The sequence below is a fragment of the Caballeronia sp. SEWSISQ10-4 2 genome (genome assembly GCF_030464885.1).
Classification (GTDB): Bacteria; Pseudomonadota; Gammaproteobacteria; order Burkholderiales; family Burkholderiaceae; genus Caballeronia.
Genome location: NZ_JALPRJ010000010.1, coordinates 1 through 115,343, shown reverse-complemented (window position 1 = coordinate 115,343; position 115,343 = coordinate 1). Strand labels below are relative to the sequence as shown.

At 61.2% G+C, this 115,343-nt stretch carries 99 protein-coding genes, 1 tRNA gene and 1 riboswitch (1 of these 101 running past the window's edge); of the genes, 51 read left to right on the top strand and 49 right to left on the bottom strand.

The window, feature by feature from the left end:
* The 3 genes from purB to M0D69_RS09270 all read right to left on the bottom strand — a co-directional run.
* Positions 1-920 carry the 5' portion of an adenylosuccinate lyase gene (purB, locus tag M0D69_RS09280; protein WP_301781729.1) on the bottom strand. It extends 469 nt beyond the left edge of the window, so 920 of the gene's 1,389 nt are visible here — the first part of the coding sequence; it begins with the start codon at positions 918-920; its stop codon lies off the left edge, out of view.
* 152 nt (positions 921-1,072) lie between these two features.
* The gene (gene murU, locus M0D69_RS09275; protein WP_301781728.1) at positions 1,073-1,765 is read right to left on the bottom strand and encodes an N-acetylmuramate alpha-1-phosphate uridylyltransferase MurU; all 693 of its coding nucleotides are present in this window, start codon (positions 1,763-1,765) and stop codon (positions 1,073-1,075) included.
* A 17-nt stretch (positions 1,766-1,782) separates the two neighbouring features.
* Positions 1,783-2,808, bottom strand: a complete 1,026-nt coding sequence (locus tag M0D69_RS09270) for an aminoglycoside phosphotransferase family protein (RefSeq protein ID WP_301781727.1) — start codon at positions 2,806-2,808, stop codon at positions 1,783-1,785.
* A 258-nt stretch (positions 2,809-3,066) separates the two neighbouring features.
* Between M0D69_RS09270 and M0D69_RS09265 the strand changes: the two genes are divergently transcribed.
* The 5 genes from M0D69_RS09265 to M0D69_RS09245 all read left to right on the top strand — a co-directional run bounded on the left by M0D69_RS09265 (position 3,067) and on the right by M0D69_RS09245 (position 10,183).
* The gene (locus M0D69_RS09265; protein WP_301781726.1) at positions 3,067-5,445 is read left to right on the top strand and encodes an LPS-assembly protein LptD; all 2,379 of its coding nucleotides are present in this window, start codon (positions 3,067-3,069) and stop codon (positions 5,443-5,445) included.
* Positions 5,446-5,517: 72 nt separating this feature from the next.
* Complete coding sequence (locus M0D69_RS09260) at positions 5,518-6,897, top strand: peptidylprolyl isomerase (protein ID WP_301781725.1); 1,380 nt, start codon at positions 5,518-5,520, stop codon at positions 6,895-6,897.
* Between the two features lie 12 nt (positions 6,898-6,909).
* Entirely contained in the window at positions 6,910-7,902 is a 993-nt protein-coding gene (gene pdxA / locus M0D69_RS09255) for a 4-hydroxythreonine-4-phosphate dehydrogenase PdxA (RefSeq protein WP_301781724.1), read from the top strand.
* Between the two features lie 48 nt (positions 7,903-7,950).
* Entirely contained in the window at positions 7,951-8,763 is an 813-nt protein-coding gene (rsmA, locus tag M0D69_RS09250) for a 16S rRNA (adenine(1518)-N(6)/adenine(1519)-N(6))-dimethyltransferase RsmA (protein ID WP_301781723.1), read from the top strand.
* Positions 8,764-9,172: 409 nt separating this feature from the next.
* The gene (locus M0D69_RS09245) at positions 9,173-10,183 is read left to right on the top strand and encodes a LysR family transcriptional regulator (protein ID WP_301781722.1); all 1,011 of its coding nucleotides are present in this window, start codon (positions 9,173-9,175) and stop codon (positions 10,181-10,183) included.
* 9 nt (positions 10,184-10,192) lie between these two features.
* On the opposite strand, the gene M0D69_RS09240 is transcribed toward M0D69_RS09245, so the two are convergent.
* The 15 genes from M0D69_RS09240 to M0D69_RS09170 form a co-directional block, all read right to left on the bottom strand.
* A complete protein-coding gene (locus M0D69_RS09240) occupies positions 10,193-11,128 on the bottom strand; it encodes a DMT family transporter (RefSeq protein ID WP_301781721.1) in 936 nt (311 codons plus the stop codon).
* A 357-nt stretch (positions 11,129-11,485) separates the two neighbouring features.
* Positions 11,486-11,872: a lactoylglutathione lyase gene (gene gloA, locus M0D69_RS09235; protein ID WP_301781720.1), complete on the bottom strand. Its 387-nt coding sequence runs from the start codon at positions 11,870-11,872 to the stop codon at positions 11,486-11,488.
* A gap of 148 nt (positions 11,873-12,020) precedes the next feature.
* Positions 12,021-13,001: a M48 family metallopeptidase gene (locus tag M0D69_RS09230; protein WP_301781719.1), complete on the bottom strand. Its 981-nt coding sequence runs from the start codon at positions 12,999-13,001 to the stop codon at positions 12,021-12,023.
* 96 nt (positions 13,002-13,097) lie between these two features.
* On the bottom strand, positions 13,098-13,871 hold the full coding sequence (locus M0D69_RS09225) for a 1-acyl-sn-glycerol-3-phosphate acyltransferase (protein WP_301781718.1): 774 nt from the start codon (positions 13,869-13,871) through the stop codon (positions 13,098-13,100).
* A gap of 48 nt (positions 13,872-13,919) precedes the next feature.
* Complete coding sequence (gene gmhB / locus M0D69_RS09220) at positions 13,920-14,483, bottom strand: D-glycero-beta-D-manno-heptose 1,7-bisphosphate 7-phosphatase (protein ID WP_301781717.1); 564 nt, start codon at positions 14,481-14,483, stop codon at positions 13,920-13,922.
* A gap of 11 nt (positions 14,484-14,494) precedes the next feature.
* Complete coding sequence (gene glyS, locus M0D69_RS09215; protein WP_301781716.1) at positions 14,495-16,594, bottom strand: glycine--tRNA ligase subunit beta; 2,100 nt, start codon at positions 16,592-16,594, stop codon at positions 14,495-14,497.
* 18 nt (positions 16,595-16,612) lie between these two features.
* Entirely contained in the window at positions 16,613-17,620 is a 1,008-nt protein-coding gene (gene glyQ / locus M0D69_RS09210) for a glycine--tRNA ligase subunit alpha (protein ID WP_301781715.1), read from the bottom strand.
* Between the two features lie 180 nt (positions 17,621-17,800).
* On the bottom strand, positions 17,801-18,298 hold the full coding sequence (locus M0D69_RS09205) for a GNAT family N-acetyltransferase (RefSeq protein WP_301781714.1): 498 nt from the start codon (positions 18,296-18,298) through the stop codon (positions 17,801-17,803).
* On the bottom strand, positions 18,279-19,988 hold the full coding sequence (gene lnt, locus M0D69_RS09200; RefSeq protein WP_301781713.1) for an apolipoprotein N-acyltransferase: 1,710 nt from the start codon (positions 19,986-19,988) through the stop codon (positions 18,279-18,281). The genes M0D69_RS09205 and lnt overlap by 20 nt, the downstream gene beginning before the upstream one ends.
* 215 nt (positions 19,989-20,203) lie before the next feature.
* Entirely contained in the window at positions 20,204-21,106 is a 903-nt protein-coding gene (locus M0D69_RS09195) for an HlyC/CorC family transporter (protein ID WP_301781712.1), read from the bottom strand.
* Between the two features lie 235 nt (positions 21,107-21,341).
* A complete protein-coding gene (locus M0D69_RS09190) occupies positions 21,342-22,019 on the bottom strand; it encodes a gamma-glutamylcyclotransferase (protein WP_301781711.1) in 678 nt (225 codons plus the stop codon).
* A 3-nt stretch (positions 22,020-22,022) separates the two neighbouring features.
* The gene (gene ybeY / locus M0D69_RS09185; protein ID WP_301781710.1) at positions 22,023-22,490 is read right to left on the bottom strand and encodes an rRNA maturation RNase YbeY; all 468 of its coding nucleotides are present in this window, start codon (positions 22,488-22,490) and stop codon (positions 22,023-22,025) included.
* A gap of 28 nt (positions 22,491-22,518) precedes the next feature.
* Positions 22,519-23,604 (bottom strand): PhoH family protein, encoded by a 1,086-nt coding sequence (locus M0D69_RS09180; protein ID WP_301781709.1) that lies wholly within the window; start codon positions 23,602-23,604, stop codon positions 22,519-22,521.
* A gap of 32 nt (positions 23,605-23,636) precedes the next feature.
* Positions 23,637-24,998, bottom strand: coding sequence for a tRNA (N6-isopentenyl adenosine(37)-C2)-methylthiotransferase MiaB (gene miaB / locus M0D69_RS09175; protein WP_301781708.1), 1,362 nt, complete (start codon positions 24,996-24,998; stop codon positions 23,637-23,639).
* A gap of 126 nt (positions 24,999-25,124) precedes the next feature.
* Entirely contained in the window at positions 25,125-26,090 is a 966-nt protein-coding gene (locus M0D69_RS09170) for a LysR family transcriptional regulator (protein ID WP_301781707.1), read from the bottom strand.
* A 130-nt stretch (positions 26,091-26,220) separates the two neighbouring features.
* On the opposite strand from M0D69_RS09170, the gene M0D69_RS09165 reads away from it, so the two are divergent.
* The 3 genes from M0D69_RS09165 (at position 26,221) to M0D69_RS09155 (ending at position 28,826) form a co-directional block, all read left to right on the top strand.
* Positions 26,221-26,625 carry an extradiol dioxygenase gene (locus tag M0D69_RS09165; RefSeq protein WP_301781706.1) on the top strand — a complete coding sequence of 135 codons (405 nt, stop codon included), beginning with the start codon at positions 26,221-26,223 and terminating at the stop codon, positions 26,623-26,625.
* Positions 26,626-26,635: 10 nt separating this feature from the next.
* Positions 26,636-27,814, top strand: coding sequence for an MFS transporter (locus M0D69_RS09160; RefSeq protein WP_301781705.1), 1,179 nt, complete (start codon positions 26,636-26,638; stop codon positions 27,812-27,814).
* Positions 27,815-27,971: 157 nt separating this feature from the next.
* Positions 27,972-28,826 carry a hypothetical protein gene (locus M0D69_RS09155; RefSeq protein ID WP_301781704.1) on the top strand — a complete coding sequence of 285 codons (855 nt, stop codon included), beginning with the start codon at positions 27,972-27,974 and terminating at the stop codon, positions 28,824-28,826.
* A 153-nt stretch (positions 28,827-28,979) separates the two neighbouring features.
* Here the strand turns inward: M0D69_RS09155 and ribB are convergent, their stop codons facing one another.
* The 3 genes from ribB to glpD form a co-directional block, all read right to left on the bottom strand.
* Positions 28,980-29,705 carry a 3,4-dihydroxy-2-butanone-4-phosphate synthase gene (ribB, locus tag M0D69_RS09150; protein WP_301781703.1) on the bottom strand — a complete coding sequence of 242 codons (726 nt, stop codon included), beginning with the start codon at positions 29,703-29,705 and terminating at the stop codon, positions 28,980-28,982.
* A gap of 157 nt (positions 29,706-29,862) precedes the next feature.
* A riboswitch (FMN riboswitch) is annotated at positions 29,863-30,045 on the bottom strand.
* 102 nt (positions 30,046-30,147) lie between these two features.
* The gene (locus tag M0D69_RS09145) at positions 30,148-30,882 is read right to left on the bottom strand and encodes a helix-turn-helix domain-containing protein (RefSeq protein WP_301781702.1); all 735 of its coding nucleotides are present in this window, start codon (positions 30,880-30,882) and stop codon (positions 30,148-30,150) included.
* A gap of 168 nt (positions 30,883-31,050) precedes the next feature.
* Entirely contained in the window at positions 31,051-32,622 is a 1,572-nt protein-coding gene (gene glpD / locus M0D69_RS09140) for a glycerol-3-phosphate dehydrogenase (RefSeq protein ID WP_301781701.1), read from the bottom strand.
* A gap of 244 nt (positions 32,623-32,866) precedes the next feature.
* Here glpD and M0D69_RS09135 point away from each other — a divergent pair, with 244 nt between their 5' ends.
* Positions 32,867-33,247, top strand: a complete 381-nt coding sequence (locus tag M0D69_RS09135; RefSeq protein WP_301781700.1) for a hypothetical protein — start codon at positions 32,867-32,869, stop codon at positions 33,245-33,247.
* A 79-nt stretch (positions 33,248-33,326) separates the two neighbouring features.
* Here M0D69_RS09135 and M0D69_RS09130 read toward each other — a convergent pair whose 3' ends face one another.
* Together M0D69_RS09130 and M0D69_RS09125 are read right to left on the bottom strand one after the other, a co-directional pair.
* Complete coding sequence (locus M0D69_RS09130; RefSeq protein ID WP_047895806.1) at positions 33,327-33,524, bottom strand: hypothetical protein; 198 nt, start codon at positions 33,522-33,524, stop codon at positions 33,327-33,329.
* A 330-nt stretch (positions 33,525-33,854) separates the two neighbouring features.
* Positions 33,855-34,634 carry a DeoR/GlpR family DNA-binding transcription regulator gene (locus M0D69_RS09125; RefSeq protein WP_165086613.1) on the bottom strand — a complete coding sequence of 260 codons (780 nt, stop codon included), beginning with the start codon at positions 34,632-34,634 and terminating at the stop codon, positions 33,855-33,857.
* 743 nt (positions 34,635-35,377) lie between these two features.
* Between M0D69_RS09125 and M0D69_RS09120 the strand changes: the two genes are divergently transcribed.
* Together M0D69_RS09120 and M0D69_RS09115 are read left to right on the top strand one after the other, a co-directional pair.
* The gene (locus M0D69_RS09120) at positions 35,378-36,205 is read left to right on the top strand and encodes a ferritin-like domain-containing protein (protein WP_301781699.1); all 828 of its coding nucleotides are present in this window, start codon (positions 35,378-35,380) and stop codon (positions 36,203-36,205) included.
* An 86-nt stretch (positions 36,206-36,291) separates the two neighbouring features.
* Entirely contained in the window at positions 36,292-36,807 is a 516-nt protein-coding gene (locus M0D69_RS09115) for a hypothetical protein (protein WP_301781698.1), read from the top strand.
* A 38-nt stretch (positions 36,808-36,845) separates the two neighbouring features.
* Here the strand turns inward: M0D69_RS09115 and M0D69_RS09110 are convergent, their stop codons facing one another.
* From M0D69_RS09110 to M0D69_RS09095, 4 genes are all read right to left on the bottom strand, one after another.
* Complete coding sequence (locus M0D69_RS09110; protein WP_301781697.1) at positions 36,846-38,336, bottom strand: DEAD/DEAH box helicase; 1,491 nt, start codon at positions 38,334-38,336, stop codon at positions 36,846-36,848.
* Positions 38,337-38,615: 279 nt separating this feature from the next.
* Positions 38,616-39,236: a hemolysin III family protein gene (locus M0D69_RS09105; RefSeq protein ID WP_301781696.1), complete on the bottom strand. Its 621-nt coding sequence runs from the start codon at positions 39,234-39,236 to the stop codon at positions 38,616-38,618.
* Positions 39,237-39,489: 253 nt separating this feature from the next.
* Positions 39,490-40,785: a cytochrome c gene (locus M0D69_RS09100; RefSeq protein WP_301781695.1), complete on the bottom strand. Its 1,296-nt coding sequence runs from the start codon at positions 40,783-40,785 to the stop codon at positions 39,490-39,492.
* A 21-nt stretch (positions 40,786-40,806) separates the two neighbouring features.
* Positions 40,807-41,568 (bottom strand): c-type cytochrome, encoded by a 762-nt coding sequence (locus M0D69_RS09095; protein WP_301781694.1) that lies wholly within the window; start codon positions 41,566-41,568, stop codon positions 40,807-40,809.
* Positions 41,569-42,006: 438 nt separating this feature from the next.
* Between M0D69_RS09095 and M0D69_RS09090 the strand changes: the two genes are divergently transcribed.
* Positions 42,007-42,951, top strand: a complete 945-nt coding sequence (locus M0D69_RS09090; RefSeq protein ID WP_301781693.1) for a copper resistance D family protein — start codon at positions 42,007-42,009, stop codon at positions 42,949-42,951.
* 22 nt (positions 42,952-42,973) lie between these two features.
* Here M0D69_RS09090 and M0D69_RS09085 read toward each other — a convergent pair whose 3' ends face one another.
* Together M0D69_RS09085 and dgoD are read right to left on the bottom strand one after the other, a co-directional pair.
* Positions 42,974-43,279, bottom strand: a complete 306-nt coding sequence (locus M0D69_RS09085; RefSeq protein WP_301781692.1) for a hypothetical protein — start codon at positions 43,277-43,279, stop codon at positions 42,974-42,976.
* Positions 43,280-43,577: 298 nt separating this feature from the next.
* A complete protein-coding gene (gene dgoD / locus M0D69_RS09080) occupies positions 43,578-44,726 on the bottom strand; it encodes a galactonate dehydratase (protein ID WP_301781691.1) in 1,149 nt (382 codons plus the stop codon).
* Positions 44,727-44,872: 146 nt separating this feature from the next.
* On the opposite strand from dgoD, the gene M0D69_RS09075 reads away from it, so the two are divergent.
* The 4 genes from M0D69_RS09075 to M0D69_RS09060 all read left to right on the top strand — a co-directional run bounded on the left by M0D69_RS09075 (position 44,873) and on the right by M0D69_RS09060 (position 48,420).
* The gene (locus tag M0D69_RS09075) at positions 44,873-45,571 is read left to right on the top strand and encodes a FadR/GntR family transcriptional regulator (protein WP_301781777.1); all 699 of its coding nucleotides are present in this window, start codon (positions 44,873-44,875) and stop codon (positions 45,569-45,571) included.
* Between the two features lie 139 nt (positions 45,572-45,710).
* Positions 45,711-46,763, top strand: a complete 1,053-nt coding sequence (locus M0D69_RS09070; RefSeq protein ID WP_301781690.1) for a DedA family protein/thiosulfate sulfurtransferase GlpE — start codon at positions 45,711-45,713, stop codon at positions 46,761-46,763.
* A gap of 56 nt (positions 46,764-46,819) precedes the next feature.
* Positions 46,820-47,716, top strand: coding sequence for an alpha/beta fold hydrolase (locus M0D69_RS09065; RefSeq protein ID WP_301781689.1), 897 nt, complete (start codon positions 46,820-46,822; stop codon positions 47,714-47,716).
* 575 nt (positions 47,717-48,291) lie between these two features.
* Positions 48,292-48,420, top strand: a complete 129-nt coding sequence (locus M0D69_RS09060) for an AbrB/MazE/SpoVT family DNA-binding domain-containing protein (protein ID WP_301781776.1) — start codon at positions 48,292-48,294, stop codon at positions 48,418-48,420.
* 368 nt (positions 48,421-48,788) lie between these two features.
* On the opposite strand, the gene M0D69_RS09055 is transcribed toward M0D69_RS09060, so the two are convergent.
* The 4 genes from M0D69_RS09055 to M0D69_RS09040 form a co-directional block, all read right to left on the bottom strand.
* Positions 48,789-48,865: transfer RNA gene (locus M0D69_RS09055), tRNA-Met, on the bottom strand.
* A gap of 119 nt (positions 48,866-48,984) precedes the next feature.
* A complete protein-coding gene (locus M0D69_RS09050) occupies positions 48,985-50,643 on the bottom strand; it encodes an MFS transporter (protein ID WP_301781688.1) in 1,659 nt (552 codons plus the stop codon).
* Positions 50,644-50,870: 227 nt separating this feature from the next.
* Positions 50,871-52,448 (bottom strand): sensor histidine kinase, encoded by a 1,578-nt coding sequence (locus tag M0D69_RS09045; protein WP_301781687.1) that lies wholly within the window; start codon positions 52,446-52,448, stop codon positions 50,871-50,873.
* Between the two features lie 23 nt (positions 52,449-52,471).
* A complete protein-coding gene (locus M0D69_RS09040; RefSeq protein ID WP_301781686.1) occupies positions 52,472-53,215 on the bottom strand; it encodes a response regulator transcription factor in 744 nt (247 codons plus the stop codon).
* A gap of 226 nt (positions 53,216-53,441) precedes the next feature.
* Here M0D69_RS09040 and recA point away from each other — a divergent pair, with 226 nt between their 5' ends.
* The 7 genes from recA (at position 53,442) to M0D69_RS09005 (ending at position 62,600) form a co-directional block, all read left to right on the top strand.
* Positions 53,442-54,518, top strand: coding sequence for a recombinase RecA (recA, locus tag M0D69_RS09035; protein ID WP_047895822.1), 1,077 nt, complete (start codon positions 53,442-53,444; stop codon positions 54,516-54,518).
* Between the two features lie 16 nt (positions 54,519-54,534).
* A complete protein-coding gene (gene recX, locus M0D69_RS09030) occupies positions 54,535-56,154 on the top strand; it encodes a recombination regulator RecX (protein ID WP_301781685.1) in 1,620 nt (539 codons plus the stop codon).
* Between the two features lie 274 nt (positions 56,155-56,428).
* Positions 56,429-57,100 (top strand): DUF2889 domain-containing protein, encoded by a 672-nt coding sequence (locus M0D69_RS09025; protein ID WP_301781775.1) that lies wholly within the window; start codon positions 56,429-56,431, stop codon positions 57,098-57,100.
* Between the two features lie 171 nt (positions 57,101-57,271).
* On the top strand, positions 57,272-58,453 hold the full coding sequence (gene sucC, locus M0D69_RS09020) for an ADP-forming succinate--CoA ligase subunit beta (protein ID WP_367619696.1): 1,182 nt from the start codon (positions 57,272-57,274) through the stop codon (positions 58,451-58,453).
* A 131-nt stretch (positions 58,454-58,584) separates the two neighbouring features.
* The gene (gene sucD / locus M0D69_RS09015) at positions 58,585-59,466 is read left to right on the top strand and encodes a succinate--CoA ligase subunit alpha (RefSeq protein WP_031359567.1); all 882 of its coding nucleotides are present in this window, start codon (positions 58,585-58,587) and stop codon (positions 59,464-59,466) included.
* A 154-nt stretch (positions 59,467-59,620) separates the two neighbouring features.
* On the top strand, positions 59,621-60,331 hold the full coding sequence (locus M0D69_RS09010) for a TerC family protein (RefSeq protein WP_301781684.1): 711 nt from the start codon (positions 59,621-59,623) through the stop codon (positions 60,329-60,331).
* 448 nt (positions 60,332-60,779) lie between these two features.
* A complete protein-coding gene (locus tag M0D69_RS09005) occupies positions 60,780-62,600 on the top strand; it encodes a Wzy polymerase domain-containing protein (RefSeq protein WP_301781683.1) in 1,821 nt (606 codons plus the stop codon).
* A gap of 192 nt (positions 62,601-62,792) precedes the next feature.
* On the opposite strand, the gene moaC is transcribed toward M0D69_RS09005, so the two are convergent.
* Positions 62,793-63,272, bottom strand: a complete 480-nt coding sequence (moaC, locus tag M0D69_RS09000) for a cyclic pyranopterin monophosphate synthase MoaC (RefSeq protein ID WP_301781682.1) — start codon at positions 63,270-63,272, stop codon at positions 62,793-62,795.
* Between the two features lie 165 nt (positions 63,273-63,437).
* Between moaC and M0D69_RS08995 the strand changes: the two genes are divergently transcribed.
* The gene (locus M0D69_RS08995) at positions 63,438-65,480 is read left to right on the top strand and encodes a M48 family metalloprotease (RefSeq protein ID WP_301781681.1); all 2,043 of its coding nucleotides are present in this window, start codon (positions 63,438-63,440) and stop codon (positions 65,478-65,480) included.
* Positions 65,481-65,486: 6 nt separating this feature from the next.
* Here the strand turns inward: M0D69_RS08995 and M0D69_RS08990 are convergent, their stop codons facing one another.
* The 7 genes from M0D69_RS08990 to M0D69_RS08960 form a co-directional block, all read right to left on the bottom strand.
* Positions 65,487-66,059: a DUF2946 family protein gene (locus M0D69_RS08990; RefSeq protein ID WP_301781680.1), complete on the bottom strand. Its 573-nt coding sequence runs from the start codon at positions 66,057-66,059 to the stop codon at positions 65,487-65,489.
* Positions 66,052-67,200: a YheT family hydrolase gene (locus M0D69_RS08985; RefSeq protein WP_301781679.1), complete on the bottom strand. Its 1,149-nt coding sequence runs from the start codon at positions 67,198-67,200 to the stop codon at positions 66,052-66,054. The genes M0D69_RS08990 and M0D69_RS08985 overlap by 8 nt, the downstream gene beginning before the upstream one ends.
* Before the next feature lie 117 nt (positions 67,201-67,317).
* Complete coding sequence (locus tag M0D69_RS08980) at positions 67,318-67,764, bottom strand: nuclear transport factor 2 family protein (protein WP_301781678.1); 447 nt, start codon at positions 67,762-67,764, stop codon at positions 67,318-67,320.
* Between the two features lie 272 nt (positions 67,765-68,036).
* The gene (gene waaF, locus M0D69_RS08975; protein WP_301781677.1) at positions 68,037-69,086 is read right to left on the bottom strand and encodes a lipopolysaccharide heptosyltransferase II; all 1,050 of its coding nucleotides are present in this window, start codon (positions 69,084-69,086) and stop codon (positions 68,037-68,039) included.
* Between the two features lie 17 nt (positions 69,087-69,103).
* On the bottom strand, positions 69,104-69,361 hold the full coding sequence (locus tag M0D69_RS08970) for a hypothetical protein (RefSeq protein ID WP_301781676.1): 258 nt from the start codon (positions 69,359-69,361) through the stop codon (positions 69,104-69,106).
* Positions 69,358-69,552, bottom strand: coding sequence for a zinc-finger domain-containing protein (locus M0D69_RS08965; RefSeq protein WP_301781675.1), 195 nt, complete (start codon positions 69,550-69,552; stop codon positions 69,358-69,360). Before M0D69_RS08965 ends, M0D69_RS08970 begins: the two co-directional genes overlap by 4 nt.
* A 104-nt stretch (positions 69,553-69,656) precedes the next feature.
* Positions 69,657-70,580: a branched-chain amino acid transaminase gene (locus tag M0D69_RS08960; RefSeq protein WP_301781674.1), complete on the bottom strand. Its 924-nt coding sequence runs from the start codon at positions 70,578-70,580 to the stop codon at positions 69,657-69,659.
* A 461-nt stretch (positions 70,581-71,041) separates the two neighbouring features.
* Here M0D69_RS08960 and M0D69_RS08955 point away from each other — a divergent pair, with 461 nt between their 5' ends.
* The 9 genes from M0D69_RS08955 (at position 71,042) to M0D69_RS08915 (ending at position 81,877) form a co-directional block, all read left to right on the top strand.
* Positions 71,042-71,890, top strand: coding sequence for an AzlC family ABC transporter permease (locus M0D69_RS08955; protein WP_301781673.1), 849 nt, complete (start codon positions 71,042-71,044; stop codon positions 71,888-71,890).
* Complete coding sequence (locus M0D69_RS08950) at positions 71,887-72,210, top strand: AzlD domain-containing protein (protein ID WP_301781672.1); 324 nt, start codon at positions 71,887-71,889, stop codon at positions 72,208-72,210. Before M0D69_RS08955 ends, M0D69_RS08950 begins: the two co-directional genes overlap by 4 nt.
* A gap of 465 nt (positions 72,211-72,675) precedes the next feature.
* Positions 72,676-73,866 (top strand): phosphoglycerate kinase, encoded by a 1,191-nt coding sequence (locus M0D69_RS08945; RefSeq protein WP_301781671.1) that lies wholly within the window; start codon positions 72,676-72,678, stop codon positions 73,864-73,866.
* A 424-nt stretch (positions 73,867-74,290) separates the two neighbouring features.
* Complete coding sequence (gene pyk / locus M0D69_RS08940) at positions 74,291-75,727, top strand: pyruvate kinase (RefSeq protein ID WP_047895866.1); 1,437 nt, start codon at positions 74,291-74,293, stop codon at positions 75,725-75,727.
* A gap of 1,025 nt (positions 75,728-76,752) precedes the next feature.
* Positions 76,753-77,817 carry a class II fructose-bisphosphate aldolase gene (gene fba, locus M0D69_RS08935; protein WP_301781670.1) on the top strand — a complete coding sequence of 355 codons (1,065 nt, stop codon included), beginning with the start codon at positions 76,753-76,755 and terminating at the stop codon, positions 77,815-77,817.
* 248 nt (positions 77,818-78,065) lie between these two features.
* Positions 78,066-78,968, top strand: a complete 903-nt coding sequence (locus M0D69_RS08930; RefSeq protein WP_301781669.1) for a phosphoribosylaminoimidazolesuccinocarboxamide synthase — start codon at positions 78,066-78,068, stop codon at positions 78,966-78,968.
* A 109-nt stretch (positions 78,969-79,077) separates the two neighbouring features.
* A complete protein-coding gene (gene purE, locus M0D69_RS08925; protein ID WP_301781668.1) occupies positions 79,078-79,605 on the top strand; it encodes a 5-(carboxyamino)imidazole ribonucleotide mutase in 528 nt (175 codons plus the stop codon).
* Positions 79,606-79,661: 56 nt separating this feature from the next.
* Complete coding sequence (locus M0D69_RS08920; protein ID WP_301781667.1) at positions 79,662-80,849, top strand: 5-(carboxyamino)imidazole ribonucleotide synthase; 1,188 nt, start codon at positions 79,662-79,664, stop codon at positions 80,847-80,849.
* Between the two features lie 5 nt (positions 80,850-80,854).
* Entirely contained in the window at positions 80,855-81,877 is a 1,023-nt protein-coding gene (locus M0D69_RS08915) for an L-threonylcarbamoyladenylate synthase (RefSeq protein ID WP_301781666.1), read from the top strand.
* 90 nt (positions 81,878-81,967) lie between these two features.
* On the opposite strand, the gene M0D69_RS08910 is transcribed toward M0D69_RS08915, so the two are convergent.
* The 3 genes from M0D69_RS08910 to M0D69_RS08900 form a co-directional block, all read right to left on the bottom strand.
* Entirely contained in the window at positions 81,968-83,155 is a 1,188-nt protein-coding gene (locus M0D69_RS08910) for an SGNH/GDSL hydrolase family protein (RefSeq protein WP_301781665.1), read from the bottom strand.
* Positions 83,156-83,417: 262 nt separating this feature from the next.
* A complete protein-coding gene (gene dacB, locus M0D69_RS08905) occupies positions 83,418-84,911 on the bottom strand; it encodes a D-alanyl-D-alanine carboxypeptidase/D-alanyl-D-alanine-endopeptidase (protein WP_301781774.1) in 1,494 nt (497 codons plus the stop codon).
* 242 nt (positions 84,912-85,153) lie between these two features.
* Positions 85,154-86,122: a LysR family transcriptional regulator gene (locus M0D69_RS08900; protein WP_047895843.1), complete on the bottom strand. Its 969-nt coding sequence runs from the start codon at positions 86,120-86,122 to the stop codon at positions 85,154-85,156.
* Between the two features lie 125 nt (positions 86,123-86,247).
* On the opposite strand from M0D69_RS08900, the gene M0D69_RS08895 reads away from it, so the two are divergent.
* From M0D69_RS08895 to M0D69_RS08855, 9 genes are all read left to right on the top strand, one after another.
* Positions 86,248-87,558: an MFS transporter gene (locus M0D69_RS08895; RefSeq protein WP_301781664.1), complete on the top strand. Its 1,311-nt coding sequence runs from the start codon at positions 86,248-86,250 to the stop codon at positions 87,556-87,558.
* Positions 87,559-87,577: 19 nt separating this feature from the next.
* Positions 87,578-88,810: a Zn-dependent hydrolase gene (locus M0D69_RS08890; RefSeq protein WP_301781663.1), complete on the top strand. Its 1,233-nt coding sequence runs from the start codon at positions 87,578-87,580 to the stop codon at positions 88,808-88,810.
* A gap of 10 nt (positions 88,811-88,820) precedes the next feature.
* Positions 88,821-89,843 (top strand): histone deacetylase family protein, encoded by a 1,023-nt coding sequence (locus tag M0D69_RS08885; protein ID WP_301781662.1) that lies wholly within the window; start codon positions 88,821-88,823, stop codon positions 89,841-89,843.
* Positions 89,844-89,964: 121 nt separating this feature from the next.
* On the top strand, positions 89,965-90,627 hold the full coding sequence (locus tag M0D69_RS08880) for a response regulator (protein WP_047895847.1): 663 nt from the start codon (positions 89,965-89,967) through the stop codon (positions 90,625-90,627).
* Positions 90,627-91,937, top strand: coding sequence for a HAMP domain-containing sensor histidine kinase (locus tag M0D69_RS08875; protein ID WP_301781661.1), 1,311 nt, complete (start codon positions 90,627-90,629; stop codon positions 91,935-91,937). The genes M0D69_RS08880 and M0D69_RS08875 overlap by 1 nt, the downstream gene beginning before the upstream one ends.
* A gap of 79 nt (positions 91,938-92,016) precedes the next feature.
* The gene (locus M0D69_RS08870; protein ID WP_301781660.1) at positions 92,017-93,543 is read left to right on the top strand and encodes a DegQ family serine endoprotease; all 1,527 of its coding nucleotides are present in this window, start codon (positions 92,017-92,019) and stop codon (positions 93,541-93,543) included.
* Between the two features lie 321 nt (positions 93,544-93,864).
* Positions 93,865-94,311, top strand: coding sequence for a carboxypeptidase-like regulatory domain-containing protein (locus M0D69_RS08865; RefSeq protein ID WP_301781773.1), 447 nt, complete (start codon positions 93,865-93,867; stop codon positions 94,309-94,311).
* Between the two features lie 240 nt (positions 94,312-94,551).
* Positions 94,552-94,914, top strand: a complete 363-nt coding sequence (locus M0D69_RS08860; protein ID WP_301781659.1) for a DUF427 domain-containing protein — start codon at positions 94,552-94,554, stop codon at positions 94,912-94,914.
* A gap of 88 nt (positions 94,915-95,002) precedes the next feature.
* Positions 95,003-95,764, top strand: coding sequence for a CoxG family protein (locus tag M0D69_RS08855; RefSeq protein WP_301781658.1), 762 nt, complete (start codon positions 95,003-95,005; stop codon positions 95,762-95,764).
* Positions 95,765-95,781: 17 nt separating this feature from the next.
* Here M0D69_RS08855 and M0D69_RS08850 read toward each other — a convergent pair whose 3' ends face one another.
* Positions 95,782-96,429 (bottom strand): TetR family transcriptional regulator, encoded by a 648-nt coding sequence (locus M0D69_RS08850; protein WP_301781657.1) that lies wholly within the window; start codon positions 96,427-96,429, stop codon positions 95,782-95,784.
* 469 nt (positions 96,430-96,898) lie between these two features.
* On the opposite strand from M0D69_RS08850, the gene M0D69_RS08845 reads away from it, so the two are divergent.
* Genes M0D69_RS08845 through M0D69_RS08835 form a run of 3 tightly spaced genes read left to right on the top strand, consistent with a single transcriptional unit; the run spans position 96,899 to position 103,023 of the window.
* Complete coding sequence (locus M0D69_RS08845) at positions 96,899-98,161, top strand: efflux RND transporter periplasmic adaptor subunit (RefSeq protein ID WP_301781656.1); 1,263 nt, start codon at positions 96,899-96,901, stop codon at positions 98,159-98,161.
* 28 nt (positions 98,162-98,189) lie between these two features.
* A complete protein-coding gene (locus M0D69_RS08840) occupies positions 98,190-101,381 on the top strand; it encodes an efflux RND transporter permease subunit (protein WP_301781655.1) in 3,192 nt (1,063 codons plus the stop codon).
* 1 nt (position 101,382) lies between these two features.
* Entirely contained in the window at positions 101,383-103,023 is a 1,641-nt protein-coding gene (locus M0D69_RS08835; RefSeq protein WP_301781654.1) for an efflux transporter outer membrane subunit, read from the top strand.
* 117 nt (positions 103,024-103,140) lie between these two features.
* Here the strand turns inward: M0D69_RS08835 and M0D69_RS08830 are convergent, their stop codons facing one another.
* Complete coding sequence (locus M0D69_RS08830; protein ID WP_301781653.1) at positions 103,141-104,514, bottom strand: nucleobase:cation symporter-2 family protein; 1,374 nt, start codon at positions 104,512-104,514, stop codon at positions 103,141-103,143.
* A 349-nt stretch (positions 104,515-104,863) separates the two neighbouring features.
* On the opposite strand from M0D69_RS08830, the gene M0D69_RS08825 reads away from it, so the two are divergent.
* From M0D69_RS08825 to fghA, 4 genes are all read left to right on the top strand, one after another.
* Entirely contained in the window at positions 104,864-106,285 is a 1,422-nt protein-coding gene (locus tag M0D69_RS08825; RefSeq protein WP_301781652.1) for a xylulokinase, read from the top strand.
* 76 nt (positions 106,286-106,361) lie between these two features.
* Positions 106,362-107,582 (top strand): AGE family epimerase/isomerase, encoded by a 1,221-nt coding sequence (locus M0D69_RS08820; protein ID WP_301781651.1) that lies wholly within the window; start codon positions 106,362-106,364, stop codon positions 107,580-107,582.
* A gap of 70 nt (positions 107,583-107,652) precedes the next feature.
* Entirely contained in the window at positions 107,653-108,759 is a 1,107-nt protein-coding gene (locus M0D69_RS08815) for an S-(hydroxymethyl)glutathione dehydrogenase/class III alcohol dehydrogenase (protein ID WP_301781650.1), read from the top strand.
* A 126-nt stretch (positions 108,760-108,885) separates the two neighbouring features.
* Entirely contained in the window at positions 108,886-109,731 is an 846-nt protein-coding gene (gene fghA, locus M0D69_RS08810) for an S-formylglutathione hydrolase (protein WP_301781649.1), read from the top strand.
* A gap of 54 nt (positions 109,732-109,785) precedes the next feature.
* Here the strand turns inward: fghA and M0D69_RS08805 are convergent, their stop codons facing one another.
* The 3 genes from M0D69_RS08805 to M0D69_RS08795 form a co-directional block, all read right to left on the bottom strand.
* Positions 109,786-110,568 (bottom strand): metal ABC transporter permease, encoded by a 783-nt coding sequence (locus M0D69_RS08805; RefSeq protein WP_301781772.1) that lies wholly within the window; start codon positions 110,566-110,568, stop codon positions 109,786-109,788.
* Positions 110,561-111,460 carry a metal ABC transporter ATP-binding protein gene (locus M0D69_RS08800; RefSeq protein ID WP_301781648.1) on the bottom strand — a complete coding sequence of 300 codons (900 nt, stop codon included), beginning with the start codon at positions 111,458-111,460 and terminating at the stop codon, positions 110,561-110,563. The genes M0D69_RS08805 and M0D69_RS08800 overlap by 8 nt, the downstream gene beginning before the upstream one ends.
* Positions 111,461-111,527: 67 nt before the next feature.
* Positions 111,528-112,424 carry a metal ABC transporter solute-binding protein gene (locus M0D69_RS08795; protein ID WP_301781647.1) on the bottom strand — a complete coding sequence of 299 codons (897 nt, stop codon included), beginning with the start codon at positions 112,422-112,424 and terminating at the stop codon, positions 111,528-111,530.
* 435 nt (positions 112,425-112,859) lie between these two features.
* Here M0D69_RS08795 and M0D69_RS08790 point away from each other — a divergent pair, with 435 nt between their 5' ends.
* Together M0D69_RS08790 and M0D69_RS08785 are read left to right on the top strand one after the other, a co-directional pair.
* Positions 112,860-113,633 carry an L-iditol 2-dehydrogenase gene (locus M0D69_RS08790; protein ID WP_301781646.1) on the top strand — a complete coding sequence of 258 codons (774 nt, stop codon included), beginning with the start codon at positions 112,860-112,862 and terminating at the stop codon, positions 113,631-113,633.
* 259 nt (positions 113,634-113,892) lie between these two features.
* A complete protein-coding gene (locus tag M0D69_RS08785) occupies positions 113,893-115,200 on the top strand; it encodes a sugar ABC transporter substrate-binding protein (RefSeq protein ID WP_301781771.1) in 1,308 nt (435 codons plus the stop codon).
* Positions 115,201-115,343 lie beyond the last annotated feature (143 nt).

Below are 115,343 nucleotides of genomic sequence, written 5' to 3'. Positions count from 1 at the left end.
TTATGCGGCATGGTCGATGACCCGATTTCGCCCGCCTTCGTCCGCTGCTTGAAATAACCGACGGAGATATAACCCCAGATATCGCGATCGAGATCGAGAAGAATCGTGTTGGCGCGTGAAATGGCGTCGAACATCTCGGCCATGTAGTCGTGCGGTTCAATCTGGATGGTGTACGGATTGAACGTCAGTTTCAGGCGATCTTCCACCACGCCTTCAGCGAATTCTTCCCAATCGAAATCCGGATACGCTGACAAATGCGCATTGAAGTTGCCGACGGCGCCATTCATCTTGCCGAGAACCGGCACTTCGGCAACTCGCTCGATCGCGTTCTGCAAGCGCGCAGCCACGTTCGCCATTTCTTTGCCGAGCGTCGTCGGGCTGGCGGGTTGGCCGTGCGTGCGCGAGAGCATGGGCTGTTCGGCGTGTGCATGGGCCAGTTTGACGAGGCGTTCGTGAACGGAGCGCAGCGCGGGCAGGATCACGTGTTCGCGAGCGCCGGCGATCATCATGCCGTGCGACGTGTTGTTGATATCTTCCGACGTGCACGCGAAGTGGATGAACTCACTGGCGCGCTCGAGTTCCGGCTGCCCTTTCACCGATTCCTTGAGCCAGTATTCGACGGCTTTCACGTCGTGATTCGTGACCTTTTCGATGTCCTTGATCCGCGCCGCGTCGTGAGCGGTGAAGCGCTCGGCGAGCTGGAGCAGGAAGTTTTCGGAAGACTCGGAGAAGCGCGGGATTTCATCGAATCCCGCTTGCGACAGCGCGATCAGCCAGTGAATTTCCACCTTCACGCGATGCTTCATGAACGCGTATTCGGACAGCCATTCGCGCAATGCCTCGGTCTTGCCGGCGTAGCGGCCGTCGAGCGGGGAAAGCGCGGTGAGCGCGAAGAGGGTATCGGGACGGGTATCGGACATGGTGGGGGCAACCGCGCAGTGAGACGAAAGGAGAAGCGGATTTTACCATTTGGCGAGCGGGCGGCTGGCGGGAGGGCGGATCGGGTAAGTCGAGCGTGATCTTGCGAGAGTGATTATTCCGGATACGGATTTCGCATCGGATTAATGCGTGCTCATTTGCCCCGCAGCACTCGATTCAATTCTTCCAACTGGGCAGCCGTACCAACGTTCTCCCATCGCCCTTCAAACAACTCACCTGTCGCACGCCCGGCCGCGATGGTCTCGCGGTAATACGGAGTCAGCGCGCGCCGCGTGGCGGTGGCGAGATCGCGGAACATGCGCGTGTCGTACAGGCCGATATTGCCGAAGGTAAACCGCGGCGAACCGTCGAGGGAAAGCATGCCTTGCTGATCGAGCGCGAAATCGCCGATGGAATGAAACGGTGGATTCGGCACCATGACCAGATGCATCGCGGGTTCGTCTTGCAGCGCCATCTTCGCGGCGCGCTCGTGCAATCGTGCGTAGTCGAATTCGCAGAACACGTCGCCGCTGACTGCCGCGAAAACGGTGGCTTCGCCGTGCTCTTCCAGCAACGGCAATGCTTGGGCAATACCACCAGCCGTTTCCAACGCATGAGTCTCGGCCGAATAGCGCAATTGAACGCCCCAGCGGGAGCCATCGCCGAGCTTCAATTGAAACATCCGTCCAAGCCACGCGTGATTAATGACGATTGTCTTGAACCCCGCGGCAGCCAGCCGTTCAATTTGCCAGACGATTAGGGCTTTCCCGCCAACCTTAAGCAAAGGCTTCGGGCATGAATCCGTCAGCGGACGCATGCGCTCGCCGCGCCCGGCGGCGAAGATCATCGCTATGTTCAAGGCGCTCAAAACGTATAACCCACGTCCACCGCGCGTCCTTCCAGCGTATCGAGCAGGCGCGCAAAAGGCCGCAACGGCCGATATCGCTCCGATACCTTGCGCGCATAGCCAATAAATCGCGGCAGGTCCGCCAAATACTGCGGCTTCCCATCGCGGTGATAAATCCGCGCAAACAGCCCGAGCACCTTGATGTGACGTTGCAACCCCATCCATTCGATCTGGCGGTAAAACTCGCCGAAGTCGGCATCCACGGGCAATCCGGCCTGCCGGGCGCCTTCCCAGTAGTAGACGAAGCAGTCCAGTTCGAACGCTTCTTCCCAGCTAATGAACGCATCCCGCAGCAGCGAAGCGATGTCATAGCTCAGCGGCCCATACACTGCGTCCTGAAAGTCGAGCACGCCGGGATTCGGCTCGCTGACCATCAGGTTGCGCGGCATGAAATCGCGCAACATGAAGACTTGGGGCTGAGCCAACGCGCTTTGAACCAGCACCGAAAACGTGTCATCCAGCACCTTGCGCTCGGCAACGTCCAGCGTATGACCCACATGCCGCGCCACGAACCACTCGGGCATCAGTTCCATTTCACGGCGCAGGAACGCTTCATCGAACAAAGGCAGCACGCCTTCGCGCGACGTGACCTGGAACTTGATCAACGTATCAATAGCCGAGCGCATCAGCGGCCGGGCGTTCTTTTCATCGAGGACGGAAAGATACGTGGTCGTGCCGAGATCCGTCACCAGCATGAAGCCGGCATCGAAATCCGTTTCCAGGATCTGCGGCACATGCACACCGGCATCGCGCAGCAACCCGGCCACCTGCACAAATTCGCGGCACTTCTCGGGCGGCGGGGCGTCGACGGCAATCAGCGTCTTGCCAAGATCGCTGTCGGCGGCCAGCCGGAAATAACGCCGGAAACTGGCATCGGCGGAAGCGGCGCTGAGCGTGGAAAGGTCCAGCCGATACCGCTCGGCCTTGGATTGCAGCCAGTCATGAAGCTGGGTAAGGCGAAAATCCGGGGGATTGGGCGTCATAAACTCGAGGGGTGAAACGTCTTGCCATATAATACCCCACGACTTTTTTAAGCATTCCGTTTGCGCCCGGCGCGAAGCCTTTGGCAGGCCACAACGGCATCGTTGGCTTCCAAAGGGCACGACAGCCGCCCGTATCATCCATCGATTGATTCATTTCGTTCGCAGCGAACCGACAACTCGGGTGGCGCGAGTTCCGGTGGCTGTGCCCGGGCGCTCTCGTCGAGCGCCGAGCGTGACGCGATTGAACAGCACTCAAACATGCCGCCACGACAGTTTTCCAAACCAGTTACATTGCGCGAAGCGCGGCCACGCAGGCGGCGGCTGTTCGCGGCGTTGATAGCAGTGCCGGGCCTCATGCCGGCGCTCGCGCACGCGCAGCTAGCGGGCGCGGCAGCCGACTCGCAACCTCTCGGCGACGCTTGGAGCCTGCGGCTCGCGCCGCAGCTCGAAGAACGGCCGCTGCGGCAGGGCGACCAGCCGGCCACGTTCGTGCTCGGCGACCACACCACGGGCACGGCGGACCAGGACATGGCCGCGAAGGGTTCGGCGGAATTGCGCCGCAACGTATCGGTGGTCAAGTCGGATGCGCTGCATTACGACCAGGACACCGACATGGCCGATGCTTACGGTCATGTCAGGATCTTCAGCAACGGTAATTCGTTTATCGGCCCGGAAGCGCACTTGAAGGTGGAGGCGAACGAGGGTTACATGACGAACCCGAAGTACCGCTTTAACCTCTCGAACGGCTCGGGCAGTGCCGAGCGCGCGGACCTGATCGACAACGAACAGACCCGCGTGGACCACGGCACGTACACGGCCTGCTCGTGCGAGACGGACCCGGCCTGGTACATCAAGGGCACGTCGTTCGACTTCGATACCGCCGCGAACGAAGGCGTCGCGCACAACGGTGTGCTGTTTTTCCAGGGTTTCCCGGTGTTCGCGAGCCCCTGGCTGTCGTTCCCGCTGACCGGCGAACGGCGCAGCGGCATGTTGCCGCCCACGGTGTCGCTGAATTCAACCACCGGTTTTGAAGCGTCGCTGCCGTATTACTTCAATATCGCGCCGAATCGCGATTTGCTGGTCACGCCGCGCCTGATGACGCGGCGCGGCATTCAGCTGCAATCCACGTTCCGGTATTTGTCGCCTACTTATTCGGGCACGATCACCGGCGAATTCCTGCCGCAGGACATGCAGACGCATACGAACCGCTATGCGATCTACATCCAGCACCAGCAGAACTTTGGCGGCGGTTTCGGCGGGTACATCAACTACAACAAGGTCTCGGACAATCAGTATCCGGAGGACCTGGGCAACGCCACGAGCCAGATCCTGAACGGCACGCAAGTGTTGTATCAGCAGGAAGTGGGGCTCACGTACAACAACGGGCCGTGGTCGATTCTCGCGCACGAACAGCGCTGGCAGGTATTGCCCCCCGCGACCGCGCCGTATGCGCGCGAGCCGCAGTTGAACGTGCTGTACAACAAGTACAACGTCGGCGGTTTCGACTACGGCGCCGAAGCGGACTACACGCGCTTCACGACCACCATTGCGGACTCCACGGAAGGCCAGCGCGCTGTTTTTAATCCTTACCTGAGCTACAGCGTCACCGGGCCGGGTTATTTCGTTACGCCGAAGGTCCAGTATCACTTCGCGTCGTACGACCTGAATCACATTGGCAGCGCGGCCAATGGCACGCCCGCTGGCCAGCCGAAGAGCCTGACGGAATCCATTCCAACGGTCAGCTTCGACACCGGTCTCGTGTTCGACCGTTCGGTGCGCATCTTCGGGCAGGATTACATCCAGACGCTGGAACCGCGCCTGTATTACGTGTACACGCCGTATCGGAACCAGCAATTCGCGCCTATCTTCGACACCGGCCAGTCCGACTTCAGCCTCGCCGAAATCTATACGCCGAACACGTACGCGGGTAATGACCGTATCGCCGACGCCAACCGCCTGACGGTCGGCCTGACTTCGCGTTTCATCAACCCGGCAACGGGCGACGAGCGCGCGCGTTTTGTGATTGCGCAGCAGTATTATTTCCAGCCGCAGCGCGTCACCATCTCGAGCACGCAGTCACTTGACCAGGCGAAACACTCGGACCTGATCCTGGGCGCGTCCTTCAAGCTGGGCGCTGGTTTTTCACAGGAAACGGCGTTCCAATATAATGCCGATAACAACCAGCTGGTGCGCTCGAGCGTCGGTTTCGGATTCAGCCCGGAAGCGCGCAAGGTCATCAATATCGGCTACCGGTACACGCGGGCGAACGAAACCACGCTGTCCACCTCGCCGATCAACCAGATTTTGATTTCGGCGCAATGGCCGCTGACGCGACACATTTATAGCGTCGGCCGGGTGAACTACGATCTGGCAGGCCATCGTCTCGTCGACGGGCTGCTGGGCTTCCAGTACGATGCCGACTGCTGGACGCTCGGCGTCGGTTTGCAGCGTTACGCAAACGGTGTTACTAGCACCGGCAGTAACACTGCCGGCACGCGCGTTCTCGCTCAATTGACGTTCAAGGGCTTGTCGAACGTCGATAATGGACTGACCGCAGCGTTCCGCGCCGGCGTCAACGGTTATACGCCGCCGCCGCCGCCGCCCGCTCCGCTCGCGCGTTACACCAATTACGAATGAGCGTGCGGAGTGTGTGCACGCAGCAGAGCAAGGCAATAGGGCCGGTCACCGGCCGCAATCGATGGAGTATCTGTGTCAAACATGAACAAGTTGAAGTGCGCAATGTTCGCGGCAGGTGTTTTCGCCGCAGCTTTACTGGCCGGCCCGGTGGCGCACGCTCAGGCGCTGTCGTCCACGTCCACGGCGGGCGGCGGGCAGATTGCGGACTCGGTCGTCGCGGTGGTGAACAACGACGTCATCACGGCACGTGAACTCGCTGACCGCACGGGTCTTATCGTGCGCCGCCTGCAACAGCAGAACGCGCCGGTGCCCGCAGCGGATCAGGTGCAGCGCCAGGTGCTCGACCAGATGGTGATCGAGCGCATCCAGTTGCAGAAGGCGAAGGAAGACAACATCACCATTGATGACGCCACCGTGCAACGCACGCTCGAGCGTCTCGCGCAGCAAAACCAGATGACGCTCGACGTGTACCGCGCGCGGATCGAGGCGCAAGGCGTTCCATGGGCGACCTTTCAACGCGATGCCCGCACCGAGCTGACGCTGTCGAAACTGCGTGAGAAAGAGGTGGACAGCAAGATCACGGTGTCGGACGCGGAAGTGGCGAACTACGTGGCAAGCCAGCGCGGACCGAACGCCAACCAGTCCAACGACCTGCATCTCCAGCACATCATGTTCAAGGTGCCGGACAACGCGTCGCAGGCGGACATTGCCGCGATTCAGGCGAAGGCCGACGCTGTGCTGAAAGACGCGCAGAGCGGGTCGGATTTCACCAAGCTGGCGAAGAGCAATTCGCAGGACACCGACGCATCCAAGGGCGGCGATCTCGGTTTCCGTACGCAGGCTTCGCTGCCGGCTTCTATCGTGACGGCGGTTTCGTCGCTGCGTCCGAACTCGGTGAATCCGCAACTGATTCGCACCGATGGCGGGTTTGAAATCATCAAGCTGGTGGAACGCCGCACAGGACAAGGCCAGGCCGCCAATGCCCCCAAGCTCGTGCAAACCCACGTCCGGCACATCCTGATACGCGTCGCCGAGGGCACGTCCGAGCCGGTCGCGCGTCAGAAACTGCTGGAAATCAAGGCTGACGTTGCGAAGGGCGGCGACTTCGCCAACTTCGCGCGGACCTATTCGCAAGACGGTTCGGCGTCGCAGGGCGGCGATCTCGGCTGGATCAGCCCGGGCGAAACCGTGCCGGAATTCGAGCGCGCCATGAACAACCTGAAAGACGGCGAAGTCAGTGATCCGGTGCGCAGCGAGTACGGTTATCACTTGATCGAGGTGCTGGCACGCCGCGAAGCGGAAGGTTCGGTGCAGCAGCAACTGGACACGGCGCGTCAGGCGATCGGCCAGCGCAAGGCGGAACAAGCGTATTCCGACTGGCTGCGTGAGCTCCGCGACACTGCCTACGTGCAGTACAAGGGCGTTGCCGCTCAGCAGGCTCTTAACCAGTAAGGGCTTGGCGAGATGAACGCAGCGAGCCGTCCACTGTCCTCAGTGTCCATTGCCATCACCACCGGGGAACCGGCGGGTGTGGGGCCTGAATTGACGGTGGCGGCGCTGGCTGATGCGGCAGAGCGGTGGCCGTCGGTGCGGTTTTTAGTGCTTGGCGACCGTGAATTGATGGCTGAACGGGCAGGGTCGTCGTCGTGGCTTTCCACGGGCGCGGCGATCGAGATCGAACATCATGCGCTGAGTGTTCCAGCCACCGCGGGCAAGCTGAATGCCGCTAACGGGCGCTATGTTCTCGGTCTGCTCGATACAGCCATAGATGGCGCGGTGAGCGGACGTTTCGACGCCATCGTTACCGCGCCACTGCAGAAAAGCACCATCAACGACGCCGGCGTTCCCTTCACCGGCCATACCGAGTATCTCGCTGAACGCACGCATACGCCGCGTGTCGTCATGATGCTCGCGGGCATGGGCGACCGGCCGCTGCGCGTTGCGCTTGCTACCACCCACCTGCCGCTGAAGGACGTGTCGGCGGCGTTGACGGTGGAGAGCATTGTCGAGACGCTGAGCATTATCGATCGCGATCTGAAGGCGCTGTTTGGTCTGCCGAAACCACGCATTCTCGTGACCGGACTCAACCCGCACGCGGGCGAAAACGGTTACCTGGGCCGCGAGGAAATCGATGTCATCACGCCCGCGCTTCTGCGAGCCCGCGCGTTGGGCATCGACGCTCCCGGTCCGTATCCGGCGGATACGCTGTTCCAGCCGCGTTATCTCAAAGACGCCGATTGCGTGTTGGCAATGTTCCACGACCAGGGTTTGCCGGTCCTGAAATTTGCTACGTTCGGCGAAGGCATCAACATCACGCTTGGGTCTCCGATCATCCGCACGTCGGTCGATCACGGCACCGCGCTCGATCTGGCCGGCACTGGCCGCGCCGATCCGGGCAGCCTGATTGTTGCTATCGACACAGCCGTCGCCATGGCGCGCCATCGTCGCGCGGCCTGATTCCTTTTGCCTCATTCCTTTTCATTGCGGTTTTAATCGGTCCCTCCGATGTCCATCAAGCACCAGGGCCACTTCGCGCGCAAGCGCTTCGGGCAGAACTTCCTCGTCGATCAAGGCGTGATCGATTCGATCGTCGACACCATCGCGCCGAAACGCGGCGAACGCATGGTCGAAATCGGGCCGGGTCTCGCCGCGCTCACCGCGCCGCTGATTGAACGGCTCTCCACGCCCGAGTCGCCGCTGCATGCAGTCGAGCTGGACCGCGATCTGATCGGGCGGCTTGAGAAGCGCTTCGGCAATCTGCTGGCGCTGCATGCCGGTGATGCGCTCGCCTTCGACTTTGGTTCGCTCGCGCTGGAAGGTGAAAAACCGTCGCTGCGGATTGTCGGGAACCTGCCGTACAACATTTCCAGTCCGCTGCTGTTTCACCTGACCGCGTTCGCGCCGAAGGTCATCGATCAGCATTTCATGCTTCAGGACGAAGTGGTGGACCGCATGATCGCCGAGCCGGGCAATAAGGACTTTGGCCGGCTGACGGTGATGCTGCAGTATCGATATTCAATCGACAAACTGATCGACGTCCCGCCCGAATCGTTTAATCCGCCGCCGAAGGTGAACTCGGCCATCGTGCGGATGATTCCGTATGCGCCGCACGAGCTACCGGACGTGGATGACAAGGTGCTCGGCGAGGTCGTGCTTGCTGCGTTTTCGCAACGGCGCAAGATGATGCGCAATACGCTGGGCGTGTATCGCGATCGCGTGGATTTCGATGCGTTGGGATTCGACCTTTCGCGGCGTGCCGAGGAAGTGCCCGTGGCCGAGTTCGTGAAACTGGCGCAGGTGGTGAAGGCGGCGCAGTAGTCGTTTTCAAGGCCGCAGGCGGGTTTCGATGGCGCGCCGTCGGGCAAGCTAGGCGTGCGCCTGTCGCGCCAGGGTGGTTCTATCAGGCTCCTATCGCACCTGCTGCCGCACCCCTCATCTTTTCTATCTCTATATTCCGGGTTCGCTGACGCGAACCGCGCGACCTCTGCTCCGCTTCTCTGTTCTTTGTACTCCCATGCAGCTTCCGCATCCTCACGATGCAAGGAATGCACTGGAGTTAATCCCCTCGATAGTCTCAAATTGACGGTTCAAACGCGCAGCAGACCCTTATAAGGGCAGCCGATTCAACGGCAAGACGCGGGCGTATTGGAGACGGACAACGGCTTCTTTGATTCGTGGCGATACAGGCGAAGCCTGATCGTCGCATTACGACATCACGAGGAGACGTATGAGCAGGTCGGGACGACTGAGAAACAAGATTAAGCCGGGAAAATGGTGGAAGGTGAGTTGCGCGCTGCTGCCCGCCGCGTTGGCCTGCGAAACGAGCCGCGCGCAATCCAGCGTCACGCACTACGGCACTGCCGACGTGAGCGTGCGCTATCTGTCCAATGCCGACACACAGGGCAACGGCTGCTTCCTGGTGGACGAATTCGATATCAAGCTCTTCGACCGCGCGGCGCGCGGCGTAGCGACAACCGCCGCTGGCCGGATGCTGGTCGGGCGTGCCCGGCGCGTGCTGTTCGAAGCGCGCTGTCTTTTTCGCGACGTCGAGTTGATCCGATCGGACGCGTTGGGCGAGGTGAGGATCGGCCTGGGACCTTACGCGGCTGTCATCCTGTTTCCGGATTTCCCGATCGAATGCGCGCGGCAGTTTCCTGCCATCAAGGTATCCGTGCAAATAGCTGAAGCCAGTGTGCTGATGCAAAGCTTGCGCTCGGAGGGCGCGGATTTCGTGGTGGTGGATCGCCGTGAAACGCCGGTTGCGCCCGACGTCACCACACGCCGCCTGCTCAGTCACGACGGTGGCTGGTTCGTGCGCCCCGGTCATCCATTGCTCGCGCGTGCGCCGGTGCCGCTGGCGGCATTGCGCGAATTCCCGCTGGAGTCCGTGCCGCTGTCCGTGTTTATGGAAGACGCGTTGCGCCGGCTGCTGAAGTTTCGCGCGCACGAGGCCGTTCCCGTGCAGTTGGAACGTAACGATGTCGCCGTGCTGAAGGATGTGGTCGCGCGATCGGATGCCGTGATGTTCTGCACGGCTTTATCATTGCAACGAGATTCCGATGGCCAGCGCCTTGTGCGGGTGTCGATTGTTCACCCGCGCAAACTGGGACTCCGGTTCGCGCTTGTTTGTCTTGCGGATCGCACGCAATCCGCAGCGGCTGACGTGGCGCTTGCGCTTGCGGGGCAGATCATGAACGACGCCAGCCGCGCCGCGCAAGCGGCCGGGCGTGCCCGGTAGCCGGCCTTTTCAGGTGCGCCGACGTCCGGCGGGCGCATTGACCAGCGCGATACCCGTGACAACCAGCGCCGACGCAATCATGAAACGCGTGGTGAGCGTTTCGCCCAGCAGCACGACGCCGAACGCGACTCCAAAGATAGGTGTGAGAAACGAGAAAACCGATAGCCGCGACGCCATGTAGCGCGTGAGCAGCCAGAACCACGTGAGATAGCTCAGGAATGCGACCACGATCGCCTGATACGCGAGGCTTGCGACGGCAGTTACCGTGATTGCGTTCACATGCGTCTGGCCCATCGCAAAGGCAAGCGCGAGCAAAATGATTGCTGATACAGCAAGCTGATAGAGGAGCGTCTTGCTCGCGCTTGCACGAGCGAGCGGCGATGCGCGGATGACGACCGTTGTCGCCGCCCAGAACACGCCGCCGAGCACGCCGAGGGTATCGCCGGCGGTGCCTCGCCATGTTGATGCGCTGCCCGGGGCCGGGTGCAGGAAGCCATCGGCGAAAGCGAGTGCGATGCCACCGAACGCCAGCGCTATCCCCACCCATTGCACCCGCTTCAGTTTTTCTCCCGCGACGAACCAGTGCAGGCCGAGCGCCATGAAACACGGCGCGGTGTAGAGAAAGACGACCATGCGCGTGGCGCTGGTCAGGGCCAGTCCAAGGAAAATGCACACGAACTCGCCGCCGAACAGGACGCCGGCGAGCAGGCCGGACGCGAGGGTATCGTCACTGCGAAATAGCGCGACGCCGCGCGAGCGTGTCCATAGCCAGACGAGGACTGTCGCGATGGTTGAGCGGATGCCGGCTTGAAGCAGTGGCGGGAAGGAAGCGTTCGCGCCCTTTATTGCGACCTGCTGGAAACCCCACACGGCGCATAACGCGATCATCAGCAGGATGGCGGTAGCGTCGGGAGCGCGGCGCACGGGCAGGGCGGTGGTGCTCATGAGTTATTGTGGTTTAACCGATAGCGTGAGCGAGTCTCTGCCGCATTTTGCCATCGATGGCGTGAGGCTGTCATTCGTGCTTGCCTTGCATTGAGCCAGCGTTGCTCATGTTCGGCTCCCGGTGCGTATTAGCCTTCGATTGCTCCATTCGCAGTTTGCGGGCATGGTGCATTGCAGGAAGCTGCGAGGCACTGGTTACCATTCGTCATGGCCCGATCGTGCCAATGAGTGTCATCAATCTTATGAATTGAGGATATCTGATTAATTGAATTGATACCTGATGCGAACATAATGCGTCAATGCCAACAGAAAAAGAATGAGGCTCCCGAAGGAGCCTCAAACAGCGCTAGGCATGTCTCAAGAATGCTTCTCGATCAACTCGACCTTATACCCATCCGGATCTTCAACGAAGGCGATCACCGTCGTTCCGCCTTTCACCGGACCGGCTTCGCGCGAGACCTTGCCACCTGCCTCACGGATACGATCGCAAGCTGCCGCAGCGTTGTCCACTTCCAGCGCGATGTGCCCATAGGCCGAGCCCAGGTCGTACTTGTCGACGCCCCAGTTGTACGTCAATTCGAGTACGCTGTTTTCGCTTTCATCGCCGTAACCAACAAACGCGAGCGTGTACTTATACTCGGTGTTTTCGCTTTGACGCAGCACTTTCATGCCGAGAATGCGCGTGTAGAAATCGATGGATCGCTGCAAGTCGCCGACTCGCAGCATGGTGTGAAGAAGTCGCATGATGGGGTTCCTGTGGGGAATATCGATTGACCGGGCGGTCCGCTCTACCGCGTCTCAGTGAAAAACGTGCACGATGAAAACGGCCACATGCAAAATTGTACCGCCCGCGGCAACCGCTCGCAGAGCGCTGCTCTCCGCTTAAGAACCCTTAAAGCAACGGCAGCAATTCGGGCGGATGATGTTTGAGTGTATGCCGCGCTTCGCGAAAGTCCGGGAAAATCGATTCTACGGTGTGCCAGAAACGCGGGCTGTGATTCATCTCACAAAGATGCGCAAGTTCGTGAGCAACCACGTAATCAATGATCGGAACGGGGAAATGAATCAGCCGCCAGTTGAGGCGGATCTTGCCGTCGCTGGAACAACTCCCCCAGCGCGTAGCCGCAGACGACAACGCATACGCGCGGAACTCCACCCCGAGTTTGGCCGCGTACACCGGCAACCGCTCGCCGAAAACCTGCAAGGCCTGCGCGTGCAGCCAGCCTTGCACACGCTCGCGAATCTGCTGGACCTCGGGAAGCGTGGGAAGTCCGAGCCATAGCACGCCGGCGTCGGTATCGAAATGGGGGCGCGTCGCGCCCCTGCCGGTCGCGCCCGGCGCGGCACCGAGCATGACGCTGATGCTCTGCCCGAGATACGGAAGTTGCGCGCCATCCTTCCATTCAATCCGTGGGACCACGCGTTGTTCCACGCGCGTTTGCCATTCGTCGAGCTTCTTGAAGATCCACTTCTCTTTCTCGGCAATCGCACTTTCGATTGCCCCGATCGTCACCCAGCGCGGCGCGGTAATCGCGAGACCGGTGCCATCGATGGTGAAGCCGATCGTCCGGCGCGACGAACGTTTCAAACGGTAATCGAGCATCTGCGAACCGAGCATGAGCTGCCGGTTGCGCGTGCCCTCGGGTGCACGCAACGGCGGCGCGGGCGTGCTGGACGTCTCGGTTGTACCGACCGGCCCGATGTCGCCACGCAAGGTCGCGGGCATGGCGGCGGGTGTGGCAAGAACGGTAGGAACGGCAGGCAATGGCACCGCACTCGGCGGCCTTGGCTCACTGGGCAGGTTGAGCGGCAGGTCGAGTTGCGGGTTGTCGGGCGCGGCAGCGGGACGCTGTCGCGAGGGAGTCTTCTGCATCGGCTCAGCTTGGCGCACGCGGCGCAGGAATGACGGGAACAACGAAAGTAATGAAACTAACGATAGAAACAATCGAAACGATAACGACACTTGAGTCTACAAGCCGGTAGTCGCGCCGGGTGATTCGGTGGCGAAACGATCAGCGGGACCATACGAGTCCGGATCGATACGACGCATTTCCGCTTCGATCCATCGCTCCACGCGCAGGTTGACCTCTTCCGGCGTGAGGCCCGTCGTGTCGATCGGACGACCGATAGACATTGTGACTATACCCGCATATTTGAGAAACGATTTCCGCGGCCAGACATGCCCGGCATTGTGCGCGATCGGTACGACAGGCGCGCCGGTCTCAACGGCGAAACGCGCGCCGCCCGACTTGTACTTGCCTTGCTGGCCCACGCGCGTGCGTGTGCCTTCGGGGAACATGATGACCCATGCGCCTTCAGCCATGCGCTCGCGTCCTTGACGTGCCACCGATGCAAACGCGTCCTTGCCCTGACGCCTGTCGATATGAACCATCTTCAACATGCCCATGGTCCAACCAAAGAACGGCACGAACAGCAACTCGCGCTTGAACACATAGCAGAGCGGACGTGGCATCAACGCGGGGAACGCCAGCGTTTCCCACGCGGACTGGTGCTTGGACAACAGCACGGCGGGACCGTCGGGGAGGTTCTCCATGCCCTCGATCTTGTAGCGGATGCCGTTCAGGTAACGCATCACGACGACCGACGACTTGCACCAGAACGCGGCCATCCAATAGCGTTTCTCAGCGCTCATGAACGGAAACGCGATGAAGCATGCACACGCGTACGGCACCGTATACACCGCGAAATAAATCATCAGCAACAGCGAACGAATGAAGCGCATCGGCTTGAATAAGTCTTATGTGATGTGACGAGAAACCAGAGCGCCAGCTCAGTCGTGATGTGCGGCGAGGAAGTCGAGCGCGAAGGTGCGCAGGTCGGCGTGTACTTTTGTATTCGGCGGCAGATTGCCCCCTGCCAGCGTTTTCTGTCCCTTGCCCGTGAGCACCAGATGCGTTGCGAAGCCGAGCGCAGCACCGGCTTGCAGGTCGCGCAACGAGTCGCCGACCACCGGCGTGCCTTCAGGATCGATCTCGAAGCGCTCCACGATCTGCTGCAACATGCCGGGCTTCGGCTTGCGGCACTCGCACTCGTCTTCCTGCGTATGCGGACAGAAAAACACTGCATCGATACGGCCACCCACCGCAGCCGCCGCCCGGTTCATCTTTTCATGCATGGCGTTGAGCGCGGCCATGTCGAAGAGGCCGCGGCCGATACCCGATTGATTCGACGCAATCGCCACGCGATAGCCGGCCTGATTCAAACGCGCGATCGCCTCCAGACTGCCGGGTATGGCAACCCATTCATCGGGCGATTTGATGAACGCGTCGGAGTCGACGTTGATCACGCCGTCACGATCGAGGATCACCAGTTTTCTGTTTGCGTTGGTCGGCATGGTGTGGCGCATCAGGCGGCAAGCTTCGAAATGTCCGCGACGCAATTCATCTGCTGATGCAGTGCGCCGAGAAGAGCCAGGCGGTTGCTTCGCAGCGCCGCATCTTCGGCGTTCACCATCACGTCGTTGAAGAAGGTATCCACGGCATCGCGCAACGCGGACAACGCGGAGAGCGCTTCCGTGTAATTGCGTTCGGCCAGTTGTTTTTGCACGACTGGTGCGACTTGTTCGAGTTGAGCGTAAAGCGCCTTCTCGGCTGCTTCCTGAAGCAAGGCAGGCTGCACGCTGGACGGCACGCCTTCCGCCGACTTCTTCAGGATATTCGAGATGCGCTTGTTCGCCGCAGCAAGCGACGCAGCTTCGGGTAACGAAGCGAATTCGCGAACGGCGTCCAGACGCGCGACGATGTCGTCCAGACGCGTGGGGTTCAGGCTCAGCACCGCGTCGATTTCAACCGCGTTGAAACCGCGCTCGCGCAGCACGCCACGCAGACGGTCGATGAAAAACGCGTAGATGGCATCGGTTGAATCGGTGACTTGCGGCATGTCGGCGAATTGCTTTTGCGCCGTGCGCAGCAAGTCGAACAGGTCGATGGCAAGGCGCTTCTCCAACAAGATGCGCAGCACGCCAAGCGCGTGACGCCGCAACGCGAAAGGATCTTTCTCGCCAGTCGGCTGCAGACCGATGCCCCAGATGCCGACAAGCGTTTCCAGTTTGTCGGCCAAGGCAACGGCGCTGCTCACGCCGGTGGACGGGGTTTCATCGCCGGAAAAACGCGGCTGATAATGTTCCGAACACGCGAGCGCAACCTCTTCCGGCTCGCCGTCGTGGCGCGCGTAGTACGTGCCCATCGTGCCTTGCAATTCGGGGAATTCACCGACCATGTCGGTGAGCAGATCGGCCTTCGCGAGCAGCGCGGCGCGCTTCGTGACGGCCACGTCCACACCGATCATTGGCGCAATCTCGCCGGCCAGCGCTTCAAGCCGCTTGACGCGTTCCAATTGCGAACCGAGCTTGTTGTGATACACCACGTTCGCGAGCAGCGGCACGCGGTCGGCGAGGCGTTTCTTCTTGTCCTGCTCGAAGAAGAACTTGGCATCGGCGAGACGCGGACGGACCACGCGCTCGTTGCCTTCCACAATGTCGCCCGGCGTTTGTGTATCGAGGTTCGACACAATCAGGAAACGTGAACGCAACTTGCCATGCTCGTCAGTCAGCGCGAAATACTTCTGGTTCGTCTGCATGGTCAGGATCAGGCATTCCTGCGGCACTTGCAGGAACGATTCGTCGAAACGGCACTGATACACGACCGGCCATTCGACCAGCGCATTCACTTCGTCCAGCAAAGACTCAGGCATGACCACACGATCTTCACGCGCGAACGCCTCCAGCTGCGTGCGGATGGACTCGCGGCGGTCATCGAAATTCGCTACCACCTTGCCTTTCGAGCGCAGCGTTGCAGCGTAGTCGTCGGCGTGCGTGATCGCGACAATGCCTTCCGACATGAAGCGATGACCCAGCGTGGTGTCGCCGGAATCGATGCCGAGCGCGCTTACCGGCACAATATGGCGGCCATGCAACGCGATCAATCCATGCACCGGCCGCACGAACTGCACGCTGGTGCCGTCGGGCCGCTGATAGGTCATCACCTTCGGAATCGGCAACTTGCTGAGCGTTTCTTGCAGAGCGGTCTGCAAACCTTCGGCAAGCGTTGCGCCGGGCGCGGCGTAGCGCAGGAAAAACGCTTCGGCCTTGCCGTCCTGAGCGCGTTCGAGATCGGCTACGGGGAAGTCGGGGAAACCCAGCGCCGTGAGTTTCTTCGCGAGCGGCGCGGTGGGCTGGCCGTCTTTATCGAGTGCGACGGAAACGGGCAGCACTTTCTCGCGCACTTGCCGTTCCGGCGCGACCGCGCGCACGTTCTTGATGAGCACGGCGAGACGTCGCGGCGTGGCGTATTTTTCGAAACTCGCTTCGCCTTCAATCAGATCGCGCGCGGCAAGCCGCTGCACGATCCCTTCGGCAAACGAGATGCCCAGGCGCGCGAGCGCCTTCGGCGGAAGTTCTTCGGTCCGCAGCTCGACGAGCAGCGATGCAAGATTGGATTCGGTCATTGTTATGTCGTGCTCTGGTCAGGCCTGATCGATATTGCGCTCGACCTTCAGCGCCGGCGCCCACGCGGGCTTGGCGGCATCTTGTGCGTCGGTGGTAAGTCCGGCCGCGGCGTGCACGGGGTTTCCCAGCATCGGGAAACCGAGCGCCTCACGCGACTCGTAGTAGCCCTTCGCGACCGCACGCGACAAATCGCGAATCCGGCCGATATACGCCGCACGCTCCGTCACCGAAATGGCGCCGCGCGCATCCAGCAAGTTGAACGTGTGGCCGGCTTTCAGCACGAGTTCGTATGCGGGCAGCGAAAGCTTCGCGTCGATCATCTTCTTCGCTTCGGCTTCGTAGCTCTTGAAGAACGTGAACAGCAACTCGACGTTCGCGTGCTCGAAGTTGTAGGTGGATTGCTCGACTTCGTTCTGGTGATAAACGTCGCCATACGTCAGGCGTCGAAGTTCGCGGCCGTTCGGCGTGTCCTCTTCCCATTCGGTCCACACGAGGTCGTAGACGTTCTCCACTTTCTGCAGATACATGGCGAGCCGTTCGAGACCGTACGTGATCTCACCCAGCACCGGCTTGCAGTCGATACCGCCAACTTGCTGGAAGTACGTGAACTGCGTCACTTCCATGCCGTTCAGCCAGACTTCCCAGCCGAGACCCCACGCGCCGAGCGTTGGGTTTTCCCAGTCGTCTTCCACGAAACGCACGTCGTTCTGCTTCAGGTCAAAGCCGAGCGCTTCGAGCGAGCCGAGGTACAGGTCCAGGATGTTTTCAGGTGCGGGTTTCAGCACCACTTGGTACTGGTAGTAATGCTGCAGGCGGTTCGGGTTGTCGCCGTAACGGCCGTCCTTCGGACGCCGCGATGGTTGCACGTATGCCGCGCGCCACGGTTCCGGGCCAATGGCACGCAGGAACGTGTGCACGTGCGAGGTACCCGCGCCGACTTCCATGTCGATCGGTTGAAGGAGCGCGCAACCCTTGTTATCCCAATAGGATTGCAGCGTCAGGATGATTTGCTGAAAAGTGAGCATGAATGCCTTTGAAGCGTGCCTTCGAAGCTTGGCCGGGGTAACGGCGCGCCTTCGAAGCGGACCGGAAAAATACGCCGGCCGGAGGGCTAAAACGTTGAATTTTAGCGGGAATGAGGGGCTTGTGCGACTTTCCGGCGGTGAAGAGCGGGCTCATAGGCCGTTCGGCCGGCAAAACGGCTGTTATCCGCCGAGTCGTTTCGTCATGGGTACGCAATCCATCGTGAGGCCGCGCGGCGAGCGGTATTGCGCGATTTCCTCGCCTTCGAAACCGAGCGAGCGATAAAACGGCGCGGCGTTCAGCGTGGATTCGAGCCTGAGCTTCGGAAGCCCGTGCGAGCGCGCAAGTGCTTCCAGATAGCGGACCATCCCCGCACCGATGCCGCGTTTCATATACGCGGGATGGACAAAAATTGCATCGATTTTGCCGGTCGTGAGGTCGATCATGCCGGTGCCCACCACACGCTCGTCCACGGTTGCCACCAGGAAGCGCTCTTCGACGGCATCGGTGAATGCTCTCGATGCCACGCCGCCGGTCCATTGTTCGAGTTGATCCAGCGGATACGCGGCCGTGCATTCGCTCATCACGGCGGCGCGGCGAATGTCCCACGCGGTTTGCGCCTCCGCGCGCACCGCTTTGCGGATCGCGAACATGGCGGGTTTAGGGCTCTTTTCGACCATTGTTGTCAGGTTTGTTGCGGCCGTTTTTGCCCGGCGCGAACGCAAATGCAAACGCCAGCAGCAACAGCGACACCACGATCACCGTCATGTTGCCGCTCGTGACATACGGCGTGCGGCCGGACGTGCCCTGGACCGTGGCATCGAGAGTACCGACCGTGTAAACCGGCAACCGTGCTACCACCGCACCATTCGCCGCGATCACGGCTGTTGTGCCCGTGTTGGTCGAGCGCAGCATCGGACGTCCGGTTTCGATGGAACGCATGCGGGCCATTTGCAAATGCTGATCCAGCGCGATGGTGTCGCCGAACCACGCAAGATTCGTCGAGTTCACCAGAATGCCCGCAGGCGCTTCCTGTTCGCGAATCGTCCGCGCGATTTCTTCACCGAAAATGTCTTCGTAGCAGATATCGAGGGCAATCGGCTGGTTGTGCACGAAGAACGATTTCTGCACCGGCGGGCCGCGCCCGAGATCGCCGAGCGGAATGCCCATGAGCGCCACGAACCAGTGGAAACCCGTTGGCACGAATTCGCCGAATGGCACGAGATGATGCTTGTCGTAGCGATACACATCCCTCTGGTTCGGCGTGATGCCGAACAGGCTGTTGGTGTAATCGGTCGCGCGGCCCTCCGCGTTGAGCGTCACGCCGATAGCGCCGAACAGGATGGATGAGTTAGTGGAGTCGGAGAAATTGCGTAGCGCGAGCGCCAGGTCCGGAGGCACCTGGACGGCCAGGATCGGCAATGCAGTTTCCGGCGTGACGATGAGATCCGCAGGCTTCTCGGTGATCAGCTTTCTATACAACGCCAGAGACTGGTCCACGCCTGCCTGCTCGAACTTCATGTCCTGCTTCACGTTGCCTTGAAGCAGCCGGACGGTGAGCGGCGCGTTCGCCGGGATCGTCCATTCGACCAGCGACAGCAACATGCCGGACACAAGCACCACCGCCGCCACGATGAACGGCGCATAGCGCGAGCCCTTTGAGCTCTTGGCCGTTGCGCCACGCTTAAAGCTATAAAACCCCTGCACGAGCAAGGCCGCCACGAGCCCAAGCGCCCAGCCAACGCCATACACGCCTGCGACAGCGCCGAAGCCTGCCAGAGGGCCATCGACTTGAGCGTAGCCGCTCGCAAGCCACGGGAAGCCGGTGAACACCAGACCGCGCAGCCACTCTCCAAGCGCCCACGCGCTCGCGAATGCGAACGCGCCGTGCCAGGTCGGCACCAAACGCGGTTCATCGGCGGCCACGGCAGCGGAGGAACCATTGTCGTCATAACGCGCACGGCCCGCGCACAGCGACCACACGACACCGCTAAGCGCCGGATAGATCGCGAGGTACATCGAGAACAACACGACGGCCGCGGCCGCAAGCGGCGCAGCCATGCCGCCGAAGTCATGCATGCTGACATACAGCCACCACACGCCTGTCACGAAGTTGCCGAACCCAAATGCCCAGCCCGTCAACGCCGCGCCCCTCCAGCCATTGGTGCGCGTGAGCCACGCGAAGAACAGCGTGAAGATCACCAGTTCGACCCAGCCGCCATGCGGTGTGGGCGCGAACGAAAGCGTATTGGCCGCACCGAGGACGGCCGCGACAAGGTAATGCCAGAACGGCAAGGACTGGGCCGCGCCGGCGGCGGATGCCGGCTGGGAGCCGCGCCGGAAGGTGAAACGAGACGAAGAGTCGGCCATGGATTACGGGGTCGGCAGAAAGTGAGCAAATGACGAAGCGTGACCGGCGCTCGTCATTTCATGGATGGACGCGAGATGCCTGCGCAGCCGGTAGGCCATTGGCGGCTGACGAGTAGTGTGCACACGCTGTGTTATAGGCTTGGGGAGACACGGTCAGGTCGGCTCAGTGGCGTTCGAGCGCGTTGAAATGTACTCAATCACGTACTCGATCGTGTTCAATCGCGCTCGTCGTCGTTGTCGTGCGAATGGCCGTCGAGCGGGTTCGTGTTGGGCGCGCGCCGCACGCGCAACACGTGGATCTGGCGGGCGTCGCCGCGCAGAATCTCGAACACGAAGTCGTCGATGCGCACCTTCTCGCCACGATGCGGCACGCGTCCGAACCGGTGCGTGACCAGCCCGCCGATAGTGTCGACTTCGTCGTCGGAATAATGGGTGCCGAACTCTTCGTTGAACTGCTCGATGCCGGTCAGCGCGCGCACGCGATGGCGCCCGTCCGGCGTCGCAATGATGTTGCCGGCTTCTTCGTCGAAGTCGTATTCGTCTTCGATGTCGCCAACAATCTGTTCCAGCACGTCCTCAATCGTGATCAGTCCCGCCACGCCGCCGTATTCGTCCACAACGATGGCAATGTGATTCCGGTTCACGCGGAAATCGTGCAGCAACACGTTCAGGCGCTTCGATTCGGGGATGAAGACCGCCGGGCGCAACATGCCGCGGACGTCGAATTCTTCCTCGTGGTAATAGCGCAGCAAGTCTTTTGCAAGCAGCACGCCGATTACGTTGTCCCGATTACTTTCGTACACCGGATAACGCGAGTGCGCTTTTTCGAGCATGAACGGAATGAACTGCTCGGGCGTTTCGGCGATGTTGATTGCGTCCATCTGGGCACGCGGAATCATGATGTCGCGGGCGCAGAGTTCGGAAACCTGGAACACGCCTTCGATCATGGAGAGCGAATCCGCGTCGAGCAGATTGCGTTCGTGGGCGTCCTGAAGGACTTCCAGCAATTCGTCGCGCGATTCAGGCTCGTGCGAGATGAAATCGGTCAGGCGCTCGAGCAGCGTGCGCTTTTCCGGCGGTTTGTCGGTGTGTCGTCGACTGGGATAGGCGTCGTTCATAGTGGGGCGTGCGGAATGTTCCGAACGCTAAATTACGGAAAGTTAAGAATACACCAAGGAAATAACGCGCCAATTCAAGCTCGGCGCGAAGACGTTCAAATCGTGTGGAAACATCGTAACTGATAAATATGGGCCGAGTATGTCGAGCCGATGACGTTGGCCTATTGGCCAGAAATCGGACGTTCACCGCGCATTCAGATCAGTTTTATGCGCATTTTTAAAGCGCTCGTCATGCTCATTCCTGCGACGAATTTGCATCCCGGCAGCAGCGCTGCAACAACGCTTCAAGTTGCCGGTCCGGCATGCCGCATTCGCGCAGCGCCGTGACCGTGCGGCTGACGTAATCGAGCGTGGTGCCGTATCGGCCGGTCGCGCAGCCGAGCACGTGGCGCACCATCGGGTCGGCGAGCTTGCCGGTGTAGGTGGACGCCTCACGCCGCATCACGAAGGCCAGCGCCTCCACGCGGCGCCCGTCTATCAGCGTGCACGGCAGCCACGCCACGCGGTAAGAATTCATTGCCATTTCGCGCCGCCACAGCACCTCAAGGTGCGGCTCCGCGCCCTCGGCGGCGAGCCGGAACGCCATGCCCGAGCACGAACCGCCGCGATCCAGCGCCAGCACGAGGCCGGGCTGCTCCGGCGTGCCGCGATTCACGCGCGACCACAAATACAGTCCACGATGGTATCCATGCACCTTGCTGCGCACCGTTTCCACGGCGGTCAAGCCCGGGTTCCAGATCAGCGAGCCATAGCCGAACAGCCAGAGATCCGTCTTGCGATCCCACTGCGCCAGCGCTTTCTCACGCGATGCGGCGAGCTCTTCGTCAGTGAGAAGACGCGACTCCCCGAAAACGGGAGGGTAATGCTCGGGAATCTGCGCAGGCAGTTCGGAGGAGGACGGATTGTCAGTCACGGCTTAATCGGGCGGTAACGGCAAATAAGGATCGGTGAATCCGAGCTTTTGCATGATGCCCGTTTCGATCGATTCCATCTCTTCCGCTTCTGCGGAATCTTCGTGATCGTAGCCCTGGGCATGCAGCGTACCGTGCACGATCAGATGCGCGTAATGTGCGGCGAGCGGCTTGTTCTGCTCGCGGGCCTCGCGTTCCACCACCGGACAGCAGAGCACCAGATCGCCTGTGACGGGATCGTCTTCCGACTCCGCGTACGCGAACGTCAGCACGTTGGTCGCGTAATCCTTCCGCCGATACGATCGGTTCAGCGTCCGGCCTTCCTCGGTATCGACGAAACGCACGGTCAGCTCGGCGTCCGCGAACAGCGACGCCTTGATCCAGCTGGCCACCGTCGCGCGCGGCAACAGCGCCTTGTGTTCTGGGAACGTTTTGGCGGCGGGGAACTGCAGCGTCAGCGCAAGTTTGGGCATGCGGGGTTCGGGCGAATAAGTCGGGCGATTATTTTCCGGCGGAAGCCGCGGCGGCGACGGCGTCACGCTGCGACTGCGCGTCGTACGCTTCCACAATGCGTGCCACCAGCGGATGCCGCACCACGTCCACGCTCGTGAATTTCGTCATCGCAATACCGCGTACATCGGCGAGTATGTGCTGCGCTTCAATCAACCCGCTTCTGTGTCCGCGCGGCAAATCGACCTGCGTGGTGTCGCCGGTGACAACGGCTTTCGAGCCGAACCCGATCCGCGTCAGGAACATCTTCATCTGCTCGGGCGTGGTGTTCTGCGCTTCGTCCAAAATGATGAACGCGTGATTCAGCGTCCGGCCGCGCATGTACGCGAGCGGCGCGATTTCGATCATCTGGCGCTCGAACATTTTCGCGGTTTTATCGAAGCCGAGGAGGTCGTAGAGTGCGTCGTACAACGGGCGCAGATACGGGTCCACCTTTTGCGCGAGATCGCCCGGCAGGAAACCCAGCCGTTCGCCCGCTTCCACCGCGGGACGCGTGAGCACAATGCGTTTCACTTGATCGCGTTCGAGTGCATCGACCGCGCACGCCACCGCCAGATAGGTCTTGCCCGTACCCGCCGGGCCGATGCCGAACGTCACATCGTGCGCGATGATCTGCTTCAGATACTCGCGCTGCATCGGCGTGCGGCCGCGTAGATCGGCGCGTCGCGTGTACAGCTTGGGACCGGGATCTTCCTCGTCGCCCAAGTCGATGGTCGCGCTGGGTTCATCGAAGGGATGATCGGGGTCTCCACGGAAACGCGGATCGACCGGATCGGAATTTAGATTGTTCGACGGTTTGTCGCGCCGCGCCGCATTACGCGCTTCGACCAGGGCGAGCTGGATATCGTCCACCGACAACGTGTCCTTCGCGCGGTTGTAGAAGTTTTCGAGCGCCGCCAGCGCAACTTTCGCGCCGCGCCCGCGGATCGTGATCTTGTGCCCGCGCCGCGTCAGCGTCACGTCGAGCGCCTGCTCGATCTGCCGCAGATTTTCGTCGAGCGGGCCACACAGGTTGGCGAGCCGCGCGTTGTCGTCGCGCGGTGCGGTGAATTCCATATGCTGCTGAGCGGTCTTCAAGGCGAGAGTCGGGGTCCTGTCGAAGCTGCAGTTTAGTGAGTCGTGGCGGGCGTCAAAACCAGTTCGCCGCGCAACGAATGCGGATACGCCACGTTGATTTCCACATCGACCATCTGGCCGATCAGCCGCTTGTGCGACGAGATCGGCGCCGGGAAATTCACCACCCGATTATTCTCCGTGCGCCCGGCGAGTTCGCTCGGATCCTTGCGCGACAGGCCTTCCACCAGGATGCGCTGCACCGAACCCAGCATGGAATTGCTGATTTTCGTGACATTCGCCTCGATGGTCGCCTGCAAATGTTGCAGGCGCTTGAGCTTCACTTCGCGCGGGGTGTCGTCGTGGAGATTCGCCGCCGGGGTGCCGGGACGCGGGCTGTAGATGAACGAGAAACTGGTGTCGTAGCTCATTTCGTCGATGAGCTTCATCATCTTCTGGAAGTCGTCTTCGGTCTCGCCGGGAAAACCGACGATCATGTCCGTTGACAACGACAAATCCGGCCGGATCGCGCGCAATCTGCGAATCACCGACTTGTATTCAAGCACGGTGTAACCGCGTTTCATCGCCATCAGGATGCGGTCGGAGCCGTGCTGCACGGGCAAGTGCAAGTGGCTCACGAGCTTGGGCACCTTCGCGTATGTATCGATTAGGCGCTGCGTGAATTCCTTCGGGTGCGACGTGGTGTAACGAATCCGCTCGATACCCGGAATTTCCGCCACGTATTCGATCAGCGTGGCGAAATCCGCAATATCAGTGGAGTGCTGCGTCACCGGTCCGCGATACGCATTCACGTTCTGCCCAAGCATGGTGACTTCGCGCACGCCTTGATCGGCGAGGCCGGCGATTTCGGTCAGCACGTCATCCAGCGGCCGCGATACCTCTTCGCCGCGCGTGTAGGGCACGACGCAATAGCTGCAGTACTTGCTGCAGCCTTCCATGATGGAAACAAACGCGCTCGGGCCATCGACGCGCGCCGGCGGCAGGTGGTCAAATTTTTCGATTTCGGGGAACGAGATATCAACTTGCGAGCGCCCGGTGGAGCGGCGTTTCGCGATCATGTCCGGCAGACGATGCAAAGTCTGCGGGCCGAACACCAAATCCACGTACGGCGCACGCGAAACAATAGCGGCGCCTTCCTGACTCGCCACGCAACCGCCCACGCCAATAATCAGGTCCGGATTCGCTTCCTTCAATTCGCGCACGCGGCCGAGGTCCGAAAAGACCTTTTCCTGCGCTTTTTCGCGCACCGAACACGTGTTGAAGAGGATCACGTCCGCGTCTTCCGGCGTATCCGTCTGGATGAGGCCATTGGCTGCACCGAGCACGTCGACCATTTTGTCGGAGTCGTACTCGTTCATCTGGCAGCCAAAGGTCTTTACATACACTTTCTTGGTCATGAATTTCGCCGGTCGCAGTGATTAGTCTGGGGGCGCGGTTTTTGATGCGTTGAAGGGATTTTCGTGGGCTTTCAGGCGATTTCCTGCTTGAAACTCGTCAGGAATCGCACGCCGCGTAACTGACTATTATAGCGTCCGCTCGACTTCGTGACCCGCCTGCCCGGGCGGATAGGCAAGGTCGCCGAGCAATTCCGCGGTCGCGCGCGCGAAGCGTTCGATCAGGAAATCCAGCAGTACGCGCACACGCGGCGCCATATACCGGTTGCAGTGATATACGGCGTGGACCGCAGCCTCGTTCGAACACCAGTCTGCCAGCAAAATTTTCAGCGCGCCGGAGCGGACATCGGCGGCTATATCCCAGATCGATTTGTGCGCAATGCCCTGGCCGGACAGCGCCCACGCGCGGGACAGCGCGCCGTCATTGGTTTCCCAGGCGTCGTCGAGCGGCACGGTGTGGGTAAAACGCTCCTCGCCGCGAACGAACTGGAACTCGTTGAACGTGGCCGTCGATGTCACGAGCACCGTGAAAATGTGCGTGGCGAGATCGGCGGGCGTTTTCGGTTCGCCGTGCCGCGCCAGATATTCCGGCGATGCGCACAGCACACGCCGGTTCGGCGCCAGCCGCCGCGCAATGAGATTGCCCTCGGACGGCCGATTGAAACGGATCGCCAGATCGATATCTTCCAGCAGCAGATTCGACACCGAATCCGACAGCGTCAGCGAAAAGCTCACGTCGGGATGCAGGCGGCTGAATTCATCGAGCCAATGGCATAGCAGGTTGCGGCCGAAATCCGATGTGGCCGAGATCCGTACTTTGCCGCGCACGAGGTTCTGGCCGGCGTGCAGCGTGGCTTCGCCGTCGTCGATGGCTTGCAGCGCAATCCGGCAATGCTGCAGATAGAGCCGGCCTTCGTTGGTGAGCCTGAGTTGGCGCGTGGTGCGCTCGAACAGGCGCGCGGTGAGGGATTTCTCTAGCTTGAGCAGCCGGGCGCTTGCCGCCGCCGGGGACAAACCGAGTTTGCGCCCGGCCGCGGACAAACTGCCAAGCGCTGCTGCTTCCACGAACAGGCGCATGTCACCGAGTCGATCCATCGCGATTCTCAATTTGCTTTTGACAATGCTTCAAATGCTACGCCAATTATCAAAATGGCTCTCGGCGAGCAAAATTTGGTGCATTGCAGCGTATGAGCGCGGTCATGCAGTCCATGACGCGCCAACCCCGATGAAACTTGATCACGTCACGATCGTTACCCCGGATTGCGAGCCGATCCGCCATTTTCTCGTCGATATAGCCGGCATGGCGGTCGGCCCGCGCCCGCCGTTCGGCATAGGCGGCCACTGGCTTTATCTCGAAGGCGCGCCCGCCGTGCATCTGATCGAAACCGGTTCGGTGCTCGCCTCGCCGCCCGGCGGCCGGGCGGCCACGCGTATCGATCATCTCGCGCTGCGTGTAAGCGGCGCGGCCGAATGGCAGGCGTTGCTCGCGCGCTTGCGCGAACACGCGATTCCGTTTTCCGAAGCCGAAGTTCCGCTCGCCCGGGAGCAGCAGTTGTTCGTGCAGCTCGCGCCGGGCGTGGTTGTCGAATTCGTGACGGCGCTTTCCGCACTCTCCGCATTCTCAAATTAAGGGGATTTCCATGCCTATTCCACTTCTGGCGCTCGCCATCAGCGCGTTTGCCATCGGCACGACCGAATTCGTGATCATGGGGCTGCTGCCCGATGTGGCCCGCGATCTGGCTGTATCGATTCCATCGGCGGGTTTTCTCGTCACGGGCTACGCGCTCGGCGTGGCCGTGGGCGCACCGCTGCTCGCCGTGCTGACGGCAAAAATGCCGCGCAAACTCGCGCTGCAATTGCTGATGGGCGTGTTTATCGTCGGCAATGTGCTTTGCGCCGTTGCACCCGGCTATTCGATGCTGATGATCGCGCGCGTGGTGACGTCGTTCGCGCACGGCTCGTTTTTTGGCATCGGCGCGGTGGTCGCGGCGTCGCTGGTTCCCGCTGAAAAGCGGGCGAGCGCGATTGCGCTGATGTTCACCGGCCTCACGCTCGCAAACGTGCTGGGCGTGCCGTTCGGGACGTTTATCGGACAGGAATTCGGCTGGCGCGCCACCTTCTGGGTCGTGGCCGTTCTGGGCGTGGTGTCGTTGGCCGGCGTGGCCGTGCTCGTGCCGAACAAGCACGATTCGGGACCGTCGAACTTCGGCCGCGAACTGCTCGTACTGAAGGAACCGCAAGTCTGGCTCGCCCTCGCGATGACCGTGCTTGGCTTCGGCGGCGTGTTTGTCGTGTTCACCTACATTGCGCCGATTCTCGAACAGGTCAGCGGGTTTTCGCCGCACGGCGTCACCCTCGTCCTCGTGCTGTTCGGCGTTGGGTTGACGATCGGCAACACCATCGGCGGCAAGCTGGCGGATCGCGCGCTGATGCCTTCGCTGATGGGAATCCTGGTCGCGCTCGCCATCATCATGGCGGTGTTCGCGAAGACCAGTCACAACCAGGTGCTGGCGGCCGTCACGATCTTTATCTGGGGCATCGCCGCGTTCGCAACCGTGCCGCCGCTGCAGACACGCGTGGTCGAGAAGGCGAAACACGCGCCGAATCTGGCATCGACGCTGAACATCGGCGCGTTCAACCTGGGCAATGCCGGCGGCGCGTGGCTTGGCGGCGTGGTGTTGCAGCAAGGGCATCCGCTGGATTCGTTGCCGTGGGTCGCGGCTGCAGTGGCCGTGGTCGCGCTCGGGGTGACTTGGTACGCGGCCCGGCTCGATCGCGGCGGGGCGACGGCGGGCGCCGGGGCGGTGGATGCGGTTTGATTGGCTTTGATTCGGTTCGATCTCGCGATGCGCACGGCCGGACAGCCCTGCGCTAACGAATCCGTCGGTTGTTGACCCGGCGGCCTCAAGCGACTAGCGTGTCGAGCGAGCCGCGTCCGCGGCTTATCGCTTCAACACGCTTTTCGACCGAGGTTTTATGGAAGACATCACGCTGAGCCAATGCCTGAAGGGCGCATGGCGCGACGCCGCCTCCGCCCTGCGACACATGCCAGTACTGTTTCTGCTGGTGTTCGTGGCCGTGCTCGCGACGGGAATCGCCGGCTACGAAGTGCAGCTTTCAGCGCCGGCATCGGCCGCTTCCCTGTCTTCTTCGATGACCGCTGGCAGCGCCACTCAAGCCGCCGCGCTCGGCTATTCGGCCACGTCGCTCGGCATCTCGTTTGTGCAGTGCCTGGTGCTCGCGGCATTGGCCGTTCAGGTGATCCGCTTCGCGATGACCCTGAACCTCACGCCCGGCACGGACTCTTCCACGTCACCGACACGTCCCTGGGACGCCGGTTTCCGGCGCTATTTCCTGCTTTGCATCGTGCTGGTTGCGGCATACGTAGCAGCGACGATCGCGGTGGTGATCGCGTGGATCGGGCTGCGGCTGGCGGGATTGTCCAGCGGCACATCGATGGCCGCTGCCGCCACGCTCGCGGTGCTGGCCGTGTGCGGCGTGAGTTACGTGTCGGCGCGGCTCTCTTTGCTGTTTCCGCATACCGCCGCGGGCGGGCAGCTGCAATGGCGCGCCGCGTGGGAGTCTACGCGCGGACATTTCTGGGTTATCACGACGACCGCGCTTGTCGCGATCCTGCCGATCGTGGCGATTGCGACGGTGTTGTCGATCATCGCGGAAATGCTGGTGGCGGCAAGCTCGATCGGCAGCCTGACCGTGGGTTTGCTGGTGGTTCAGAGCGTGGCCACGCTGCTTTATACGGCTACGGCGGCCACGTGTTCGGTTTGGCTTTACAGGAAGTTCGGGGCGGATTTGAAGGCGCAGCGAGGCTGAGTTTTTGTTTTCAGCCTCCTCACGATGCCCAAATTACCCAAATTACCCAAATTACCCAAATTACCCAAATTACCCAAATGAAAAACGCGGCCCTTCACTCCAGGCCGCGTTTTTCATTGCTTTGCGTACTCTGTCGAACGGAGCTTCCCGCCGTTAAACCGTTTCTTCCGCCAGTTCCCGAGCGGCGGCGAGCGCCATCCGGAAATCGGCCAGTTCGGCGATGGTCAGGACTGGAATATTGCGCTCCTTCACGAACGCATCGATCTGCGCGCCGCGGGCCATCGTCCCGTCCGGATTCATGAGTTCGCACAGCACGCCGGCCGGCTTCAAACCCGCGAGGATGGTGAGATCGACCGTACCTTCCGTATGGCCGCGCCGGGTCAGCACGCCGCCCGGCTGCGCCCGCAGCGGGAACACATGGCCGGGACTGACGATGTCGCCGGCTTTGGCGTTATCGGCGATCGCGGCGCGGATCGTGGTCAACCGGTCCACCGCCGATACACCCGTCGTCACGCCCTCGCGTGCTTCTATCGATACCGTGAACGCGGTGCCGTATTTGCTGCCGTTGTCGGCGACCATCGGCGGCAAGTGGAGGGCGCGAACGGTCTCGTCCGGCAAGCACAGGCACACGATGCCGCTGCACTCGCGGATCATTAGCGCCATGCCTTCGACGTCGAGTTTTTCCGCCGCGTAAATCAGGTCGGCTTCGTTTTCACGATCGTCGTCGTCGAGCAGGGCGACCGCGCGGCCTTCGCGCAACGCTTGCAGGGCAGCGGTTATTCGGGGAGGGATGGTAACGGAAGTGTCGCCTGCGCGAAGTTGCGCAAGGTCGGCAAACGCTGTGGCCGGGGAGGTGAGGCTTGAAACTGAGTCGGACATGGGTGAAACGCTCTCGCAAAAGAAATGGGGCGAAAAACGTTTCAGGGCATTGCAAACAGACAGAACGACACGCGCTCAGCGCCGTCTACTCGACAGCACCTGTTCGACGCGGACGCACAAACGCCGCGGCAAACACGCGAAACGGACATGACCGTCTGCACATCTTCTTCCATCCGGACTATGACCGTCGGCTCTGGCATCTCACCAGATCTGCTGACCCCGTGGCGTGGCTACGCACTTGCAAAACGAGCCACTTTCACGGGCGCTCGCGGGCTCGCGGACGGCTTTCGCCGAAACGCACACCGCCGGTGGGGAATTGCACCCCGCCCTGAAGACGTACTGACTTGTCGCTAAACACTTAAAAATCGCGACTGGATTTCAGGATACAACAGACTCGCCGATGTTGCAGTACCGCACCCCTCCAGCTTGTAGGCAAAAGGGTCTAGCTGGCATCGTCGATACGACGTGAATCGGCGGGAACGTGCCAACGCGGCGGCGTTTCCGCGTTCACGGTCACCTGGTACGCACGCGCCTCCGTGTTGCCGGGATTGCGCAGGGCGTGGGGCTGATCGGCGTCGAACACGATGGCGTCGCCCGTGGCCAGCAACTGCGTCCGGTCATGCACGCGGATTTCAAGCGTGCCGTCGCTTACGACCAGATTGATGCTTGTGCCGGGGGGGCGCGGACTGCCGGATTCGGTATGCAGCGGCGCAATCCGGAGTTCGTGGAATTCCGCCGATGCCGGCGCATTCAGCGGAAACAGCGGCCGGGCCGAAAACCGTCCATTCGACGTCACGAGGCGCGTAGCCTGTTCAGCCGGCAGATATTCGATGCCATTGGTCGCGTGGCGTCGAAGAAACGCCGCCACCGATACCTTCAGCGCGCTCGCAATCTTGTGAAGAACCTTGATGGACGGCACGCTGCGCCCGGATTCGATCTGCGCCAGCATTGCTCGCGATACGCCGGACGCGCGGGCGAGGGCATCGAGCGAGAGTTGCCGTTCAGCACGCAACCGCGCCAGATTCACACCAACGAGATGTTCGAGCGCGTCGTTCGTTTCCTGCACGTCGGTTTGATGAGCCGACGCCGCCTGTGTTGCCTCGGCGAGTTCGGCCGGCGCGCGCGCATCGAATGACTCGCGCACGAGTTCCAGCGATGAATAAGCCGGTGCAACCATGATGAGCCTCCAATCGGATGGACCCGCGAAAGGGCGCGGAAATGAGTGAAGGCAAGACTAGCATCGGCTTAACCTGCGTCAAACGAAGATATCGTCACACCGTTATCAGGTACGGCAGGGTAGGTATTCGTGGAAATGTTTTGGGGCGTTTCAGCGTTCAACGCCGCGTTACACAACGGTGCGAGTCGGAATCGACCTGGTCACCGAAGACTCAACCTCAGGGGTGCTCGCAAACCACCCGTCGATGCGGCGAATCACGTCATCCAGCGTCCCGCGCTCCATATGCAGGCCGAGCTTCGAGCGGCGCCACAGCACGTCGTCGGCGCAAGTTGCCCATTCGTTGTCCCGCAGATAGCGCAGTTCCGCTTCGTACAGCCCAGGCGCGATGGCTTCACCTAGATCGGCCAGGGACCCGGCATCGCCGAGCAGCTTTTGGACGCGGGTACCGTAAGCCCGCGCATAGCGATGCGCAAGCTCGCCCGGCAGCCAGCGATTGCGTTGCTTGAACGCGGCGAGAAAAACCTCGAAGTTGGCATTGGCGATATCGCCACCCGGCAGCGGCGCGCCTTCCGTCCACGTTTTACTCCGCGCCGGCGATTGCAGTGCGTCACCGAGTTTGTCGACGGCTTCTTCCGCCAGCTTGCGAAACGTGGTGATCTTGCCGCCGAACACCGACAACAACGGCGCTTCGTTCGCGGGCGTATCGAGTTCAAGCAGGTAATCGCGCGTAACCGCCGACGCGTTCTCCGCGTTTTCGTCCTCGAGCAGGCCGCGTACGCCGGCGTAGGTCCAGCAGGCATCCGCCGGGCTGATGTGCTTCTTGAAATAGCGATTGATGGAGTCGCAGAGGTACGCGGTTTCTTCCGGGCTGATAGCAACCTTCGACGCGTCGCCGTGATACTCGAGGTCCGTCGTCCCGATCAGCGTGTACTCGTGCTCGTAGGGAATCGCGAAAATGATGCGCTTGTCCGGGTTCTGGAAAATGTAGGCGTGATCGTGTTCAAAGAGACGCCGGGTCACAATGTGACTTCCCTTGACCAGCCGCACGGTGTGACGTGTATGCGTGTTGCTGTTGAGCGAGTCCTTGAGCAGGTCGCTGACCCATGGTCCGGCAGCATTTGCGATGGAGCGCGCACGCACCTCGAAGGTCGCGCCGTAATTGTCGGCGAGCGTGGCAAACCAAACACCTTCGCTGCGATGAGCACTCACCAGCCGCGTGCGAGTCTTGATCACCGCACCGTGTTCCTGCGCATCGACCGCGTTGAGCGCGACGAGTCGCGCGTCGTCCACCCAGCCGTCGGAATAGACAAAACCGCGCTTGATCGAATCGATAAGCGGTGCACCCGCCGGGTGCCGGCGCATGTCGATACCCCTGGAACCGGGAAGCAACTCGCGGCGCGCGAGGTGATCGTAGAGAAAGAGGCCGGCGCGAATCATCCAGGCGGGGCGCAGGTTGGGCATGTGCGGCATCACGAAACGCAGCGGCCACATGATGTGCGGCGCCGCGCGCAGCAATACTTCGCGCTCCTGAAGCGCCTTGCGCACTAGCCGGTATTCGCCGTACTCGAGATAACGCAGCCCGCCGTGAATGAGCTTCGTACTCGACGACGACGTGTGCGAAGCCAGGTCGTCCTTCTCACACAGCATGACGGTGAGGCCACGGCCGGCGGCGTCGCGCGCTATGCCTGTTCCGTTGACCCCGCCGCCCACCACGAGCACATCATAAAGATTGCCTTGCATCGCTTGTCCGCCCCATGGCCACCGACAGAAAATTCGGTCACAACACAATAATGTTCGAATTCGAAATTTAACGAACAAAAACGAAAATGTAAAGTCGACTGATTGGCTAACGCTCAGTTAATGCTGCGTTTCGCCGGAAAAGTGCAGGTCGAGGTCGTATTTCGGCTCATAGGCCATTCGGCCGAGTGGCGCGAAGCGGAGCGTCGACCGATACTGTAGCCACTGAAAATGAGGAGTTGATGTAATGCGAAAAATGTTGGTTGCCGGTGCGCTTGGCGCGCTGATGCTGGGCGGATGTATATCCACGCCGGACGTCTCGGGGTCGAGGGGTGCACCGTCACTGGCCGCGCTTCAGTCTATGTGCGGCACCACCGCAGTCGATTACGGCACGGACGCGCAGGGCGTGTATTCCGCGCTTTTCGACGCTTATGTCGCGCAGAAGAGAGGCAAGTTGCCAAAGGAGCAGTTTTGCGCGTTTCAGGCGGGTATCGCGCGCCAGTACGCCGTGTTTGCAGCTACCCGCACGGCGGAGGCGCAAAGCACGTGGGCCACATTTTTCGCCGATCAGCGGGCGCAAGCGCTCAGCTGGCGCGCAACCGTCGATCCGACGTTGCGCGCAGGCTAACGCTGGCTCGCGGGTTGTTCCGCTCGCGAGCCGCTGGATGCAAGCGCCGCACGAGCGAAAACTGACGAGAGCCGCGGATTTACGAGAACCGTTTAATTGCCTTGATCGTGGAATCGCCGGAAGCGGTCAGGCTCCACATCTGGCGTCCAGAGGCGAGTTTTTCCAACTGGACGAGCTGGCGTTCGAGCAGTGCGTCGAGTTCATCGCGCACCATGTCAATCTGATGGGGAGCTTCTTGCAGCAGGAGCAGCGTGGCAAATTCATGCGGACTGAGCATCGTGTTCTCCATGACGATCGAACGGCACTTTGACCGGTTGGCAACCGGTATTCGTACTTAGGAACGTTGCGCGAGGCAGGAACTTCGATCCGGCAGGCGCATGACGCAAAGCGCGGTTCGCGGCGCCAAAAAGCGGCGGGGCATTGCCGGGATTTGATTGTAGGCAAGCGTCGAACGAGTGCCAAACGCTTGCGGAAAATAATGGGTTTGACTTTTTAGAGGCGCGAAAGCGGTTCGGCGGACAAGAAGAATCGTAGAAATTACGTGAAGTTCGTGCGGCAGTGCACACACGCAGCGCACACAGAAACAGCGGGGCATTTCAGCGGAGCGTCATTCGGCCACGAACACCTGCGTGTTCGCCTCGGCGAGCGTTTGGGCCATTTCGGGCGGCGCGGGGGCATCGGTGAAAAGCGCATCGATCTGGCTCAGATGACCGAGCCGGACGAGCGCCGGGCGGCCGAATTTCGAGTGATCGGCGGCGAGAAACACCGTGCGGGCGTGTTTGATGATCGCTTCGGCCACGCGGACTTCGCGGGTATCGAAATCGCGCAGCGTGCCGTCGGTTTCAATGCTGGACGCGCCGATGATCGCGAAGTCCACCTTGAACTGGCGGATGAAGTCGATCGCGAGCTCGCCCACAATGCCCTTGTCCCAAGGCCGCACAATGCCGCCGGTGATGAGCACCTCGCATTCGGGATACCCGCTCATCATGCTCGCCACGTTGAGGTTGTTCGTAATCACGTGCAGCCCGCGATGCCGGTTCAGCGCCCGGGCGACTTCCTCGGTCGTGGTGCCGAGGTTGATGAAAAGCGACGCCTGATCGGGAATGTGCGAAGCGACGAGCGCGGCTATGCGACGCTTTTCGTCGTGGAACATGCGCTGACGCGCCGTGTACGAGACGTTCTCCGAGCTGGTCGGGAGGCTTGCGCCGCCGTGATAGCGGCGCAGCAGGTTCATGTCGGAGAGCCAGTTGACGTCGCGGCGAATGGTTTGCGGGGTGACGTCGAAATGCGTGGCCAGGTCCTCGACCGTCACGAAGCCATCGCGTTGCACCCAGTCCAGCAGCTCTTGCTGTCGTGCGTTCAGGGTGATGCGGGGATCTCGTGTCATGGCGTCGAAAAGTGCGCTTGAGTGTCGTGAGGTGGCCGTATTGTAAGGGAAAGGGCCGGCAAGCCTGCAATGCTCCATGACGCATCGTGCCTTGGGATATCGCAGTGCATGAGTGCGGTGGCGGCGCTTCGTGAAGGTGCGTTGCCCCGGACACTCGAGAGCTCGGGTAGCCCAGGGCGCTCGATGAGTTCGTTACGTTGCATTACGTCATGCGGCAACTGGCCGCGCCCATATGGTCTGCATGTCCATACGTCTGCACGTGCGAATGTCCCCACGGATAGCACGGACCGGTTACGGGACTGCCCGACCACCGACCCTTCCGCACGGACCGCGGTTGTGCACGGCAACTCGTGAGGAGGGCAAACTTGATGGTGAGCGATCGCGAGCCCGTCGCGCTGCATGTGAACCCGCTGTCAGAACCGGCGCGCAAAGCCCGATCGCTGCAACCGCTACGAACAGCTTGCCGAAATGCGCCTGTAAGCGGGCGGGAATCACCTGCGGCATGCTTTATCGCAAGGTGCTCCGAGGCGGTACGATTTATGCTGATTTATGCGGTATCCGGAACTGACATGTGGTTCTAGCGGTCTCTCTCCTGCCTGCAGCTTCGTTGCAACCCAGCTAAGATGCAGGCGCTAAGTCTTTAACCACATGAGGACGTCGTGTATCCATGTTCACGGCGTCGCCTGATTTTCGGCCGGTTTGGCTGACGGCGCGTTCAGTACAGCTTTGGGAGCGCGATTTTTATGCACACTGATAGTACCCATGTGATGCCCTGGCGGATCGAGGATATCGATTTGTCCCGGATCGACCGGCGTAAAGCGGCATCCAACGAACACCTTCTCTTGTTGCTTTGCGCGGCTTCGTTCATCGAGAGCGGGACCGATCTTTATACGAGCAACCTGAGCACTTATTTCAACGACGACCCCGAAGTTTCCAGCTGGCTCAACAATGAGTGGGAACCGGAAGAGATGCAGCACGGTCGCGCGTTGAAGACGTATATCAATCACGTGTGGCCCGAGTTCGACTGGGACACGGCATTCAAGAACTTCTTCGCCGAGTATTCGCTGACCTGTTCGGTCGAGGATTTCGAAAAAACGCGCGCACTGGAGATGGTCGCGCGGTGTGTCGTCGAAACCGGTACGGCGACGTTGTATCGGGCAATCAACGAGTGCTCGGACGAACCGGTGCTCAAGCAACTGACGGACAAGATCCGCACCGACGAAGTCCGGCATTACAAGCACTTCTTCCGCTTTTTCAAGAAGTACAACAAGATCGAAGGCAACGGCCGCTTCGCCGTCCTGGGCGCATTGCTGCGGCGCGTAATTGAAATCAAGAATGAAGATTCCGAGATCGCGCTGCGGCATGTATTTGCCATCCGTTATCCGGAGCGCGCGAATGACACTGCTCACAGTCGCGAGTTGGCGGCGCGGGTCAACGCACTGGTCCGGCGCAATTTGTCGGCAGATATGTGTGTGAAGATGTTGCTCAAGCCGCTCGATCTGCCCGCCCGAATCCAGCCCAGCGTGCACTATCCGCTCGCGAAGATCACGCAGCACGTGTTCTTTCGCTAGGCTGGCCGGCGTTTGCATCGAACGGTTCGGCACGGTTTAATCGATGGCCCGCTTTCGCGGGCCATCGTCTTTTCACGGAGATCCGCATGAACGATTTCAATGCGTCCGGCAATCGCAACATCGAGCACGGCACGTTCGACGAATGGCCTCCGGAATTGCGGACGCTGTTCGACGGTGCCTCAATCGACACGAAGACGGGGTTCACGGCGTCGTTGCTCGCAGCCGATGAAGGCCGCGTGCGGACGTCGCTGCTGAGCGTCGGCGAGTTGTTCGCGCCGGACCCGGGCACCTTGTGTTTTTCGTTGTGGCCGCAGTCGCGGGCGGCGCGGCTGGTATCGAAGACGGGTTGCGCCACGCTGACTTTCGTCTTCGATGAAGCCTTCTTCCAGGTCCAGCTTCAGGCTCGCATCGCACCGCTGGAGGGATCGCCGGTCACGTGTTTTATCGCGACGATCGAAAGCGGGGAATGGCAGAAAGTGCCCTACGCGCGGCTCGTGCAGGGGATCGGATTCGAGTTTGCGGAAGGGCAGGGAGAGGCAGTGCTGGCGCGTTGGCGTCAACAAGTCGATGTACTCAAGCGCGCGGCGAGCGCCGCCGCCTGAAATAAAATCAGCGGAGCCGAGGCTCCGCAAAGCGCAACTCAGCGCCCGCGCTGTCCCGTACGCGGCGTATCGCGTCGACCTGCGCCGCCAGCGCCTTCACCACGCGGCTTGCCGCCGAGCAATGCAGCGCCAGCCGGGCGTGATGAACCCTCAGGTTTGCGCGGCGCACCGCCATTGCCGCCGGTTTTCGCCGCAACAGGTTTCTGCGAGCGCGAACCGTTGCCACCATTGCCGCCGTAACCGCCACCGCCATTACCATTCGCCGGCTTAACCGATGTCCGGCCGCCATTCGATTGTTTCGGCGCGCCCTGACGCGGAGCGCCTTGACGTGCACCGCCACCGCCGCCGCCCTGGCCACGTCGCAGAATCGGTTCCGGTTTTTGAGTCAGATCCGGCTCGAAGCCCGCGATCACTTCCTGCGGAATCGGCCGCTTGATCAAGCGTTCGATGTCCTTCAGCAACTGATGTTCATCGACGCAAACCAGCGACAGCGCCTCACCCGTCGCCCCCGCCCGGCCCGTACGGCCGATCCGGTGAACATAATCCTCAGGCACGTTCGGCAGATCGAAGTTGACGACATGCGGCAACTGATCGATATCGATACCGCGCGCCGCAATATCCGTCGCCACCAGCACTTGCAGCGTGTTGTCCTTGAACTCGGCCAAGGCACGCGTACGCGCCGACTGGCTCTTGTTGCCGTGAATCGCGAGCGCGCTGATGCCGTCCTTCGTCAACTGCTCGGCGAGCCGGTTCGCGCCATGCTTCGTGCGCGTGAAGACCAGCACCTGGAACCAGTTGTTTTGACGGATCAAATGCGTGAGCAACTCGCGTTTCTTGTCGCGATCAACCGGATGAATCTTCTGTGCGATCGCCTCGACCGTCGAATTCCGACGCGCCACTTCGATCAGCGCCGGCCGGTCGAGCAGGCTGTCGGCGAGGGTTTTGATTTCATCGGAGAAGGTGGCCGAGAACAGCAGGTTCTGGCGCTTCGGCGGCAACTTGGCCAGCACGCGCTTGATGTCGTGGATGAAACCCATGTCGAGCATGCGGTCGGCTTCATCGAGCACGAGAATCTCGAGCTTCGACAAGTCGATGGTCCTCTGCTGCATGTGATCGAGCAGGCGCCCGGGCGTTGCCACGACGATATCCACACCGCGCCGCAATGCATCGATTTGCGGATTGATGCCGACACCGCCGAACATCACCGTCGACTTCAGCTTCAGATATTTACCGTAACCCCGCACGCTTTCTTCCACCTGGGCGGCGAGTTCGCGCGTCGGTGTGAGGATCAGCGCGCGGACCGGCCGCTTGGCGCCGGCAGCAGGGGCGGGCGCTTCGGACAGGCGTTGCAGGATAGGCAGCGTAAAGCCTGCTGTCTTGCCGGTGCCGGTTTGCGCGCCTGCGAGCAGGTCGCCGCCGTTCAGCACAGCCGGGATGGCCTGCAACTGAATGGGAGTAGGGACGGTGTAGCCGAGTTCGTTAACAGCGCGAAGCAAGGGTTCGGACAAGCCGAGGGAATCAAAAGACATAAGTGTTCACAGATTCGGTATGACGACCGGCGTTGTCGCTTAAAGCCCCAAAAAAAGGCGGCCCGCACAATTAGGTGCGCGCGTACGACGATCGAGGAAATCGGGCGGCATGACGTTCGGGGCGCGCGCTCAAAACACAAGCACCGGGAACGTTGCCGCGAAGATCAACGCGCTATCAAGACACGCTGACTGGCGTTAAGTTGCATTTGAAACGCCGAATGTGTTTCGCGTTTCGTGTCAGGCATTACGTGCCGTCATTGAGCCAACCTCAGGACAGGCTCACGCGACGTAGCGTGCAATGCTGACGAATTGACACAAGCTGCCGCCCAACACGAACAGGTGCCAGATGCCATGGCCGTGCCGGATGCGCTCGTCGTTGATGAAAAAGTAAATGCCGGCGCTGTAGATCAAGCCACCGGCCAGCAGCCACGCCGTGCCGGCGGGCGGTAGTGCCGAAACGAGAGGACGGATGGCTACGAGCGCGAGCCAGCCCATCAACACGTAAATCACCATCGATACGCTGCGGGTTCGACGCCCCAGCGTGAGTTCCTGAACAATGCCGAGAGCGGCGAGCCCCCAGCTTACGCCGAATAACGACCAGCCCCACGGGCCGCGCAGTGTAACGAGCGTGAACGGTGTGTAACTTCCTGCGATCAGCAAGTAAATGGCCGAATGATCGCATTTTTGCAATATCGCCTTGAGCCGCGGGTTGCGGACCCAGTGATACAGCGTGGAAATGGTGTACAGCACGAGCAACATGGCGCCGTACACGGCAAAACTGACGATCTTGTACGGGTCGCGCTCCAGCGCGGCCATGGTGACGAGCGTTGCGAGTGCCGCCACCGACAGCACCGTGCCGACGAGGTGGGTAACGCTGTTGAACCGCTCACCAAAGTGCATCGACCATCCTTACGGCGCCGCTGCGATCCTGTCTGCAACGCCGCGCTTTTCTGCTTCAAGAAATGCTGGAACCGGAGCAAAACCGTGACCACCGGGGCATTTTACAGCCGCCCGTGGTCCATCCAGAGCGCTCAGCCAAACTCCAGCTTGTTCACGCTCAAAAAAACGAAGGGCGCAGCCCCGACTTCGAGGCCTGCGCCCTGCTTGCGCCCTTTGGCGTATTTTACGCTACCTGCGGAAAACGCTTCATCGATCAGTCGAGCGGCGCCGAACGAAGGTTGCTGACCTGTTGCGGCGACACCGGCGTGCCATGGTTGCCCCACGACATACGGATGTACGTCACAACCGCAGCCACTTCCGTATCCGACAGCGATTGCGCGAACGGCGGCATGCCATACGGATGCGGATTGCCGTCCGTGCTCGGCGGATAACCGCCGTTGAGCACCATGCGGATCGGGTTGACGGCCGACGGCATCTGGATCGACTGGTTGGTGGCGAGCGGCGGGTAGGCCGGCGGTTTGCCGAGACCATTTTCCGCGTGACACTTCGCGCAGTTTTCCGTGTAGATCTTCTTGCCTTGTTGCAGCAACTCCGAACCGAACTGCGCCGATGTTTCGAACTGCATTGTTTCCGGCGCTTCGCCCTTTTGCGGGATCGACTTCAGGAACGTCGACATGGCGTTGATGTCCGCGTCCGTCATGTACTGCAAGCTGTTGTGGACCACTTCGGCCATCGGACCGAACACTGCGCCGCGTTGCGACACGCCAGTCTTCAGCAGGTCGTTGATGTCCTTGATGTCCCAGTCGCCGAGGCCGGCTTCCTTGTTCGACGTCAGCGACGGTGCATACCAGTTCTGCAACGGGATCAGACCGCCGCCGAAGGCTGCCGAGCTGACCGGGCCGCCCATTGCGTTGATCGATGTGTGGCACATGCTGCAGTGTCCCAGGCCTTCGATCAGGTACGCGCCGCGGTTCCACTCCACCGACTTGGTCGGATCCGCCTTGTACTCGCCTTCGCTGAAGAACAGCGTGCGCCAGCCGATCAGCAGGTTGCGGTTGTTGAACGGGAAGCGCAGTTCGTGCGGACGGCTGGGTTCGTTGACTGGCGTAACCGAGCGCATGTACGCGAAGATGGCGTCCGAGTCGGCGCGTGTCACCTTCGTGTAGGCCGTGAACGGCATGGCCGGGTACAACAGGCTGCCGTCTTTCGAGCGGCCGTTATGCAGCGAACGATAGAAGTCGTCCGACGTCCACTTGCCGATACCGTACTGGTCGTCCGGCGTGATGTTTGGCGTGAAGAGCGTGCCGAACGGCGTGAGCATGGGCAGGCCACCGGCGAAGGTCTTGCCGCCGCGAACCGTGTGGCAGGCAATACAGTCGCCGGCGCGGGCGAGATATTCGCCGCGTTTGATCAGCTCGGCCTGGTCGGCCGGCGGGGCGGCGATTGCGCCGCGCGAATGCAGGTTGTCGCCGCCCGACCAGAGAGCGGCGGCGGCGGCGACGGCTGCGACTACAACAGCCGAGAGTGCGAACAGGGACTTGCGTTTCATATTCTTATCGCTCCTCGCGCCTTATTGCGGTTCGCTGCCGCAGGCGAGCGGCAACTTGCGCGAGCCAGCAGGCGCGGGTACCGGATTGGCCGGTGCGGTTTGCGTGGAGAGCCAGGCGGCGACAGAGGTCACGTCGTCGTCGGTCAGGCGGGTGGCGATCTGTTGCATGCAATCAGGTGCTTTCGCGTGACGGGAGCCCGCACGCCAGGCGCCGAGTTGCGCGCTGATGTAGTCGGCGTGCAATCCCACGAGACCCGGAATGGCCGGTTGCATACCAGTCAGGTTGGTGCCGTGACACGCGGCGCAGGCGGGAATGCCGCGGCCCGCATCGCCTTTCAGCACGAGCTGCTGGCCTTTCGCCACGGTCGATGCCGACACGGTCGGCTTGGCCGGCTGCGGATACGGTGGGCGCTGTTCCGAGAAATACGTGGCGATTTGGTGAAGGTAGTCGTCGGAGAGATACGTGACGAGGTAGTTCATGGGCGGATACTTCCGGCGGCCTTCGCGGAAGTTCTGCAACTGGTTGTACAGATAGTCAGCCGGCTTGCCGGCAAGACGCGGGAAATAGTCGTTGTCCGTGCCTTCGCCGTGGACGCCGTGACACGCCGTGCAACCCTGCACACGCGCTGCCATGGTGTCCGGCGCCATGGGCTGGGCGGCGGCTTGAGCGGGCGCCGGAGCTTCTGCTGCGCCGGCAATGCTGGCACTGCCGATCAGCGTCAGAGCCACAAGCGGGGCGAGCAACGGACGAAAGATGCGTCTTGAAGACACGCGACACTCCATGAATTTCGAGGACCTGCCGAGCTTCGTTCGGCTCGGTGCGAATATGTGGTGAACCATTGCCACATTGGCTCTGGGAGCCTCTGATGCGACGCGGCATTCTATCATCGATGACTGATGGTGACTATTTGAGCATCGCCCTGTTGCGCCGACCTTTCAACGTGTACGCGACAATTTGACGCGCGACCGATCGACAGGGGTTTTTGACCGTGCGTGACGGTTTGGGGTCGGTCGGCTTTGACAAAGTATCGACGGATTGTGCGGCGTTTGTGTCGGTTTTGTATGGCTTGGCTGCCCTTGGGCCTTGGTGCATTCCACGTGCCCGTTCCGCTAGACTCGCGTTCCCGAGCTGCGCGGTTTGTTTCTTCATCGACACTTCATCGAACCTTCAATGCATTCTTTGTTTGCTTTCAGTTTGAACCTGTCAGTTGAGGGACGGTTATGAGCGTTGATCCGCTCTGGTTCGTTCAAGTCGTCATTGCAGCGCTCGCTGATATCGCGTTTGCATGCACGCTCGGCGGGGCGTTGTTGAGCGCGTGGTTATTGAAGGAGAACGCGACTGCGCCCGTTTCGCCCGCGAGATTCGGCTGGGTGAGGGCGCGGCGGTTGAGCATCGGCGGCGCTGTTGTGCTTGCTGTCGCCGATCTGGTGCTGGTCTGGCTGCAGGCGGCGTCGATGAGCGGCGCGCCTCTCTTCGGCGCCTTCGCGCCCGTCGTCACCGTTGTCACCGTTGTCACGGGCACGCACGCCGGCATGGGCTGGGCGATTGCGTTCGCCGGCAGCGTGCTGCTGATTCTTGCGACGATATCGGCTACCGCGAAGGGCAGTCCGCGGCTCGGGCTGTTCGCCGTGGGCGCGCTTGTGGCGGCGGCGGGCAAGGCGTCGGTTGGACATGCCGCCGATGCCGGCGCGTTTTCGCTCGCCGAAGGTGTTCAGACCGTTCATCTGCTGGCGACGGCCGTATGGGGCGGTGTGGTGATCGCGGGCGCGTGGCGGGTGTTGCCGGCGTTGGGGACGTCGCTGGCGCGGGCGTTTTTGATTCGCATCGCCGGGAAGATGTCGACGATAGCCGCGATCGCCGTATCGCTCGTGATTCTGACCGGGATCTATAACGCGTGGCGCGGGCTGGGCGGCTCGGCGCAAACGCTCGAAACGAGCGCGTGGGGCCACGTGCTGGTCGTGAAGGGCGTGCTGATCGCGACCGCGCTGCTGCTCGGCGCAATGAACCGATGGTCCGTCATGCCGCGATTGCAGCGCACTGCATCGACGGTCGATGCGCGCACGTTCACCGGCGTGATGCGGATGGAAGCGGTGCTGATTGTGGGAGTGTTCGTCGCGGCCGCCGTGCTGTCGCACAGCGTGCCGGGTTTTGCATCGATGGGCTAATGCGGCTGCTTGATTCCGCCACTTACTCGTAGCCGAGTCTGTGGCTCACGATCGGCGCGCAGAACAGCGCCAGGGCGCAGCCGATCGCCTTGCCTTGAAGTTCGACGAACGCGCTGTGCGACATGGGCGAGGACATCAATACGTCGAGGAGTTGCGGCAAGCAGAACAGCACAGCCGCACCGATAAAGCAGCGCGTCACGGTCGACAAACGCCAGCCGTGCTGGGCGCCCATCGCGGCGCAGATCACGCGCAGCACGCCGAACAACACGAGCGCACCAACGGCCATTTGCGTGCGGACAAATTCGTCTGGAAGGGTGTAGGAGTACATGCTGGGCTCTCTGGCTTCGTCGCGCTCTTCCCGGGCGCAGGGTCGAAACAAACTCACATACGCGAGATAATGCAAGACGCGGGCCAGGCGTCGTTACACCACGCAAAGCCTTACGGCACAAGGGTTTCGTGTGCCGCAAGGAAGCCGTTTTCAATGCTTTTTCCGTGCCGTAACGTGCGGGCGGATCAAATGTCACCCGCGCGTTACGTAACGTTACCAAGACGAAATCCTCATCTCAATATCCGTATTCTACGATGCCGGCCGAAATTGCATCGTGCGCCGCGCCGCAATTCTCAGATCACCACTCTGCAACGCTGCCATCGGCGTGACGCCACACGGGGTTGCGCCAGCGATGCCCAACCTTGGCCATCTCGCGCACTTTGTCTTCGTTCACTTCAATGCCCAAGCCCGGCCCTTGCGGAATCATCACCATGCCGTCCTCGTATTTGAAGACTTCCGGATTCTTGATGTAGTCGAGCAGGTCGTTGCCCTTGTTGTAGTGAATGCCGAGACTTTGCTCCTGGATGAAGGCGTTGTAGCTGACGGCATCGATTTGAAGACACGTTGCCAGCGCGATCGGGCCGAGCGGGCAATGCAGGGCTAGGGCGACATCGTAGGCTTCGGCCATCGATGCAATCTTGCGGCACTCCGTAATCCCGCCCGCGTGCGATGCGTCCGGCTGGATGATGTCCACGTAACCGCCGGCCAGGATGTGCTTGAAGTCCCAGCGCGAATACAAACGCTCGCCGAGTGCGATCGGCGTGCTCGTCTGGTTCACGATGTCGCGTAATGCTTCAACGTTCTCCGACAACACGGGCTCTTCGATAAACAGCAGCTTGTACGGATCGAGTTCCTTCGCGAGCACCTTCGCCATCGGCTTGTGCACGCGGCCGTGGAAGTCCACGCCGATGCCAATATTCGGTCCCACCGCCTCACGCACCGCCGCCACGTTGTTGATGACGGCCTGGACTTTGTCGAAGGTATCGATGATCTGAAGTTCTTCCGAACCGTTCATCTTCACCGCCTTGAAACCGCGCTCCACGACGGCGCGCGCGTTGTTCGCGACATCGCTCGGACGATCGCCGCCGATCCACGAATACACCTTGATGCGGTCGCGAACCTGACCGCCGAGCAGCGCGTGAATGGGCACGCCGTGATGTTTGCCCTTGATGTCCCACAGCGCTTGATCGACACCCGCAATCGCGCTCATGCCGATCGGGCCGCCGCGATAAAAACCCGCGCGATACATGACCTGCCAGTGGTCTTCGATCAGCAGCGGATCCTTGCCGACCAGATAGTCCGATAACTCATCGACCGCCGCTGCCACCGTGTGCGCACGGCCTTCCACCACCGGTTCGCCCCAGCCGACGATGCCTTCATCCGTGGTGATCTTCAGGAAACACCAGCGCGGCGGAACGATAAAAGTCTCGAGTTTAGTGATTTTCATGCTGGCATCTCCTGATTTTCCGGTGAGTGAGGAACAAGGGTTTCTATGCTATCAAAAATTGGTTTGATGTGTATATTAATAGTACTATTTGACGGAAAGCCTTGTCGGGGAAGGGTCCGTATAATCGCGTCGGGTTTTGTCGCGCCATTTGCGTAAAGGGGAAAGTTATTCAGCACGATCTGCACGGACGCGTGGCGTATGAACTCGGCACCGAGATTTTGCGCGGGGATTTTCCGCCGGCGTCCACGCTGCCGCGTGAAGCCGAATTGATGGAGCGCTTCGGCGTCAGCCGGACTGTGCTGCGCGAAGCGTTGCGGACGCTGACATCGAAGGGATTGATTGAATCGCGGCCGAAGATCGGGACGCGCGTGCGGCCCCGGCATGCCTGGAATCTCCTCGATGCCGACGTTCTCGAGTGGTACTCGCGCGTCGCCAAGCCGTTGCAGTTCGCGCTGAAGCTGCAGGAAATGCGCGAAATGATCGAGCCTTATGCCGCTGCGTTGGCTGCATCGAATCATGAGGATGAGTCGTTGGCGCGTTTAGGCGAAGCGCATCGGGCGATGCTGGAGGCGCGCAATGTCGATGAATGGGTTCGGGCGGATTTGCGGTTTCATCTGAGCGTGTTGAACGCGTGCAGCAATGAATTGCTGGTGCCGCTTGGGACGCTGATCGAGCGCACGCTTGAAGCGCAGTTGCGGTTGAACGCGCGGAGGGCGGAGGTTTTTAATGCATCGATGGCGGAACATACGGTCGTTTTCGATGCCATCGTTGCGCGGGATTCGGCGGCGGCGCGTGATGCGATGAGCGGTTTGCTCAGCGTGACGCGGGCGCGTATCGAGGGGTAGGCGGGAGACAAAGGACGCTCGTCGCATCCGGCGATAATTTCAATTTCAAGATAAAGTTGCGGGTCCGAGCGCTGTTTTGCTTTCTTTTATTCGTTTTAGCCGACACGCGGCGCTCCGCACCTTCCGGAAGGAGCCCGAATTGCCGCACGTCCCGATCTCCGTTGTGTCGTCGTGGGGCGCGTGGGCCGTGTTCGTCAGCGTCCTCGCGACTCAGCTTGGTGTTCCCATTCCCGCTGCCCCTATGCTGGTGCTGGCCGGCAGTTTGGTTGCGGCCGGTTTGGCTTCGTTTTGGCACATGCTTGCCGCTGCGGTTATCGCGGTGGTTATCGCCGATGCGCTTTGGTTTGCCGCCGGGCGCTTGTATGGCCGGCGGTTTCTGAACTCGCTCGTGCGGTTCTCGCTTTCTCTCGATACTACTTTGCGTACTGCTCGACATTGGTTCGAGCGCTTTGGCGTGCCTTTGCTGGCGTTGTCGAAGTTTGTGCCAGGGTTGGGGTTGGTGTCGTCGCCGTTGCTGGGAACGACACAGATCGATGTGCGCGTGTTCGTGTTTTGGGATCTGGTCGGGGCCGCGCTTTGGGCTTCCGCGTGGATGCTCGGCGGCGCGATCTTGAATGCTGAAATCGCTAACTTGCTGGTGTTCGTGCGCACGTATGGGCTGACCGCGCTCGATGTGCTCGCGATGGCGGCCGGTGCGTTCTTGGCGTACCGATGGGCGCGGCGCATGCAGTTTCGTCGATGGCTCGCGAAGTATCGGATCTCGCCCGAACAGCTCGATGAAATGATGCGGTCCGATGCGCCGCCCGTTATTTTCGATGCCCGGCCGGAAGACGTGAGGAGGAAGGAGGCGCATCGGATTAAAGGCGCGATTCCGCTGGATCTGGAGTCATCGGGGAAAATCGATGAGATGTTTCGGGAACACGAGGTCGTGGTGTATTGCGTGTGTCCGAATGAAGCGACGGCCAAGCAGATTGCGACGCGGATGAGGGCGAAGGGGTTTCGGAATGTGCGGCCGCTGAAGGGTGGGTTGGACGCGTGGGAGAAGAAGGGGTTTCCGGTGGAGGCTATTCCGTTTGATTCTTTACGGACGTCCGCAGGTTCGTTGGATTCTGCGTCTTCTTCTTCGCTTGATGATGACGATGATCGCAGCATGGGCGATATGGTGACGGTCAGGGCTACGGCGCCGGAGTGAGTTTTTGCGTTCTATGGATCGTTGGTTCGTGGGATCGTTGATTGGAGTTGCATCGGATGAAGCTGTTGGACGGGGTGGATCCCTCGCAACTTTTTGGCCTACCAGCGCCGGATCTCGCCACATTGGGTGATGGTTTGCAAGTTCCCTTTGTACAGACCGGGCATGAGCATCACGAGGTGATGCTGTTCGTGCATGGGTCGCTTTGTGACTTTCGATACTGGAAGCCGCAGTTAGGGCCGCTTGCTAAGCAGTATCGATGTGTTGCGCCTAGTCTGTCGTATTACTGGCCTTCGGGGGTTTTGGGGTTTGGTGCGATGGCTGGTGGCTCGCGGCAATTTAGCTGGGACGCGCACGTTGATGAGTTGGGGCACTTCATCGAGCGCCTGGGAGTTGGGCCGGTTCATGTTGTCGGGCACTCGCGGGGTGGGTGTGTTGCGTTTCATCTAGCCGCGAGGTATCCGGAGTTGGTGAAGTCGTTGGTGCTTGCTGATCCGGGTGGGGCGGTGGCTAGGCCCGGTGATGTTGGAAGAGCGCCGACGGTGTTGCCCGCGCCGATCAATGCGCTGCGGGCGAAGGCGGCGGAGTTAATCGCTAGCGGGGATGTTGATGCGGGGTTGGAGCTTTTCGTCGATTCGGTCAGTCGGCCAGGGTTTTGGGCTCGGAGTCCAAAGGAGTTCAAGGCGATGGCGACCGATAACGCGAATACGTTGGCTCTACAGTTCCGCGACCCGCTACCGGCCTACGATGCGCATGCTGCGGCGAGGGTGCAATGCCTTACGCTGCTAATCGATGGCGCGAATAGTCCGCGAATGTTTCGGGATGCGGTGGGGGCATTGGAAGGATGGATAGCTTGTGCGAGGCGAGTCACCATTGAGGGCGCTTCGCATGGGATGAATGTGACGCATGCAGGGGTGTTTAATCGTGTCGTTGCAGGAACGGGGGTGAGGGTCTGAACTTCCGCTTGCGGAGAGACTTTGATCCAGCCAAGACACCAGAAAATACTGTCTTGCTGATACCCAAGGAGGCAATAGGCGCGAGCGTCAACGGCAAGGTGTCGCGACACTGTGTAGAGGGTCACGAGCGCGATTCGGCGAAGGCGAAGGTAGCGAGGATCGCTTGCTGCGCAAGCATGCCCGCGCGCACATTGATAGTTGCTCCAACGATTCATTGAGCGCCTGCCGACGATTTTTGTCACAACCTGTTATTTCAGTGCCGTATATTCTGCTTCCCGTTTATTGATAGGCGAAGTGCTCATGGAAACACCGTGGGGTAACGTTTGATTCCTGTCTGCTGCAAAGCCTGCCTTTCGGTTAGTTGACCTCGAACGTCAGTGAGTGGGGACCGTTGGCAGACGGGTTCGAACTGCAAGCGCCCGTTGAATGGGCGTGTACAGAATGACATCAAGCGGTTCGACCAGAAAGCCGAATCCACGTATTGTGTTACGCGATATCTGCCGGACGCACAGTTGTTTTGATATCTAGCGGTTACGAAAGCCGCTCAATAGGAGCCGACGTTGGCACTTCAACAAGTGAAACGGTGGGGCAACAGCCTCGCCGTGAGAATTCCTGCAGGGCTCGCAGAAACTCTGCGCCTGCAGGAAGGTACGGACGTAGAGGTGAGCGCCGAAGATGGCGCTCTGGTGATTAAACCAGCGTGAGAAAGTTCTCGATGGCGCGCTTTCTTAAGGAAGGCCCGGCGCGCAAGCGAGAGCGACAGGTGGATCCTGTTGCTGGATGACGAGCCGATAGGTTCAGAGGGGAGCGGCCCGGATGATCCCGCCCGCAATGACGCGTGGTGATAAATGGACGACGGCATTCCAGAGGCAGGTGAGGCGCGGTGGCTCGCGGTGGCTGAAGGATGGCAACGCCGCGTTAGCAGATGGAGGATCTATGAAGAGGGCGTCGCGGACCACTGATTCGGTACTGGAAATTCGATATCCGCCAGGACCGATATTCGGATCGCGTCTGGTGGGAAGCCAAACAAAAAAGCCGCCGCTTCTTTCGAAGCAGCGGCTTTTTACCAACTTGGTGGCGAATCAGGGATTCGAACCCCGGACCTGCGGATTATGATTCCGTCGCTCTAACCGGCTGAGCTAATTCGCCAAGAGATCGAGATTATGAAGAGGGTTGCGAAACCTGTCAACCCCTTCCAGGCTCATTCCTAGAGACAAGGTAGCCAAGAGAGCGAGCACCCCGTCATCGCTCCCCGAATCGCCCGAAAATCAATCCGAGTCATAAACCGCCGACCCTCTCGTCTCCTTAACAAACAGCATCCCGATCACGAACGTCACCAAGGCGATCACAATCGGATACCACAGCCCCGAGAAAATATTCCCCTTCGCGGCCACGATAGCAAACGCCGTCGCCGGCAAGAACCCGCCGAACCAACCATTGCCGATGTGATAAGGCAGCGACATCGACGTATACCGGATCCGCGCCGGGAACATCTCCACGAGCATCGCGGCGATAGGTCCATAGACCATCGTCACGAAGATCATCATGATCGTCAGGATCACGATAGCCATCGGCCAGTTGATCAGCGCTGGATCAGCCTTAGCCGGATAACCCGCCGACTTCAGCGTGCCAGCCAGCGTCTTGTCGAACGCGGCGCCTTTCGCCTTTGCATCGGCAGCCTTGCCGTCATACGTATCCACTAGGGTATCGCCCACCTTGATCTGCGCGATCGTCCCGGCTGGCGCGGCCACGTTCTCGTAGTTCAAGCCGGACTTCGACAACGCGCTCTTGGCAATATCGCAGGAGTTCGTGAACTTCGCTGTTCCCACCGGGTTGAACTGGAACGAGCACTCGTCCTGGTTGGCGATCACGCTGATCGGCGCCTTCAAGGTCGCGGCTTCCAGTGTCGGATTCGCGTAGTGAGCCAGCGCGTGGAAGAGCGGAAAGTACGACAGCGCGGCAATCAGGCATCCGGCCATGATGATCGGCTTGCGCCCGATCTTGTCCGACAGCGACCCGAAGAACAGGAAGAATGGCGTCCCGATCAACAGCGCCACCGCCACCATGATATTGGCGCTGGTGCCATCAACCTTGAGCGTCTGCGTCAGGAAAAACAGCGTATAGAACTGGCCCGTGTACCAAACCACGGCCTGTCCCGCCGTCAGCCCGAACAGCGCGAGCAGCACGATCTTCAGGTTCTTCCACTGGCCGAACGCTTCAGTCAGCGGCGCCTTCGACGTCTTGCCTTCCGCCTTGATGCGCTCGAAAACCGGCGATTCATGCAGTTTCAGCCGAATCCACACGGAGACGCCGAGCAGCACGATCGACACCAGGAACGGTACGCGCCAGCCCCACGCGCCGAACGTTTCCTCGCCGACAGAACTCCGCACGATCAGAATCACGAGCAGCGAGATGAAAAGCCCAAGCGTAGCGGTGGTCTGGATCCACGCCGTCCACGCGCCGCGCTTGTTGGCGGGCGCATGTTCCGCGACGTACGTCGCAGCGCCTCCGTATTCACCGCCGAGCGCGAGCCCTTGCAGCAGCCGCATCGCGATAAAGAGCACTGGAGCGGCAATCCCGATCGTGCCGTATCCGGGTAGCAGCCCGACCACGAAAGTGGACAAGCCCATGATCACGATGGTCACAAGGAAGGTGTACTTGCGCCCGACCATATCGCCGAGACGCCCGAACACGATGGCCCCGAACGGCCGCACGGCAAAACCCGCCGCGAAGCCGAGCAACGTGAAGATGAAAGCGGCCGTCGGATTGACGCCGGAGAAGAAGGTCCTGCTGATATAGATGGCGAGCGAGCCCGCCAGATAAAAGTCGTACCACTCGAACACCGTGCCCAGCGATGACGCGAAAATCACGCGCCGTTCTTCGCTCGTCATCGGTGAGTGGGAAATGCGCCCCTCGACCGTCGCCATGAAATCGTCTCCTGTATTCATCTTTGAATGGCATCCGCGGATAGCGGCGCCGTGCATCGATTATTGGAGGGAAAACTTACGGCGTTCTGACGTGGCGGGGGAGAGCGCTGAGACGTTTCATTATCTTCATATTGTTTTAACGTCTTCTAATTAGGTGACTTTAATCGTCGTTCATCGTGCAACATCGCTCTAAATTGCGTCACGCAGAGTCGTCATGCAAAATTCGATCAGGGTTTGTCCCGGGCAGGATAAACCCGTTGTAAGCCCACTCTGACGAGCGTTCCGGCTTGCCGCGGCGCTTCGTTGTACACGTGATCGTCTATATCCAGCGTGCCGCCGTGCATCGTCACGATCTCCCTGACGATGGCAAGACCGAGTCCGCTGCCATCGCCTTCACGACCGAGAATGCGATAGAACCTCTCAAGCACTCGTGTCCGTTCAGCCGCTGGAATGCCCAATCCCGTGTCTTCCACTTCAAGAAAGACGTGGCGCGTGTCGGACTCGTCGGCGCGAACGCGAACCGTGATCCGGCCACCGGGCGGGGTATAGCGGATGGCGTTATCGATGAGATTCGACAGCATTTCGCGCAGCATCACCGCGTTGCCCTCGACTTCGACCGGATGCGCCGGCTCCTCATAACCAATGTCCATCTGCTTGGCCAACGCGGCCTGCACCCAGTCGCGCACGGCGAGCCGCGCGAGATCGGTCAGCTCCACGCGCGAGAAAATCTGCCCTGACATCCGGTTCTCCGCGCGAGCCAGTGCGAGCAGTTGCGTGACCAGCCGCGCCGCGTGCTCGGAACTGGTGGCTATCTGTTCGAGCGAGCGCTGCACTTCCGCCGATACATCCTGCCGCAACGCAAGCTCCGCCTGCGTCCTCAAGCCCGCGAGCGGCGTTTTCATCTGATGCGCGGCGTCGGCTATAAAGCGCTTCTGCAACTGCATGTTCTGTTCGAGCCGGTTGAGCAGGTCGTTGAACGACGCCACCAGCGGCGCGATTTCCGGCGGCGCGCGGCTCGCTTCAAGCGGCGAAAGATCGTCGGGACGCCGGGCCCGGATATTCGATTGCAGCGCATGCAGCGGCGCGAGCCCACGCGACAGCCCGAACCAGACCAGTACGATTGCCAGCGGCAAAATCACGAACTGCGGCAGGATCACGCCCTTGATGATGTCGTTGGCCAACTGGCTGCGTTTATCGAGCGTCTCGGCCACCTGAACCAGCACCGGATGCGGCAGCGACGGCGCTTCCACCGTCGTATAAGCAACGCGAATGTCGTTGCCACGTAGTACGTCGTCACGAAATTCCACGATGCCGGGCTGCGGCCGGTCATCGTCGTGTGGCAAGGGCATGTCCGCGTCGCCGCCGACCAACTCACCGCGAGTACCCAGCACCTGGAAAAACACGCTATCGACGTTATCTGCGCGCAGAAAGTCGCGCGTGGCGCTCGGCAGCCGCAATTCTGCGACGCCGTTCACCGGCTGGATCTGCCTCGCGAGCACATAGGCATCAGTCTCGAGCGCACGATCGAACGGCCCGTTGGCGATCGACTTGGCGACGAGATACGTGACCGCGATACTCATTGGCCACAACAACAGCAGCGGCGCGAGCATCCAGTCCAGAATCTCGCCGAACAGCGAGCGCGGCGCCGGCTCGCCGTCAGGCTCGAGTTCATCGGGCGGCGCAAACGGATTGGCGTAACGCGCGTCGCGGGACGCGTCGGGGTCGGCTCCGGGTAAATCCGGCGAAGGGTGTGCTAGCTCGCGCAACACCGGTGCGGCGCGCTCGGGGGATGCTGGCGAGCCCATGGCGTAGTTACTCGTGGTTACTGTTACTTATGATGCAGGCTGGGCGAGACGGGCTCGTCGGCATTCGCCGGGGCAGACGGAACAGAGGGGGCCACCGCGGCAACGGCTTTTTCAAGGCTATAGCCTAGCCCGCGAACGGTTATGATGCGCGCCCCGCCGGGCTCGATTTTTTTTCTTAGCCGATGGACATAGACTTCGATCGCGTTGTTGCTGACTTCCTCGCCCCACTCGCAAAGGTGGTTGACGAGCTGTTCCTTCGACACCAGCCGGCCAACCCGTTGCAGCAAGACTTCGAGCACGCCGAGTTCGCGCGCCGATAACTCGATGACCTGTTCGTTGATAAACGCAATGCGTCCGACCTGATCGAATGAAAGCGCACCGTGTTTGACGACCGTCGGACCGCCGCCCGCGCCGCGCCGGGTGAGGGCGCGCACGCGGGCTTCGAGTTCATTCAGCGCGAACGGTTTGGCCATGTAATCGTCGGCGCCGAGGTCGAGTCCCTTGACGCGTTCGTCGACACTGTCGGCGGCCGTCAGGATGAGCACGGGCATCTGCGAATTACGGGCTCTGAGGCGTCGCAGGACTTCGAGGCCGGACATCATCGGCAGGCCCAGATCGAGGATCAAAAGGTCGAAAGTCTGGAGCGAAAGCGCGTTGTCCGCGTCCACGCCGTGCCGCACATGATCCACGGCATAGCCCGATTGGCGGAGTGATCGAATGAGACCGTCCGCGAGTATGCTGTCGTCTTCGGCAATGAGGATTCGCATCGTAGTGTGCGCAAAAGGCATTGCCGGCACCGCAATTCGCCCGGCGCGGCGGTCTCCAGGTGTAGTGGTGTCCCGCATGGGTCGAACGTGGCGTTGAAACTACGTGCACCGATCGGACTTGCAAAAACACCTGTTTTTTTATACAGTGTCTGAAGCAGTGCGCCCGACCGGGAAAAAGTCCCAAGGGCATGCGCCAGACGCCGTTCATCATAGCAAAGGACGATTCATGGAAGATAGCAAGAAAGGCCCGGGCGGGATGTCTGCAGAGAAGAGCAAGGCGCTCGCCGTCGCGCTCGCGCAGATCGAGAAGCAATTCGGCAAGGGGTCGATCATGCGACTCGGCGCTGGCGAAGCCATTGAAGACATTCAAGTGGTCTCGACCGGTTCGCTCGGACTGGATATCGCATTGGGCGTAGGCGGCTTGCCGCGTGGACGCGTAGTGGAAATCTACGGTCCGGAATCGTCGGGCAAGACCACGCTGACGCTGCAAGTGATTGCCGAAATGCAGAAGATCGGCGGCACGGCAGCGTTTATTGACGCGGAACACGCGCTCGACATCGCTTATGCGCAAAAGCTCGGCGTGAACGCGTCGGACCTGCTGATCTCGCAGCCGGACACGGGCGAGCAGGCATTGGAAATCGCGGACGCACTCGTGCGCTCGGGTTCCATCGACATGATCGTGATCGACTCGGTCGCGGCGCTGGTGCCGAAGGCTGAAATCGAAGGCGAAATGGGCGATTCGCTGCCGGGTTTGCAAGCACGTTTGATGTCGCAAGCGCTGCGCAAGCTGACCGGCACGATCAAGCGCACCAACTGTCTGGTGATCTTCATCAACCAGATCCGCATGAAGATTGGCGTGATGTTCGGCAACCCGGAAACCACCACGGGTGGTAACGCGCTGAAGTTCTACGCATCGGTGCGTTTGGATATTCGCCGTATCGGTTCGATCAAGAAGAACGACGAAGTGATCGGCAATGAAACACGCGTGAAGGTGGTGAAGAACAAGGTTGCGCCGCCGTTCCGCGAAGCTATCTTCGACATTCTCTACGGCGAAGGTATCTCGCGTCAGGGCGAAATCATCGACCTGGGTGTGCAGGCCAAGCTCGTTGATAAGGCGGGTGCCTGGTACAGCTATAACGGCGAACGGATTGGCCAAGGTAAGGACAACGCACGCGAATTCCTGCGTGAGAATCCGGAAATGGCGCGTGAAATCGAAAACAAGATTCGCGAGTCGCTGGGCGTCAATGCAATGGCCGACGCAGTTGCGCCGGGTGTTGCCGAAGTGGCGGACGAAGAAGAATGAGTTTTAGGCGGTAAAGATGATGCGCAAGAGCCGGTTCGGATCGAAGGCGGGTCGCGATGCAAGTCGTGACACGGAGCAGGACCTAAAGGAAGATCCGGACGGCTCGAAGTCCATCAGCGATGACGACGAAAGTCGCGACGCTGAGGAAGGCGTCGATCGCTACGAACGAAGCAGCGATCGATACCGCGCAGCAGCAGGCGAACGCGCCGGTGCGGAGGGATCTGCGCCGGCGCGTCGTTCGTTTGGAAACAGCTTCGCGAAAAGCGGTGGCGGGTCGGGCGGGAAAAGCGAAGGCGGTGGTGGGTTTAAAGGCGGTGGGTTTTCCAGCGGCAAGAGTTCGGGCAGCGGAAGTGGCAGTACCAGTAGCTTCGCCAGGAAAGGCAGCTTTGGGCGCCCCGCTAGTTCAAGCTTGTCGTCGTCTGGCAGCAGCAAGGCTCAGGCAATTGCCGCGAGTTTGGAAGTTGCCGGTGAAACCACGCAGTCAGACACCGAGCCGGTGTTCGAACGGTCGAGTGATCGTGCGTATCCGAAACGTGGATCGTTTGGCGGCGGTGCGTCGGCGCGGTCGTCTTCAGATCGTGCATCGGCAGATACCCCGGCTGAATACGAGCGATCGAGTGATCGCAGCAAATTTGGACGTGGCGGGTTGACTGGGCGCAAAGCGGCTAGCTCGGCCTTGCGTGGAAAATTGTCGCCTCAGCCTGCTGAAGGCGACGATGTTTTCGAACGATCCACCGATCGAAAAACCAGCCGTCGCGTTTCGCCGAAGTCGGCAAAACCCGCTGACGGGAAAAGCGCCGAAAGCGCCGATATAGCGGTTGTGCCGCAAGTTGACGAGCAACGAATTGAATCGGTGCAGAATAATTCGCCCGCTGGATTAGAGGTGATCGACGCCGAGGAACGCTTAAAGCGCGCTCGGGCAGTGCTGGAGCAGGCGCTTGTTCAATCACAGGCCGAGCCCGCAAAAGTTGCCAGAAAATCGCAACCGAAACCTGCGGTTATTTCTCCGGGCATTGTTGGAGACGCTAGCATCGACATAGCCGATCCATTCGAACCCTTTGAACAGTGCGCGCCATCCGTAGCGGAAGTGGTCAGCGAAAACCAAAATACCGAATCGGTTTATTCGCGCGGATCCAACGGACGTGCAAAGACATCGGCAGCCGGAGATTCCAAGCGAAAGGGGCCGCAACTATCGTTACGCGGACGTGCGCTGGGTTATCTATCGCGTCGCGAACACAGTCGCACTGAGTTGTCTCGCAAACTGACGCCGCATCTCGGCGAAAACGATTCGCTCGATACCTTGCTCGATGCGCTCGAGCGTGAGGGGTGGTTATCGAATGAGCGATATGTCGAAAGCGTGCTTCATCGACGTGGCACTCGCCTCGGCACAAACCGGATCGTCAATGAGTTGAAGCGGAACGGTATCGACGAGACACTGATTCAGGATGCCGGCGCTGAATTGAACAAGACCGAACTTACTCGTGCCCGCGAGGTCTGGAGTAAAAAATACGGTGAACCTCCAACCACTCCGGCCGAACGCGCGAAGCAAGCCCGCTTTCTCGCCACCCGGGGTTTCACCAGCGGCACGATCATGAAAGTGCTGAAAGCGGGTGACGACGAATTTATCGACGAATAGACGTCAGGGTCGAAATTCGGCTCATACGGGCGAGGCGGTTAACGAACAACCAAAAGCCCGGTTCGCCCGCAAAACAGCGAACAAAAAAACACAACCAAAAAACCCACCTCACTCACGTTGAGCGGAATCACCCACCTCCCGCGACCAACGCGAAACAAACCCACGCACAACGCCGTGCATTCCCCCTCAAGCCTCCCCGCCGCAACTCGGTCCGGCTGAAAACGGCCAGTATGGTAAAATTTCGGCGTTTTCTCATTCCGGCCTTCCTTTGCACATGCCGCTTTCTCCGCCCGTTTCCCGACAGTTGCGCCATCGCCGCGCGATTCGAATGGAAGCGTTTGAGCGTGAAGATGGCTTGTGGGATATCGAAGCCTGTCTAACCGATGAAAAGCCGCGCGACGTCAAACTCGCGACGGGCGTCCGGCCTCAAGGCCTGCCGATCCATGAACTCTGGCTGCGCATCACTATCGACCGCTCGTTCACTATCGTCGACGCCGAAGCGGCTTCGGAGTGGGCACCGTACAGCAGTCTTTGTGCAGCATCGAACCCGGCCTATCGCGCGCTCATCGGCCTCAATCTGGTGCAAAATTTCCGTCGTGAATCCAGCCGATTGCTGGCCGGTACAACCGGTTGCACACACATCACCGAACTCTGCGCCGTACTGCCCACAGCCGCCATCCAGGCATTTGCCGGCGAAGTGTGGAACACCGAAACAGGCGGCGCGCCCGGCAAACCAGCCGGTAGTTCCTCAGACAAAGAAACAGACAGCAACAAACCCCCATTTCAGCTTGGCCGTTGCAACGCATTGCGTTTCGACGGTGAAGCCGTGCGGCAATATTATCCGCGCTGGTTCGGCCATGCGCCCCGAAGCGCGGCCAACCGGATGGCGGATAAGGACAACCCCAAAAAGGCCGGGTGCGAAGTTGAACCGGCTCAGCAAAACTAGCGAAATCTAGCAAGAGCAGGTTCACAGAACTGGCCGACCAAGACGAGCGGTAAAAGCAGCAAGATCAGCAGAAATCAGCATGACTCCGGAGGCGCGTATCGTCGACGCCGGAAGCAACGCTCAACGTAATCCAAGTAATCCACGTAATCGAAGTTCAATCCAACTCTCAGACTGAAGGAATCACGCATGAAGATTCACGAGTACCAGGGAAAGGAAATCCTGCGGAAGTTCGGCGTCGCGGTCCCGCGCGGCAAGCCCGTGTTCTCGGTGGACGATGCGGTCAAGGCCGCCGAAGAGCTGGGCGGCCCGGTTTGGGTCGTCAAGGCTCAGATTCACGCTGGCGGTCGCGGTAAGGGCGGCGGCGTGAAGGTTGCAAAGACGCTGGAACAGGTTCGCGAATATTCGAACCAGATCCTCGGCATGCAACTCGTCACGCACCAGACCGGCCCTGAAGGCCAAAAGGTGAACCGCCTGCTGATCGAAGAAGGCGCGGACATCAAGAAGGAACTGTACGTCGGCCTCGTGCTCGACCGCATCACGCAAAAAGTCGTGGTGATGGCATCGAGCGAAGGCGGTATGGACATTGAAGAAGTCGCGGAAAAGACGCCGGAACTGCTGCACAAGTTCGCCGTCGAGCCGTCGACGGGTCTGCTCGACAAAGACGCCGACGACCTCTCGCGCAAGATCGGCATCCCCGAAGGCTCGATCCCGCAAGCGCGTGCGATCCTGCAAGGCCTGTACAAGGCATTCTGGGAAACGGACGCATCGCTGGCGGAAATCAACCCGCTGATCGTCACCGGCGACGGCAAGGTGATCGCACTGGACGCCAAGTTCAACTTCGACGCCAACGCGCTGTTCCGGCACCCGGACATCGTCGCGTATCGCGATATCGACGAAGAAGATCCGGCTGAAGTGGAAGCATCGAAGTTCGATCTGGCCTACATCTCGCTCGATGGCAACATCGGCTGCCTGGTGAACGGCGCCGGTCTGGCAATGGCAACCATGGACACGATCAAGCTGTTCGGCGGCGAGCCGGCCAACTTCCTCGACGTGGGTGGCGGCGCCACGACCGAGAAGGTCACGGAAGCCTTCAAGATCATGTTGAAGAACCCGGGCCTCAAGGCAATCCTCGTGAACATTTTCGGCGGCATCATGCGCTGCGACGTGATCGCGGAAGGCGTGATCGAAGCGTCGAAGGCCGTGTCGCTGAAGGTTCCTCTGGTCGTGCGCATGAAGGGCACGAACGAAGATCTCGGCAAGAAGATGCTGGCGGATTCGGGCTTGCCGATCATCGCGGCCGACAGCATGGAAGAAGCTGCGCAGAAGGTCGTCGCGGCAGCCGAGGGCAAGTAATCCAGGCTTGTTTGTTGTCAAACCAGACACCGGATTACGAGCGTTCCACCAGATACGAAAGGCGCCGCTTTTGCCTGAGTGCTCCATGAGCATTCGAGGCGCGGGCGACGTCGACGAACAGAGGTCACACTATGTCGATTCTGATCAACAAAGACACCAAGGTCATCACCCAGGGTATTACCGGCAAGACCGGTCAGTTCCACACCCGCGCTTGCCGCGAGTATGCGAATGGCCGTGAAGCGTACGTTGCGGGCGTGAACCCGAAGCGCGCCGGCGAAGATTTCGAAGGCATTCCAATCTACGCAAGCGTCGCGGAAGCGAAGGCTGAAACGGGCGCAACCGTTTCGGTGATCTACGTACCGCCGGCGGGCGCCGCTGCTGCCATCTGGGAAGCAGTCGAAGCCGATCTGGATCTCGCGATCTGCATCACGGAAGGCATTCCCGTGCGTGACATGCTTGAGATCAAGGACCGTATGCGTCGCGAAAATCGCAAGACGCTGCTGCTCGGACCGAACTGCCCGGGCACGATCACGCCGGACGAACTGAAGATCGGCATCATGCCGGGTCACATTCACCGTAAGGGCCGTATCGGCGTGGTGTCGCGTTCGGGCACGCTCACGTACGAAGCAGTCGGCCAGTTGACGGCTATTGGCCTTGGCCAGTCGTCGGCAGTGGGTATTGGCGGCGATCCGATTAACGGTCTGAAGCACATCGACGTCATGAAGATGTTCAACGACGATCCCGATACGGACGCCGTGATCATGATCGGCGAGATCGGCGGCCCGGACGAAGCGAACGCGGCTTACTGGATCAAGGACAACATGAAGAAGCCGGTGGTTGGCTTCATCGCTGGCGTCACGGCTCCGGCCGGCAAGCGCATGGGTCACGCAGGCGCGCTGATTTCGGGCGGTGCGGATACGGCCGATGCCAAGCTGGAAATCATGGAAGCGTGCGGTATCACTGTCACGAAGAACCCGTCGGAAATGGCGCGTCTGTTGAAGGCGATGCTTTAAGGGTTTAGGGAACGGCCGATCGACAGGAAACGCGGGGCTGCGCTATGCTTACGTAAGCCTTTCGTAACACGTCGGTTCTAAATGCGGGGGAGCTCAGGCTTCCCCGCTTTTTTATTGTGCGTCCTTTCTGTCGCTGTTGTTCACCGGTTTTTTCATGCTCGAATTTTTCGCCACGCTTCATTGGGGCGCTGTTCTACAGATCATCGTCATCGATATCCTCCTTGGCGGCGATAACGCCGTCGTCATCGCGCTCGCCTGTAGGAACTTGCCGGCGAAACAGCGGACGCGCGGCGTGCTGCTTGGCACGCTTGGGGCCATTGTGCTGCGGGTCGCGCTGATCTCGTTCGCGGTGGTGCTGCTCGATATCCCGTTCCTCAAATTCGTGGGCGGCTTGATGCTGCTGTGGATCGGCGTGAAGCTGATGATGCCGGATCACAGCGACCCGAATATCAAACCGTCCGATCAGCTGTGGACTGCTGTCAAGACGATCATCGTGGCCGACGCTGTGATGAGTCTCGACAACGTCATCGCGGTAGCGGGGGCTGCCGAAGCTGCCGATCCGCAGCATCGGTTTGCGCTGGTCGTCTTCGGGCTGCTCGTAAGCATTCCGTTGATCGTGTGGGGCAGCACGCTGGTGCTGAAGCTGCTCGATAAATTCCCGATCGTGATTGCACTTGGCGCCGGTTTGCTTGGGTGGATCGCGGGCGGGTTGATCATCGACGATCCGTTCATCGACCGCTGGCCCGCGCTGAACGTGCCGAGTGCCGAGTACGCCGCGCGCGTGGCGGGGGCGGTGCTGGTGCTGGCCGTCGGCTGGTATTTCCGGCGACGCGTGCAGGCCGCGGAATCGAAAGCCGCGCACTAATTTGGGCGTTGCGCGTTGCGCGTTGGCCGTCTGGCTGACTGCCGAGGCTGGGCTGGGCTCAATAAGATCGAAGCGTCTGGATTGCATTACGCAACCAGGCGCTTCGTCTTTTTGGGCGTTCAGCGATGACAGCAGCGGTGTGCGGGTTCAAAAGTGTGGATAGCGGCCAAGCGTGGTTTCGAAGACTTCTCATGCGCGGAAAGTTAAGACGCGTCGGGATGCCGGACGTAACGAGCTGAAAGGCTGACCGCATGAAACCGTAATCGCGTGAATCGAGGTACTGACACCTCAGAGCGAGCACGCGGATTGCGGCTAGCCCGGATGTTTCGCCGAAACCACCACGGAATTTCCACGAATGACGGTGATTTCGGCGCATTTCATGCCACGTGCCGCACAGCATGGGTAATTTTTTGTATAGTGCGCCGGTTGCCGACGTTCCCGACCCCACATGCCTTCAAACATCGCGCGCTACCTTTCTCTTGCGGTCCTCTCTCTGGCGTTGACGATCCCGTTCGCGGTCGTCAACCACACCTATCCCATTCCGACCTTCTACGCCGAGTTCAGCGCGCTGGCGTTGTTCCTGGTGCTCGGGGGGGCGATGGTGCTGATCGTGCGTCTCTCCGAACCGCGTGTGCCGTTCGCGTCGCCGGTCATGGCGTTGATGCCGCTTGTGCTCGGCGTGCTGCTCGTGGCGCAGACGGTGGTGTTGCCGGTCGCGCAGCCATCGATGAACTGGCTCGGCGGCGGTTACTTGCTGGCGTCGTTTATCGCGGTGCATACCGGTTATGGTTTTGTGCGCGCGGGTCTCGCCGAGAAGGCGTTGCGCTGGGGTGCTGCAGCGTTGATCGTTGGCGGCCTGTTCGCGGTGTTCTGCCAGGTCGTGCAGTTGTTCCATATGGAAGCGAAGTTTTCGCCGTTCGTGGTTGCCTATAACGTCGTGATCGAACGGCGGCCGTTCGGCAACATGGCGCAGGCGAATCACCTCGCCACCTACATTGCGTTCGCAACGGCGGGCGCGCTGTATCTCGTCCAGACACGACGCCTGCCGGTGATCGTATGGCTCGTTCTCTCCACGATATTTTCAGCAGGGCTCGCGTTGACCGTGTCGCGTGGACCGTGGCTGCAGATGGGCGTGATCGCTGTCGGGGGATTCTGGATGGCGTTCATTCAGAGCCGTTCGACCGTGGCCGACGATCCGGATGGTCCTGCGAACGGCGCCGCTCGTCGCAAGACCCGCGCGTGGCTGATTCCGGTCGTGCTGCTCGTGTTGTTCTTCGCCGTGAACGCCGCGATTCGCTGGGCGAACTTGCGTTATCAGCTCGAACTCGGCCAGTCGGCGGCGGAACGGATGCAGGACGCGAACCAGATCGCGCCGCGGCTTGCGCTCTGGAAGTACGGCTGGACCATGTTCCTGACGCATCCTTTGCTGGGTGTCGGTTGGGGCGAGTTTCCGCTGCATCAGTTCGAGTTCGTGCGGGAGCTTGGTGGTGTGGAGATCGCGAACAATTCGCACGATATCTTCATCGACTTGCTCGCGAAAACCGGTCTGCTCGGCATGGCGATCGTGCTGTTCAGCGTGGTGTGCTGGCTCGTGCGCGTGCTGCGCGCGCCGCATACGCCGGCGCGGATTTTTGCGCTTTCGCTGCTCGGCGTGCTGATGATGCATGCGCTGGTTGAGTATCCGCAGCAGTACATGTTCTATCTGATGCCCGCGATGCTGATTTTCGGTTTGCTCGAGACGCGGCCGTTGCGGCTGGTATCGCGTTCATTTTCCTATGGGATGTACGTGGTTTTGGTTGTGCTCGGGCTGGCTTCGCTGTATCCCATCTTGCGCGACTACAACCGTTCGGAAGTGCTTTACTACGGTAGCCAGCCGGCTGAGCAATATCGTGCAGATCCGTCGTTCTTGTTTGGGGCCTGGGGCGAGTACGGCGCGGCGACGCTGCTGCCGATGAACAGTCAGGACCTCGCCGCCAAGCTCGGGATGCATCGTCAGGCGCTTGCGTTATTGCCCGGGGAAACCGTGTTGCGCCGTTATGCTGTGTTGCAGGCGCTGGCCGGACAGACGCAGGATGCACTCGATACCATCGTTCGGTTGAAAATCTTCTCCACCGAGCTTCACGACTGGCCCCAGCAACTGGCGAACGTTTATCAGTTAATCGACGATCAGGGCAAGCCGCTGGCTGGGTTTAAAGCCGAGCTGGTGAAGATGTACGGCGTGCCTGCGCCGACGGCGAATGACGATGACAGCGATGATGAGGATGAGTGAGGCGGCTTGATCGTTGGCAGTGGCTAGGGCTCGGAGGTTCAAAGCCAAAGAGATCGATCGTTGACGAAAAAAAAGGCGGTTCCGACTTGTCTTGGAACCGCCTTTTTTCTCGACTAAACGAGCTCGATTGCTGACCGGCAGCAGTGATTTGCCACGAGTCGATGCCCGCGGCGATATGCAAATACCCCTTGATCAACTCCCCGCCACCCAATTCCCCGATTTCCCCCCGTGCTTCTCCATCACGCGCACGTTGTTGATGGTCATCCCACGATCCACCGCCTTGCACATGTCATAAACCGTCAGCAGTCCCACCTGAACGGCGGTCAGCGCTTCCATCTCCACGCCCGTGCGCCCGACCGTTTCCACGCGGACTTCGCAAAACACGCCGGGCAGGTTTTCATCGATGGAAAAATCCACCGCTACCCGCGTCAACGCGAGCGGATGGCATAGCGGGATCAGATCGGAGGTCCGTTTCGCGCCCTGGATCGCTGCGATTCGCGCGACGCCGAGCACATCGCCTTTTTTGGCCTTGCCGTCGCGGATCAGCGCGAGCGTGGCGGGCAACATCACAATTGAACCGCGCGCCACGGCTACGCGGCGCGTCTCGCTTTTGTCGCCGACATCGACCATGTGCGCTTCGCCAGAAGCATCGAAATGTGTAAGTCCGGACATAAACTCTCCTTGCAACGGGCGCTCATCATAACAGCGGCGCGTGGGTGGTTCAGACGCGCTCACGCTGCTACGATAAGCCTTTCAAGCAGATTTCGCATTCCGTTCGCCGCGTTTTTCAGCCGATGGGCGGTCGTCAACCAAGCGACCGTATAGCAAAAGTTTGCCATGCGTCCAAACCGTTTGATCGCCGCTGTGCTGTGCCTGACCGTGGCCCTGCCTCCCCGCGCGTTCGCGCAAGCGGGAGCGGGTTTAGGCGCGCAGTCGGCGGGTGGGTCGACGGTATCCAGTGCGCTCAACGTGCCGGTCGCGGCCAACACGCCAAACGCCTCTATCGGAAAGCCCGCCGCTTCCGCACCCACAACCGCGCCAACAAGCCCAACCACCCCCACAGCCACCATCGACGCCAACGTCTTCGGCCTCTACGGCGGCGCCGAAACCCGTTTCGCCAACCACCCGGGTGAAAAGGCGGGCCTCCAGGCATCGATGAGCGCGCTTCAACTCCCCGATCTCGGCGATGGTTCCGGCGGCACGCTCACCCCGCAAGCCGAGCGTCGCCTCGGCGAGCGTTTGATGCGCGATCTGCGCCGCGATCCCGATTACCTCGATGACTGGCTCATCCGCGACTACCTGAATTCGATCGCGACGCGGTTATCCGCGGCGGCGGAGACGCAATATCTCGGCAGCTATCTGCCGGACTTCGATCTTTTCCCCGTCCGCGATTCGCAGATCAACGCATTCTCGATGCCCGGTGGTTTTATCGGCGTGAACACGGGCTTGATTGCGACGAGCCAGACGGAGTCGGAGCTGGCATCGGTGATTGGGCACGAGATGGGGCACGTGCTGCAGCGGCACATCGCCCGGATGATGGGCACGAGCGAGCGCAGCGGTTACGCAGCGCTCGCCGCCATGCTGTTCGGCTTGCTGGCGGGCGTCGTGGCCCACAGCGGCGATCTGGGCATGGGCATCGCGATGGGCGGGCAGGCGTTCGCGTTCGACAGCCAGTTGCGGTTTTCGCGCGCGGCGGAACACGAGGCGGACCGCGTCGGCTTCCAGATGCTCAGCGCGGCCGGTTACGATCCCTACGCAATGGTCGCCTTTTTCGCCCGGCTCGACCGCACTGCCATGGGCGAGAACGGCCTGCCGCCGTATCTGCGCACACATCCGCTCACCGGCGAACGAATGGCCGATATGGAGGACCGGGCACGCCACGTGTCGTATCGGCAGCCGCACCAGAGCTCGGAGTACGGTTTCGTGCGGGCGCGCTCGCGCGTGCTGCAGGTGAATTCGGCGAGTGAATATCGCGATATTGCCAGCCGCTTGCGCTCTGAAATCGATGATCAAACTGCGCTGAATGTATCGGCGAACTGGTACGGAATCGCGCTCGCACAGACCTTATTGAGCGACTACGGTGCTGCGACCGAAGCGCTTGGCAAAGCGCGCCGTGCGTTCGAAAGCAACGCGGCGGGCGAGGATTCGGGCGCAGGTGCGCGATCTGCAAAACGCGAGTCAGCCGCACGGTCGATATCGGCTGAACCACGCCGAACCGTAGTGAACGAGACGGGCACGCCGGAACCATCCAGAGCCGCCGCAAAAAGCGACGCAAACCTCGTCGCCATCTCACCTTCAGCCAGGACCGCGCCGCCAATCAACGTCGCTTCCCCAGCCAGTGCGGCTTTGGCATCGCTTAACGCCTCGCGCACGCAGGCCAATATCGTGAACCTCGGCACCATCGTTGCTACACGCCCTCCGATACGCAGTTCCCCAAGCCTCGATGTCCTCGCCGCCGAGATCGCGCGCCTGTCGGGTCGTAACGACGAAGCCGTGCATCTCGCCGAGATCGCGCAGCAGCGCTGGCCCGAGTCCCACGCGGCCATCGAGACTCACTTGCAGGCGCTGTTATCCGCGCATCGTTTTACCGACGCCCAGGCGCTTGCCCGCAGCGAAACCCGCGCCGATCCCACTCAGCCCGACTGGTGGCGATATCTGGCTCAAGCGAGCGCCGGCGCAAACGATGCGATGCAGCAGCATCGCGCGATGGCCGAGAAGCTTGCACTCGATGGCGCGTGGCCATCGGCGATCCGGCAATTGCAGGCCGCCCGCGATCTCAAGAGCGCGAGTTTCTACGATTTATCGACGATTTCAGCGCGTCTGCGTGACTTCGAGACGCGCTACAAGGAAGAGCGCGAGCTGGAGAAGGATGAAAGTTAGGAGACTTTAGGAGGCCGCCGCTTTCGCCGCCGGACTCGCGATAAATCCAAACGTGTGCTGCACATCGGCTCGCGCGATGCGCTGCAACTTCAGGTCCACGCCCGGCGCGAAATGGAAGACGCCCCCGGTATCGTCGAGATCGGCGTGCGTCGAAAACAGATCGAGATCGTGATCATGCAACGCGGCGATGCGCGCAGCGTGAGGCGCATCGGAGAAAAGCAAACCGCCTTCATCGTCGAGCCACGCCGCCGTCGGCTCGAAGCGCCCGCCCGCGTGATCGGTCAGCCGCAACGCGCCATCCGCTTCACTCAGCCGCACGATCCACGGCGTGTAACCCAGCTCGACATACACGCGCTGCGGGCCGTTCTGGAAGAACCACTGACCGTCGGCATCGGCGGCGTAATTGCGGTTGATGAAGCCCAGCAGCGCTTCGTGCCGGATGATATCGCCGGGTAGACCCGCCGCTTGCGTGGCGTCGTCGCGCATGCGCCACTGGCCGCGCCGGTCGAGCAGCAGCCAGCCGGTGCAATGCGGGACGTTTGGCCATTTGGCCAGCGCCTGTTTGACGATCTCATCCATGCTCGGAGTCCGTGTGGGTTGCCACGTGTTGCACATGCGTCTGCAAATAGCCGAACACCCGCTGCGACAACCAGTCGATACGCCCGGGAAACGGTCCGGTCATGAAACCGACGTGGCCGCCATGCGCGGGTTGATCGAGGGTAACAGCCGCCGACACCTCTGTCGCCGATGGCAGCACGCGCCCGGGCAAAAACGGATCATTGCGGGCGTTCAGCAGCAGCGTCGGGATCGCGATGCGCGGCAAATACGGCCGCGTCGTGGCGCGGGTCCAGTAGTCGTCAGTATCGCGGAAACCGTGCAGCGGCGCAGTCACGGCGTTGTCGAAGGCGTGCAGGGTGCGGGCCGCGAGCATCGCGTCGCGATCGAACAGGCCGGGATACTGGTCGAGTTTCACCAGCGCCTTGCACTTGAGCGTCTTGAGGAAACTGCGCGTGTAGACCATGCCGAAACCCCGCGATATTGCGTGGCCGCCGGCGTGGACATCGAGCGGCGCGGAGATTGCGGCGGCGGCGTCGAGAATGGCGGTAGCGTCCTGCTCCTGCTCGCACAGCCAGCGCAGTAGCACGTTGCCGCCCAGCGATACGCCAGCCGCGACAACGGGCCCGGCGTGTTGCGCCTTCAATCGACGCAGGACCCAGTCGACTTCGGCGCTATCGGCGAGATGGTAGAAGCGCGGCAAGAGGTTCATCGAACCGCCGCAACTGCGGAAATGCGGCACGACGCCAAACCAGCCGCGCGCCTTGGCTTCGGCCATCAGGACGCGTGCGTAGTGGGAGTCGGAGTTGCCTTCGAGACCGTGGAACAGGACGAAGAGCGGTGCGGTTGGATCTGGAGAGTGGGGTGTTTGTGCCGCTGTTGGGCCGTTCTCACCCGCAGCGTCATAGGACACCCAGTCGAGATCGATGAAATCGTCGTCCGGCGTCGTCCACCGTTCCCGCCGGTATTGCACCGCTGGCCGCTGCGCGAACAACGCCGGCACGATGGTCTGCGCATGGGCGGTGGGCAGCCATCGAGGCGCGCGATACAGCCATTCGGTCAGCGGAGTCACTGCGTCGAGGGCGGCCGGAGCGGTCTGCTCAGGCGCAGAGCGGAAATCCCGCGCCGGAGCGTCAGGAAGGAGATGAGCAGGATCGCGTTTCATGGCGCGTCTTCAAACAGGATGCGAACGGATGCAGGCTGATCTGCCGGTCAATCTGGCAGAGCAATCTTCGAGCCGGGGTCGCCAGCTAGTCTGCCCAGCGTACCCGCGAAACCGATGTCAATGCAGTGGACCTTGTCCATGTCGCATTTTCGCCGCAACCTGGCCGGCTGCTTCGTCTGGCATCGCACTAGCGTGGATATGTGCTATGCGCCATTCCCCACGTTCGTGGACCATCACGTAGGTGCTGAAGACCATCGTGGGCGTGCTGCCGGGTTCGACCGGCTGATGTGCTTCGGCGATCGCGTAGACCACGGTGCCGAGACTGTCGTATACGCGGATATCGAGTGGCTCGACTGTGACCGGCCGGTTCTCCAGTTGCGCCGAAAGTCCCGCGCGAATACTGTCCAGGCCGCTCAGGTGCGAGCCGTCCGCGCAGATGAAGGTGGCGAATTCCTCGTCGATCCAGAGCGCCATCACGCTGTCGATATTGCCCTCCGCAATAGCCTGGTAGTAGGCGTTGAGGGTATCGGCAGCGGCTTCGAAGAGGCGGGCAAAACGTGGCATGGCTAGTGGGTCTCTAACAGTCGATGCATGGCGCCCTATGTTTTCGGACAATGAAGCGCCACGGTTCGGTCAAGTTTCAAAAGCATGCCCCCGCTTAGGGACATAGGCATGTCAGCGCCCGCCCATGACCGCAAACGCGCTGCGGATCGAGAGTCGGGAGGACGCGGGCACGGCGCCGTTGGTCCTGGGTTTGCTGACACGGCTCCGGCGAAGTCATGAAGCAGTCTTTGCAAGCTAGCTCGGTCTCGCCAAACCCGCTTCCCCCAACCCGGTCAATGACGCTGCATCATCAACATGCCGCGCAGATCGCCGAAAACCTGCTCGGCGCCAAGCTCACGCAAACAGTTCAGATGGCCCAGCGGACACTCGCGGGCAAAGCATGGACTGCATTCGAGGTGCAGCCATTGTACCTTTGCGAGATCGGACAGGGGCGGCGTGTGGCGCGGGTCAGTCGAGCCGAACACGGCCACCAGCGGGCGGCGCAGCGCGGCGGCCACATGCATCAGGCCGGAATCGTTGGTGACCACGGCGCTGGCACGCGAGATCAGCGCGCACGCTTCGCCAAGCGAGGTCTGCCCGCACAGGTTGCGCACGTTCGGCGCACGATCGGCGATAGCCTGGGCAATTGGCGCGTCTTTCGGCGAGCCAAGCGCGACAATCCGTGCATACGGAAACGACTGCGCGATGATTTGCGCGAGCGACGCGAAATGCTCGGGCGGCCATCGTTTCGCCGGACCGTATTCCGCACCCGGACAAAACACGACCAGTGGCGCACGCGTATCGAGATTAAAGCGGGCGGAGACGCGCGCCGCTTCGTTCAGGTCGGTATCGAGCCGGGGCACGGGCATGGGAACCGTGGCGTTTTCCTGCAGCCACGGCAGCTTCGCGCCCGGCGCGTAGGCGAGGGCGGCGTACTGGCCGACCATCGGCGGGCGCTGGCCCTTCGCCGGATTCGCATGCCGCACGTTGAGCAGGCCATAGCGGCTCTCGCCCGTGTAGCCGACCCGCAGATTGATACCCGCCATCCACGGGATCAGCGCCGATTTCAGCGAATTCGGCAGCACGTACGCGGCGTCGTAACCCACGTCGCGCAGATCGCTCGCGAGTTGCCAGCGGCGCAGCAATTGCAGCTTGCCGTGGGCGAGATCGGTGGCGTAGACGTCGTGGATCTCGGGCATGCGTTCTAGCACGGGCGCGACCCACGTGGGCGCGACAGCATCGATGACAATGCGCGGATGCAGTTTCTTCAGCAGCGAAAACAGCGGCTGCGCCATCAATGCGTCACCGATCCAGTTCGGTGCGATAACCAACGCGCGACGCATCTATGTAAGTTCCAGTCTCAAAAATAACGCAGCTCACGCCGTGTGGGCGGGCTGGTCGTGGTATTGGGGATTGCGGCGCCCGACACCCAGCGTGTCCGGCGTCGAGGTGCGACGTGCTGTGCTTTCAGCTCATCGAGCGCTGCCGGCGCGTGATGTTTTACAGCATCGGCATCGGCATTGGCTGTATGCAGCACAGCGTCGCTGGTGGCCGCGGCAGAAAGCGGGCGGCGTTGTTCGAACCGCCATGCCGCTTTCCCGCGAAGACGGGGATTCAATGACCCTTGATCGTTTCGCCGTCTTTCAGCTTGTAGCGCGTGCCGCAATACGGGCAACGCGCTTCGCCGTGCGAGACATCCAGGAAAACGCGCGGATGCGTGCTCCAGCGCGGCATGTTGGGGTTCGGGCAGAACGCCGGCACATCTTTCGCCGACAACTGGACCAGCGGCATTTCCTTCAGTTCGCTCATGAGGAATCTCAGTTCGTTCTAGTCTGGGGACGCGGTGAGCATGATTTTTCGACCCAAAAATCATGCTCACCGCCGCACGTCATGCGTCGGGTTACGCGTCTAAATCACTTAACCTGGGCGAGCCAACCAGCGTACTTCTCATTCTTGCCGCTCACGATATCGAAGAATGCGCTTTGCAGCTTCTCCGTGATCGGGCCGCGCTTGCCTTCGCCGATAGTGCGATTGTCCAGCTCGCGGATCGGCGTGACTTCGGCGGCCGTGCCGGTGAAAAACGCTTCGTCGCAGGTGTAGACCTCGTCGCGGGTGATGCGCTTTTCGATCACCGGAATACCGAAGTCGCGAGCGAGCGTGATCACCGTATCGCGCGTGATGCCGTCCAGGCACGACGCGAGATCCGGCGTGTATAGCTTGCCGTTGTTCACCAGGAAGAAGTTCTCGCCGGAGCCTTCGGACACGTAGCCGTCGACGTCGAGCAGCAGCGCTTCGTCGTAACCGTCGGTGACGGCTTCCTGGTTTGCCAGGATCGAATTCACGTACCAGCCGGACGCTTTGGCGCGGACCATTGCGACGTTCACGTGATGGCGCGTGAACGACGATGTCTTCACGCGGATGCCCTTGGCCAGGCCGTCGTCGCCGAGATAGGCGCCCCACGGCCACGCGGCGATCGCGACGTGAATAGTGTTGCCTTTCGCCGATACCCCCAGTTTCTCCGATCCCACCCAGATGATCGGCCGAATGTAGCAGGATTCCAGCTGGTTCACGCCTACCACTTCGAGCTGCGCGGCTTCGAGTGTCGCGTGGTCGAACGGTACTTCCATCTGGAAGATCTTGGCGGAGTTGAGCAGGCGCTTGGTGTGGTCTTTCAGGCGGAAGATCGACGTGCCGTTGCCGGTCTTGTAAGCGCGCACGCCTTCGAAAACGCCCATGCCGTAGTGCAGCGTATGGGTGAGCACGTGGATGTTGGCGTCGCGCCAGTCGATCAGCTTGCCATCCATCCAGATCTTGCCGTCGCGGTCGGCCATTGACATACGATTCTCCTGGCGAGTTGTGTGCACATGATGAGTGGGTCGCCCGCTTACGTCCGTTTTCGCACGCCTATTCACGGGCTTAACCGGCGCGGCGCTCAAGATTTCAGCGCAAAACCGGCGCAAACAGCCGGGCGACCAAAGACCGTCATTTTAGCGTCTTTTCGGCTAAAAAATGGGCGCAGTCGGCCATTTGGCGCCTTTCACGACGCTATAATTCGCCTTTCGCCGTCACGCGATGTGCTCAGGATGCAGTCAAAGTTGCGGTTCGACAGCAAGCCGTGAGGGACGTCCGAAAGCCCGCCGTCTGCATGGGTTGGCTTGATTCGAGGCTCGGCTCGCGGTTTTTCAGTCGTTTTAGCTCACGATTCAGGCCCGATCCGCGGCGGGATTCATCGGATAGTCCGCGTTCTTCGGTTTCCACCGCCCAACCGCACGGCACACCGCGACTCCCACCAATCTCCATGTTCGACCGGCTGTCAGACCTCAACCGACGCGCGTTTCTCGATGGCGTCAAAACCCTCTCTCCGGCGGTTCCGGCCACCTTCTCGTGGGGACTTGTAACAGGCATTGCGATGGCCAAGTCCGTGCTGACCGTGCCGCAGGCGCTCGGCATGTCGCTCGCGGCCTACGCGGGGTCGTCGCAACTGGCCGTCCTGCCGTTGTTCGCCGCCAAGCTGCCGCTCTGGACCATCCTGCTGACCGCCGCCATGGTCAACCTGCGTTTCGTTATTTTCAGCGCGGGGCTCGCGCCGCATTTCGCGTATTTGCCGCTGCGCCGCCGGCTGGTGCTCGGCTATTTCAACGGCGACATCATTTACCTGATGTTCCAGAAGCGCAATTTTCCGACCGGCTATCAGCCTGGCAAGGAGGCGTTTTTCTGGGGCATGGCGGCGACGAGCTGGTCCTCGTGGCAAGTTTCATCGATAGCGGGAATCCTGCTCGCCAGCCTTTTCCCCGATAACTGGGGCCTCGAGCTCGCCGGCACGCTCGCGTTGATTCCGCTAATCGTCTCGGCTATCGCGACGCGCTCCACGCTGGCGGCTGTTGCCGTTGCAAGCGTGATAGCGCTGCTTACGCTGGATCTGCCGTATCGGCTTTCGCTACCGCTGGCGGTGGCTGCGGCGCTGCTCGCCGGAACCCTCGCCGATGTCATGGCCGAGAAGATGGGCGTGGGACGCAAGACTCCGGGCGCAAAAAGCTCTGCCCCGCGTCTCACCGAACCCGAGCCGCTGAATCCCCCATTCGATATCAAACAATCCGATCTCGACAAATCCCCTGCCAGCCCTAAAAACACCGGGAGCGCTCGATGAGCGCCACGCAAGTCTGGCTCGCGATAGCCGGCATGGGACTGATCACCGGCATCACGCGCGCGCTGTTCCTGATGGGCGGCGAGCGCATGATCCTGCCCGAGCGCGTGCAGCGCGCGTTGCGCTACGCGCCGGCAGCGGCGCTTGTCGCGGTCGTGGTGCCCGACCTGCTCACCACGCCGAACGGCCTGTCGATCGCCTTCTCGAATCATGCGTTGTACGCGTCGCTGTGCGGTCTCGCCTGGTTCCTGTGGCGCCGGGGAATGCTCGGGACGATCGTCGTCGGCATGATTGTTTTCACGGTCTTGCGGCTGGTCGCCTGACGCGCGTTTTGTTGCGGCGCGTCATGAGAAGACGTACAAAGTCACGTATCCCGAATCTCCGGGATTTCGTTTCCTGCGTTGGACGGGCATGGGTATCGGTTAAAATGGCGCTCTCGCTGTCGTATCGAATGAGGTCGAACGTGTATCCGGCAGTCACCGCACAACAGCTTTACTCGCTCCATTCTCCGCTGCAACGCCTCGTCGCCTGGACACCCATGGCGTCGGCGAAAGTGGCGGCATGCCTCCTTTCATCGTCCTCGAATCGTTCAAATGGTTTGCCCGGCGCCGGTCGCCGTGCAACTTGGCGCCGTGCAACTTGGTTCTCGCGCCGGCATTTCGTCGAAGCCGCCTTGATCCCTTCAATTTCCCCGTAGCGACCCTTGTGAGCCCGCTGGCGTAAGTCCGCGCTCGCAGTTTCCGTCCGCCCGAACCGCTTTCCAATCACCCGCTCACACGCTGACTCCCATGACGAAAGTACTGCGTTTCACCGATCTGATCGCCGAAGGCAAAGTGTCCGGCAAACGTGTTTTCATCCGTGCCGATCTCAACGTCCCGCAGGACGACCAGGGCAACATCACCGAAGACACGCGCGTGCGCGCCTCGGTGCCGGCCATTCGAAAAGCGCTGGCAGCGGGCGCGGCCGTGATGGTTACGTCCCACCTCGGCCGCCCGACGGAAGGGCAGTTCAAACCGGAAGATTCGCTCGCGCCGGTGGCCAAGCGCCTCGGCGAATTGCTCGGCCGCGATGTGCCGCTGATCGCCGACTGGGTCGACGGTGTTCAGGTGCAGCCGGGCCAGGTCGTGTTGCTTGAAAACTGCCGCTGCAACAAGGGTGAGAAGAAGAACGACGACGCGCTGTCACAGAAGCTCGCCAAACTCTGCGATATCTACGTGAACGACGCGTTCGGCACGGCGCATCGCGCAGAAGCGACCACGCACGGCATCGCGAAATACGCGCCCGTGGCGTGCGCCGGCCCGTTGCTCGCCGCTGAACTCGATGCCCTCGGCAAAGCGCTCGGCGAGCCGAAACGTCCGCTGGTGGCGATCGTAGCGGGATCGAAGGTATCGACGAAACTCACCATCCTCAAGTCGCTGGCGGAGAAAGTGGATCAACTGATCGTGGGCGGCGGGATTGCCAATACGTTCATGCTCGCGTCGGGGTTGAAGATCGGCAAGTCGCTGGCGGAAAAGGATCTTGTCGATGAAGCCAAGGCCATCATCAGCGAAGCGCGTGCGCGTGGGGCATCGGTGCCGATTCCGAGCGACGTCGTGACCGCGAAGGAATTTGCCGCGACCGCGAAGGCGGAAACCAAAGCCGTCGATCAGGTGCAGGATGATGACCTGATCCTCGATATCGGTCCGGACACCGCCAAGGCGCTCGCCGCGCAGTTGGAAAAAGCGGGCACCATTGTGTGGAACGGGCCGGTTGGCGTGTTTGAATTCGATCAGTTCGGCAACGGCACGAAGACGTTGGCGGATGCTATCGCGAACTCGTCGGCGTTTTCGATTGCAGGTGGTGGCGACACGCTCGCGGCCATCCAGAAGTACGGTATCCACGACAAGATCAGCTATATATCGACTGGCGGCGGCGCGTTCCTGGAGTTTCTGGAAGGCAAGACGCTGCCGGCGGTGGAAGTGCTCGAGTCGCGGGCCTGAGCCGATGAAGCGCGCCACGTCGAAGAGCCATCGTCCCGAGTCCGTAGTTGCTACTGATGTTGCCACTGATAAGAAAGAGTTGGTTGCTGATGCAGGTTTGTCAGTGGCCGCGGAGATTGGATCGAGGGTGGCGGTGGGCGTAAAGCCTGGCCCCGCTCGCGCTTCCGGAAAATCGAAGCGGTCCGCTGCAGTGCCTGCCCGGCGTGGTTTGGATTTAAAGCAGGAAATAAGGAAGGAAGCGGCGGTCATGATCGGTGGCGCGAATGCGTCGCTGATTCCGGGCGCCCATCAGATGTCGAATACTGATCAAAAAGCGACGCTGGCTCGAGCTGGCGCGCGTTCGCAGGCGGAGACAACTTCATCCCCGTCGGCACACCGTACTCGCAGCGCTGTTTCCGGCGATACCACCCAGACGAGGAGTTCCATGCATCGCGCTACAAAGATTGTCGCCACTATCGGCCCCGCTTCCAGTTCCCCGGAGATCCTGCTGCAGATGATGCAGGCAGGTCTCGACGTGGTCCGCTTCAACTTCTCGCACGGCACCGCCGACGACCATCGCCAGCGTGCGCAATACGTTCGCGATGCAGCCAAGCAATGCGGCCGCGAAGTCGCGCTGATGGCCGACCTGCAGGGTCCGAAGATTCGTGTGGGCAAGTTCGAGAACGGCAAGGTCACGTTGATCGCGGGCAACCCGTTCATCCTCGACGCCCGCTGCGAGCTGGGCAATGACGAACGTGTCGGCCTGGACTACCCGGATCTGCCGCGCGATCTGCGCGCGAACGATGTGCTGCTGCTCAACGACGGCCTGATCGTGCTCGACGTTGTGCGTGTGATTGGCGAAGAGATTCACACTACGGTGAAAGTGGGCGGCGATCTCTCGAATAACAAGGGTATCAATCGTCAGGGCGGCGGTCTTACGGCGCCGGCGCTGACCGAGAAGGACATGGAGGACATCAAGACGGCGATGTCCCTGGGAGCGGACTTTGTCGCGGTATCGTTTCCGAAGAATGCCACCGACATGGAAATGGCGCGGCAATTGGCGAACATTGCGGGTGCGCCGTATGGCATCAAGCCGAAGATGATCGCGAAGATCGAGCGCGCGGAAGCTATTCCTGCGTTGCAAGGCATTCTCGATGCCTCCGACGGCATCATGGTCGCGCGTGGCGATCTGGCGGTGGAAGTGGGCAATGCGGCTGTGCCGGCGTTGCAGAAGCGGATGATCCGCATGGCGCGCGAGTCGAACAAGTTCGTGATCACGGCGACGCAGATGATGGAGTCGATGATCCACGCGCCCGTGCCGACCCGTGCTGAAGTGTCGGACGTGGCGAACGCTGTGCTTGACGGTACGGATGCGGTGATGTTGTCGGCGGAAACGGCGGCTGGTAAATATCCGGTGACGACCATCGAGACCATGGCGGCGATCTGCCTGGAAGCCGAGAAGTCTGAGCAGAGCGAACTCGACAAGGATTTCCTCGATCGCACGTTCACGCGGATCGATCAGTCGATTGCGATGGGTGCGTTGTTCACGGCTTATCACTTGGGTGCGAAGGCGATTGTTGCGTTGACTGAGTCGGGCGCGACTGCGCTGTGGATGTCGCGGCATTGGTCGCATGTGCCTATTTTTGCGCTGACACCGCGGGTGGGGAGTGAGCGGACGATGGCGCTTTATCGGAATGTGACTTCGTTGCACCTGGATACGAATAGCGATCGTGATGTCGCGCTTCAGCAGGCGCTGGAAGTGGTGGTGTCGAAGGGTTATGCCGCTCGCGGCGACATGGTTGTGTTGACTGTCGGGGAGCCGATGGGGCAGGCCGGCGGGACTAACGCGATGAAGATTGTGAGGGTGGGAGATCCGTTCTAGGTTCTTCGTTCGCACAGGGTTTTTCGCTCGCGCCGGTGGACGGGTTTGGTTTGGGTCTGCCGGTGCGGGTGGTCGGGGGTGGTGCCGGGTTGGTGCTTTCGGCGTTAGTGGTCTGCGTGAGATAGCTGATTTTTTTATCACTATTAGCCACTGTGCGTGGCGGCACGTCATTTCTTTGTCCAAAGCCGAAAGCGACAAAGAAACGAAGCAAAGAAAACGCTTTCCCACCACGGGCGAGTTAGTGTCCCCAGCGTGCAGGCCCCAGTTTTTGGCACCTGATAGCACGGTGCTCGCCAGACTGGAGGATGTTTGAACCCCTCCTTCTCGCGAATCCTGACACGAACACGCTTCGCCCCAACGCTCTCGGGCAAGAACCATGACCCCCCGACCATGACGGCCTGACGTGTGCTGGTTGCCTCATTTCGCGGTGGGCTGCCTACGTGGACTGCGTGCTTCTTTCTTGAGGTGGTTGTACGCGGATAGCGCGGGGTGTTCCTTGGGCAGGTTCAGTCACTGGTGGCGAAGCGTGTGGGTATCGGTGTTCGGAGAGGTCGGGGTTCAAACATCCTTCAGTCTGGCGAGCACCGTGCTATCAGGTGCCAGAAACTTCTAGCCTGCACGCTAGGGACACTAACTTGCCGGTGGTTGGAAAGCGCTTTCTTTGCTTCGTTTCTTTGTCGCTTTGGAAATGACGTGCCGCCACGCACAGTGGCTAATAGTGATAAAGAGATCAGCTAACTTAAACCGACCGCAAGCCTGAGCAGCAGCAACCCGGCATTGACCCCGACCACTAAGCCCGAAAATCCCGTGCAACCCAGCATTGACCTCAACCACGAGCACTCAAACCCCCGAAACCCCTGCACTGACCCAGTCCCCGGACGCAACCCCCGACGTGTCGCCACGCACAGTGGCCAATAGTAAAAACAGCCAACATATAACAACAGCCGGATCCGAAACCAACACCCCTCAGGTCCACCGGCGCGAGCAAGACCCCAGATTTCGTTCCATCTCAAGGAGTTTCACCCATGCCTCTCGTATCAATGCGACAACTGCTGGATCACGCAGCTGAAAACGGCTACGCGCTTCCGGCGTTCAACGTCAACAACCTGGAGCAAGTACAGGCGATCATGGCAGCCGCCGACCAGGTCAACGCACCGGTCATCATGCAGGCCTCCGCCGGCGCGCGGAAATACGCTGGCGAGGCGTTCCTGCGTCACTTGATCGAAGCAGCAGTCGAGTCGTATCCGCATATCCCGGTCGTGATGCACCAGGACCACGGGCAATCGCCGGCAGTCTGCATGGCAGCCATCCGCAGCGGCTTCACCAGCGTGATGATGGACGGCTCGCTCGAAGCCGACGGCAAAAGCGTCGCATCGTATGAATACAACGTCGATGTATCGCGGAAAGTGGTCGAAGCGGCACACTCCATCGGCGTGACGGTGGAAGCCGAACTCGGCGTGCTCGGCTCGCTGGAAACCATGAAGGGCGACAAGGAAGACGGTCACGGCGCCGAAGGCACCATGACCCGCGAGCAGTTGCTCACCGACGTCGAACAAGCCGCCGATTTCGTGAAGAAGACCCAGTGCGACGCGCTGGCAATTGCCATCGGTACGTCGCACGGCGCGTATAAATTCACCAAGAAGCCGACCGGCGATATCCTCGCCATCCAGCGCATCAAGGAAATTCACCAACGCATTCCGAATACCCATCTGGTGATGCACGGATCGTCGTCGGTGCCGCAGGACCTGCTGGCCGAAATCCGCGAATTCGGCGGCGACATGAAGGAAACCTATGGCGTGCCGGTCGAGGAAATCCAGGAAGGGATTCGTCACGGCGTACGCAAGGTGAACATCGATACCGACCTGCGTCTGGCAATAACGGGTGCAATTCGCCGCTATTTCGGCGAAAATCCGTCGAAATTCGATCCGCGCGATTACCTGAAACCGGCCCGCGAAGCCGCGAAGAAGATCTGTCTCGAACGCTACATGCAGTTCGGTTGCGAAGGCCAGGCGAGCAAGATCAGACCGGTCCCGCTCGATAAAATCGCCGAGAAGTACAAGTCCGGCGAGTTGGCTCAGATCGTCAGGTAAGTGCATGCTCGCGGCTTCGCCTCGGATGGACCAAAATCGAGTCGTCCGCCCGACCCGTTTACAATGACGTTGAGTCGCGCTTGGCGCCCGGTTTGACGCCGGGCATCGAAGCGCAGAATGGATGCAAAGGCGGGCTCCGGGCGCATGACGGGGCCCGCCGACACGAACCGCCGTTCCCGCAATTCCGGGGAACGGCGCGTTGGTTTTTTCTCTCAGCCTGATTTGCGGCACTTTTCCGGTAGATGACGATGTCCACCTCACATTCCCCGCTGTACGAATCCACGCTGAAATCGTTGCCCCTGCTCGGGCGCGGCAAGGTCCGCGACAACTACGCGGTCGGCACCGACAAGCTCCTGATCGTGACCACCGACCGTCTGTCGGCGTTCGACGTGATCATGGGCGAGCCGATTCCGAACAAAGGCCGCGTCCTGAACCAGATGGCCGATTTCTGGTTCGCGAAGCTCTCGCACATCGTGCCGAACCACAATACGGGCATCGATCCGGCGACCATCGTCACCGCCGACGAAGCCGATCAGGTCAAAGGCCGCGCCGTCGTGGTGAAGCGCCTGGAGCCGATCCTGGTGGAAGCGGTTGTGCGCGGTTATCTGGCCGGCAGCGGCTGGAAGGACTATCAGGCAACGGGTTCGGTCTGCGGCGTGGAATTGCCGCCCGGACTGAAGAACGCCGAAAAGCTGCCCGAGCCGATTTTCACGCCGGCAGCGAAGGCCGAAATGGGCCATCACGACGAAAACATCACCTACGATGAGATGGAACGCCGCATCGGCACGGAACTCTCGGCGACCATCCGCGAGATTTCCATCAAGCTGTACAAGGAAGCGGCCGAATATGCGGCGACGCGCGGCATCATCATCGCGGATACGAAGTTCGAATTCGGCCTGGACACGCGCGGCGAACTGTTCCTGATGGACGAAGTGCTGACGGCCGACTCATCGCGTTTCTGGCCGGCCGACGGATATCAGGTCGGCACGAACCCGCCATCGTTCGATAAGCAATTCGTGCGCGACTGGCTCGAAACGCAAGCGTGGGGCAAGACGCCCCCGGCGCCGAAACTGCCGGATGACGTGATTGCGAAGACGGCCGAGAAGTATGAGGAAGCGTTGCAGCGCTTGACCGGGCAGTCGCTGGCGTAAAAGAGTCTCGGGGTGCGTCCACGCACCTCGACGCTATCGGCTCCGGAACACCGGCATCACCCGAAAAAGGCCGCCAAAGGCCTGTTTACCCCCAAAGGAATGCAGCACGATGAGCGAAGTACAGACCGCCGCCGCGGCCCACACGCATGACGCACCGCTGATCGGCGTGTTAATGGGTTCCAGTTCCGACTGGGACGTGATGAAAAACGCGGTCGCGATCCTGCAGGAATTCGGCGTGCCCTACGAAGCGAAGGTCGTATCCGCGCACCGCATGCCCGACGAGATGTTCGCCTACGCCGAAAGCGCACGCTCGCGCGGGTTGGCTGCGATCATCGCGGGCGCGGGCGGCGCGGCGCATCTGCCAGGCATGCTGGCCGCCAAAACCACGGTGCCGGTGCTGGGCGTGCCGGTATCGAGTAAATACCTGAAGGGCGTGGATTCGCTGCATTCGATCGTGCAGATGCCCAAGGGCGTGCCCGTCGCGACGTTTGCCATCGGCGAAGCGGGCGCGGCGAACGCAGCGTTGTTCGCGGTCTCCATACTCGCTGTCACCCAAACCGCCTACGCTGACAAACTCACCGCATTCCGCGCGCGCCAGAACGACGCAGCGCACGCGATGGTCCTCCCGCCGCTCTGAAACGCAGCAGCTTCAAGTAACACTTCCGGCCGCGACCGACTGACCGACTCCACACCATGAACGCACAGACCCAACCCAGTTCTCCCATCCAGCCGGGCGCATGGCTCGGCATGGTCGGCGGCGGCCAGCTCGGCCGCATGTTCTGCTTCGCCGCACAGTCCATGGGCTATCGCGTGGCGGTCCTCGATCCGGACGAAACCAGTCCGGCAGGTTCTGTCGCCGATAAACACCTGCGCGCCGCCTACGACGATCCATCCGCACTGACCGAACTCGCGCGCTTGTGCGCGGCGGTATCGACGGAATTCGAGAACGTGCCGTCCGCCAGCCTCGATTTCCTCGCGAATACCACCTTCGTCAGCCCAGCCGGCCGATGCGTGGCCATTGCGCAGGATCGCGTGGCGGAGAAGCGGTTTATCGCGAGTACGGGCGTGCCGGTGGCGCCGCATGTGGTGATCGAGTCGCCGGAAGCGCTGGCCGCTTTGAGCGATGAACAGATCGCTGCCGTTTTGCCCGGGATCCTGAAAACCGCACGGCTAGGCTACGACGGCAAAGGCCAGACGAGCGTGCGCAATGTCGATGAAGTGCGCACCGCTTACGGTTCGCTCGCCGGCGTGCCGTGCGTGCTCGAAAAACGCATGCCGCTGAAGTTCGAAGTGTCGGTGCTGATCGCGCGCGCCGGCGATGGTAAATCGGCCGTCTTTCCGCTCGCACAGAACCACCACGTCGGCGGGATTCTTGCGAGAACCGTCGTGCCCGCTCCCGACGCGACGCCCGCGCTCGTCGCGCAGGCGCAGGACGCCGCGCTCACGATCGCCGCGAAGCTGGATTACGTCGGCGTGTTGTGTGTGGAGTTTTTCATCCTGGAAGACGGCACGCTGATCGCGAACGAAATGGCGCCGCGCCCGCATAATTCCGGCCATTACACCGTCGATGCCTGCGCGACGAGCCAGTTCGAGCAGCAAGTCCGCGCGATGACCGGTATGCCGCTCGGCGACACACGCCAGCATTCGCCGGCCGCCATGCTGAATATTCTCGGCGATGTCTGGTTCGAAGGCACGAAGGCGCGCACGCCGCCGTGGCACGACGTAATCGCGTTGCCGACTGCGCGGCTGCATCTGTACGGCAAGGAAGAGGCCCGGCCCGGCCGCAAGATGGGCCATGTGAATTTCACCGGGGACACGCTGGAAGAAGTGCGCACGGCGGCGCGCGATTGCGCCCGCATGCTGCACATTCCGCTGGACTAACCTTGATGACTTTCGAAGCTCCCACCGTCGCGCAAATTCACGAGGCTGCCGCGTTGCTCGACGCCGGCCAGCTCGTCGCGTTTCCGACGGAAACCGTCTACGGACTAGGCGGCGACGCCGAGAATCCCGAAGCCATTGCGAGGATTTATGCGGCGAAAGGGCGGCCATCGAATCATCCGGTGATCGTGCACCTCGCGCCCGGCAGTGATCCGGCGTACTGGGTCGAGACGCTTGTCCCCGACGCGCAGAAACTCATCGACGCCTTCTGGCCCGGTCCGCTCACGCTGATCCTGAAGCGCGCCGCGCATGTGCCGGCAGCGGTCAGCGGCGGGCAGGATTCGGTCGCGATTCGCTGTCCGTCGCATCCGGTGGCGCAAGCGCTGCTCACCACCTTCAGCACGATGCGCGATGGTCATGGCGGCGTGGCGGGGCCATCGGCGAATCGTTTTGGGCATGTCAGCCCGACCACGGCGCAACATGTCCGCGATGAATTCGGCGCAAGCGTGCATGTGCTCGATGGCGGGGCGGCGAAAGTGGGCATTGAATCGACGATTCTGGATCTGTCGCGTGGCTTTCCCGCGCTGCTCAGGCCGGGACATGTGAGTCCGCTGGAGATCGCGCATGTGCTTGGCGTGATGCCACGCCTGCCCGATGGCAGCGACGCCAGCGCGCCGCGCGCGTCCGGCACGCTGAAGGCGCATTACGCGCCTCGCACGCCGCTGAGCTTGTTGCCGTTCGCAGCGCTGGAACCGTTGCTCGCCGCCCATCCACTGCATGCCGGCAAGAAGCTGGCGCTGGTTGCCCGGACATCGAGCGCAGGTCAGTGGGCACAGGCGCCGAACGTGCATTTCATCGCCGCACCGGACGATCCGCAGTCTTACGCTCGCGAGTTGTACGGTTTGCTGCGCACGCTCGATCGCGCAGATGTTGAACGGATCCTGATCGAGACGCTGCCCGTATCGGCGGAATGGAGCGCGGTGAACGACCGGTTAGGGCGCGCTGCGGCGGCGTTTGAAGAGCAGGGGTAGGGAAGCACCGCACTGAAATCGACATAGCAAAACGAAAACGCCCGGTCTTCCAACCGGGCGTTTTCGCTTCATTCCCTCATCCAGCCAAACTTATTTCCCCAACCCGCTCTTCGCGATCTGCTGCTCCACAAACGTTGAAAACAACGCGTGCAGATGTGTCGTCGGATGCACCGTATCGGCGTACATATACGTCTGGTCTGCGCCTGCCACCGTGTAGGTTTGCGGTGAGCAGAACAGCGACGTACCGAACGCGGTCGGATTCGGCTCGCCAAACTTGGTCGCGGCAGCAATCATCGAGGCGAGATTACAGGCCGTGCCCGTATTCGACACCGTGAAGCCGTTCGCCTGATAGTTCGCCTGGATGCCGTCGACCCAGGAGTAGGCATCGACGTAAATCACCTTCGACAACAGCCCGGCCTGCTGCAACGCGCCCTGCAGCGTGCCGTTGAACAACTGCGTCACCTGCGAGAGGGTCACGCCTTTGTCGGCGCTGGCCAGACCCTGAGGCGATCCGCCGATGTCAGGAACTGTCGAGACCACCACGTGCGTCGCCCCGGCTTGCACCACCCGGCCGATGACCGTCGCCAGGTCGATCGCAGCCTGGCTGATCGCGGTGGTCGCGGCAGTCTGCGCCGCAGCGCCCGCTGCCTGTGCCTGCGCCGGCGTGATGGTTCCCGCGGCGAGTTCGGTCTGGATGCCCGCGGCGGTTGCTTGTACCACGGCCAGGTTGTAGAAGATGTCGTTGGCGCCGCCGTTTATCAGCACGAGCTGGTTGGCGTTGAACGAGCTATGCGCCGAGATGTACGACGTCACCTGGTCGTTGATCGGAATTGTCGTGGCCTGCGAGAAGTCCGCGTTCGCGGTGCCCGGCGTGGCATGACCGATGCCCGGCTGCAGCGTTACGCGCGAGCCGCCCTGCGCATAGCCCAAACCGCTGCCCGGCGCGAGCGGTACGCCGAAACCACCGGTTTCCGCGGCCGTCAGCGTGTCGCCGTAATACTGCGCGACGTTCTGGGTCCAGACCTGGCCGGGATTGGTGGTGAAACGGCCACCGCCGAAGTTGGCGGTCGCAACCGGTGCATACGTGCCGACGTCCGAGAGGCTGTCGCCAAACGACACCACTTGCAGTTTCACGCCGCCCGCCGGCGTGTTGTTGTTGTTATCGCTGCCGCCACCGCACGCGGCCAGCATGGCGAGCGCGGCAAACGCAGTGGCGGTCTGGAAGCTGCGCAGCCAATGCGTTTGGCGCGTCCCGGGTTTCGTCAGGGCGGGTTTCATTAACTTCATCTCCTCGTTCCTCGTTTATCTCGTCATGTGGTCTGCACGCCGCTTCGAGGTTGCTGTCGGCTGGCTTCCCGCGTGCGCGTTGGCTTCGGACGACACGCACTGCGGACAATGCGTGTCGTCGGCTTGGCGTGGCGATAGCTTACCGAATCTTTAAGAGGATTTGAGATTGTTTCCTACGAGGGTTTGCCTGTGGTTGCAGGCGGGGCTTCTCCGGGTTCCAAGCCGGTTCGGAGCCGTTTAATTCGGAACCCTTTCACTCAGCCGATGCCGTGCGCCGTGCGCCTTCATAGACCCATTCGAGCAGCGCATCGTGAGCGGCGCGCGCCGCTTCCGCGCGCGGATCGTTGATGAAGCTCACCACCACATAGCTCTCGCCGTTCGCCGCGCCCACGTATCCCGCGATCGCCCGCACGTCGCGCAGCGTGCCCGTCTTGATGTGCGCATTGCCGCCCGCGCCTGCCCGGGTGAGCCGGTTGCGCATGGTGCCGTCCACGCCCGCGATCGGCAGCGATTCCACGAATACTTGCGCCACCGGGCTCGAATTCGCCGTCGTGAGCAGGTCGGCGAGCGATTGCGCCGTGATGTGTTCCTCGCGCGACAGGCCCGAGCCGTTATCGAGGTAGAGGCCCGTCATGGGCAGCGCGCTGCGATGCAGGAACGCGGTGATCGCCGCCGCTGATTTCTGTGTTGTCGCAGGCGGTTTGCCCGTAGCGGCGCCGATAGTCAGGAAGAGGTTGCGCGCCATCACGTTGTTGCTGAACTTGTTGATGTCCCGAACGATGTCCGACAGCGCCGGGCTGCGGTGCGTGCCGACGAGCCGTGCGCTGACCGGCGTCGGCCCTTCGCGGGTGGCGCCGTTGAACGTGCCGCCCGCCTGTTTCCACAGTGCGAGGAAACCGCCGGCGAAGAAGGTGGAGTGGTCGAGCGCCGCGACGTTGATGGTGCGCGAGCCGCATCGCAGCGGATAGTCGCCGATAAACGACGCCTGCACGAAACCGCTCGTGGTTTGCGACACGCTCGGCGACGCCGCCGGCAGCGAGCCCGCGCAGGCGCCGCGTGTAACCCTGAGTTCATTATCGATTTGCAGTTGCGCGAGTTGCGGCAATACATCGATCGCAACTTGCCCGTCCGAGCTCGGCGTCAGCGTGAACGACAGCGATTTGAAGGCATACAGCAGCGGATCCGGGCCGACGTTGTAGGGCGCGCTTTCGTCGGCGTCGAAGGCGGGGAGATCGCGCGTGGACGGGTCGAAGTAGCGTTTGTCCAGGACCAGCGCGCCGTCGATGCCCGTGATGCCGTTGCGGCGGATTTGATCCACAAGGTCGATGAGTTCTTCCGGCACGAGTTTCGGGTCACCCGTGCCCTGGATGTACAGGTTGCCGTGGAGGATGCCACTCGCATCGACTTCACCGTCGGCGTAGGCCGTGGTTTTCCAGCGGTAATCCGGACCTAATAACGACAAGCCCGAATACGTGGTGACCAGCTTCATGGTGGAGGCGGGCATCATCGGCTCGTTGGCGTTGATCGCGACGAGCGGCACACCGTCGCTGCCAATGCGCTCGACCACCACGCTCACCGATGAAAGCGGCACATGCGCATGTGCAAGCGCTGCCATGACGGTGGCCGGAAGCGGACCGGCCGGAACCGCGACGCGCTGGAACTTCGACTTCTTTGCCGGTGCGTGTTTTGGCGCTTGTTTCTGTCCTTCCGCTTTCGTGCCGCCACCGCCGCGAGCCTCGGCCGGCATGTTCATCGTGAAGGTGAAAGCAGATGCAACGATGGCCAGCGTCGCGGCGACACGCCAACGTTTGCCGCGTAGTTTTTTTCCGTTCAGAAAGGGTGCTCTATACATGTGGTCGGATCGTGATGTCGTGCGGTTATGCGGATTGCAGGGCGAAGCCGCCGAGCGGTGCGGCTATTGTAAGTGGGGTTCTGCTTACGGTTTAAGGTTTGCGGGCTTTCAGTCGATGCCCCGCGTCCCGCTCGGGCTTAGCGCGGCGCCAGCCGTTCCGGCAGGGAATAACGCTGCATGGTGCGCTCCATCCCATCCAGGAATGCCTGCTCCGCCGCGTTCATCTTGCGTGCGCGATGCCACAGCAAATCGACGTCGACATCGACCAGACCCTCTTCCGGCGGCAAGCGCCAGAGGCGTTGCTGCGTGAGGTCGTCGCGGACAATATGCTCGGGCAGACAGCCAATGCCGTATCCCGCGAAGATCAGCCGCCGCACTTCGTCCAGGCTCGGTGACGCCGCCACGATCCGTCCCGTGAACCCGCGCTGGTCGCGAAATACGGTCAGCGGCGACAAGCTGTCGCCTATCTGGTCGCTCGTAAACGACACGAAATTTTCCGCCAGCAAATCTTCCATCGACAACCCGTGCCGCCCGAACAAGCGATGGTATCGTCCGCAAAAAATCGCATATCGCTGGCGCAGGAAACAGCGCTGCTCGAGTTTATCGATGGGCGTACGGCACAAGCTGAGACCCGCCGTCGCTGTCTTTTGCAGCAGCGATGAAATGATGTCCGACGAACGCATCACCTCGATATGCAAGTCGATCCGCGGATAAGTCCGGTGAAATTCGCCGAGAAACTCGTCGTACACGCCCGAATCGATGCGGCTCACCGTGAGCAGGCGGATCGAACCGGTGATGTCTTCGCTGCGGTCATCGAGCTCGGTTTCGAGCCGCGACATGTGGCCGTAGATATCGCTTGCGATCCGGTACACCTCTTCGCCCGCGCGAGTCGGCTCGAAATGCGGGCCGCGGCGCTGGATCAGGTTGCGCCCAAGCGTGTCTTCCAGCCGCTTCAACGCCTGGCTCACCGCCGGTTGTGTCAGATGCAGACGCGCGGCGGCGCGGCTTACGCTGCGCTCCTGCATGATGACCAGGAAGGTCCGCAACAGGTTCCAGTCGAGCCGGTCGTTCAGGAACCGCGCGATATCCACACGCCGTTGAGTCATGAAAACGTCCAAGGTATTAGCCAGATTTATATCGCGAATAATAAATCGAAATTGGACTAATGTTTTATGGCTGGCGATAAAACGCCCTGACCAAGTGCATCGATACAAGCGAATCAGGAGCCACCGTGACCCCAGCACCCAGTCAGACCCGCCAGCCTGTGCGCGCGGCGATCGCCGCTTTTATCGGCACGATGATCGAGTGGTACGACTTCTACATCTACGCCACCGCCGCCGCGCTCGTGTTCGGCGAGCTGTATTTCCCCTCGCACGATCCGTTCATCAGCACGATGGCGTCCTTCGCCACGTTTGCCGTCGGTTTCTTCGCGCGGCCCTTGGGCGGGGTAATTTTCGGGCATCTCGGCGACAAGATCGGCCGCAAGAAAGCGCTCATGACCACGCTGATGATGATGGGCGTGGCGACCGTGTGCGTCGGTTTGCTGCCGGCTTATGCGAAGGTCGGCGTGCTCGCGCCGGTGTTGCTCGTGCTGCTGCGCGTGGTGCAGGGCATTGCGGTCGGCGGCGAATGGGGCGGGGCAGTGTTGATGGCCGCCGAACATGCACCGAAGGGACGGCGGACGTTCTTCGCGTCGTTCGCGCAACTTGGCAGCCCGGCCGGACTGATCCTTTCGCTGATTGCGTTTCGCACGGTGACGTCGATGCCGCATGAGGCGTTCATCGCGTGGGGCTGGCGTCTGCCGTTTCTCGTGAGCGCGGTGTTGCTCGTGGTCGGCGTCTTGATCCGGATGGGCGTGAACGAGTCACCCGAATTCGAGCGCGAGAAGCTGTCGAAGCGCACCGTCGAATTGCCGATTGCGGAAGTGTTCCGCTCATCGGGCGCGCTGGTGGCGTTTTGTATCGGCGCAAATACGATCGGCATTGCCGGCGTGTATTTCACCAACACCTTCATGATCTCGTACACGACGCAATACGTCGGCGTGACGAAATCGCTGATCCTCGATTGCCTGTTTGCCGTCGCAATCATCCAGTTCCTCACGCAGCCGCTTGCCGCGTTGCTCGCCGAAAAGATCGGCGGCGCGCGCTTCCTGAAGTTGACGGCCCTCTGCGCGATGATCTCGCCGTATCCCATGTTCATCCTTGTGCAGAGCGGCAACATGGTGTCGATGATTATCGGTATCGCAATTGCCGTCGTCTGCATGGCGAGTTTTTATTCGGTGATCGCGGGTTTCGTCAGCGGCGTGTTTCCGGTGCGTGTGCGGTACTCGGCGATTTCGATTTCGTATCAGGTCTGCGGTGCGATTGCGGGTGGTTTGACGCCGCTCGTGGGGACGTGGCTTGCGCATAAATTCACCGGGCAATGGTGGCCGCTCGCAGTGTTTTATACGTGTCTGGCCGGGATTTCGCTGTTGTCGATTGTCGCGCTCGACGCGCTGAAACACCGTCGCGCCGATGCCCCGGAAGCACTGGCAACCCGCTGAATCTAGAGGATATCGAATCATGTTGAAAATCGATGGCCCGCGTTTGTGGGCGAGTCTGATGGAGATGGCGCAAATCGGCGTGACGCCCAAGGGCGGCGTGCGTCGTCTTGCACTGACAGAAGACGACCGGCGCAGTCGCGCGCTGTTTGCGACGTGGTGCGTTGAAGCAGGCATGAGCGTGCGTATTGATCAAATCGGCAACGTGTTTGCGCGTCGTGAAGGCTCGAACGCGAAGGCGAAGGCCGTGCTGATCGGCAGCCACCTCGATACGCAACCCGAAGGCGGCCGTTTCGACGGCGTCTACGGCGTGCTCGCCGCGCTCGAAGTCGTGCGTACGCTTAATGATCGCCGCGTGACCACGGAAAAGCCCATCGAGATCGTCTCGTGGACGAACGAAGAGGGCGCGCGCTTCACGCCTGCGATGCTCGGCTCTGCGGTGTTTGTCGGCGCGACGCCGCTTGCGGCCGCGTGGCAGACGACGGACGCAGAGGGCGTGACTTTACGTGAGGCGTTGAACCAAATCGGCTATGCCGGCACGCCCGGACACGGCATGGAGAACGTCGATTCGTATTTCGAAGCGCACATCGAACAGGGCCCGATTCTGGAGAGCCACGGCAATCCGATCGGCGTTGTCACCGGTGGGCAAGCGATCCGCTGGCTCGACGTCGAAGTGACCGGCGTTGCCGCGCACGCTGGCACGACGCCGATGCCGTATCGGAAGGACGCGTTGTTTGCGAGCGCGGCGATGGCGCTTGCACTCGAAGCCATCGCACAACGTTTTGCACCGTTGGGCCTGGTCACGATTGGTCAGGTGAACGTGCCGAATTCATCGCGTAACACGATCGCAGGGCGCGTTGCATTCACGGTCGATCTGCGCCATCCCGACGATACAAAAATCGACGCGATGGAACGCGAAGTTCGCGAGCTCTTCGGCAAGATCGCGGCGGATCGAGGGCTGAAAGCCGACATCTCGACGTACTGGAAAAGCCCCGCCACCCCGTTCGATGCAGCGTGCGTCGACCTCGCTGAAGAAGCCGCGAAAGGCTTCGGCTATGCGTATGAGCGTATCGTTAGCGGCGCGGGTCACGATGCGATCCACCTCGCTCGGCACGTGCCCACGGCGATGGTTTTTATCCCCTGCGTGGATGGCCTGTCGCACAACGAAGCCGAGGAGGCGCTCCCCGAAGACGTCACGTGCGGCGCGAACGTTTTGATCAATGCGGTACTGGCGCGCGCGGTGACCGCGCAATAAGGACCCGACAATGCTGACTTACTTCCATCCTGCGCAGCTGAAACATCATCCGCGCACCTATCTTTCGCGTGGCCAGATGCGCACGCCGCAGGAGATTCCGGAGCGCGCGTTGCGGCTGGTCGAGGCATCGAAGGCAATGGGTTTCGATGTGCGCGAACCTGCCGACTTTGGCGCTGCGCCGCTCGCCGCGGTCCACGGCATGAACTACTTGCGCTTCCTTGAGGAAGCGCATCGCGAGTGGAAGAAAGTGCCGGCCGATTGGGGCGACGAAGTGATGTCGAACGTGTACATCCGCGAGAACAACCCGCTGCGTGGCGTGCTTGGGCAGGCAGCGCGTTATCTTGCCGATGGCAGTTGCCCGGTCGGCCCCGACACTTACGAATCCGCCTACTGGTCGGCGCAAAGCGCGCTCGCGGGCGCGAGCGCGATCATCGGAGGCGAGCGTGAGGCGTACGCGCTGTGCCGGCCGCCGGGCCATCATGCGCGGGCTGAAGCGGCGGGTGGTTTCTGCTACTTGAACAATGCGGCTATCGCGGCGCAGGCGTTACGAGAGAAGTACGGCCGTGTAGCCATCCTCGATACCGACATGCATCACGGCCAGGGCGTGCAGGAAATCTTCTACGACCGCAGCGATGTTTTGTATGTATCGATTCACGGCGACCCGACGAACTTCTATCCCGTTGTTGCCGGATTCGATGACGAGCATGGAGCGGCCGCCGGCGAGGGCTATAACGTAAATTTGCCGATGCCGCATGGTTCATCGGAGGACGTGTTTTTCGATCGACTCGATGCCGCCGCGCGCGTGCTTGATCGCTTTCAACCGGATGCCTTGGTCCTGGCGCTCGGCTTTGACATCTACAAGGACGATCCGCAGTCGATGGTCGCGGTGAGCACCGAAGGTTTCGGCAAGCTGGGCCGAAAGATCGGCGCGATGAAATTGCCGACGCTAATCGTGCAGGAAGGCGGGTATCACATCGATACGCTGGAAGTGAACGCGCAATCATTCTTCGATGGGTTCAGCAGCGGGCGTTAGCAGGTGCATTGAGGGGAAGCCGCCGTCCCGCGTCTTAAGTCCCCTTTAAGCCCCGCCTCAGTCTACCCGGCTAGAATAAGCATCCGGGCTGCAAAGCCGAGAAAAGCCGTGACCCAAATCGATGCGAATCCTACTGGTAGAAGATGACAGAATGATTGCGGAAGGCGTCCGCAAGGCGTTGCGCAGCGACGGGTTCGCAGTGGACTGGGTGCAGGACGGTGAAACGGCCTTGACCGCGGTGGGCGGCGAACCTTACGACCTCATGCTGCTGGACCTGGGCCTGCCGAAACGCGACGGGCTCGACGTCCTCAAGAGCTTGAGAGCAAAGGGCAACGCGCTACCCGTGCTGATAGTCACGGCCCGAGACGCCATTGCAGACCGCGTAAAAGGCCTGGATGCCGGCGCTGACGACTACCTCGTCAAACCTTTCGATCTCGACGAACTGGGCGCGCGTATGCGAGCGTTGATCCGCCGCCATGCCGGCCGCGGAGACTCCTTGATCCGCCACGGCGCGCTGACGCTCGACCCCGTGGGCCACCAGGTCACACTGGACGGCAACGCAGTCGCTCTTTCAGCCCGCGAATTCGCGCTGCTCGAAGCCCTGATGGCTCGCCCGGGCGCGGTTTTATCGAAGAGTCAGCTCGAAGAAAAAATCTATGGATGGGGTGAGGAAATCGGCAGTAACACGGTCGAGGTCTACATCCATTCGCTGCGCAAAAAGCTCGGGCCCGACCTTATCCGCAACGTCCGTGGCCTGGGTTATATGGTGTCGAAGGAAGCCTGATGCATTCCATTCGCCGCCAACTGCTGGTCTGGCTGCTGGCACTGGTGATCGTCGGCGTGGGGTTTGCGGGCTGGCTGATCTACCGTCAGGCGCTGGCCGAAGCGAACGAACTCTTCGATTACCAACTGGAACAGATCGCGGCCGCGCTGCCATCGGAGCCGTTTTCGTCGGTGCTGCAATCGCGCAGTGACAGCGACGAAGGCGTCGTGATCCAGATATGGAACCGCAACGGCGTGCTCATGTACTACTCGCACCCGCGCGTGCCGCTCGCGCCGCACGCGGAGCTGGGCTTTTCCACCGAAGCCACACCGCGCGGCGTATGGCGCGTCTACAGCGCGATCGTCGGCGACAACGTCGTCCAGCTGGCCCAGCCGCTGTCCATCCGCAACCGCCTCGCAGCGGGCGTCGCGTGGCGAACCTTGTGGCCGCTCGTGGTGCTGTTGCCGCTGCTCGGCATGGCGATATGGATCATCGTCGGACGGGGTTTGATGCCGCTGCAACGCGTCACGCGTGCGCTCGACACGCGTCATCCAGAAGCGCTTGAGCCTTTACCCGACAACCGCTTGCCGGAAGAAGTCGTACCCGTCGTGCGCGCCTTGAACGCGCTGCTCGCCCGCCTCGCGACCGCGCTCGATACCCAAAAGGCCTTCGTCGCCGATGCCGCCCACGAACTGCGCACGCCGCTCGCCGCCGTGCAGATCCAGGCGCAACTGGTGGCGCGCGCGAAGGACGACGAATCGCGCAAGGAAGCGCTCGACGACCTGCAAGCGGGCATCACGCGCGCCACGCGCCTCGCTGAACAACTGCTTGCGCTTGCCCGCTCGGAGCCCGACGGCAAGAGCACGACCACTCCCGTGGACCTGCATGCGCTGCTGGACGAATGCGTTGGCGCCTCCGTGCTGGTGGCGCAACAGCGCTGTGTAGACCTGGGCATCGAGGCGAACGAGCTGGCGACCATTTCCGGCGATGCCAACGCGTTGCGCGTGATGTTCAACAATCTCATCGATAACGCCACGAAATACACGCCAGGCGGTGGCCGTGTCGATGTCTGCCTGCGCGTGCAAGACGGCAGCCCGATAGTGGAAATCGCCGATAACGGCCCGGGCATTCCCGCCGAGGAACGCGAGCGCGTGTTCGACCGGTTTTATCGCGTGGGAGCGACGGCGAACCGGGTGCGCACGGACGTGGCGGGGAGCGGCCTGGGTCTTGCCATCGTGCGCCGGATCGCCGCCCAGAATGGCGCAACGGTGTCGCTCGCCGAATCGAAAAGCGGCGGTTTGCTGGTCTCGATTCAATTTAAATCGGCTTAAAGCCCCCGCTTTAAGTACCTTTTAAGCGGCGCCTCGTACGCTTCGTTTCATTCTGAAGCGCATCCCCGAGGAGCTCACGATGAAAGCGAAGATCATTTCCCGCAGCGCGATTGCGGCGGCCGTTGTTGTCGCCTTGTCGGCGGGTTACGTGGCTGGTAACAGGAACGTGCCGGCACCGCAGGTCATCGCACCGGCGCAAGCCGCGATGATGCCGGCCGAAGCCGCTGCGAAGACCGGCATTCCGGATTTCTCCGGCCTGGTCGAAACCTACGGCCCGGCGGTGGTCAACATCAGCGCGAAACACGTGGTGAAGACCGCGTCGCGCCGCAATGGCCTGAACGGGGGCAATCCGCAATTGCCGATCGATCCGAGCGATCCGTTCTATCAGTTCTTCAAGCATTTTTACGGTAACGGTGTACCGGGCATGGGCGGTGACGGCAACGGCCAGAATGCCGCCGATACCCCCAGCGAAAGCCTCGGTTCGGGCTTTATCGTGAGCAGCGACGGCTACATCCTGACCAACGCGCATGTGGTGGACGGCGCGAACGTCGTCACGGTCAAGACCACCGACAAGCGCGAATACCGCGCGAAGGTGGTCGGCGCGGACAAGCAATCGGATGTCGCAGTGCTGAAGATCGATGCAAAGAACCTGCCTGTCGTGAAGATCGGCGATCCTAACGGCAGCAAGGTCGGCCAGTGGGTGGTGGCTATCGGCTCGCCTTACGGTTTCGACAACACCGTGACGTCCGGCATCATCAGCGCGAAATCGCGCTCGCTGCCTAACGAGAATTACACGCCGTTTATTCAGACCGACGTGCCGGTGAACCCGGGTAACTCGGGCGGCCCGCTCTTCAATCTGCAAGGCGAAGTGATCGGCATCAACTCGATGATCTATTCACAGACCGGCGGCTTCCAGGGACTTTCGTTCGCTATCCCGATCAATGAGGCAATCAAGGTGAAGGATGCGCTGGTGAAGACCGGGCATGTGGATCGCGGCCGTCTTGGCGTGACCGTGCAGGGCATGGACCAGACGCTCGCGAAGTCGTTCGGCCTGCAAAGCCCGAACGGTGCGCTGGTGAGTTCGATCGAAGCGGGCGGTCCGGCGGCGAAGGCTGGCCTCCAGCCCGGCGACGTGATCCTCTCGCTCAACGGCCAGCCGGTAGCGGACTCGAACGCGTTGCCGTCGCAGGTGGCGGGTCTCGCGCCGGGCACCACGGCGAAAGTGCAGGTCTGGCGCGACAAGAGCACGAAGGACCTGAGTGTGACCGTCGGTGCGCTGTCCGATGCCAAGACTGCAAGCGCGGGCGATAACGCCGACAAGGGCGATTCTGCGTCGCAAGATGCGCGGTTGGGTGTCGCGGTCCGGCCGCTGACGCCTGAAGAGAGGCAGAGCGCGTCGCTGTCACGCGGTTTGCTCGTGCAGCAAGCGAGCGGCGCGGCGGAAAGCGCGGGCATCCAGGCTGGCGACGTGATCCTGGCGGTCAATGGTCAGCCGGTCACGAACGTGCAGCAATTGAAGACGATGGTGGCTCACGCGGGCGACAGCATCGCGTTGCTGATCCAGCGCGACGATGCGCAGATCTTCGTGCCGGTGGATCTCGGCTGATTTTCAGCCAATTTCTTTGCCCGCACGGGAACAGGGCGGCTTGCCGGCGCGGCTGACGGCAAGGCAACGGCGCCGCCCTGAATAAATAGGGTGGGATGCAGGCACGAACTGTGCTGCTTGTTTCTTTCCCGAGCCGCTTCGGCCGGCTGTCCGAAACATCACTCGCGGGACGGCGCCGAGGCAAGCGGAACGCCGATGAAGGCGTCTGAAGTCCATAAGGAGCTGAACACGATGACCAAGACGACTAATGCAGCGACTGAAGCAAACACCCACGTATTTACTAAACGCACCCGGCCTGCCGCTGCGAAGGCTTCGGTCGCGATGCTCGCTGCCGTGATGACGTTCGGGATGGCAGGCGGCGCGTTCGCCCAGGCCTCGAGCGCGGAAACGAGCGACATGAGCAGCGCTGGCAATACGAACGGCGGAGGCCTGCCGCAAGTCCAGACGCAGGGCGCTGTGTCGTTCACGTCCGGCGGGGTGGGGCTGGACGAATCACACGCGTTGATTCGCGAGCAGGCGCACTGGCCGCTGTCGTTGCGCTTTACGGGGCCGACTGCCGACTATCTCGCCGATGTCCACGTGCGTATTGCGGATGAAAAGAACGCCGAGGTGCTCAAAACCGACGCCATGGGTCCGTACATGCTGGTGAAGCTGCCGCCAGGCCGCTACACGGTGTACGCGCGATACAAGGATTCGGAAAAGAAGCAGACGGTGACGGTGGCAGGAAACGGCAAGGCGAAGGCCGATTTCCACTGGTCCATTCAGTAAGCCAACCTGAAGATCCATCACGAGCCGCTGCAGGCCACCGTACGCAAAACCGCATATGAAACAAAGGCCTGCGGCTCGGCTGTAAGTGTGGCGTAGGCGCCAATGCGATTCGCGGCGCTTGCACAAGCACCCCGAAGTTGTCTCATAATGAAAGCCACGGGTCCCGGAAAACCCGTGGCTTTTTTATGCCGTTGCTGCAATCCAGCGGCGGCCGTTTGTTTTTTGGACCGGGAGCGCGCGATGAATACCGACACGCACCACATCGAAATCTCGCTGAATACGCGACGTCATCGCGTGATTCATCAGGGCGTGACCTTCGCCGATACGCACGCGGCCCTGACGCTGACGGAATCGGGACACGACCCGGTGCATTATTTCCCTCGCACCGACGTCAACATGGCGCGCCTCGCCAAATCCACGCATACCTCATATTGCCCTTACAAAGGCGACGCTACGTACTACCATCTGCTGACTGAGGACGGCCCGGTCGAAGATGCGGTCTGGAGCTACGAGCAGCCGATGGAACGTGTCGCGCAGATCAAGAACTATTTCGCGTTCCATCCGACGCGGGTGGATCGTATCGACGAGACGGCCGGTACCTGAAACGCGAATGGGCGGATGCGAGCCGGACTCGAAACCGGGCTCGCCAGATCAATATCAATAAAGTGGGCGCTATGCAGGGGAGGGTCTGATGGAAGTCGCCGATGCCTTACGCATCCCGCTCGAACCTGCCCAGGTGCGCGAAGCCTTGGGGGACCTAGCGCTGGTGCGCGCGAGTCTCGATAACTGCGAATCCATGGTGCGTCTTGCCGGCGGCGAATACACGCTGACGCTCACGGTGCCGCTCGGCGCGCTGCGGGCGCGCTACATGATCAGGGCACATGTGGCAGGCGCCACGCGCTTGCCGCGCCATGACGATCCAGCCGGCGATGTCGACGCGCAAACCCTCAGTTTCAAGGCGCGTGGCGAAGGGGTGGGATCGTTGCGCGGCCAGATCGCCGTGGCGCTGATTCCAGACGCGAACGGTTTATCGACGTGGATCGAATACACCGTGTGGGCGACGCTTTCGGGTCCGCTAGCGGGTTTGCCGACACGCCAGATCGAAAACGCGCTGCGTGAAGTCGCCGACGATTTTTTCGCCGAATTCTGTGAAGTCGTACGCGCGAAACACGGCCAGCCCGCAGCGCTTGCGCCGGAACCCGCCGTCTCGCGGCGCCATGTGTTCTTGCGGCCTATCACCATGTCGGCGGCGTTTGCCCGACCCGGAACGCCTGCGGCGCATAAAGCGCGAGCGGCGGCGGCCGATGTTATCGGCGGGGTGTTGCGGCATCGGCTGCCCGGTCACACGCCTCGCCATCCGCATCCGCACAGCCTGCCCGCATGGGCGTGGGCCGCGATGATCGGCTGTGTCGCCGTGTTTCTGTTTCTCGCGCAGCACTACGGCCTGCGGTAGCACCGCGGACACTTTGTCTAGATTGATTCGCCGGGAAGCAGCATCTTGGGGCTATAGCGCATCACGTCGAGACAGGAATCGATCAGGCGCTCGGCGTCGTTCTTGAGGTCGATGCTCTCAGGCAACATCAGCGAATCGTAGAGAATGCCGGTAAATAGCGCGTGCAGCATGGTGGTGGCATGGCGCGTATCGAGCGTGGGCGGCAACTGGCCTTTATCGACGGCATTGCTCAGCCCGCGCTCGATCTTTTCAATTCCCTCGCGCATGTTGGTCTGATGCCGTTCGCGCACCGGCCCCATGTCCTCCACGAACTCACATTTCAGAAACAGGATGTCGAATACGCGCCGGCGCTGGTCGTCGAGCGCGATATTGCGCATGCACCAGATGAAAATGTCGCGGATCCGGCCGAGCGGATCGGACTCATTTCTGTCGAGCGTCGCTTCGATCAGTTCATCAAGCGGTAACAGGCTGCGGTCGAACATGGCGGTGAACAAATCGCCCTTGTTCGCAAAATGCCAGTAGATTGCACCGCGCGTAACGCCGGCTTCCAGCGCGATGTCAGCCAGTGTGGTGCGTGAAACGCCTTTCTCGAAAAACACCCGCTCGGCTGCATCGAGAATACTGTTGCGCGTCTCCGCTGCTTCTTCCTTGGTTCGTCTGACCATTGTTTTGTGGGTTCCAGCTTGCTTGCTCAAGCGCAGTAAATTACGCACTTTCTTACGTTGCACTGCAGCGACGTCATGCATTTGTTCATCGCTCACCGGCCCATCGAGACGATTCCCCTCGCACTGCTCTTGTTCACGTACGATCGTCTCTTTTACGTTCGTTCATGAATGTATATACAATACCATCCGTCCAACGATAGCCCAAGTAGCACTGACCGGTTAATATCCGACACAGCTTTCATTCCGCCGTCCGTCCGCGTGGCCCATCCCAAGGCCGTTGTCAGCGGTAGCCGTACCGAGGGACGACTCCCCGGACGACTCCCGGCGCGGAGGACGAATGATGGTCGGGGCACCGGTTTTTGCGCCCACTGGCTACTGGTAAAGCGTCGTCAGACGCTCGTAGCGGTCCGCCCGCAGAAGAGGTGGCCGCGCACTTATTTCAATCTCAGTCTTTGACAGAGGTCGCTCCATGCGCGTCGAACGGGTTCCATTCCGCTTAATCAGTGCCGCGACGGCTGCCGTGATTCTTGCAGCCTGCGGACAAAAACCATCGGCACCGCCGCCCCAGACGCCCGAAGTCGGGGTCATCACCATCCAGCCTACAACCGTCCCTGTTGTGAGCGAACTGCCCGGCCGCACGAGCGCGTTTCTCGTCGCCCAGGTGCGCGCACGGGTCGACGGCATCGTGCTGCGCCGTGAATTCACGGAAGGCGCGGACGTAAAGGCCGGCCAGCGGCTCTACAAGATCGATCCGGCGCCGTACATTGCGGCACTGAATACCGCCAAGGCCACGCTTGCGAAGGCGCAGGCCAACGTGGTCACCCAGAACGCCCTGGCGGCGCGTTACAAGATCCTGGTCGCGGCAAACGCGGTCAGCAAGCAGGACTACGACAACGCCGTGGCGACTCAAGGCCAGGCCGTAGCCGACGTCGCGTCGGGCAAGGCGGCTGTCGATACCGCGCAGATCAACCTCGGTTATACGGACGTCGTGTCGCCTATTACGGGCCGCACGGGTTTGTCGCAGGTAACCCCGGGCGCTTACGTGCAGGCTAGCGCCGCCACGCTGCTCACCACGATTCAACAGCTCGATCCGGTCTATGTCGACCTGACGCAATCGAGCGTGGACGGTCTGAAGCTGCGTCGCGACATTCAGGAAGGCCGCTTGCAGACCAGCGGCGTCAACGCCGCCAAGGTCACGCTGATCCTGGAAGACGGCCGCACGTATTCGGAGGAAGGCAAGCTGCAGTTCTCCGACGTGAGCGTGGACCAGGGCACCGGTTCGGTGACCGTGCGCGCGATTTTCCCGAACAAGGACCGCGTGTTGTTGCCGGGCATGTTCGTGCGTGCGCGTATCGACGAAGGCGTAAACAACAAAGCCCTCGTGGTGCCGCAAATCGGCGTGACGCATGACCAGAAGGGGCAGCCGACAGCACTCGTGGTTGGTCCGGACAATAAGGTGACGCTGCGCCAGCTGGTGACCTCGGGCACGTACGGCGACAAGTGGGTAGTGGACAGCGGCCTGAACGCGGGCGATCGCGTGATCGTGCAAGGGACGGAAAAAGCGCGGCCCGGTGCAACCGTGAAGGCTGTCGACGCACAGCTGGCTCAACCGGCATCCGGCGCCGCTGCGGCGGCGGCTCCAGGTGCGGCCCCTGCGGCAGCGGACGCTGGCGCGAGCGGCGTGGCGGCTTCGAGCAATCCGGCACCCGCATCCGCGGCGTCAGGCGCGTAATCAGGCGCACTAAAAGGGAGCCTGTTTCATGGCAAAGTTCTTTATCGATCGCCCGATTTTTGCGTGGGTGATCGCCATTATTCTGATGCTGGCGGGGATCGCTTCGATCTTCACCTTGCCGATCGCGCAGTATCCGACGATCGCGCCGCCGGCCATTCAGATCAGTGCTACGTACCCGGGTGCGTCCGCCAGCACGGTGGAAAACACGGTAACGCAGGTGATCGAGCAGCAGATGAGCGGCCTCGATCACTTGCTGTACCTGTCTTCCACCAGTGACGACTCCGGTACGGCCACCATTACGCTGACGTTCGCGGCCGGCACGAATCCGGACATCGCGCAGGTGCAGGTGCAGAACAAGCTGCAACTCGCGACGCCGCTCTTGCCGCAAGCCGTTCAGCAGCTTGGCTCCAAGGTGACGAAGTCGAGCAGCAGCTTCTTGATGGTGATGGCGTTCGTTTCCACAGACGGCAGCATGGGCCGTTACGACCTCGCTAACTACGTGGCGTCGAAGGTGGAAGATCCGGTCAGCCGTATCGACGGGGTGGGTACGGTGACGTTGTTCGGCTCGCAATTCGCCATGCGGATCTGGCTGGATGCAACCAAGCTGAACAACTACGCCTTGACGCCGGTCGACGTGACGGCAGCCATCTCTGCACAGAACGTGCAGGTGGCAGGCGGCGGTCTGGGCGGTACGCCGGCGGTGCCGGGCCAGATGCTGCAGGCAACCATCACGGAAGCCACGCTGCTGCAAACGCCTGAGCAGTTCGGCAACATCCTGCTGAAGGTGAATCAGGATGGCTCGCAAGTGCGGCTGAAGGACGTGTCGCGCATCGAGCTGGGCGGTGAGAACTACAACTTCGACACGAAGTACAACGGTCAGCCGACCGCTGGCTTTGGTATCCAGCTTGCCACGGGCGCCAACGCGCTGAACACCGCGAAGGCGGTCCGCGCGAAGATCGACGACCTGTCGAAGTATTTTCCGCCGGGCCTAGTCGTAAAGTATCCGTACGACACCACGCCGTTCGTGAAGCTGTCTATTGAGGAAGTGGTCAAGACGCTGATCGAAGGGATCGTGCTGGTGTTCCTGGTGATGTACCTGTTCCTGCAGAACCTGCGGGCCACGCTGATCCCGACCATCGCCGTGCCGGTCGTGCTGTTGGGCACCTTCGCGGTCATGGGGCTGGTGGGCTTCTCCATCAATACGCTCTCCATGTTCGGGCTGGTGCTCGCCATCGGCTTGCTGGTGGACGATGCGATCGTGGTGGTGGAAAACGTCGAGCGGGTGATGGCCGAGGAGGGCTTGTCTCCAAGGGACGCCACCCGCAAGGCGATGGAACAGATTACCGGCGCGCTGGTTGGCGTGGCGCTCGTGCTGTCGGCCGTGTTCGTGCCGGTGGCGTTCTCGGGCGGTTCGGTGGGCGCGATCTACCGGCAGTTCTCGCTAACCATCGTCGCGGCCATGATCTTGTCCGTGCTGACCGCGTTGATTTTGACGCCGGCATTGTGCGCGACCATCCTGAAGCCGATCGACAAGGATCATCACGTCGAGAAGAAGGGTTTCTTCGGCTGGTTCAACCGCAATTTCGCAAGAAGCCAGGACAAGTATCACAGCGGCGTGCAGCACGTTATCCGGCGTTCGGGCCGTTGGTTGATCATCTATCTGGTGGTGATCGTCGCGGTGGGTTTCCTGTTCGTCCGCCTGCCGAAGTCGTTCTTGCCTGACGAAGACCAGGGCACGATGTTCGTGCTCGTCCAGGCACCGGCGGGTTCGACGCAGGAGCGCACGGCCAAGGTTCTTGCCGATGTTTCCAACTGGCTCCTGACGGACCAGAAAGAAGTCGTGGACGCCGTATTTACCGTGAACGGTTTCAGCTTCGCGGGTCGCGGCCAGAACTCGGGCCTCGTATTCGTGCGGATGAAGGACTACGCGCTGCGGCAGCGGGCGGACCAGAAGGTGGGCGCGCTGGTCGGACGGATGTTCGGGCACTTCGCCAGCTATAAGGACGCGATGATCTTCCCGGTCAATCCGCCGTCGATTCCGGAACTGGGCACGGCTTCAGGTTTCGACTTCGAGTTGCAGGATCGCTCGGGTCTCGGTCACGCGAAGCTGATGGAAGCGCGCAACATGCTGCTCGGCATGGCGTCGAAGGACCCGACGCTCGCGCAGGTTCGTCCAAACGGCCTGAACGATACGCCGCAGTTCAAGGTGAGCGTGGATCGCGAGAAGGCGAATGCGCTGGGTCTGTCGCCTGCGACCATCGACAACGTGTTCTCGATCGCGTGGGCTTCGTCGTACGTGAACAACTTCCTGGACGTCGATAACCGGATCAAGAAGGTCTACGTACAGGGCGACGCGCAGTTCCGCATGAACCCGGAAGACCTGAACAAGTGGTACGTGCGCAATAGCGCCGGCGCGATGGTTCCGTTCGGTGCATTCGGTACGGGCGAATGGATCTACGGCTCGCCGAAGCTCGAACGCTACAACGGTATTTCCGCGGTGGAAATCCAGGGTGCGGCAGCGCCGGGCAAGTCGACGGGTCAGGCCATGCAGGCTATTGAGGCGATCGCGGCGAAGTTGCCGGCAGGTATCGGCTACGAATGGACAGGCTTGTCGCTGCAGGAACGCCAGTCGGGTTCGCAGGCGCCAATCTTGTACGGCATCTCGATTCTCGTCGTGTTCTTGTGTCTTGCGGCGTTGTATGAAAGCTGGTCGATTCCGTTCTCGGTGATCATGGTCGTGCCGCTCGGTATTTTGGGGGCGTTGCTCGCGGCTACGTTGCGCGGGCTGGAAAACGACGTGTTCTTCCAGGTCGGCTTGCTGACCACGGTGGGGTTGTCGGCGAAGAACGCAATTTTGATCGTGGAATTTGCACGCGATTTGCGCAGTCAGGGCAGGACCACGGTGGAAGCGGCAATGGAAGCGGCGCGCCAGCGGTTGCGCCCGATCCTGATGACGTCGCTGGCGTTCATTCTCGGCGTGTTGCCGCTTGCAATCAGTAACGGCGCGGGTTCGGCGAGCCAGCACGCAATTGGTACGGGCGTGATCGGCGGGATGTTGACCGCAACTTTCCTCGCGATTTTCATGATCCCGATGTTCTTCGTCGTGATCAGCAAGATCAGCCACGACAAGGGAGCGCCGGTACACAACCACGACGGCGACGGCAACGGCGGCAATGGTGGCCACGGCGGCACGGCGGCTCCGGCCAAGGAAGGACATTGAGATGCTAAAACACTCCTTGATAGCGGCAGCGGTCGCGCTTTTCGCGGCTGGCTGCACGATGGCGCCGAAGTACGAGCGCCCGGCGGCGCCCGTCGACCAGACGTTCCCGACGGGCGGCATTTATGACAAGCAGCCGAACGCAGCATCGTCGGCCTCACCGAGCGGTTCGGTGCAGGCAAAGCCCGCGGTGGACATTGGCTGGCGCGATTTCTTCGTCGATGCACGCTTGCAGCAGATCGTTGCAATCGCGCTGAAAAACAACCGCGATCTGCGCGTGTCCATGCTCAATGTGGCATCTGCGCGCGCGCAGTATCAGATCGAGCGTGCCCAGTTGATGCCCACGCTCGACGCAGTCGGGTCGCAAAGCAAGTCGCGTACGCCGAAGGATCTGTCGTCGACCGGGCTGACCATCTCGAACCAGTATTCGGTCGGGGTGAATGCTTCGTGGGAAATCGACTTCTTCGGGCGGATCCAGAGTTTGAAGGATCAGGCGCTCGAGCAATATTTCGCGCTCGCGGAAACACGCAAGGCGGCGGAAATCTCGCTGGTGTCGCAAGTCGCCGACCAGTACCTGACGATGCTCTCGGACGACGATCTGCTCACCGTCACGCGTAATACGCTGAAGACGGCGGAGGAGTCGTATCGGATCACGAAGGTGCAATTCGATAACGGCGTGGGTACTGAACTCGCCGTGCGTCAGTCGGAGGGCGTTGTGGAAACGGCCGCCGCCAACCTGCAGGCGCAATTGCGTCTGCGGGCACAAGCCGAGAATGCGCTGGTGCTGTTGATCGGCGAGCCGTTGCCGGGAGATTTACCGACGGGTTTGCCGCTCGACAGCCAGAACCTGCTCACCGATATCCCCGCCGGGCTGCCTTCGGACCTGCTCACGCGGCGTCCGGATATTGCGTCGGCGGAGCATACGCTGCTCGCATCGAATGCGAATATCGGCGCGGCGCGCGCGGCGTTTTTCCCGAAGGTTTCGCTGACGGGCAGCTTTGGCACCTTGTCGCCGTCGCTTGGCGGATTGTTCAAGCCAGGTTCGGCGGCTTGGTCGTTCGCGCCGCAGATCTCGATTCCGATTTTCGAAGGCGGGACGAATCTTGCCAACCTGGATATCGCGCAGATCCAGAAGCGCATCGACATCGCGAATTACGAGAAGGCGATCCAGACCGCATTCCGCGAAGTGGCCGATGGCCTGGCCGCGCGTGGGACTTACGACGAGCAGATCAAGGCGCTCGAGGCATATGTGAGGTCGCAGGCGCGCGGGCTGGAGCTGTCGGACATGCGGTATCGCAACGGCGTGGACAACTATCTGAGCGTGCTGACGGCCCAGACCAATCTGTACACCGCGCAGCAGTTGCTGATCACGGCGCGGCTGAACCGGGCGACGAATCTCGTGGATCTGTATCGCGAGTTGGGTGGCGGTTGGATCGAGCATGCCGGCGATCAGCCGCGTCCGTCTGATCAGATGCCGAATTACCACGATATCGGGACACCGACGGCGGCTGTCGCGCCTGCGGCTTCGGGTACGACGGTCAGCTCGGCTGCGGCAGGTCCCGCGAAGCTGGTGCCGGTGCAGCATCTGGTGCCAGCAAAGCCCCAGGTTGATGCCGACGGGAAAGCAGTGGGATCGGCGGGGTAAAGTTGTACGTGGTTCAGATGTTGAAAAACCGCAGCCTTTTGGGGCTGCGGTTTTCTTTTTTGATCTCTCAGGTCTGCACTAACAGCAATTCGCACAGGGAATTTTATGGACGATTCCTCAATGCTCAACCTTCGCCGTCCCATCAAAATCGCTTCCTGCACGATGGATCGCGCAAGTCGCCTCGCGTTCCTTCTTCACCCCGTTGAACACAATATTCAGCAGCACCGCCGATACCGACGCCAGCAAGATTCCGCTATGCAGAATGGGTTCGAGCGCGTGCGGTAACTGCGAGAAGAACTTCGGCGCGACGACCGGCACGAGTCCCAAGCCGATACTCACCGCGACGATAAACAGGTTGTGGTGATTCTTCACGAAATCGACCTTCGACAGCACCTTGATCCCGTTCGCCGCGACCATGCCGAACATCACGATGCCCGCGCCGCCGAGCACGAACGGCGGCACCGACGCCACTACCTGCGCCATCTTCGGAAACAGCCCCAGCGCGACAAGAATCACGCCGCCGGTCGCACAGACAAACCGGCTTTTCACGCCCGTGACGCCGATCAGCCCGACGTTCTGCGAAAACGAAGTATGCGGAAACGAGTTGAAGATCCCGCCAATCAGCGTCCCCAATCCATCCACTCTCAGCCCGCGCACGAGCGCGTCCTGATCGACGGGACGCTCGACCATGTCGCCGACGGCGAGGAACATGCCCGTCGATTCAATGAACGTGACGAACATGACGATGATCATCGTCGCGATGGAAAGCGGGTCGAAGTGCGGCAAGCCGAAATGAAACGGCAGCACGATGCCGACCCACGGCGCGTTCGTCACGCCGTCGAGATCGACACGACCGAGTGACGCAGCAATCCCGAACCCCGCCACGATTCCCAGCAGCACCGATATATTCGCGACAAAGCCGCGTCCGAACTTGTTGATCATCAGGATCAGCACGAGCACGACGAGCGCCAGCAGCAGATACACCGGGTTGCCGTACTCAGGATTACCGACACCACCGGCCGCCCAGTTAATGCCGACGCCCATCAGCGACAGTCCGATCACTGCGATCACCGTCCCGACCACCACAGGTGGAAAGAAGCGCAACAATTTACCGATCATCGGCGCGAGGAAAATTCCCACGATACCCGCCGCGATCGTCGCGCCGAATACATCGAGAATGCCGAGCCCCGGATTCGTGCCGATGGCGACCATCGGACCAACGGCAGCGAACGTGCAGCCCATGATCACGGGCAAGCGGATGCCGAAGATCCACAAGCCTAAGGTCTGGATAAGCGTCGCGACGCCGCACGAAAACAGGTCGGCGCTGATGAGGAAGGCGATCTGGTCTTTCGGCAGCTTGAGCGCCGCGCCGAGGATCAACGGGACCGCGACGGCTCCCGCGTACATCACGAGTACATGCTGGATGCCTAGTGTCAGCAACTGGGCGGCGGGTAAGCGTTCGTCGCACGGATGAACCGGGGTTGATGCCATGTCGTCTCTGTCTCCTGTCCCATGCAAGTTGTTTGCTGTTTGATCCGAGCGTGTCGAATTAGCGATTCAAGGTAAGCGGCGCAAAAAGCGAGAACAAGTCGACGTTGGCGTATGGCCCCCTTAGCCGCGCTGATATGGTGCTAGTGCCTTAATATCGCGTCTGGTGCCGTGAAGCCGCGGCTGGCGGGCGAAGGACGATTTATGTCGCGCTTGCCGGGGGCTTCGAATGCGAGGCGTGGTTATGATGGTTATCCGTCGCCCCGCATAGTCTGTTTTTTCTACACGCGACGAGAGCAGCGGGTAAACCCGTCGCAACCGTTTTTTGCGCTCACTTTTTCTACAAATTTCCATGCGTTTTCTCGGCATCGATCTGGGCACTGCGTCGCTGAAACTGGCTATCGTCGATGAAGACGGTCACGAGCGCGCATTCGCGAGCGCTGCATACGTGGTCACGACGCCGCATCCCGGCTGGGCCGAAACACCCGTTGACGCATGGTGGAACGCGTTGCGGGATGCCGCCGCGCGCTTGCCGGCGAACGAGCGCGAAGCCGTCGGCGCGATTGGTTTCTCGGGGCAGATGCATGGCGTGGTGATCGCCGACGAGAACAACCGGGCGCTGCGTCCCGCGATGTTATGGCCCGACACGCGCGCGCTCGATCTGCTCGACGCGTGGAGCTCGCCGCAACCGAATCCTGTTGCACCCGGCATGGCCGGTCCGTTGCTGCGCTGGCTCGCGGTGAATGACCCGATGTTGATGAGTCAAACGCGCTGGGCCTTGCAACCGAAAGACTGGCTGCGCACGGCATTAGGCGGCGAAGTCTGCACCGATCCGTCGGACGCCTGCGCCACCGCGCTCGCCGCGCCGTCCGGCGTGTGGGACGACGCGTTGATTACCGGAATCGGGCTGCGACGCGAGTGCTTCGCGCCGCTTGCGCCATCGTATGCAGCGGCCGGTACGTTGAACGCCGATGCCGCGAAATTGCTCGGCCTGCGCGCGGGCATCGTGCTGGCTGTCGGTGCGGGCGATACTGCTTGTGCCGCGCTCGGCAGCGGTCTATACGCCGACGGCGACGCGCTGCTGACCACCGGCAGCGGCGGTCAGATCGTGGTGATGTCGACGGATGCGCCTGAGTCCGTCATCGGGCTGCACGCGTATCGCGCGGCGACTGACCAGTGGTATCGGATGGCTGCCATGCAGAACGTGGGTGTGGCGCTTGAAGCAGTGCGCGGCTGGCTCGGCTACGACAACTGGCCGAGCGCTTATGAAGACGCGTTCAGCGCGGCGCCGTCCGCGCGCGTGACGTTTTTACCGTACTTGAGCGGTGAGCGTTCGCCGTGGATGAACCCATCGGCGAGGGGCGGCTGGCTCGGCCTCGGTCTCGGCGATACCCGCGGCACGATGATGCGCGCGGCCTTCGAAGGCGTGGCGTTCGCGTTGCGCGCCGGGCTCGACGCGATTCGCGCGAATGCGGGACCATCGGCCGTGGTACGAACCCTGCGGCTCGCCGGCGGTGGTTCCATCGATCCGCGCTGGCGCCAGCTTCTGGCCGACGCACTCGACGCCGACCTGCAAGCGGTCGACTGTCCGAACGCAGCGACACGCGGTGCGGCGATACTCGGTGGTATCGCCATCGGCCATTGGCACGCGGCGGATCTGGCGGCACTGGCGCCATCGGCGACGCTGGTTGCATCGCCGAATGCCGATGCGGATCTGGCGGTCCGCCATGCGCGTTTCATCGATTTATACCAGCGTAACGCGAGCTGGTTTTGACGCACATTGTCGACGTCCGCTTAAACTAACGCCGCACGCGAATCCCTAAGGAAGCGCGAAGAACCTCATACGAAATATGTCCGATACAACCACGTCCCCGAATCCAAATTCCGACTTCCGTTCGCGTGAGTTCCTGCTCGATCACGTTTTGCGGACCATGACGTTTTATCACCCGCACTGCATGGATCCGGCGGGCGGCTTTTATCATTTCTACAAGGACGATGGCACGATCTACGATCGCAAGTCGCGGCATCTCGTGTCGAGCACGCGGTTCGTTTTCAACTACGCGATGGCGTACAAACATTTCGGGCTCGATGAGTACCGCGGTGGCGTGCGGCATGGCGTTGAATACTTGCGTGAGTCTCATCGCAATCCGCAAACTGGCGGTTACGCGTGGACGCTCAACGGCCGCGACGTCACCGACGCCACCAATCATTGCTACGGCCTCGCGTTCGTTGTGCTGGCGTATGCGAAGGCGCTGGAAGCAGGCTTCGAAGAGGCGCGCGCTTATCTGGAAGAGACTTGGGACCTGATGGAAACGCACTTCTGGGACGCAGCCCACGGCCTGTACAAGGACGAAGCGAGCTCGGACTGGGTGGTGTCGGAGTATCGCGGGCAGAACGCCAACATGCATACCTGCGAAGCAATGCTGGCCGCGTTCGAGGCGTCGCAGGATGTGCGTTATCTGGACCGCGCCGCGCTGCTCGCGGACAACATGGTGAACCGTCAGGCGGCGCTCGCTGGCGGGCTGGTGTGGGAACACTACAAGCCGGACTGGTCGGTGGATTGGGAATACAACAAGGGCGACAAGACCAACATCTTCCGCCCGTGGGGATTCCAGCCGGGCCATCAGACCGAATGGGCCAAGCTGCTGCTGATTCTCGACCGGCATCGTCCGCAAGCGTGGCACGTTGCGCGTGCACGTGAACTGTTTGATCGCGCGCTGAAATTGTCGTGGGATCACGAACACGGCGGGATGGTGTATGGCTTCGATGTCAAAGGCCAGTTCTACGACGAGGACAAGTATTTCTGGGTCCAGGCAGAGTCGCTGGCAACCGCTGCATTGCTCGCCGATCGTACCGCGCGAGATGGCGATACGGTCGCGGCAGCGCGTTACTGGAACGATTACGACCGCTTGTGGGCCTATAGCTGGAAGCATTTCGTCGATCACAAGTGGGGCGCGTGGTATCGAATACTTGCGCGCGACAACACGAAATACAGCAACGAAAAAAGTCCGGCCGGCAAGGTCGACTATCACACGATGGGCGCATGCTACGAAGTACTGAACGTCGTTTAAAAGCGCACGAAACGCAGCCGCCAGCCAACCCTGAACTCTGAATCAACGATCAACGACAGGAGTCGATCACATGAAGACTAAAGCCGCCATTGCATGGGAAGCCGGAAAGCCGCTCACTATCGAGGAAGTGGATCTCGAAGGGCCGCGCGCCGGCGAAGTGCTGATCGAAGTGAGGGCGACCGGCATTTGCCACACCGACTACTACACGCTGTCGGGCGCGGACCCGGAAGGCATTTTCCCGGCGATTCTCGGGCATGAAGGCGCGGGTATTGTTGTGGATGTCGGTCCGGGCGTAGGCACGTTAAGGAAGGGCGATCACGTCATTCCGCTCTACACGCCCGAGTGCCGGCAGTGCAAGTTCTGCCTGTCGCGCAAGACCAACCTGTGCCAGGCGATCCGTTCGACGCAAGGCCGCGGCCTGATGCCCGATGCGACGTCGCGTTTTTCCATCGATGGCAAACCGCTGTTCCATTACATGGGGACATCGACGTTTTCCAATTACATCGTGGTGCCGGAGATCGCGGTGGCGAAGGTGCGTGAAGATGCACCCTTCGACAAGATTTGCTACATCGGCTGCGGCGTGACAACGGGCGTGGGCGCGGTCGTGTATTCGGCGAAGGTCGAGGCGGGCGCGAACGTGGTCGTGTTCGGGCTGGGCGGCATCGGCTTGAACGTGATCCAGGGCGCGAAGATGGTCGGAGCGGACAAGATCATCGGCGTCGATCTGAATCCGCGCCGCGTGGAGCTCGCGAAGAAGTTCGGCATGACGCACTTCATCAACCCGAACGAAGTGCCGAATGTCGTCGATCACATCGTGCAACTCACCGATGGCGGCGCGGACTATTCGTTCGAATGTATCGGCAATACGAAAGTGATGCGTCAGGCGCTGGAATGCACGCATAAGGGCTGGGGCCAGTCGTTCATTATCGGCGTGGCAGCGGCGGGCGAAGAGATCAGCACACGGCCGTTCCAGTTGGTCACGGGCCGTGAATGGAAGGGCTCGGCGTTCGGCGGCGCGCGCGGCCGTACCGATGTGCCGAAGATCGTGGACTGGTACATGGAAGGCAAGATCAATATCGACGACCTGATCACGCACACGCTGCCGCTCGAGCGCATCAACGAAGGTTTCGATTTGATGAAGAAGGGTGAGTCGATCCGCTCGGTAGTGTTGTACTGAGGCCGTAAGCGAACCACTAGCTGAGATGATGCGACCTGGTTTGTCGCGTCAAAGATAGTGAGCGTGCAGGTGTGGCGTTGAACCTTCACGCGCGTCATTTCAGCCAAAAATAGAAGGGATAAAGCCATGCTGGAACTTGTGGAAGAACATCGGTGTTGCGGCGGCGTGCAGCGGACCTACAAACACGATTCGCAATCCATCGGCTTGCCGATGCGGTTCTCGGTCTTTCTGCCGCCACAGGCATCGGAAGGAAAGGTGCCTGCGCTGTTTTACCTCGCCGGCCTGACATGTACGGAAGAGACCTTCCCGATCAAGGCGGGCGCGCAGCGTTGCGCGGCCGAGCATGGCATCGCGTTGATCGCGCCTGATACCAGCCCGCGCGGCGCAGGCGTGCCGAACGAAAGCGCGGCGTGGGACTTTGGCGTGGGTGCGGGATTTTACGTCGATGCCACGCAGGAACCGTGGGCGCGCAATTACCGGATGTACTCGTACGTGACGCAGGATCTGCGCGCGACGGTGCTGGCTGAATTGCCGGTGCGTGAGGATCGGCTGGGAATTTTTGGTCACTCAATGGGCGGCCATGGCGCGCTGGTTCTCGCGTTGAAGAACCCGAAGATTTATAAGTCGGTATCGGCGTTTGCTCCGATCGCTGCGCCTTCGCAATGTCCGTGGGGCATCAAGGCGTTTTCAGGCTATCTCGGTGAGGATCGAGAAACGTGGAAGCAGTACGACGCAAGCGAACTGGTGAAGAACGTGGCGTCAAAGTTTGAAGGAGGGATCTTGATCGACCAGGGTCTCGCTGATAACTTCCTCGCCACGCAATTGCATCCGGAGATATTCGAAGCAGCGGCGAAGGCGGCAGGGCAGGCGGTGACTTTGCGCCGGCATGAGGGGTATGACCACGGGTATTACTTCATCTCGACGTTCATCGGCGAGCATATTGCGTTTCATGCACGGAGGTTGTGTGCGTGATGGATGGTCAGGCGGAAGCGCGTGGTGCGCTTCCATCCCATCCCGCATATCGATTCATTTCCGTCCCAGCAAACTCAACCCATAAACCCCCGCCGCGAGCATCGTGATCCAGAAGCTCGTTGGCCAGTCGGTGTAATACGCCAGCGTCAACCCGATCCACGCTTGCGCGAGCGCGAAAACCGCCGCGAGCAGCACGCCGGTCGACAACCGCGTGGTCACGTTTTGCGCCGCTGCCGCCGGTCCCACCATCAGCGCGAAGACCAGCAATACACCGACAATCTGCGTCGACGCAGCCACCGCCAGCGACGTGATCGCCAGAAACAAAATGGACATGAGGCGCAGCGAGACGCCTTTGGCTTCAGCCAGTTCCGGTTGCAGCGAAGCAAACAACAACGGTCGCATGATGATTGCGAGCGCGCCGAGACTGACCACCGTGAGCACAATCAGCACCACGAGCGTCTCATGACTCACCCCCAGCACGTTGCCGAACAGCAGCGCGGTCGCCTGGCTGGCATAAGCGGTGAAGAAGTGCAGGAACAGCAAGCCGAAGCCCAGCGACAACGTCAAGATCACGCCGATGGCGACATCGCGTCCCGTCAGCTTTTCGCCGAGCGCCCCCATGCCGATACCCGCCGCGAGCGTGAAACCCACCATGCCCCAGAGCGGCGACACGCCGACCAGCACCGCGCCGGTCGCGCCGGTGAACCCCACGTGCGATAACGCATGACCCGCGAAGGTCTGGCCGCGCAGCACAAGAAAGTAGCCGACCACGCCCGCCAGCACCGCGACAATCCCTGACGCCGCGAAGGCGTTGAGCATGAACTCGTATTCAAACATCGTGGGAATGCGTTCCGGTGTGGTGATGATGGTGGCCGTGCCCATGATCGTGGTCGTGGTCGTGGGTATGAGAATCGCCGTCCGGACCGTCCTCGTGCGCGTGGTCGAGCTTGTCGACTTCCACGTCGCCGGCCATCACGAAGATGCGGCCGTTCACGCGCATGACGTCGATCGGCGATCCATACAACTGCGATAAAACCGGCTTCGTGATGACTTCATCGATGGTTCCGAGCGCCGCGCGCCCATTGCCGAGATACAGCACACGATCGATGGCGTTCAGCAGCGGGTTGAGTTCGTGCGCGGAGAACAGCACGGTGATGCCGAGTTCGCGCTGCACGCGCCGCACAAGATCGACGACACCGGTTTGATGACGCGGATCGAGGCTGATCAGGGGTTCATCGAGGAGCAGCAGTTTCGGGTTGCCGAGCAGGCATTGTGCAAGCAGCAAACGCTGCCGTTCGCCGCCGGATAACTCGGATAACGGCCGCGTGGCGAGCGTCTTGCCGTCGACCAGATCGAGCACGCGATCCACATCGGCACGCGCCGCGGCATTCGGGCGCGGCAGGCCCCAGCGATGGCCATCGGCGGCCATCGCGACGAAATCGCGGCCGCGTACATGCCGGCCAGCAAGACCGCTGCGGGTTTGCGGCATATACCCAATCGATGGATTGCCACGCACGACCGCCGCGCCGTTCACCCGAATCGTTCCCTTCGATAACGGCAGCAAACCGAGCATCGCGCGCATCAGCGTGGTCTTGCCTGCGCCATTCGGACCCAGCACGCCGATAAACTCGCCCGCCGCGACCGTGAAGCTGGCGTCCTTAAGGATCGGCCGCTCGCCGAGTTCGAGCGCAACGTGCTCGACTTCTAGCGCGCCTGCTTTAGCTGACATTGACACTGACACTGACACTGTCATTGCAAGACGTCCGAAAGCGCGGACTTCCAACCGAACCAGAACGTCATTGTGTTTTTCCCTGCAGTGCAACCGACAACGCGTCGAGTTGCGACGTCATCCATGTCTGGAAGGTCTTGCCGGCGGGCAGCGTCTCGGTGACGCTGATGCTCGGCACGTGTGAATCGTGGGCAACTTTCAACATGCGCTTCGTGAGTGCTTCCGTAGCCTGACTGTTATAGATCAGCACGTGCACGCGACGCTCGCGCAGATCCTTTTCGAACGCAGCGACGTCCGTCGCGCTCGGTTCCGTATTGTTCATCGCGGCGAGCTGGAAGCGGGCATTGCGCATATCCAGGCCGATGGCGTCGGACATATAACCGAACACCGGTTCCGTCGCCGTCACGGGTACGCCCTTGTACTGGCTTTTGAGCGCGGCGACTTTATCGTCGACAGGTTTCACCGATGCCAGGAACGTCGCCAGACGGGCGTCGTAGTCGGCCTTGTTCGCCGGGTCCGCCTGGACCAGATACTGGCTCACCGCTTTCGCCACCGTCGGCATGGTCGCCGGGTCGTACCAGAGATGCGGATTATCGCCGGATTTCTTGCCCATCAGTTGCGCCGCGACGATCGTGGTGCGCCCCTTTCCCTTCGATGCCGCCAGCAACTTGTCCATCCACGGATCGTAGTCGGCGCCGTTATACACGACAAGCGCCGCGTTCTGCAACGCGCGCGCGGTCTTCGGGCTGGCTTCGAACAGATGCGGATCTTCGTCCGGGTTGCTCAGGATGCTGGTCACCTGAACGTGATTGCCGCCGAGCTGGCGCACGACATCGCCGTAGAAATTCTCGGCCGCAACCACCGGTACCACGCCGGGACGCGCTGTTTGCGCCGAGGCCGTGCCGCAAAAGCCAGCGGATAAAAGAGTGGCGCAGGTCAGGATGGCGGCGGCAAGTTTGCTCATGGTGTTTCCTGGAATGAGGTTGGATAGGGCTTGACGGTGTGGGCGGCGTTGGCGTCTTGCTCGCTCGAAATGACCTCGCGTGGGTGCGCTCACCGCAGGCGAGGCGGCCGGGACAACGCGTTCGGCCAAGACCGTTCAAACCGCTGGTGATGATATAACGTATCACTGTATTTTGCATCCGCAGACACATGACAAACCCGTGTCCCGGGCCCTTCCAAATGCCCGCAAACCCGCGCCGGTTGGGGTTTTCCCGCAGTTTTGAGGTGCTTTGCGCGTCGCAGCATCGAAACATGGCGGCGTGCCTTGACACCGTCTCACGCGTCACCGATCATTCGACCACACAGAGAGCAATTGATCGCGCAAAGAGCGTTCGCTCACCATAACGCGGTCAAGAGTGGATTTCGAAGTCGACTCAGAGACGAACCGGAGACAGCCGTGAGATTGCAGGACAAGGTAGCTATCGTGACGGGCGCGGCCAGCGGAATTGGCGAAGCGGTCACGAAACGATTTCTGGAGGAAGGCGCGAAGGTGGTTGTCGTCGATCTGAAGGACGAAACCGAACTGGCGCAGCGTTTCCTGGATAGTGCCGGACGTGTGCTGGCTTTGAGGGCCGACGTCACGAAGCGCGAGGACCTTGAGCGGATCGTCTCGTCTACCGTGGAGAAGTTCGGCAGCATCGACATCCTGTTCAACAACGCGGCGCTGTTCGACATGCGCCCGATCCTCGATGAATCCTGGGACATCTTCGACCGCCTCTTCTCGGTCAACGTGAAGGGCATGTTCTTCCTGATGCAACTCGTCGCGAAGCGCATGGTGGAGCAGGGCCGCGGCGGCAAGATCGTGAACATGTCGTCGCAGGCCGGGCGTCGCGGCGAGGCGCTAGTTTCCCACTATTGCGCAACCAAAGCCGCCGTGATCAGCTACACGCAATCAGCCGCGCTGGGCTTGGCGAAGCATGGCATCAACGTGAACAGCATCGCACCGGGTGTCGTCGATACCCCGATGTGGGAGACCGTCGACGCGCTCTTCGCGAAATACGAAAACCGGCCGCTCGGCGAGAAAAAACGCCTGGTCGGCGAGGCCGTGCCGCTCGGGCGCATGGGCCTGCCGAATGACCTGACGGGCGCGGCACTGTTTCTCGTATCGGCGGATTCGGATTACATCACGGCACAAACACTGAACGTGGACGGCGGCAACTGGATGAGTTGATGGCGCGTCTGGCGCGCCCGAACCTTCGTGCGTGCCGGCAACGCACGCCGGACCGTACACGGAGTTAAGCATTAGAAGTCACCGCAGCGAAGGCAATCAACGCAAGACCGCAACACACGAGTATCGACTGCTTCAAGCAACGCAACGATCAGTTCAACGATCGACGCAACAGGCAAGCCCGCAAGACCAGCGCCCGTGCTAACGATAAAGGAGACGAAACAACATGAAACGCGCCAACTTCACCTTTAAGACCCTGCCGATGCGCTCGCTCGCATTCGCCGCATTCGCCATTGCCGCGCTCGCGCCAATCGCCGCGAAGGCCGCGACCGTGACGATCGCGACGCTTAACAACCCGGACATGATCGAGTTGAAGAAGCTGTCGCCGGCGTTCGAGAAAGCGAATCCGGACATTCAGCTCAAGTGGGTCATTCTCGAAGAAAACGTGCTGCGCCAACGCGCCACCACCGACATCACCACGAACAGCGGCCAGTTCGACGTGATGGCGATCGGCACGTATGAAGCGCCGCAGTGGGGCAAGCGCGGCTGGCTCGCGCCGATGACGAACCTGCCTGCAGACTACGACCTCGAAGACGTCGTGAAGACCGCCCGTGACGGCCTCTCGTACAACGGCCAGTTGTACGCGCTGCCGTTCTACGTCGAGAGCTCGATGACGTACTTCCGCAAGGACCTGTTCGAAGCCGCTGGCCTGAAGATGCCGGACCAGCCGACCTACGACCAGATCAAGCAATTCGCCGACAAGCTCACCGATAAATCCAAAGGCCAGTACGGCATCTGCCTGCGCGGCAAGGCGGGCTGGGGCGAGAACATGGCGTTCGTATCGACGGTGGTGAACACCTTCGGCGGCCGCTGGTTCGACGAGAACTGGAAGGCGCAACTCGACTCGCCGGAGTGGCACAAGGCGGTCACGTTCTACTCGGACCTTCTGAAGAACGACGGGCCGCCGGGAGCGAGCTCGAACGGCTTCAACGAGAACCTGACGCTGATGTCCTCGGGCAAATGCGCAATGTGGATCGACGCCACGGTGGCGGCGGGCATGTTGTACAACAAGGCGCAGTCGCAAGTGGCTGACAAGATCGGCTTCGCGGCAGCGCCGGTCGCGGTCACGCCGAAGGGCAACCACTGGTTGTGGTCGTGGTCGCTCGCGATTCCGAAAACCTCGAAGTCGCAAGACGCCGCGAAGAAGTTCGTGACGTGGGCGACCTCGAAGGACTACATCCTGTTGGCCGCGAAGGACGAAGGCTGGGCATCGGTTCCCCCGGGCACGCGCAAGTCGACCTACGCTAATCCGGAATACAAGAAGGCCGCACCGTTCGGCGACTTCGTGTTGAGCGCTATCGAGTCGGCTAACCCGAACGAATCGTCGATGCAGAAGATTCCGTACACCGGCGTGCAGTTCGTCGGGATTCCGGAGTTCCAGTCGTTCGGTACCGTGGTCGGCCAGTCGGTTGCAGGCGTGGTCGCCGGGCAAACTACCGTCGACGCTGCGCTGAAGGCCGGCAACGCCGCCGCCGATCGCGCCGTGAAACAAGCCGGGTATCAGAAGTAAATACCTGGAAGCAGTAACTTGTTGCACCTAATGTAGTACAGCGGGCCGCGCCGCTTCTGTGAAGAAGCCTTGCGCGCGGCCTGCGCTTCATCGAGAGGTGACACGATCATGAGTCAACTTAATCCCCCCCTCCCACACGGTTA

What these genes read in the sequence shown, in the direction of transcription:
- M0D69_RS08835 (WP_301781654.1), top strand. Translation starts at nt 101,383, where the DNA reads ATGCTAAAACACTCCTTGATAGCGGCAGCGGTCGCGCTTTTCGCGGCT.
- M0D69_RS08865 (WP_301781773.1), top strand. Translation starts at nt 93,865, where the DNA reads ATGCTCGCTGCCGTGATGACGTTCGGGATGGCAGGCGGCGCGTTCGCC.
- M0D69_RS09120 (WP_301781699.1), top strand. Translation starts at nt 35,378, where the DNA reads ATGCACACTGATAGTACCCATGTGATGCCCTGGCGGATCGAGGATATC.
- M0D69_RS08995 (WP_301781681.1), top strand. Translation starts at nt 63,438, where the DNA reads ATGCGTCCAAACCGTTTGATCGCCGCTGTGCTGTGCCTGACCGTGGCC.
- M0D69_RS08885 (WP_301781662.1), top strand. Translation starts at nt 88,821, where the DNA reads ATGCTGACTTACTTCCATCCTGCGCAGCTGAAACATCATCCGCGCACC.
- M0D69_RS09045 (WP_301781687.1), bottom strand. Translation starts at nt 52,448, where the DNA reads ATGGGCTCGCCAGCATCCCCCGAGCGCGCCGCACCGGTGTTGCGCGAG.
- M0D69_RS09105 (WP_301781696.1), bottom strand. Translation starts at nt 39,236, where the DNA reads ATGCACTTTGGTGAGCGGTTCAACAGCGTTACCCACCTCGTCGGCACG.
- gloA (WP_301781720.1), bottom strand. Translation starts at nt 11,872, where the DNA reads ATGCGACTTCTTCACACCATGCTGCGAGTCGGCGACTTGCAGCGATCC.
- M0D69_RS08875 (WP_301781661.1), top strand. Translation starts at nt 90,627, where the DNA reads ATGCATTCCATTCGCCGCCAACTGCTGGTCTGGCTGCTGGCACTGGTG.
- recX (WP_301781685.1), top strand. Translation starts at nt 54,535, where the DNA reads ATGATGCGCAAGAGCCGGTTCGGATCGAAGGCGGGTCGCGATGCAAGT.
- purE (WP_301781668.1), top strand. Translation starts at nt 79,078, where the DNA reads ATGAGCGAAGTACAGACCGCCGCCGCGGCCCACACGCATGACGCACCG.
- fba (WP_301781670.1), top strand. Translation starts at nt 76,753, where the DNA reads ATGCCTCTCGTATCAATGCGACAACTGCTGGATCACGCAGCTGAAAAC.
- M0D69_RS09265 (WP_301781726.1), top strand. Translation starts at nt 3,067, where the DNA reads ATGCCGCCACGACAGTTTTCCAAACCAGTTACATTGCGCGAAGCGCGG.
- M0D69_RS08870 (WP_301781660.1), top strand. Translation starts at nt 92,017, where the DNA reads ATGAAAGCGAAGATCATTTCCCGCAGCGCGATTGCGGCGGCCGTTGTT.
- M0D69_RS08785 (WP_301781771.1), top strand. Translation starts at nt 113,893, where the DNA reads ATGCGCTCGCTCGCATTCGCCGCATTCGCCATTGCCGCGCTCGCGCCA.
- pyk (WP_047895866.1), top strand. Translation starts at nt 74,291, where the DNA reads ATGCATCGCGCTACAAAGATTGTCGCCACTATCGGCCCCGCTTCCAGT.
- M0D69_RS09130 (WP_047895806.1), bottom strand. Translation starts at nt 33,524, where the DNA reads ATGCTCAGTCCGCATGAATTTGCCACGCTGCTCCTGCTGCAAGAAGCT.
- pdxA (WP_301781724.1), top strand. Translation starts at nt 6,910, where the DNA reads ATGAACGCAGCGAGCCGTCCACTGTCCTCAGTGTCCATTGCCATCACC.
- waaF (WP_301781677.1), bottom strand. Translation starts at nt 69,086, where the DNA reads ATGCGTCGCGCGTTGGTTATCGCACCGAACTGGATCGGTGACGCATTG.
- M0D69_RS09025 (WP_301781775.1), top strand. Translation starts at nt 56,429, where the DNA reads ATGCCGCTTTCTCCGCCCGTTTCCCGACAGTTGCGCCATCGCCGCGCG.
- M0D69_RS08880 (WP_047895847.1), top strand. Translation starts at nt 89,965, where the DNA reads ATGCGAATCCTACTGGTAGAAGATGACAGAATGATTGCGGAAGGCGTC.
- miaB (WP_301781708.1), bottom strand. Translation starts at nt 24,998, where the DNA reads ATGACCAAGAAAGTGTATGTAAAGACCTTTGGCTGCCAGATGAACGAG.
- glyQ (WP_301781715.1), bottom strand. Translation starts at nt 17,620, where the DNA reads ATGCTCACTTTTCAGCAAATCATCCTGACGCTGCAATCCTATTGGGAT.
- M0D69_RS09160 (WP_301781705.1), top strand. Translation starts at nt 26,636, where the DNA reads ATGCCTATTCCACTTCTGGCGCTCGCCATCAGCGCGTTTGCCATCGGC.
- M0D69_RS09270 (WP_301781727.1), bottom strand. Translation starts at nt 2,808, where the DNA reads ATGACGCCCAATCCCCCGGATTTTCGCCTTACCCAGCTTCATGACTGG.
- M0D69_RS08930 (WP_301781669.1), top strand. Translation starts at nt 78,066, where the DNA reads ATGTCCACCTCACATTCCCCGCTGTACGAATCCACGCTGAAATCGTTG.
- ribB (WP_301781703.1), bottom strand. Translation starts at nt 29,705, where the DNA reads ATGTCCGACTCAGTTTCAAGCCTCACCTCCCCGGCCACAGCGTTTGCC.
- M0D69_RS09225 (WP_301781718.1), bottom strand. Translation starts at nt 13,871, where the DNA reads ATGCGCTTCATTCGTTCGCTGTTGCTGATGATTTATTTCGCGGTGTAT.
- M0D69_RS09230 (WP_301781719.1), bottom strand. Translation starts at nt 13,001, where the DNA reads ATGCAGAAGACTCCCTCGCGACAGCGTCCCGCTGCCGCGCCCGACAAC.
- M0D69_RS09165 (WP_301781706.1), top strand. Translation starts at nt 26,221, where the DNA reads ATGAAACTTGATCACGTCACGATCGTTACCCCGGATTGCGAGCCGATC.
- M0D69_RS08845 (WP_301781656.1), top strand. Translation starts at nt 96,899, where the DNA reads ATGCGCGTCGAACGGGTTCCATTCCGCTTAATCAGTGCCGCGACGGCT.
- M0D69_RS09170 (WP_301781707.1), bottom strand. Translation starts at nt 26,090, where the DNA reads ATGGATCGACTCGGTGACATGCGCCTGTTCGTGGAAGCAGCAGCGCTT.
- lnt (WP_301781713.1), bottom strand. Translation starts at nt 19,988, where the DNA reads ATGGCCGACTCTTCGTCTCGTTTCACCTTCCGGCGCGGCTCCCAGCCG.
- M0D69_RS09090 (WP_301781693.1), top strand. Translation starts at nt 42,007, where the DNA reads ATGAGCGTTGATCCGCTCTGGTTCGTTCAAGTCGTCATTGCAGCGCTC.
- recA (WP_047895822.1), top strand. Translation starts at nt 53,442, where the DNA reads ATGGAAGATAGCAAGAAAGGCCCGGGCGGGATGTCTGCAGAGAAGAGC.
- M0D69_RS08910 (WP_301781665.1), bottom strand. Translation starts at nt 83,155, where the DNA reads ATGAAACCCGCCCTGACGAAACCCGGGACGCGCCAAACGCATTGGCTG.
- M0D69_RS09005 (WP_301781683.1), top strand. Translation starts at nt 60,780, where the DNA reads ATGCCTTCAAACATCGCGCGCTACCTTTCTCTTGCGGTCCTCTCTCTG.
- M0D69_RS09050 (WP_301781688.1), bottom strand. Translation starts at nt 50,643, where the DNA reads ATGGCGACGGTCGAGGGGCGCATTTCCCACTCACCGATGACGAGCGAA.
- M0D69_RS08805 (WP_301781772.1), bottom strand. Translation starts at nt 110,568, where the DNA reads ATGTTTGAATACGAGTTCATGCTCAACGCCTTCGCGGCGTCAGGGATT.
- M0D69_RS08955 (WP_301781673.1), top strand. Translation starts at nt 71,042, where the DNA reads ATGTTCGACCGGCTGTCAGACCTCAACCGACGCGCGTTTCTCGATGGC.
- M0D69_RS08795 (WP_301781647.1), bottom strand. Translation starts at nt 112,424, where the DNA reads ATGAGCAAACTTGCCGCCGCCATCCTGACCTGCGCCACTCTTTTATCC.
- M0D69_RS09205 (WP_301781714.1), bottom strand. Translation starts at nt 18,298, where the DNA reads ATGGTCGAAAAGAGCCCTAAACCCGCCATGTTCGCGATCCGCAAAGCG.
- M0D69_RS09040 (WP_301781686.1), bottom strand. Translation starts at nt 53,215, where the DNA reads ATGCGAATCCTCATTGCCGAAGACGACAGCATACTCGCGGACGGTCTC.
- M0D69_RS08855 (WP_301781658.1), top strand. Translation starts at nt 95,003, where the DNA reads ATGGAAGTCGCCGATGCCTTACGCATCCCGCTCGAACCTGCCCAGGTG.
- M0D69_RS08990 (WP_301781680.1), bottom strand. Translation starts at nt 66,059, where the DNA reads ATGGATGAGATCGTCAAACAGGCGCTGGCCAAATGGCCAAACGTCCCG.
- M0D69_RS08915 (WP_301781666.1), top strand. Translation starts at nt 80,855, where the DNA reads ATGACTTTCGAAGCTCCCACCGTCGCGCAAATTCACGAGGCTGCCGCG.
- M0D69_RS08850 (WP_301781657.1), bottom strand. Translation starts at nt 96,429, where the DNA reads ATGGTCAGACGAACCAAGGAAGAAGCAGCGGAGACGCGCAACAGTATT.
- ybeY (WP_301781710.1), bottom strand. Translation starts at nt 22,490, where the DNA reads ATGCCCAAACTTGCGCTGACGCTGCAGTTCCCCGCCGCCAAAACGTTC.
- M0D69_RS09115 (WP_301781698.1), top strand. Translation starts at nt 36,292, where the DNA reads ATGAACGATTTCAATGCGTCCGGCAATCGCAACATCGAGCACGGCACG.
- rsmA (WP_301781723.1), top strand. Translation starts at nt 7,951, where the DNA reads ATGTCCATCAAGCACCAGGGCCACTTCGCGCGCAAGCGCTTCGGGCAG.
- M0D69_RS09155 (WP_301781704.1), top strand. Translation starts at nt 27,972, where the DNA reads ATGGAAGACATCACGCTGAGCCAATGCCTGAAGGGCGCATGGCGCGAC.
- M0D69_RS09145 (WP_301781702.1), bottom strand. Translation starts at nt 30,882, where the DNA reads ATGGTTGCACCGGCTTATTCATCGCTGGAACTCGTGCGCGAGTCATTC.
- M0D69_RS09065 (WP_301781689.1), top strand. Translation starts at nt 46,820, where the DNA reads ATGAAGCTGTTGGACGGGGTGGATCCCTCGCAACTTTTTGGCCTACCA.
- M0D69_RS09085 (WP_301781692.1), bottom strand. Translation starts at nt 43,279, where the DNA reads ATGTACTCCTACACCCTTCCAGACGAATTTGTCCGCACGCAAATGGCC.
- glpD (WP_301781701.1), bottom strand. Translation starts at nt 32,622, where the DNA reads ATGCAAGGCAATCTTTATGATGTGCTCGTGGTGGGCGGCGGGGTCAAC.
- M0D69_RS09195 (WP_301781712.1), bottom strand. Translation starts at nt 21,106, where the DNA reads ATGAACGACGCCTATCCCAGTCGACGACACACCGACAAACCGCCGGAA.
- M0D69_RS09240 (WP_301781721.1), bottom strand. Translation starts at nt 11,128, where the DNA reads ATGAGCACCACCGCCCTGCCCGTGCGCCGCGCTCCCGACGCTACCGCC.
- M0D69_RS08825 (WP_301781652.1), top strand. Translation starts at nt 104,864, where the DNA reads ATGCGTTTTCTCGGCATCGATCTGGGCACTGCGTCGCTGAAACTGGCT.
- M0D69_RS08830 (WP_301781653.1), bottom strand. Translation starts at nt 104,514, where the DNA reads ATGGCATCAACCCCGGTTCATCCGTGCGACGAACGCTTACCCGCCGCC.
- M0D69_RS08945 (WP_301781671.1), top strand. Translation starts at nt 72,676, where the DNA reads ATGACGAAAGTACTGCGTTTCACCGATCTGATCGCCGAAGGCAAAGTG.
- M0D69_RS09245 (WP_301781722.1), top strand. Translation starts at nt 9,173, where the DNA reads ATGAGCAGGTCGGGACGACTGAGAAACAAGATTAAGCCGGGAAAATGG.
- gmhB (WP_301781717.1), bottom strand. Translation starts at nt 14,483, where the DNA reads ATGCCGACCAACGCAAACAGAAAACTGGTGATCCTCGATCGTGACGGC.
- murU (WP_301781728.1), bottom strand. Translation starts at nt 1,765, where the DNA reads ATGATCTTCGCCGCCGGGCGCGGCGAGCGCATGCGTCCGCTGACGGAT.
- M0D69_RS08890 (WP_301781663.1), top strand. Translation starts at nt 87,578, where the DNA reads ATGTTGAAAATCGATGGCCCGCGTTTGTGGGCGAGTCTGATGGAGATG.
- M0D69_RS08920 (WP_301781667.1), top strand. Translation starts at nt 79,662, where the DNA reads ATGAACGCACAGACCCAACCCAGTTCTCCCATCCAGCCGGGCGCATGG.
- M0D69_RS08815 (WP_301781650.1), top strand. Translation starts at nt 107,653, where the DNA reads ATGAAGACTAAAGCCGCCATTGCATGGGAAGCCGGAAAGCCGCTCACT.
- dacB (WP_301781774.1), bottom strand. Translation starts at nt 84,911, where the DNA reads ATGCCGGCCGAGGCTCGCGGCGGTGGCGGCACGAAAGCGGAAGGACAG.
- M0D69_RS08820 (WP_301781651.1), top strand. Translation starts at nt 106,362, where the DNA reads ATGTCCGATACAACCACGTCCCCGAATCCAAATTCCGACTTCCGTTCG.
- M0D69_RS08965 (WP_301781675.1), bottom strand. Translation starts at nt 69,552, where the DNA reads ATGAGCGAACTGAAGGAAATGCCGCTGGTCCAGTTGTCGGCGAAAGAT.
- sucD (WP_031359567.1), top strand. Translation starts at nt 58,585, where the DNA reads ATGTCGATTCTGATCAACAAAGACACCAAGGTCATCACCCAGGGTATT.
- M0D69_RS09135 (WP_301781700.1), top strand. Translation starts at nt 32,867, where the DNA reads ATGCGAAAAATGTTGGTTGCCGGTGCGCTTGGCGCGCTGATGCTGGGC.
- M0D69_RS08985 (WP_301781679.1), bottom strand. Translation starts at nt 67,200, where the DNA reads ATGAAACGCGATCCTGCTCATCTCCTTCCTGACGCTCCGGCGCGGGAT.
- M0D69_RS09010 (WP_301781684.1), top strand. Translation starts at nt 59,621, where the DNA reads ATGCTCGAATTTTTCGCCACGCTTCATTGGGGCGCTGTTCTACAGATC.
- M0D69_RS09095 (WP_301781694.1), bottom strand. Translation starts at nt 41,568, where the DNA reads ATGGAGTGTCGCGTGTCTTCAAGACGCATCTTTCGTCCGTTGCTCGCC.
- dgoD (WP_301781691.1), bottom strand. Translation starts at nt 44,726, where the DNA reads ATGAAAATCACTAAACTCGAGACTTTTATCGTTCCGCCGCGCTGGTGT.
- M0D69_RS08960 (WP_301781674.1), bottom strand. Translation starts at nt 70,580, where the DNA reads ATGTCAATGGCCGACCGCGACGGCAAGATCTGGATGGATGGCAAGCTG.
- fghA (WP_301781649.1), top strand. Translation starts at nt 108,886, where the DNA reads ATGCTGGAACTTGTGGAAGAACATCGGTGTTGCGGCGGCGTGCAGCGG.
- M0D69_RS08950 (WP_301781672.1), top strand. Translation starts at nt 71,887, where the DNA reads ATGAGCGCCACGCAAGTCTGGCTCGCGATAGCCGGCATGGGACTGATC.
- M0D69_RS09125 (WP_165086613.1), bottom strand. Translation starts at nt 34,634, where the DNA reads ATGACACGAGATCCCCGCATCACCCTGAACGCACGACAGCAAGAGCTG.
- M0D69_RS08860 (WP_301781659.1), top strand. Translation starts at nt 94,552, where the DNA reads ATGAATACCGACACGCACCACATCGAAATCTCGCTGAATACGCGACGT.
- M0D69_RS08840 (WP_301781655.1), top strand. Translation starts at nt 98,190, where the DNA reads ATGGCAAAGTTCTTTATCGATCGCCCGATTTTTGCGTGGGTGATCGCC.
- M0D69_RS09100 (WP_301781695.1), bottom strand. Translation starts at nt 40,785, where the DNA reads ATGAAACGCAAGTCCCTGTTCGCACTCTCGGCTGTTGTAGTCGCAGCC.
- M0D69_RS08980 (WP_301781678.1), bottom strand. Translation starts at nt 67,764, where the DNA reads ATGCCACGTTTTGCCCGCCTCTTCGAAGCCGCTGCCGATACCCTCAAC.
- M0D69_RS08800 (WP_301781648.1), bottom strand. Translation starts at nt 111,460, where the DNA reads ATGTCAGCTAAAGCAGGCGCGCTAGAAGTCGAGCACGTTGCGCTCGAA.
- M0D69_RS08900 (WP_047895843.1), bottom strand. Translation starts at nt 86,122, where the DNA reads ATGACTCAACGGCGTGTGGATATCGCGCGGTTCCTGAACGACCGGCTC.
- M0D69_RS09110 (WP_301781697.1), bottom strand. Translation starts at nt 38,336, where the DNA reads ATGTCTTTTGATTCCCTCGGCTTGTCCGAACCCTTGCTTCGCGCTGTT.
- moaC (WP_301781682.1), bottom strand. Translation starts at nt 63,272, where the DNA reads ATGTCCGGACTTACACATTTCGATGCTTCTGGCGAAGCGCACATGGTC.
- glyS (WP_301781716.1), bottom strand. Translation starts at nt 16,594, where the DNA reads ATGACCGAATCCAATCTTGCATCGCTGCTCGTCGAGCTGCGGACCGAA.